Source organism: Paraflavitalea sp. (assembly GCF_059502485.1).
Genome location: NZ_JCACET010000010.1, coordinates 1,153,433 through 1,268,775, shown reverse-complemented (window position 1 = coordinate 1,268,775; position 115,343 = coordinate 1,153,433). Strand labels below are relative to the sequence as shown.

Here is a 115,343-nt window from a genome sequence, read left to right as displayed (position 1 = left end):
GCGGTGGCCAGTCCGATATGGTTGCGGAACTTGTACATAGTCCTGGAGCGTTCTGATCCGGGGCCATCATATTGCTTGTAATTGCCAAACCAGTCATAGCGTCTGAAGGAAGTATCGATGTTTTGTTCACTGCCCAGGTTGTAATTGGCATTCACGGTAACATCGAGCCCCTTCACGATAAAGTTTTGTTTCAGGTATTTCAGAGAAGGCATTACGATAGAACCTTCACGCTTCCATGCTCCGAAGACAGAGGTCATCCGTGCCCCTGTTTGTATCTCTTTTTCATTCTTGCCGAGTGTAATACCCACGAGGAACCTATCGGCCCAGGGCTTGTTCACAAAACCGATATTGGTAACGAACGTTTCATTGTGATACCGGTCATGAAAGCGGCGCACCGTAGTGTTGGGATAATACTTCCCGGTGTTGATATCCGCCACATCCAGCGTCACCTTGTAATTGTTGTCGGAGTAATTCTGAAAAGCATTCACCTGCAGGGTAAATCCCTTTTTAGTAGTGAAAGCGGCATTCACAGAAGAGCGGTGCGTATTGAAGGAACCGAAAGAATAAGAAGCATCAACAAAGTTTCTTTGCTTATTGCCGGTGATGATATTGACGGCGCCACCAAGTGCATCCGATCCCAACCAAATGGGTACGACACCCTTGTATACTTCCACTCGTTCGGCAAAGTTGATAGGGATATTATTGATCTGGAAAGAAGATCCGAAGTTATCCATTGGCACCCCATCGAGGAAGAACCTTACCTGGTTGCCGGAGAAACCATTCAGCGAAAAGTTGAAGCTGGAACCTACGCCACCTGTCTCCCGCACCCGCACGCCGGAAACCCGGTCGAGCGTATGAGAAAGATCGAGCGTGGAGTTGTGCAGCTGTTTGGCATCGATGGCAGTGACATTGTAAGCCTGCCTGTTGGCCAGCTGCGTGGCGGTACGGCCGATAACGGATACTGTTTCCAGTGTATTGTCTACCGAAGCTGCTTCAAGATTTAGTGTTGTGGTCTTACCAGCCTGTATGGTTACTTTCTTCTCGAATGGTTTTATCCCTACTGCGGTGATAGCGAGCACGGCAGAACCTGCAGGGACATTGTTGATAGTGAAGTCGCCTTTTTCATCGGCAGTAACACCCAGGCTGGTGCCTTTTACAACGATGGTAGCATGAGGAACAGGAGCGCCTGAAGAGAACTGAATACGACCGGAAATACTTCCCTGGGGAGCATTGTTTTGGGCTGCAAGTATGCCATAGCACAGGCATACAAAAGCCGTTAACAATATTTTTTTATATTGCATACGCTTTTTAGTTGTACAAGATTGAAGAGCTCCACTTTCGTGGATGAGCCGTACAGTTGGCGCTGTGCTGCTCCTTTTTTATTAGTCAGTAAGGTTTGGTAATGTTATATCATGATTCCTGCATCATATCTTTTTTTACGTGAACAATAGGTTTGGTAGTGTTGGTTGTTTTAAGGGCGGCAGATGCCTGCTTACTTTTTCCTTTGCCTTTCTTTTTCTTCTTGCCCCACCAGATGATAAAGCCGGTGATGGGCAGACTGGCGCCTATCAGCGCTGCAAAGAAGGCCATTATTTTGCCGGGCAGTCCAAGGATAGCGCCCACGTGAATATCATAGTTCATCCGCCTGATCTTGGCGCCGGTAGACGCCTCTTCAAAGTTGGTATCGTATAGCTTGTTGAGCCCCGGCAACGCTGCACCAGTATGCTGATCGAAGGCAAAGCTCCTGTTGTTGTAGTACTTGCCAACAGTAGGGTAGATCGTGATAGATAAAGCGGAAGCAGGTTGAGCTGTATCAGCAAAAGAGTAATAAAAACCTTTTGCTTCGGGGTGTGCAGTGATCACTTTATTCCACGCCACATCCATCACCTGCTGCGGTGTATAGAACTTGCCAACCTGTAACGAATCGGAGGTGCTTCTTTTATAGTCAGGAAGTGTTTGACCACCCGACGTAACCCAATACAGTCCTTTGCTGTACCATTCCAGGCCATATACCATGCCGGTCAGCGCGATGGCGCTCAATACGAGCAGTGAATAAAAGCCGAGCACGTTGTGTAGGTCGTAGTTCACACGCTTGAAAGAAGCCTTCCATTTTATTTTGAAGCTCTGATCGCGCGTAGCCTTCGTCCATTTCTTAGGCCACCACAACACCATGCCTGTGATAAGAATGATCACAAAAGTGAGCGTGCCGTAGTTCACTATAGGTCGGCCGATCTTGTAAGGCAGCCACAGGAAGCGGTGTCCGTTGAGTATAAAGCGAAAGAAATCCGTTTCCCCTTCTTTCCTTTCTACTTTGCTGATCACTTCACCTGTATAAGGGTTCACACGGAGTATGGTATTGCCACTTCTGCCCCGGCCAAGAGCAAGGGTAATAGCCCGTCCCTGCTGATAAGTGGCGTAATTAGGTTTCTTCTTATGGTCAATGGAATCCGCAATGTGCATGAGTACTGAAGGCGCGATCACAGGTTTATTCTGTGCGGCTATTTTCGTTTCAGGCTCCAGCATGCCGGTGATCTCTTCCTGGAATACCCATATACAGGCAGTGAGACATACGACGACCATAATGATACCCGAAACCAGTCCCAGCCACAGGTGAAACCACGCTGATATTCTATAAAACAAGCTGCGATTGCTGCTTTTCTTCTTTTTCGGAGTGTTGCCGGCAGGTTGCTTCATAAACAGTCGTCTTTGAAAATTTTTGCAAATGTAGACTCCTCTTCCTACGGCCGTTTGCTATATCAGGAAACTGTACTTACGAAATGAGTAATTGACTTTTTCATGACAGAATGGAGGGGGAATGATGACATAAGCAGAAATCAGTTGTATATTTCGGTTAGTAACATAACAAGAAAGCCGGGCATCTAAGGCCCGGCTTTCTTATTTAGCGATACATTTTCTGTTACTCGCTCCTCAAATTCCTGATCGGATTGGTAAGCGCTTTAATGATAGTTTGTATAGCGACGATCAATGTGATCAGTGCTGCAAGTACGGCAGCCACCGTAATGAACGGCACCCAGTTGATATGAATGCGGTATACGAAATTGTCCAGCCAGTTCTCCAAAGCGAGGTAAGCCAGCGGCCAGGCAATGAGATTAGCCAGCAAGATCATCCATGCAAATTCTTTCAGGAACAATAAAATGATCTGCATCCCCGAAGCCCCCAATACCTTACGGATACCCACCTCCTTCATGCGGCGCGTAATACTGAGCGTCACGATCCCCAAAACGCCCAGTAACACGATCACGAGCGCCAGCAGGGTAGCGGTCTGTGCTGCTTTCTTCAATTGTATTTCCGATCGGTACATGAAGCCAAGCGTATCATCCATAAACTTGTAATCGAATGGTGCACCGGGCAACACGGTAGCCCACTTGCTTTCCAGTGCTGATAATGTTTGTGAAAGATTACCCGGCTTTACCCTAAAAGAAAGATAGCGGTAGGCAAGGGTATTTTTTATATGGTTGATGAAAAGCGGGCGAATAACGGCATGTTTACTATCAAAATGAAAGTCTTTGATCACGCCAGTGATGGTGAATGCTTGTGGATTACCTTCCACTCTTATCAATTGTCCAAGAGCAGCAGAAGGGACTTGCCAACCCATAGCTTTGGCTCCTGTTTCGTTGATCACCAAAGTGGTAGTATCTTTCTCGAGGAACTTTCCGGCCACCATCTGCATGCCATACGTAGCAGCATATTGATCATCCGTAGCTAATCCGGTGAAAATAACTGCCCGGCTTGAATCTTCGCCCTGCTTAAATAACCGGCCACCGCCACCACTCATGCCGTCCGGTATTTCAAACGATACGGTAGCACCAGTCACAAATGGCAGGCTGGCCATTTCATTGCGTACCGTTTCCATATGCCGCACACCCTCAACGGTCCAGTCGCGCGGAACGGTGGCCGTGATCACCTGTTCCTTATCATAACCCAGGCTGCTGTTGAACGAGTAAGTGATCTGTTTATCGATAACGATAGCCCCTACAAACACGACGATAGCGGTGGTAAACTGGAGCGCAATAAGAGAACGGCGGAAGACCACTTTCTCTTTGATCGTTTTTAGCTTGCCTTTGAGGGAGTCAACAGAAGGTTGAAGAGACAGCACGAAGGCCGGATAAAGCCCCGCCAGGGCGCCTATCACCAACGCCATCAGCACAGGCACGGCGATGAATGGTGCAGGCAACGCTGTGAGCGATGGCAATGACCTGCCCAGCATCTTACCGGCAAATGGTATGGCCCACTGGTATATAGCAAGAGCCAGTACTACGCTCAGGGTGGCCATCACAATCGATTCGATCAGGAATTGCCCGATAAGTTGTTGTCGCGTGCCGCCCATTACCTTGCGTACACCGATCTCCTTGAGCCTTGTGGTAGCATTGCCAATGCTGATATTGATAAAGTTGATAACAGCCATCACCAGGATAAAGAGCGCCACAAATGATAAGGTATACACCATCCGCCGGGCGAGGCCATTGTTCAGTTGCAGATAATATTCATTCAGCGGGATCAGATTTACTTGCAGGTTGTTGACTACATCAGCTTGCGTATTCAACTTCAGTAGTTGCCGGATAGGCTGCTGCAGGTCGGCTGTCCGTACGCCTTTCTTTAGTTTTATGTAATTGATGATATAGGCGTTTTGCCATGCCTGGAAGCCATCATAGCGCCCAAAGAAACGAAGACTTTCTACCGGCAGAAAGATCTCGTTGCGCGTATTGGTAAAGTTGGTTACCGTATTGTAGGGCATGTCTTTCAACACGCCAGTGATGATGAAATCCTGTTTGCCTCCACCAGCAAAAGATTGCAGCGTGAGCGTTTCACCCATCACATCGGTACGGCCAAAATATTTGCGTGCTTTTCCTTCCGTGATCACGACGGAGTTAGGGTTGTTGAGCGCTGTACGTGCATCACCCTGCAGCAGCGGGAAGCCGATCATAGTAAGGAAGCTTGCATCGCCGGGCTGCAACCCTTCCCTGAAATACTTATTGCCTTTAGACACGATAGAGCTGATGCCGTCATGATGATAGTAATCTTCCACCAGGTCCGGAAAGCTTTCTTTAAGCGCTTTGGCCAGTGGGGCAGGAGAGGTAATGTTCATTCCCATTTCAGGTTTCGCCCATTTGCTCTCCAGCATGAACACCCGGTCATTGTCCGGGACAGCATCGTTCACACGCAGTTCCCCCCAAACATAAGTACCGATCAGCAACACAAAGGACATCCCTGCCGAAAGGCCAAGGATATTGATAAAGGAGAAAGTCTTGTGTTTCACAATATTTCTCCACGCCAGCAGAATGAAGTTCTTAAACACAGCTTATTATTTTAATGTTTTTATTCACTCCTCAAACTCTTCACCGGGCTATCCGTCACAGCACGGGCCGCCTGCAGCACGATGGTAAACAGCGCAATGAGCAACGCCAGCACACCTGCCACAACAAATATCCACCAGCCAATGTGAATACGGTAAGCAAAGTCCTGCAACCACTGGTACATGACGTACCAACCCACAGGAACGGCCAACACCAGCGCCACGAGGATCAGTTTCATAAAGTCTTTGGACAGCAGTACCAAAATACTTTGAACCGAAGCGCCCAGCACTTTGCGGATGCCGATCTCTTTGGTACGTTGTATCACATTATAAGCAGATAATCCCAACAACCCAAAACAGGCAATAAGGATAGCGAGGAAGGCGAAGATGCCAAACACTTTGCCAAAGAGAATATCCGACTTATACTGCTCGCTGAAGGTATCATCGAGGAAGGTATAATTGAAGGGGTCATTGGGGAAAAACTTATCCCAGTTCCCTTTGATCGCCGCAATCGTTGCCGGTAGGTTGGCTGCTTCCACTTTAATGGAATAGCAGTTACGGGTGCCGGGCCTGAACCGGAACAACATCGGCTCGATGGCTTTTTGTAAACCCTGCTGATGGAAATCGGCGAGTACGCCTACCACCGTATTGGTATCCCGGCCACTGTTGATCCGCTTGCCGATCGCAGCTTCAGCGTTAGCAAAGCCCAGTATTTTGAGCGCCTTTTCATTCAGCATCACATTCTTTCTTTCTGTGCCAAAGTCGTTGGCAAAGTTCCTGCCCGCTACCAGTTTCATACCAAACAGCGGAAGGAAATCTGCATCGATGCCGAGGTTATACAGCGTATTGGCAGCTTCGGCGCTGGCTTCCACCCGCTTGTGCGTATTGGTCCAGTAGATCTCCTGGCCCATTACATTGGAAGAGGCGGCCATCTGCTTCACGCCACTGAGCTGTACAAGACTGGTCTTGAAAGGCTGGATCGTGTTGTTGTATACAGAGTCCGATACCGACCGGGCGCCTTCCAAAACCATCGTCTGGTCTATGTTGGCGCCCAGCTTCTGATCACGCATAAAACTCACCTGTTGGTACACGATGATGGTTCCGGCGATCAATACCACCGAAGTAGTGAACTGTACCACGATAAGCCCTTTACGTAACAACAACCCACTGGTAGAGTTCTTGAACATGCCTTTGAGTACAGTAATAGGTTGGAAACCGGAAAGCACAAAAGCGGGGTACATGCCCGATAATAAAGTACCACCTATAAACAGGATGGCAAAAAGCTGCCAGTAATAAGGCGTTAAGGAAATATTGGTAGAAGGATGACCTGTAAAATGATCGAAAGGATTCAATAGCACATAGAAGATGCCAACGGAAAGCAGCAAGGCTATTATATTGATAAGAAAGCTTTCAGTAAGGAACTGTCTGATGAGGTCAAACCGTAAAGCGCCCAGCACTTTGCGCACACCCACTTCCCGTGCCCGTTCCACCGAGCGGGCAGTAGCCAGGTTGATGTAATTGATCCAGGCAATGCCGATAATGAATATCGCTACGAGGAATAAGAAACCTACAGCCTGCCCATTGCCATTCACCTCTGCTTCCTGGTTGAAGTTGGAATACAGGTGAATGTCCTTCATGGGCATCATATGGATCTCCGTCTTGAAGTTGTTCTTTTTGGCCCACTCGAGGCTGTTCATATATTTGTCGCTGAAGGCAGGCAGTTTGGCCGCCAGCTTATTGACATCCGTTCCGGGCTTCAGTTGTATATAAGCGTAAAAGTCATACCATCCCCAGGCTGTTTCCGCTGCATTACTGCTGTCACCCCCTTCGAGCAGCAATTTCTTGAACGTATCATACGATACCAGGTATTTGATGTCGAGGTGCGAATTGGATGGGTAATCTTTGAACACCCCGCTTATTTCATAGCCCTTTAACTGACCACCATCGCGCACCTTTATCTGTTTGCCCAGCGCATCTTTAGTACCAAAGTATTTATTGGCCATGCTTTGGGAAATGATCAACTTATCGGGACCTGTGAGCGCGGTAGAGGGGTTACCCTGTACAAGCGGGATGTTGAACATGGACATGGTCGACTGGTCTGCAAAGTAGCCCTTCGTTTCATAGAATTTCGCCTGCGTAGCCTCATTCACCATGAGGCATTCTGCATCGATAAGCCGGCAGAAATCCTGTACTTCCGGAAAGTCCTTTTTCATGGTAGGAGCAATGGCCGGGTATACTGTGGCCGACTTCCACCGCAGATCACCACCTTTATAACTATCTATCCGCAGACGCACAATGTCATTACCCTGTTTATGAAAATCATCATAACTCCTTTCATACGATACATAATGAAAGATGAGCAGGCAACAGGTCATACCAATAGTAAGCCCTGCAATATTGAGAAACGTATTGCCTCGGCGCTTGCCAAGGTTACGGATCGCGATCTTTATGTAATTGGTTATCATGATCGGTGTTTTATTAGTTGGTATTATTCGTTGCGCAAACTATTAATGGGATTCTCCGTTACGGCACGGGCAGCCTGTAGCACGATGGTAAACAAGGCAATGATCAATGCGAGCATCCCTGCTACTGCAAATATCCACCAGCCGATATCGATCCGGTAAGCGAAGTCCTGGAGCCAGTGATGCATGATATACCAGCTCACCGGTGTCGCCAATACCAGTGCTATCACGATCAGCTTCATAAAGTCTTTCGACAACAATACCAGGATGCTTTGAGCAGAGGCGCCCAGCACTTTGCGGATGCCGATCTCTTTGGTGCGTTGTATTACATTATACGCCGACAGTCCCAGCAAGCCAAAGCAGGCTATCAGGATGGCAAGGAAAGAAAAGATGCCGAACACCTTTCCAAAAAGAATATCTGCTTTGTACTGCGTGGCAAAAGTCTCATCGAGGAATGTGTAACTGAATGGGTCATCCGGGAAATAAACATCCCACCTGCCTTTTATGGCTGCAATAGTAGCTGGCAGGTTCTTGGTTCCTAACTTGATGGAATAATAATTTCTGCTATCTGGTGAATACCGGTAGAGCATAGGCTCGATGGGCTTTTGCAATCCCTGCTGGTGATAATCGGCCAATACACCTACGATGGTAACGGTGTCCCAGCCATTCATTATCTTCTGGCCAATAGCGGCTTCAGCGTTGGGGAAGCCCATAGCAGCAAGGGCCCTTTCATTCAGCAATCCATGCTGCCCCTCGGCGGCATACGTATTGTCGAAATTTCTGCCGGTTACCAGCTTCATATCGAACTGGGGTATAAAATCCTGGTCTATTCCCACACTGAACAAGGTATTACCTGTTTCTTCGCCTGCACCAACTCGTTTAAAAGTATTGGTCCAGTATACCTCCTGTCCCATAACACTGGACGAAGCAGTCAGCCCTTTTACACCGGTTTGCTGTAATACGGCTGTTTTAAAGGGCTGAAATACTTTAGTATAATTTGCCTGAGTTGGCATGGCGGCTCCTTCCAGCACCAGTGTTTGTTCGATATTGGCGCCGAGCTTTTGTTCGCGCATGAAATTTACCTGACGGTACACGACGATAGTGCCCGCTATCAGCACTACGGAAGTCGTGAATTGCAATACGATCAACCCTTTGCGTAAGACCAGGCCGCTGATGGAGTTTTTAAAGACCCCTTTCAATGCTTTGATCGGTTGAAAACCGGAAAGGACGAATGCGGGGTACATGCCCGATATTAAAGTGCCTCCTGTAAACAAGATGATAAAGAGCTGCCAGTAGTAGGGAGATAAAGAAATATTGGTCGATGGGTGTCCTGTAAACAGATCGAACGGCGCAAGCAGCGTAAAGAAAAAGGTCAGCGAAAGACCGAGCGCTACAAGGTTGATCAAGAAGCTTTCCGTTACAAATTGACCGATGAGATCGATCCGTAATGCCCCCAATACTTTTCGTACACCCACTTCGCGTGCGCGTTCTGCCGAACGTGCCGTGGCAAGATTGATGTAATTGATCCACGCAATACCGATAATGAAAATGGCTACGAGGAAGAGAAACCCTACAGCCTGACCGTTGCCGTTCACTTCTGCTTCCTGGTTGAAATTCGACTGCAGATGAATGTCCTGCAAAGGCATAGTATGTATCTCCGTTTTGAAATGATGCTTTTTTGCCCGTTCTGTATTGTTTATATAACGATCGCTGAATGCTGGTATTTTGGCTTCAAATTGGGCTCTGTCGGTGCCGGGCTTTAGTTGTACATAAGTGTAGTAAGCATACCATCCCCAGCCTGTTTCAGTGGCATTGGTAGTATCCCCATAATTGTAAGTGTATATCTTCTTGAAGGCATCATACGATGCGAGGTATTTGATATCCAGATGCGAATTGGCCGGGTAATCTTTGAACACGCCCGAGATCACATAGTTTTGAAAAATATTCTCATAACGTATTTTCAAGCTTTGCCCCATGGCATCCTGCTTGCCAAAGTATCTATTGGCCATGCTTTGCGAAATGATCATTTTGTCGGGCCCGGTAAGTGCATTGGCAGGATTACCCTGTAACAACTGTATGTTGAATAGCTGCAGGGTTGCCTGGTCTGCAAAATAACCCTTCGTCTCTCTGAATTTCGCTTGCGTAGCTTTATTGGTGACGATGAAATCAGCATCAACGAGCCGGCAAAAACTTTCTACCTCCGGAAAGTCTTTTTTCATGGTAGGACCGATCGCCGGAAATACGGTGGCTGATTTCCAGCGCAGTTCGCCAGCTTTATAACTGTCGAGCCGCAGGCGCACGATGTCATTACCCTTTGGGTGAAAATCGTCATAACTTCTTTCGTACGATACGTAATGAAAGATCAGCAGGCAACAGGTCATACCGATGGTAAGCCCCGCAATATTCAGGAGCGTATTCCCCCGGCGTTTGAGCAGGTTACGGAGAGCGATCTTTATATAGTTCGTTATCATGATCAGGGTTTTGTTACTTGGTTCTTTTACTTCGATAGCAGATTTCTCACTCCACCGTAATCGAGTATTTTTTGAAGTCCCAAATGGCTACGTTCGAAATGACATCCTGATTACTCACTACGTAAACTTTTCACAGGGTTCGCACGCGCTGTACGGATACAATGATAGCCGATGGTCAATACAGCGATGATCAGTGTAACCACTGTCGACAGCACAAAAACTTTCCAACTGATATCGATCTTGTACGTGAACTCCTGTAACCATTTGTTGGCAGCATACCAGGCAATGGGCCAGGCGATAAGATTGCCCGCCAATACCAGCAGTACAAAATCTTTAGACAGTAGGGTCAGCAGGTTGCTCATGCTGGCGCCAATTACTTTGCGGATGCCGATCTCTTTGGTACGCACTTCGGAGGCGTGGGCCGTTAAGCCAAACAAACCAAGACAGGATATGATGACGGCCAATATCGAAAACACATTCAGTATGGTGCTCATATTGTTTTCCTTCTTGTACAAGCCGGAAATTTTATCATCGAGGAATCCATAGCTGAACATCGTATTAGGTGATATGGCCTTCACTTTTTTCTCGAGAAAGCTAATCAATGAAGCTGTATTGGTGGCTTTGGTCTTAATGAGTAGGTTGCCTGTCCATTGAGGCTTGTATTGCAATACCAATGGTTCTATCTGGTGATGCAGGGAGGCGAAGTGGAAGTCTTTCATCACACCGACCACTTTTCCCTGTATGTCCATGGTGTTGTTTACCACTGCGGCGCCTACAGGCTCTTTTAGTCCCAGCAGCGCGGCTGCTTTTTCATTCACAATAAAGTTCGAGGAATCGTTGAAGGCGCTGGAGAAATTGCGTCCTGCTTTCAGCTTGATGCCCATTACATCGAGGTAGTGTTCATCCACCCGCATTACCTGCACGGAGGAGTACTGTTTATTGGGATCGGGATTGATGGGTGTAACTGACTCTACGCTAAGCCCATCGCCAATTACATTGGAGGCCTTACCTACTGCCAGTACATCCGGGTTTTGCATCAATTGTTGTTCCAGTACCTCGGGGTGCTTTACCGCCTGCTCCTGGAAGTTGCCATACAGTCTGGCTACAATTACATTGTTACGATCGAAGCCCAGTTCTTTATCATGGAATAATTGCATTTGTTGATAGATCAGTACGGTGGAGATGATCAGTAATCCTGATACCACAAACTGGAATACGACGAGGCCCTTGCGAACATAAGAAGCAGAAGAGCGTGGAAGCCGGTTACTTTTCAGGGAGGATGCAGCATCGAACCGTGTGATGAACAACGCCGGGAACAATCCGGACAGCAGCCCTACAAAAAGCACCATACCGGTAATGATGAGCAGGTTGGCAGGTTTTAATAATTCCCAGAGTGCCACATCCCTGCCGGTAATATTGTTGTAAAAGGGGAGAGCTATCTGATAAAGTCCTATGGCCGCCAGCGCGCCCAGGCACGTAAGTATGAATGCTTCGCCCATGAATTGAAGCACCAGCGTGCTTTTGCCGGCGCCCAGTATTTTACGGATGCCTACCTCTTTTATTCTTTTAAGAGCTTGCGTGGTGAATAGGTTGATGAAGTTCACACAGGCGATCAGCAAGATCAATACTTCCACGCCTATAAATATATAGATATAGGTCATGTTGCTGTTGGCGCCCACTTCCTGTATCAGGTTCGATGTAAGGTGTATATCTGTGATGGGCTGGAAGCGCCACTTCTCTGCTTCTGGTTTGATCTCTTCAGGAGTGCCCCATGCAGCATAATACTTCATGTAAAAGTCCTTCAGCTTTCTGTCTGCTTTTGCCTGGTCCTGTGGCTCTTTAAAAGCTACATACGTCCAGCCAAACATCCATCCGCGGTTGTTGTACCAGTCAGGTGGAATTTGTTTATACCAGGATGCCATAGAGGCGAGGTAATCGAATTCCAGGTGACTGTTTCCCGTCAGGTCTTCAATTACTCCCTTTACCCACATTTCTTCTTTATCACTGAATACGAGTTTTTGGTTCAGGGGGTCTTTGTTACCGAAGTATTTTTTTGCCATGCTGCGGGTGATCACTATGGCATTGGGCTCACTCAGGGCTCGTACAGGGTTGCCTGCAACACCCTTCAGATCAAATACATCCATTACAGAAGAGTCAGCATAATAACCCCTGCTTTCTCCCTGTATTTCGGGGCTGGCGCTTACTACCTGCGTGCCCCGGCTGGCAAAGCGTACTATGCCTTGTATCTCCGGGAAATACTTTTGCAACTCACCAGCGAGGGGAGGAGAGCTCTTGGCCCACTCGGTATTGACGACCCTGTACAGGCGATTGTGTTTAGGGAAGTTCTTTTCATAGCTCAACTCTTCTTTGATGTGAAGCGTGAGCAAAAGTCCACAGGATATGCCAATGGCAAGTCCAAACAAGTTGAACAAGCTGTACGTCTTTTGACGGAACAGGTTGCGCCAGGCGGTTTTGAAATAGTTTTTGAACATGTCTTGTTATTTTGATATGTTACTATTTGTCGCAAGCAGATTTCTCACTGCGCCATTTCTGCCTGTACTTTTAACTCTCTGATGGCTCCGTTCGAAATGACAATAAAGAGTGTGTCTTATTCACTCCTAAGCGACTTTACCGGGTTGGCCAGCGCCGCTTTCACAGCCTGGAAGCTCACAGTAAAGAGCGCAATGAACAAAGCAGCGCTACCGGCCAGCAGGAATACCCACCATTGCAGGTTCACGCGATAAGCAAACTCCTGCAGCCATTGATACATGGCCCATCCTGCAATAGGAAAGGCGATCACGGCTGCCACCAATACCAGTTTCAAAAAGTCTTTGGACAGCATAGAAATGATGCTGCCAATGCTTGCACCCAATACCTTTCTGATGCCGATCTCTTTGATGCGTTGCTCGGCAGCATAGGTAGCCAGGCCAAACAGTCCGAGGCAGGCGATCAGTATCGTCATAAATGCCACACAAAGGAATATGACCTGCCGCTTTTGGTCTTCCTGGTAAAAGAGTTCCCACTGCTTATCGAGGAAATTGTATTCAAACAGGTGGGCTGCATCTATTCTATGCAGAATGTCTTCCATCTGCTTCAGTGACGTTGTCATATCGGCCGTGTTCACCCTTACAGTGAAGTAGTCGATGTTGTGCACAGGCAACCGTGTATTGCCAATGACCATTGGGGTGATCTTTTCACGCAATGAACGGAAGTTGAAATCCTGTACGATGCCTGCCACCCGCACCCTGAGTGGAACGTCGAAGGAATTGACCCCATCGCCAAATTGTACGGCCGGTATTTCAATCCACTGATCCTTTGCTTCCGTGATGCCGAGGGCTTTAGCGGCGGCGGCATTGATCATTACGGCTTGCGAATCAGGGCTGGCAGGGGCAAAATTCTTCCCGCTTTGTAATTTTATTGCATAAGTATTTAAAAAGTCCTCATCGGCGGCTATGTAAACCATATCCTGTGGGAGGTTAGATGCATCGTCGGCAAACTTCACTTTTACTTGGGGTATGTTTTTCCATTCGCCTGGTACACGGGACGTGATGGTTACCCCTTTTACGGCCGATAGTTTTGAATATTCGTTTTTAATAGTAGAAGCAGAGCGGCGCACTTTACCACTGTTGATGTCGACAACCAATAATTGTTCCTTGTCGAAGCCCATATCTTTGGTGTCTACATATTTCAGCTGCTGGAATACGACGATGGTGGCAATCATCATGATGATGGAAACAGAGAACTGGAAGATGACCAGTACCCGCCGGAAGGATAGGTGTCCCTGTGTAAGTTTCAATTTGTTTTTCAGTAACAAGAGCGGCTTGAGGCCGGACTGAAACAACGCCGGATAAATACCCGCCATGAGTGCAGCAATAACAGTGATCGCCAACACGCCCAGCCATATGCGGTAATCGGTATTAAAACCGAGCGATAATTCTTTGCCGGTGAAAGTATTAAAAGAGGGTAGTATCATTTGCACGGCAGCAAGGGCGAGCAACAGGGCAATAGAGGTAATGAGGAGGGCTTCTGTGAGAAATTGTATGACAAGGTTTTGCCGGTCCGCGCCTGCCACTTTACGTACGGCAATTTCTTTCGACCGTCCGGCAAAGCGGGCGGTGGTAAGGTTCATATAATTGATACAGGCAATGAATAATACAAACAGCGCCACAATGGCAAATACATACAAGTACCTGACGCTGCTGTTAGCCTGATTGCCTGTGGAGCCATTGGGGTAGAAGTGAATGTCCCTGATCGGCAGCAGTGTGAAACTACTTTTCCGGCCATCTTCGCCGGTCCGGTTTTGCATGACCAGCTTATTGATCTTGCTGGCTGTGGAAGTTGCATCCTGACCTTCTTTTAAATACACATAGGTAGAGAACGAGTTGGAACTCCAATCCCGGTTAACGCTTTCCCGATACCTTTCATTGGTAAGCTGGGTTGCTTCTGAGAACAGGAGGTTGAATTGTATATGTGAGTTACCAGGTATTTTCACTACCGCCGTTATAGTATAAGGAATACTGTCGGTAGTGGCGCGAATGGTTTTGCCCAACACATCTTTACGGCCAAAGTATTTAAGTGCCGTTTCTTCTGTTACAGCCACGGTATGAGGTGCTGTTAATGCCTGCCTGTTGCCTTGCAGTATGGGGAAATCGAACAACTCGAAGAACGAGGCATTGGCCATGGTATAGCTCTCATAGAACACGTTGGTGTTCTCATCATTCCATACATTGGTCCGCGTAAAACCTCCGAAGCGGCAGGCGCCAGCTACTTCCGGTAGTTCCCGTTGTGTTGCTGAGGCAATATTATAAGCTACTCCTGGTGAAGTGGTTTCCTTACCGGATGGAGAGGTAGAAGTTTCTATTACCCGGTACAGAGAACCTACTTTCGAATGGAAGGCATCGAAAGTAAGTTCATCGGTAAGGTACAGGGCTATCAGCAAAAAGCAGGTAAGGCCCGCTGCCAGGCCAAAGATATTGATGAAAGAAAAGGCTTTCTGCTTAAGCAGGTTGCGCCAGGCAATCTTGAAATAGTTTTTAATCACAGGTCATTAGTTTGGTATAGTTAAGGTGAGTCGCCTTGCAGCGCTGCAAAGACGGGCGGCAAAGGCGGCTCACCTTTATTGAACTTATGTTTATTTAATCGTCAGCGTCACTCTTCCGCTATTACCTTTGATCGTAACGGGAATACCACCGCCGTTCAGCTTACCATCTATCAGGTCTTCTTCGATAGTGCCACTGAAGTTGTTCAACTTGTCTACTTTCACTTTATCGCCCGACAGTCTCAGGTCCATTCCCTTATTGCCAGGTATGGTGAGGCTCACGTTGCCGCCGGAGTTGGACAATTTCACATAGCTGCCCAGTTCTTTCACACCGATCGTCATATGGCCACCGCTGGTAGAGGCACTCACACTGCAGGAAAGATCCTGCAAGGAAACATTGCCACCGGAAGTAACGGCCGATAGTTCACCCCCGATGGTATTGCCACTGACATTACCGCCGCTGGTAGTTGCATCTATATTGCCGGTGAGGCTTTCCAGGGTCAGGTTACCACCGGAGGTGGTAAGCCCCAATTTTCCATTGCTGTTCTTAGCATGGATATTGCCACCACTCGTGATCAGCGTAATATCATCTTTGGAATCGCTGAGGTGGATATTGCCACCGGAAGTAACACCTTTGACCTTGCCGGCAAGATCGTCCACATGCAGGTTGCCACCACTTGTCCTGAAGTCCTGTGTGCCATTCAAATGAGCAATATGGATATTGCCGCCACTGGTAATAAGGTTGGTATTCACGTTGCGGGGTACATAGATCCTGAAGGATACGGAGAACGACCTTTTCCAACCCCATTGCTTGTTTTTGGGTTTGGCAATGGCGGTTAATTTATTGTCAGCTGTTGTAATAGAAAATTCATAATCCTCTTCCAGTCTTTTCTGTATCTCTTCTTTGCTCAGTACGTTTTTGCGTCCGTTGTTGGGATACACATACACTTCGATCTTTGCGTCCGCATCGCTACCGCCTGTTACAGTAATATTACCGCCGGAGGTTTCAGCCTGCACCTTTTGGATATTAGCGCTGGACAAGGATTTCGTAAGATAAGGCACATCGTCCTGAGCCTGTGCATTGGCTACATGGGCAAGACCTGCAACGAGCAGGAGGGTGAGTATTTGTTTCATGGTATCTATGTTTAAATGTTCAATAGTTGATTATTCGCTACGTAAACTTTTTACAGGATTTGATAGGGCTGCCTTGATAGCCTGGAAGCTCACGGTCAACAAAGCAATCAGCAAGGCAGCTACGCCCGCTATAAGGAATACCCACCACACGATGTCGACACGGTAAGCAAAATCCTGCAACCATTTGTGCAGCACCAGCCACGCAATGGGCCAGGCGATCAGGTTGGAGATCAATACCAGCTTTAAGAAATCCTTCGACAGCAGTTGCACGATACCGGTTACGGAAGCGCCCAGCACTTTGCGGATGCCAATCTCTTTTACGCGCTTTTCTGCTGCATAAGAAGCAAGGCCAAACAAACCAAGACAGGAGATCACAATAGCCAGTGCGGCCAGTATGCTTACGATGGTGCTTACTTGCGAGTCAGCCTGGTATAATTCCTTGAAATGATCGTCGAGGAACTTGTATTCGAAAGTCTGCCCGGGATTGATCTTATCCCAGGTCGCCTGCATGAACGCAATGGCTTCCTTGGCTTTGCCGCCATTGATGCGTACAGATACTTCAGAATAACCCCAGTCTTTCTGGTCCAGTATAGTCAGCGTTTCTATCTTATGGTGCAGGGAGTTGAAATTGAAGTCTTTGGCAATACCTACAATAGTGCCTGTAGAGTCCATGCCACCAAAGCCAAACTGCTTGCCTAGTAATGTTTCAAAAGAAGCTTTGGGTTTCTCTTTCAACAACTCCCGCGCCAACGATTCATTGATGATGTAAGCCTTGGCATTATCGGTGCCATAATCCTGCGAGAAGTTTCTGCCAGCTACAATAGGTATCTTGTAAACGCTGAGGTAATCGGGGTCTACTATTACTTGCGAGGTAGCCATGTCCCGCATAGGCGCATCGCCCGGATGGTAAATGACGCTGGTCTGATGCAGGTTATTGCCTAGCCGTTGCGTAGAAGCCGTGACGCCGGTGATCAGCGTATTATTCTGCAGGTCCTTTTTAAGGACATCGAATTTGGGAGAAGTGTTGAAATTAAGAGGAATGACAACCACCTGGTCCTTGTTGAACCCCGGGTCTCTTTTCTGCATGAAGTTGAGCTGCTTGACGGCAAACAGCGTGGCAATGATCAGGAAGATAGCGCTGGAGAATTGTCCTACCACCAGTATGTTCCGGAACAACCCTTTGTTCTTGCCCACTTGTATGGTTCCCTTCAATACTTTAACCGCCTGGAAGGATGACAGGTAAGCGGCAGGATAAAGGCCAGCCAATGCACCCACCACGAGCGCGCCTGCCAGTGTGGTCAACAACAGCCAGCCATTGGTGAATATGGGGAGATCGAGATCACGTTGGCTGATATTCGCTACCCAGGGCAGCGCCAACTTTACGAGGCCCAGTGCTAAGACCAATGCCAGCAGGCACAATAAGATGGATTCACCGATGAACTGTACGCCCAGCTGGAAACGTCCGGCGCCTACCGATTTACGCACGCCTACTTCTTTGGCCCTGCCGGCAGAGCGGGCAGTAGACAAATTCATGAAGTTGATGCAGGCGATCACCAGCACAATGATGGCTATGATAGAAAATAGGTTAGTATAAGTGCCATCGAACTTGTGGTAGTTGAGGTAGTCGTGCGTGATCTCTGTAGAGGCAGCATGCACTGCGGCGAGCGGTTGTAAGAATAGCTCATAGAAATTCGCACTCTCGCCATTCATATGTCTTTTGAGGTAATCGGGAAACTTCTTTTCGAGCGCTGCTATATCGGTGTTGGGGGCCAGCTCGAGATAAGTAATAAGCCAGTTGCCACCCCAGTTGCCCATCATTTGAGCTGTATTGCGCGTATTGAAAGACAGCAATCCATCAAACTGCAGGTGCGAGTTACCAGGTATATCTGCAATAATGCCGGTAACAGTAAAAGTGGTCGTATCCCTGCCTTTGATCGTAACTGTCTTACCCATAGCATCTTCCTTGCCAAATAGCTTTTCGGCGCTTGTTTTGCTCAGCATCATGCTATTGGGTCTTTGAAGGGCTGTCCTTTTATCTCCCTCCAGCACTTTATAATCGAAGATGTCGAAGAAGGTTGAGTCTACCCAAAACACCCTGGGCAGGATCACTTTTTTATCGTTGTAAAAAATTGGCGGGTTATCAAACCGGTTCACACGGGTAAACTGCTTTACCTGTGGAAACTCAGCTTTAAGCGTAGGCGCCATGGGAAACATGGACAGGGCCACTTTTTGCGGCGCCACCATGCCCGGGAACTTCTGCACCTCATCGAGACGGTAGATATTCTTCGTATGCTGTTTATCGAAACTCCTTTCATAAAATACAAACAGCATGATGAGAATACAAGCGGCCATGCCAATAGAAAGGCCAACAATGTTGATGGAAGAATACGCTTTGTTCTTCCAAAGATTGCGCCAGGCAGTTTTAAGATAGTTCTTAAACATGATATACGTTTATTGTTTTGTTACTTCTTTATTTTTCCCGACTCTGAACTCTCGACTCTGAACTCACTACTCGCTCCTTAAGCTCTTCACCGGATTAGCCACGGCAGCCTTTACTGCCTGGAAGCTGATAGTGAGCAGCGTTACCAGCAAAGCACCTGTGCCACTGGCCAGGAATATCCACCACGGCATATCGATGCGGTTAGTGTAATCCTGCAGGAAGCGGTGCATGATGATGCCGGCTACCGGCGTTGCTACTACAAACGAAATAATGATCAGCCAGATGAATTCTATGTTCAGCAGCGTCATGATATCCATGATGCCGGCGCCCAGCACTTTACGCACGCCGATCTCTTTGGTCTTGCGCACGCAGATATAAGCCACCAATCCATATACACCCAGGCAACCGATGATGATGCCGATGATCGAGAACAGGGTAAGGAAGTTGGCCAGTTTCCTTTCATCGCCATAAAACGTTTTCAGGTTATCATCGAGGAAAGTATATTCAAAATAGTAATCGGGGAAGATAGCCTTCCATTCTTTTTCCACCAGCCGGAGCGCTGCTTCCTGCTGCTGTGGATTCACCCGTATACAGAGGTTTTGATAACGGCGGTTGTAAATAAACACGTGCGGTGTCTTGCCCGATTTGAGACTTTGTGACTGGTAATCTTTTACAATGCCGGTGACCACATATTGGTCCTGCCAAATAGTGATGGGCTGGCCAAGCGCTGCCGTGGCATCTTTGTAGCCTATTTCATGCGCGGCCTCCTCATTGATCATGATTACTGCGCTGGTGCTGTCGGATACCGTGAAAGTACGTCCGGCCAGCACAGGTATTTTGAAGAAAGAGAAGTAGTTGGTATCGACGAATTGTTGGCGGAACTGTTGTTCGCCATCCTTCAACGCATGGTGCTTCACGTTGGCCCACCACCAGTTGCCTGTTCCGGAAGGTGTGGTAAGCCCAAAGGTCACTTCGCTGATGGCTGGAGACTGTAGAAGACGTTGGCGCAGCCTTTCGCGGTAAACACTATTCCTGTTGTCTGGCATATTTACGGTGATGACAGATGCCTTATCGAATCCCAGTTCGCTATGGTAGAAATAATTGATCTGCTTTACACCCACGAGCGTGCAGATTACCAGCACGAGCGCGATCGAGAATTGCGTTACTACCAGTAGACGCCTCAGTGAAAAACCACCGGTAGGCCGGGAAAAGAACCGGGTGCGCAACAATTGTACAGGCTGAAATCCGGATAAAATGATAGCAGGGTAGAGCCCTGCAAGGAAAGTGAGCACGACGCCTGTAATACCGAGAAACAGAAAGGTGGTCGGTGTCCAGTTGTTACCTGCCGCTACTTCAGTGTGCAGTAGCTGACCGGTAAAAGGCAACAATATATTGGCGAGCCAGGCGCCGGCAATGAGCGCACCAGCTACGATGAAGCCTGTTTCCAGCAGGAACTGGCCGATCAACTGCCACCTGCTGCTGCCCAATATTTTACGGATGCCAATAGCTTTATTCCGTTGTATGGCCTGCACGGTAGCCATATTGATGAAGTTGATGCAGGCGATAAGCAACAGGAAGATGCCGATACTTGTAAGTGTATACAACAACCAGCGTGGTATAGCGTAATTGAAGAAGTCGATCTCTTCAAGCGCGTTGAAATGTTGTTCAGGCAGGTGCACCAGTTGGTAGCGGATGCTGCCGCCATGTTTAGCGTTAGCTGCTGCCAGCCGTGTAAGTGCGTTCTCAACGCTGGCTGGTTGCACGCCGGGCTTCAGCAACACAAATCCCTGGAAGTAAGAATCGCCGCCACCCCAATAGTTGTTGTCCTTATACCAGTCCATGTATTTGAGCAGCGTAGCATAAGACATGATCATCGGCATGCGGAACTGCGTATTGGCCGGCATCTCTTTAATGATGCCCGATACGGTAAGATTAAGCGTATTATCATACCGGATGGTCTTGCCAAGTGCCTGTTCTGTACTCTTGAAATACTTCTTAGCGGTTGGCTCATCCAGCACTACCTGGTAAGGAGCGCCCAAGGAAGTTTCCGGTGTGCCTGCTATCCATTGCGCATCGATCATATGGAACAGGTCAGGCGGAGCGAAGTAAGTTCGATCCGGCTTTACATTTTCGTCATTCACTTTGATCACCGATGGTTCAAAAGAATAGACGGTGGCTGCTTTTTCAATGCCCGGCACTTCCGTTCTCAATGCATGGATGGCCCCTTGCGGTACCTGCGAGTTGATGCCGCCGAAACGGTCATGCCCCAGCAACTGGTACAGGCGCGGGGCATTTTTATGCCAGGTATCGAAGCTGCCTTCGAAGCGAACGATCATGAAAATAACGATACCAACAGCAATACTGAGCGAAAGCCCCAGCATGTTGATGATGGTATACATCCTGTTCCTGCGGAGGCTTCTGAGTGTCGTTATGAGGGTGCTCTTGAACACTGATATGATTTTATAGTTTATTCACTTCTTAAGCTCTTCACCGGATTAGCCAGCGCTGCCCTGATAGCCTGGAAGCTAATCGTAAACAAGGCGATCAATAAGGCTGCAGCAGCCGACAACACAAATACCCACGCATTGATCTGGATACGGTAAGCAAAGTTTTGTAGCCACTCGTTCATAGTCCACCAGGCAATGGGAATAGCCAGTATGATGGCAATACCTACCAATTTCATCAGGTCGATCGACAACATAGCCACGAGGCTGCTGATGCCTGCACCCAACACTTTGCGGATACCGATCTCCCGAACTCTCTTTTGTGCTGTGTAAATGATGAGCCCCAGCAGGCCGAGACAACCGATCACCACCGACAATCCTGCTGCAAGGCCAAAGAAACTGCGCAGCTTGTCTTCTTTTTTATACTGACGTTGAAAGTCATCATCCATGAACCGGTATTCCAGAGGATAACCCTTGTACACTTCATCCCAGGCCGCTTTAGCATTATCTATTGCTTGTGCGGGCGTGATGCCGTCATAACGAAGCGCAAAAAGATTGATGGAGTTGATAGGGCTCAATACCACGGGGTTGATCTTTTGCTGCAGGCCATGCTGGTGGTAGTCTTTTACTACACCAACTACTACGCCTTCTTTGCCGGAAGTAGAAAGCTTCTTGCCGATGGAGTTTTGAGGCGTGCCCCAGCCAAATGATTTGATGGCCGCTTCATTGATGAGGAAAGAATTCTCACGATCCGCTTCGCTATTGGGCAGGAAGTCGCGGCCGGCGATCACGTTGAGTCCAATCGTTTTAACGAAATCTGCATCGGCAGCAATGTATTCCACGATCAATCCCTGCTCATCCGTCTTCCCTTCAGGATAGGCAAATTGCCCATCCCAACCCGATCTGCCGGGAACAGCACTGGCGGCAGTTACCTGCTTAACGCCTGTTTTGCTTTGCAAAGCTGTTTTGAACACATTTATCTTTTCATGCCGCAATACCCAGGGCACTTTTTGTACCTCCACTAATAGCATTTTGTTTTGATCGAAGCCAAGGTCCTGTCGCTGCATGAACTTCATTTGCTGCCACATGATCATGGTACACATGATGAATCCGGCAGAGATCACAAACTGCATTACTACTAACGACTTCCGCAGCAGGGTGCCGGAGGTGGTATGAGAGAAACTGCCTTTTAATACTTTGATCGGTTTGAAAGACGACAATACCCAGGCAGGGTAGAAGCCGGCCAATGGCACCAGCACCACGATGATACCCGATAGCAATAACAAGTTGCTTACAGTAAATAAGGAAGCAGTGGTAAACGTTTTGCCGGTAAAGTCATTGAACAGCGGCAACAAGGCGATCATCAGCACCACACTGATCAGCGCGGCAATGGTACACAACACACCTGCTTCAGTAAGGAACTGAAGGATGAGCTTCTGCCGGCTGTTGCCCAACACTTTTTGTATGCCGATCTCTTTGGCCCGTTCCACCGAACGCGCGGTAGAAAGGTTTATAAAGTTGAGACTGGCTATCACCAGGATGAAGATGCCAATGGCCATGAAAAGCTGGAGGGTTTTAATATTGCCCACGGCGCCTTTGCCTGTGGTTGGCAGTCCTGAGTGGATATAGATATCTTTTACCGGCCGCAGGCTGAGGTTAGTTTTGAAGCCGTACTTCGCTACCGCTTCCTTACCGGCTATCTGCACCAGGTTCTTGATCTTGGCAGTAGTGGCTGCTGCATTGGTGTTTTTAGACAGCTTTACATAGTTGAACATGTTCATGTCGAACCAGCCGGAAGCATATTCCTGCTCACAGTCTTTGGGATACATGGAACAAAAGGTCGCGAGTGATCCGATGATATCGAACCGCAGATGCCTGTTGGCAGGCAGCGCGGCAAATACACCGGTCACTTTGTAGGCAACAGTATCATTGATCATCAGTGTTTTTCCAAAAGCTTCACCCTTGCCGAAGAATTTCTCCTTCATGGCCTGCGTGATCACGACGCTGTAAGGCTCTTTTAGAGCAACGGTCGGGTTGCCTTCCTGCAGCGGATAGCCAAACACAGAAAAGAACTGGTCATCGGCATGCAACGCATCTTCATAGAAGCGCGTTTCGTTTGCCTTGATGATCGGGTTCCAACCCCTGACGTAGGTGAGTGATTCGATCTCCGGGTATTGCGCCTTTAGTGTTTTACCTACCGGCCAGCCTACGGAAGACATCAGGTCGTTCGTTCCGTCGGGTGTGATGAGCTCACTCTCTACCCGGCATACTTCTTCGCGGCCGGCAAAATCCGCATCGTACGACATCTCATCTTTCACCCATAGACTGATGAGAAAGAATAAGGTAATACCCAACACGAGACTTCCAAGGCTGATAGCCGTGAAGCTCCGGTTCCTGATGGCGGTGCGCCAGGCGATTTTGAAGTATGTCTTAAACACGATGTATGCTTTTAGTGTTAATGCATTCTTTTGTTTACGGACCAAGTACTGTATTTACTCTGAACTCAGTACTCTCGACTCTCTACTCGCTCTTCAAACTCTTCACAGGGTTCACCAACGCGGCCCGTATAGCCCTGTAGCCTACGGTGACCCATGCGATTACAACGGAGCCGGTAATAGCCAGCAGGAAGATGCCTACACCCAGTTTGATACGGTATTCAAAATCCTGCAACCATTGCGTCATCAGGTACCAGGCCAGTGGTGCGGCAATGGCAAATGAAATGATGATGAGCAGGGTAAACTCACGCGAAAACAGGTACACGATATTGCCTACGGAGGCGCCCAACACTTTGCGGATGCCTACTTCTTTCACACGTTGCGTTGCCATGAACGATACCAGTCCATACAAGCCAAGGCAGGAAATAAAGATCGCGATGGCGGCGAAGATGGTATAGAGGCGGGAGAGTTGTGTCTCTTGGCGATAGAAGCGGTCAATCTTCTCATCGAGGAACTGGTATTCATACACGAAGTCGGGATAGGTGCTGGTCCACAGCTTTTCTACATAGGCTAATGTTTCTTTCGCTTTGTCCGGGCGCAGTTTTACATTGAACGACTGGTAGTTTTCTTTCCAGGGCCCCATGATCACAGGATCGAGCGGAACACGTAAAGCGCGTGCATGGAAGTCTTTTACCACACCACAGATCGTTGCTATATGCTCGCCATCCCACAGGTTGATGCGCATGCCGATGGCTTCTTGCGGGTTAGTGATGTGGATCTTCCTCAGAAGTGTTTCATTGACCACAAATTCGCGGATGGTATCGCTGCGCATATAAGGACGGCCTGCCACGAACTCGATATTGTAGGTTTTAAAGTATTGCTCGTCCGACCATTTCATAATAGCTTCGAAGCCTGATTTCTTATCGGTGTTGCCATACTTGAAGTCGCTGCTCCAGTTGCCATTCTCTGACGGGCTGGCATTACTGAAGCTCAGTTGTTCGATGCCTGGCTGTTGCAACAATTGTGAACGCAGGTAATCTATTTTGGCCCGCCCTGTACTGTCGCCAGGTATGGGAACATTGAGCATATGATCTTTAGTGAAGCCAAGGGAAGCGTTCTTGAAGTGGTTCATTTGTCCTACCACTACCAGCATACCGATGATCAATACCTGCGCAATGGCAAACTGAAATACCACCAGCGTTCTGCGGAGTGATAGCCCTCCTGCTGTTTTCATCGCTACTTTGCTCTTGAGCGCTGTAATAGGATTGTAGCCCGATAATACGAGGGCGGGGTAGAAGCCAGCCAATAGAGTTACCAGCAAGGTCACCGCCAGCAGGAACAATACGAGGATGGGTTGTGCAAAGATGTTGAGGCTGATCTTCGTTTGAAGTAAAGTATTCAGTGGTGGCACTACCAGCCAGGCCACTGCGGTAGCCAGCAATACAGCCACGAGGGTAATGATCAGCGTCTCGCCCATGAACTGGAAGATGAGGTTCTTACGGTTGCTGCCCAGTACCTTGCGTACACCTACTTCTTTGGCGCGGTTCACGGCTTGTGCAGTAGCAAGATTGATAAAGTTCACGCAGGCGATGATGAGCAGGAACAAGCCTACCAGTGAAAGAGCGGTGATGAGTTCACGGCTAAAGGTTTGACGCGAAGGGGCGCCGATCTTCGTATTGAAATGCATTTCACTAAGCGGTTGCAGTATCATACCGTCCTCGGCATTTTCTGCCGGCTTGTGCTTTTTCATAAAGCCCGGGATCAAGGCGCTGAGACGGGAAGCCGGATAGTTTTCGGGCAATAATATAAAGCAGCTGTGTGAACCGAATATGCTTATCCAATCGTTGAGGTTACTGCTCTTGAATGTTTTCCAGGAAACGGCGATCCTGATGGGGATGTCGGTATTAACCGGCATATTGGCCAGAATGCCCGTCACCTTAAGCACGTCTGTATTCTCCAGTTTGATGGAACGACCCATAGCCGTTTGCCAGTTGCCAAAATATTTCTCGGCCATCTCCTGCGTGAGTGCTACAGTATTGGGATCGGACAAGGCTTTGCTGGGATCGCCAGCCAGCCATTGATAATCGAAGATGTCGAAGAACTCCGGTTGTGTAAAAAATAAACCCTGCGTTTCTTTGTATTTTTGCGCAGGCTGATTGTGCGCATCCAATACCGTTATTTGGTCGTTGCCGCTGCGAAGGATACTGGCTACTTTACTCAGTTCAGGAAAGTCCTCGCGCAACCCTCTGGTAAAAGGGAACGGTACGCCTGCCGTATATATTTCTTCAACGCCGTTGATGACCTTGCCTGTTACAGCCCGGTAGATACGGTCTTTCTTAGTGTGATAATTGTCAAAGCTCGTGTGGTAGCTCACAATAAGATAGATGAGCAGGCAGGCGGCTATGCCTACAGTAAGACCCGTAATGTTGATGACTGCGTAACCTTTGTTGCGCAGCAGACTTCGGATAGCGGTTTTGAAATAGTTTCTGATCACGGTTTGTCTTTTTTGTTTTTCTATACTTGATGTTTAATACACGATATCTATTAGGGTGTGTATTATTATTCGTTACGTAAACTTTTCACCGGATTAGCAATAGCCGCTTTAATAGCCTGGAAGCTCAACGTAAACAAGGCAATGATCACAGCTGCCAGCCCTGTTACCGCAAACATCCACCATTCGATCTTCACGCGATAAGCAAAATCCTCCAGCCACTTGCTCATAGCCCACCACGCGATCGGGATGGCAATCACCAGTGCGATCAATACCAGCTTTATAAACTCTGTTGATAACATCCGCACAATGCCAGTAACGGAAGCACCCAGCACTTTGCGGATACCTATTTCTTTGGTGCGTTGGAAAGCAGTGAGCGTAACCAGTCCGAACAAGCCGAGGCAACTGATCATAATAGCAATACCGGTAGCGAGGTTGATGAGTTTCGAAAGGTGGCGCTCATCCTTATACAGGGCCTCCAGCGTTTCATCATAAAACTTGGCGGAGAAGCTTTCCGGTGGATAGAAGGAATACCATTTCTGTTCGATGATCTTTAAGGTCTGCTGCCATTTGGCGGGATCTGTAGTGCTCAGCTTGATGTTGAGCGTGCTCAGGTTTCTTTTTTCACTTTTCAGCACGATAGGATCGATGGTCGTATGAAAATCACGCAGGTGAAAATCCTTTACCACCCCTACGATGGGAAGTCTTTTATTGTCCCGTCCAAGCAGCTTGCCGATGGCATCCTGTGGAGAGGCGAATCCGAAGGCTTTCACCGCTGTTTCATTGATCACATATTCGTTGGTCGTATCCGATGCGTAAAGGTTTCTGCCAGCCAGCAATTTCATCCCATACATATGAACGTAGCCGGTATCTACCCATTTATTGAACATCTGCCGTTTGATAGGATCAGGCAGGTTGGGACTGCTGTAGTCCATTTGGCTGGAAGAATAATTGCGTGACATGGGAGCTGATCCCAGTGAGACGGCTTCAACGCCGCTTAGTTGACGCAGCTCGTCGGCCAGTGCAAACTGCTTGTCCTTATATTGGCCGTTCCTTTGTATTTTCCAGGGAATATCCACCAACACTACAGCCTCTTTATTGAATCCCATGTCTTTTTTCAGTGTATAGTTCAGTTGCGCACCGGTCACCACTGCGCCTATAATGAACAACTGGGCCACTACAAATTGAAATACGATCAGGCTTTTGCGCAAGGCATGGCGGTTGTGCCCACCTGTCCACACACCCTGACCGCGCATGATGCTTACGGCTTGCACTTTGGCAATGAGCCGTGCAGGATACCAGCCGGAGAGCACGGTAGTGAGGCCCAGCAATAATGCGATAAACAAAAAGGCAATGGCGCCCGGTGTATGCTCTCGTAAGCCATCAGGGATAATATCGGCGAGTAAATAGAAGGCCAGTTTAGACAGCAGTACAGACAATGCAGCAGCTAATAATACCGTGATCAGTGTTTCACTCAGCAATTGCCCTATAAGACTTCTGCGGCTGCTGCCCAGCGTTTTGCGCACGCCGATCTCTTTGGCACGTTGCGGCACCTGTGCCGTGCTCATGTTGATATAATTGATGCAGGCCAGCAGCAACAGAAAAGCAGCTACACCGATCAAGCCATATATAACGGGTTTACTCGCTTTGCGTACGGTGATTTCATCGATTTTAGTCGCAAAGTGCGAGTCTTTGAGCGGCATCATTTCAATCCAGCGATTGAAAGTGAAGGTGGGTTTATTTTCCTGTGCCCATAGTTTCACCTTCGCTGCAACGAGTGCCTTCACCTGTGCAAATACCCGGCCGGTATCGGCTTGGTTATCGATCTGCAGGTACAGCTTATCGCTGCCGTTGGTATTCGTCCATTCATTGATATGGTAATCTTTGTGTACAAGCACCAGGAATTCCTGCGCCGTGAATTCGGTGGGGTAGTTCAGGTCCTTTACGATACCGGTCACTGTTTTATTCACAGTGTCATTGTAGGTGATCACTTGCCCCAGCATCTCCTCCGGAGAAAGCCCGGTAAAATAACTGCGCGCACGGCTCTCTGTCAACACTACGCTTTCCGGCGCCTGTAGGGCTGTAGCTTTGTTGCCCGACAGCCAGGTATAAGTTACCATGTTGAAATAAGCACTGTCAACACCGACAATGTCTTTAGGCTCCTTTACCGGAAGTGGCTTTTTACCGGTTTGCTTTATTTCCTGTGTATTGATATACCGGCCAAATACCGGCGTCACATGCGTTACGCCGGTTACCTGTTCGCGCACGCCCTGGTACATGGGCGCTGATACACCTCCACTGTGTGATTCTTTCTCATCCCAGATAAAACCCGTTGTAAGACGGTAAATATTTTCTTTGTTGGGCAGTTTGGATTCATAGCTGAACTCGTAGCTTACCAGCCGGTAGATCACCCAGCAGGAGCTGATGCCAATAGCAAGCCCCACTATGTGCAGGCTGGTGAACAAACGGTGACGCCACAAACGACGGAACAGGGTTTTGAAGGATGTATTCATGGGGGGTGTTTTTATTCGTTGCGTAATGAATTAACAGGGTTAGCCAATGCAGCACGTATCGCATGCACACTGATGGTGGCAAGCGTGATGAACAAGGCCAGTATGCCTGCCAGTCCAAAGAACCACCAGTGAATGGCAATATGATAGGCAAAGCCCTCCAGCCATTGGTGCATCACCATCCAGGCAAGGGGCGTGGCAATGGCGACAGCGATCAATACGAGCTTGATAAAATCTTTGCTCAGCATAGTAATGATAGAGCCTACTGAAGCACCCAACACTTTCCGGATACCTATTTCCTTCACACGCTGTTGCGCTGCAAAGGCTGCCAGACCAAAGAGCCCGAGGGCGGCAAGGGAGATGGCCAGTATGGTGAATATGAGCGACAGGGTCGACTGCTTTTGCTCGGCGGCATACTGACGTGCAAAGTTCTGGTCAAGGAAGTTGAACTCTACCGGATTGCTTTTATCGAACTGCCGGTATACCTTTTCAATCCACGACAGCGCAGCCTCCGTATGCTTGTTATCGATCTTTACATATAAGTTGTCTTCCATGGATGCTACGGGGGGCATCATCAACACCATCGCTTCCATTTTATGTTGCAGGGAGTACGTATGGAAATCTTTGACCACGCCTACGATCGTTCTTTCGCCTGTTTCGCCTTCACCAAACTTAAACCGCAGGCGTTTGTTGATGGCATCTTTCCAACCCAGTTCACGCATCAACGTTTCGTTGATCAGGGCGGCGCCATATTTATCCGATTCGATGGCTGTAGAGAAGTTCCTGCCCTGGCTTACCTTGATATCGAGTGCAGGGATATAATCGGCGTCTACGAGTAGTTCCTGTACCAACTTATTGCTGGTGGAAAAAGAGCCGTCGTTCTTTTCAAATACAAAACCCATAGAGCCAAGGTCATTATTGCCGATAGGATTGCCTGCCACGGCGGCCCCCTGTATGAGCGGGCTTTTCAGCAGTTGTGTTTTGATGGCGGCTGTCTGCTGCCTTACTGCCTGGTCATCTATGTGGAAGGTCAGTACCTGGTTTTTGTTGAAACCAAGGTCTTTTTGTGTGGTATATTGTAATTGCCGGTAGATGATAACTGAGCCGGCGATCATGATCACAGTAATGGTAAACTGGAATACGACCAGCGACTTCCTGAATAAGATGCTGCTGTTCATACTACCCATCTGTCCTTTGAGAGCAGGAATGGTTTTAAAGCGCGACAATAAGAGGGCGGGGTAGAGGCCACTCATGAAACCAGTGAACAATACAAAGGCCACAATGATCGATAAGCTGGTATAAATGCCAAACCGCCATACGGTAAGGCTTTTATCTGCCAGCGTATTGAACAACGGCAGTAATACGGTAATGAGGAAGAAGGCGCCCACGGCAGCGATACAGGTGATCACCAGCGCTTCGGCAATGAACATACCTATGAGGTGACGACGTCCGGAACCTATGACTTTTCGTACGCCTACTTCACGCACGCGGGTAGAAGAACGGGCGGTAGAAAGATTGATATAGTTGATCACGGCAATGATGAGCACCAGTGCTGCAATGATCATGAATATGTACACACGGGTAATGCTGCTGTTGGCACTCATTTCCACCTGCAGGTTGGAAGACAGGTGAATGGAAGTAACAGGTTGCAGCTCCACCCGGTAGTCAGTTATCCGCATCATCTTGCGGATGGTGTTGCTGGCCCAGTCGGGTAGCTTGGCTTCCAGCTTCTTGTAGTCGGTTCCGGGTTGCAGCAGCAGGTAAGTAAATACATTGAAGTTTTGCCAGCCTTCTGTCCAGCCTGTGGGCAATGAACGAAGACCACTGAAGCGCAGGTGCGAATTGCCGGGAATGTCTTTGATAACACCCGTTACTACATTGGGGAAATTATTCGAAAAGTAAATAGTTTGGTTGAGTGCTTTCTGTGGATCGCCAAATAATGTACGGGCCACGCTTTCGGTGAGTACGATAGATTGCGGCTGTGTGAGTGCCGTAGCTGGCGTGCCACTGATAAAAGGCAGGCTGAATACCTTGAAAACATTGTCATCGGCAAAGAGAATATCATCTGCCTTGATGTGTTTGTCATTGTAGCTGATAACACCTCCGCCTTCCATTAGTATACGGGTAGCCTCCTGTATTTCAGGATAAGTCTCTTGAAGAGAAGCAGCGAACGGTGCCGAAGTAGTGGCCTGACTTATATTGCCACCTTCCCAACTGGCATGCTGGGCCACGCGATAAATGCGATCGGCATTGGTATGATAACGGTCATAGCTGAACTCATCGGCCACATACAGCGCGATCATCCAAAAGGCGGTCAACCCGATAGCGATACCGGCAATATTAATTGCAGCGTACGCTTTGTTACGTGTAAGATTGCGGATGGCCGTCTTGAAGTAATTGGTGATCATATATTAGTCTATTCGCTTCTTAAATTTTTCACGGGATTAGATAAAGCAGCCTTAATAGCCTGGAAGCTCACGGTGATGAGCGTTATGAGTATGGCGATGAAGCCTGCGAGCACAAACATCCACCACTGGATATCGATGCGGTAAGCAAAGTCTTCCAGCCATTTGTTCATGGCCCACCATGCCAGCGGCGATGCAACGAGCAACGCGGCTATCACGAGGTACACAAACTCTTTAGAGAGCAGCGTTACAATACTGTTTACACTGGCGCCCAACACCTTTCTCACACTGATCTCTTTGATGCGACGCTCTGCACTGAAGGCGGCCAGCCCATACAGACCAAGGCACGATACGAAAATGGCCAGCAGGGAGAATATCCATATCAGGTTGGCCGTTTTACGGTCTTCCCGGTACAGGTGGTCAAACTCCGCATCGAGGAATTTATAATCGAATACGGCGTTAGGCAGGAATTTCTTGTAGATCGACTCAGCCCTTTTCTGTGCGTCGCCAGCTTTGCCCGGCATGGTTTGCACCAGGTACGAGGAAGCGTAGTACACATCGTTCTTCATCACTACCGGATCTATCTTCTGGTGAATACTTTTGTAATAGAAATCCTTCACCACACCAATGATAACACCGGTATCACCCTGACCCACAAAACGCTGACCGACCACTGGTTTGCGGATGCCCAGTTCACGTATAGCGGTTTCATTCAGTATAAAATTCTTTTCGTCGGCTTTACTGCCAGGCGTAAACCAGCGGCCATCCACCAGTTTAAGGTTGAGTATTTTGCGCAGGTTGGTATCGCTGGCAAAGAAAGTAATGGCAGGTTCAAAATCCTTCGCCCTTCCTTCCCAATCACTGCCACCGGATGACGAACTGCGGTAATCGAGTACAGATCCTCCATTGAGCAACGCTACATTTTGAATATTGCTCTGCGTGCGCAATTCCTGCTCAACACTTTGGATGAGGCTCTTTCTTTGTGGCATTTGGAGTTTCGTTAGCTCCGACCAGGGCAGTGAGAAAGACATCACCTGTGATCTGTCGTAGGTATCATGCTGCTGCTGGATAAATTGCATCTGGCGATAGATCACAATGGTAGCCACGATGAGTACGATAGAAATGGTAAACTGGCACACCACTAATGTTTTCCGCAGGGCAGTTGTCCTCACCCGGAAGATACCTGAGCCCCTGAAGATAGCAACAGGATTAAACGAAGAAAGCAGCAGGGCAGGGTAGATGCTGGTGAGTAGTACGCTGGCCAGGAAGGTGGTCCCTAGCAGCCCCCACAGGCGTGGCGATAACAGGGAAAGCGTAAATTCTTTTTCTGTTACCTGGTTGAACAGGGGTAGTCCCAGCTTCACAACCAGCAGCGTGAGCAACAATGCGAGAAGACTGATAAAAGCCGATTCCAGCATGAACTGCAGGAACAATTGACGCCTTCCGGCGCCTACGATCTTACGCACACTCACTTCTTTGAGGCGGATGGTAGCACGGGCAGTGGTCAGGTTCACATAGTTCATGCACGCAATGATCAGCAGCACCATGCCGAGCACCATAAAGATATTTACCACCTTACGGTTGCTGTGAGCCAGTTGAGTGGATTGCAAACCAGTTTCGAAATGGATATCAGTGAGGCTTACGAGTTTGATGGTTGAGTTGTCTTCTTCCCGGTTCTTCTTCATGATGCCGGTTAGCTTTGGCCCTACCGATTGGGCATTGGTGCCGGCCTTCAGCTTCACGAACGTGAGATAGTTGAAGTTACCCCAGGAATCATCATTCTTTACATTTTTGGGGTTGGCGCGCTTGGCCGCGATAGGGATAAACATGTTGTAAGGAAAGCTGGTATTGGTAGGATAATCCTTTACCACAGCCTGCACCTGGTAGTCGAGCGTGTCGATGTGCAGGTATTTTCCTACGGCATTCTCTTTGCCAAAGTATTTCCTGGCTGTCGAAGCAGTAAGTATAAGACTAAAAGGGTGCTGTTTGAAAGCCGCGGCATTACCACTGATAAAGTCATAATGGAATACATCAAACCAGTTGCCATCTACGTAGACAGCTGCAGGTTCTTTCACCAGATCATTGTTTACCCTTAGCACCGGTGGATTGTAGGTGTTGGGCAACAGGCGGGTAAGCGTTTGTATTTCCGGTATTTCTTTTTCAGCATGATCTCCCAGGTTGTAAGGGGAAGATTCCCATTCCCAATTTTGGGTTTTATCGAGCGCGATAACGCTCCTCATCCGGTAAATGCGGTCGGCATCGGGATGATACTGATCAAAACTCAATTCATTGCGCACCCATAGAAATATGAATACGGCAGCACTCATACCAATGGTCAATCCCGAAAGGTTGATAATGCTGCCTGCCTTATGCTTCAGCAGGTTTCTCCAGGCGGTTTTTAAGTACGTTTTGATCATTGTTCAGCTTCTTTAAATATTCAATACTTAATCAGTGTCTTTGAATTCAGCTGTCACCCTGAGCTTGTCGAAGGGCTTATCAGGAAGGCTTCGACGGGCTCAGCCTGACATTGTCACTCACTCCTCAAACTCTTCACCGGATTGGCCAACGCCGCCTTGATAGCCTGGAAGCTAACCGTACAGGCAGCGATGAACAAAACCACAATGCCTGCCATTGCGAATACCAGCCAGCTCATATCGATGCGGTAAGCGAAATCCTGCAGCCAGTTGTTCATGGCCCACCAGGTAGCTGGCAGGGCAATAAGGAAGGCAATGCCTACCAGGCCGAGAAAGCCTGTAGATACCAGCAGCCATATTTGCGATACGGAAGCGCCCAGCACTTTCCGGATACCGATCTCTTTTTGTCTTTGCTGCATAGCGTGATAGGAGAGACCAAATAGTCCCATGCAGGCCAGAGCGATTGCAATGCCGGCAAAGATGTTCATGATATTACCCAGGCGTGTTTCCGACTGGTACATGTTATTGTAGTCCTCATCTAGAAAATGATAGTTGAAAGGTCGATGGGGTGCAAATTGTTTCCACGAAGATTCCAGTGCAGCCAGTGTTTTCGGTATGTTGCTGCCGTCGACCTTTACCAGCATGTTGTATCCCCAGACATCGGGGAAAAGAACGATCGGCATCACGGGTGTATGCAACGACTGAAAATGGAAGTCCTTGAGTACACCTCTTACTTCTCCCGGCCTGCTGCCATCAAGAAACATTTTTTTACCAACTGCTTCCTGGGCTGTCCACCCGAGCGCTTTGGCGGCAGATTCGTTCAGCAGGTAGTGGTAATACCTGTTCTCGTTGTTCTCATCTAAAACATCCAACACGTCCTGACGGCTTAGGTCACCGCCAGCGATAAACTGCAGACCCATGGTCTTGACATAGTCTTCATCCACTACGCAAGCCGTTACTGCCATATTATCGGTTTCGGGCATGGTAGCAGTTCGCATGTTGAAACCGCTGGATATTTCCGTGGGCACGGCGTTCGAACGCGTAATGCTCGTGACGCCCGGTTGAGCAAGCAAGGACGTTTTGATAGTTGCATACTTTGCGCGCATCTTACTATCGAGTGGCATCACCAATACATGCTCTCTGTCGTAACCCAGCTTTTTGTGCTGGATGTACTGCATCTGCTGGTGGATGGTAAACGTGGCAATAACAAGGAACACCGATATGCCGAACTGGAACACGATGAGCGTTTTGCGCAACCAGGCGCCGGAACTGTGTTTGCTTTGAGCACCCTTGAGTACTTTAACCGGACGGAATGCCGACAATACCAGTGCAGGATAACTTCCTGCCAGGAAACTGATGCAGATCACAATGATCGACATGAATACCAGGATGGCGGGCGATAATAAAACGTTTCCGGTAAGTTCTACGCCGGCCAGTTGGTTGAATGCCGGCAACAGCAATAGGACGATACCAATGCTGAGTAATACCGCCAATATCGATAAGAGTAAAGATTCACTGATAAACTGCCCGAATAACTGACTTTTAAGCGCGCCTATCGCCTTACGGATGCCTACCTCCCGGCTTCTGTCGATAGACCGGGCCGTACTCAGATTAATATAAGTGAAGCAGGCAATAGCCAGAATGAGCAACGCTACGCCTGTAAGAATATACAAATAAGAGATGTTGGTATTCGGCACAAAGCTATCGAACTCCGAGTGCAGGTGAATGCGGTCGAATGGTTCAAGTGTAAAGTTGATGGTAGCGCCTGCACCCTGCATATCCTTTTTAATATACTCGTCGATCTTGCTTTGCAAGGGTGCGAAAGCGTTTTTATCTTTGAGCAACAGAAAGGTCGTGTAGTTGGCATTCCACCAGGTCCTTTCCTGGTTGGCTTGCATAGAAGAGAAAGAAGCAAGTACATTGAACTTTATCTGGGAACTGGACGGACAATCTTCCATCACGCCGGTGATCTCATAGTCGATGGCATCACTGCCTACTTTAATGGTTTTGCCAACAGGGTTTTGTGTACCGAAATATTTATGGGCTGCTGTAGTCGTAAGTACAATTTTGTTCAGGCCGGATAAGGCTGTCTTGGGATTCCCCTGTAATAGTTTGAAGGAGAAAACATCGAAGAAGGTGGAATCGGCATACATGAAATCTTTTTCCTCAAACTGCTTGTCGCCGAGAGTAAAAATACGGGGCATATCCATCATCCGCACACCTGCTTCTACCTCCGGGAAAGTTCTCGAAAATACCGATGCTACTTTGGTACTGGTAACAGCTACTTTCTTGGCATCCCCGCTGGCAAAACGGTACTCCATGAGTACGCGGGCTACACGATCACCTTTCTGCTGAAAACGATCGTAATTGTATTCATGCAGTATGTACAATCCGATCAATAAACAACAGGTGATACCGGTAACAAGACCAAGGATATTGATAATAGCCATAGTCTTGTTCTTCCAGAGATTACGCCAGGCAGTTTTGAGATAGTTTCTAAACATGTTAGTCCCTTTATTGGTTATTCACTTCTTAACGATTTCACTGGATTAGTGATCGCTGCCTTGATAGCCTGAAAACCGATGGTAAACAAGGCGATCAATATGGCAGCAATACCCGCCAGCAGGAATACCCACCAGCTGATGGTAGTCCGGTAAGCAAAGTCTTCCAGCCAGAGGTTCATGAAATACCAGGCAATGGGCGATGCGATGACAGCAGCAATGAATACCAGCTTCAGGAAATCCATAGACAGCATCGCAGTGATGTTGCCGATGCTCGCGCCCAGCACTTTCCGGATGCCGATCTCTTTGGTACGCTGTTGCATAGTGAAGGCTGCGAGGCCAAACAAGCCCATGCAGGAAATGAAGATGGCCATGAACATCGCGGTGTTCATCAGCTGTGCTGTCTTCTTTTCTTTCTCATACAAGGCCGCAATAGTCTCATCGAAGAAAGTCCATGTAGGTTCTTTATCAGGATAGATGGAGCGCCAGGTGCTCTCGATAGCAGCCAGCGTGTTTTTAACCTGGCCCATCTGTTGACCGTTGCTCGCCAGTTTCACACTGATGGTGCGGGTAGACTTCGCATTGGTGGTCAGGAAAAAAGGCTTGATGGCCTCATGAAATGATTTGGAATGGAAATCCTGCATCACACCTACGATAGGGCCTTTCTTACCGGAAATACCTACCTGTACCATTTGCCCAACTGCGCTGGTTGGTGTAGCAAATCCCAGTGACTTCGCACAGGCTTCGTTGATCACAAACTCGCGCAGGGTATCGGAAGGCAACAGGTTACGGCCTGCCAATAGTTTAAAGTCGTACAAGGGCAGGTAATTGGCATCTACAAAAGAAAATGATGACGAGATCTCATTCTCAGGCATAGAGCTGCCGATATTTTTAATGACAGTGCCACCATGCCTTTGGGCGGCAGGTGTTTCAGCATGTATACTGGCGGCGGTAACGCCCGACAGCTGTCGTAGTTTTTGTGTCAGCAATATCTTGCTTTCCGGTGTGGCATCTTTGGGGCGCAGGATGACGATTGCATCTTTGTCAAATCCAAGGTCGGTGTTCAGCATGTAATGGATCTGCTTGCCTACAACAACTGTCCCGATGATGAATACAAGGGAAATAGTGAACTGGAATACGATGAGCGATTTGCGCAGGTAGTTCCTGTGGTGTCCTTTAGGTGCTGACTGTCCTTTCAGGCTTTCAACCGGTTTGAAAGCAGATAATACCCTTGCCGGGTAAAAGCCGGCCAGCAAAGTAGTAAAGAACGCTACGGCCAGCAGGAACACAAAAGTATATTTATGGAATGGTTCCAATAGTACGCCTGATGGAATGAATGAACTGAATGCTGCGAGCACAGGCTTCAATAAGATGACAGAAAGTGCTACAGCGGCCAGCGTCAATATAAATGTCTCACTGAAGAATTGCAGGCGCAGGCTCAGGCGGTTACTGCCCAATACCTTGCGAATGCCGATCTCTTTAGACCGCTTGATGGATTGCGCGGTAGACAGGTTGATGAAGTTCACTACAGCGATCAATAAGATGAACACCGCAATTCCCATCAAACCATACAGGGTAGGTAAGTGTACCTTACGGGCATAACCATCCTGGTAGTCTTCATTGAAGTGTACGTTCGACAGTGGCTGCAATTTCAACGCATCCTCTTCACTCGCGCCCCATATATTCTTCTTCACAAAGCCGGCAAACTGCGCTTCCACCTGTTGTGGTGTAACACCCTTAGCCAGTTTTACATAACCTTGTGAATAATAGTCCCACATACCCCAGGCGCCCAGATCGATGTTCTCTTTCAAAAAGCTTTGCCGTACGGTAGGGAAAGAGATAAAGTCTGTAAAACCAAAGTCGGTATTGTTAGCAAAATCTTTTACGATACCGGCCACATGCACATGGAGGGAGTCATTGTACACCAGTTCACGGCCTATCAACTGACTGGCAGGAGCGTCTTCAAAGTATTTTTTAGCAGCCGATTCTGTCAGCACTACTTTGAATGGTTCGTTCATGGCTGTGGCAGCACTGCCTGCCACCCACTGATATTGAAAGATGGAGAAGTAGGGCGCTTCTGCTACAATGATCGGAGAAGGCTTATCGCGAATAACCTCGAATAATTTGGCTTCCTTACCGGTTTGCGGCACGGATACCTTGGCATAGTAATTATAAAAACCAGTCACCTGCTCAAAACCAGTTACCTCCTCACGCACGCGCATAGGCAGGGGCGAAGGCACATAGCCCACCGGCCGTGGTGGTTCACTCTTGAATTTAAGTGAGCCAACAATGCGATAGATCCTTTCTTTATCGGGGTGGAAAGTATCGTAAGTCAGCTCATGCTGCGCGATCAGGAATATCACGAGGCAGGTGCTAATGCCAAGCGCCAGACCAACAATGTTGATACTGGCGTAAGCTTTATTGCTTTTGAGATTTCTCCAGGCGATCTTAAGATAGTTTTTAAGCATGTCAGTCCTTTATAGTTGGTTATTCACTTCTTAACGACTTCACCGGGTTCATCAGGGCTGCTTTAACAGCCTGAAAGCTGATGGTGATCGCAGCAATAAGCAGGGCCATAATGCCGGCTGCGCCAAATATCCACCAGCTGATATGGATGCGGTACGCAAAGTCCTGCAGCCACTTGCTCATTACCCACCACGTAGCAGGAATAGCGATCACAAAAGCGATCAGTACCAGGTACAGGAATTCTTTGGACACCAGTACCAGTAGCTGTTGCACTGAGGCTCCCAGCACTTTTCGGATACCTATTTCTTTCGTCCTTTGTTCAATGGTATAAGCCACCAGCCCAAACAAGCCGAGACAAGCGATCAATACGGAAATAATAGCAAACAGTGTGAACAGTTTGCCACTCTTTTCTTCGGCGGCATATTGGGCGGCAAAGCGCTCATCGAGAAACGTATAGCTGAATGGTATGCCCGGGCTGAATGACTCCCAGTTCTTTTTCATATCAGCTATCAGGTTCTTGATATCCGTTGTTTTGATCTTCGTGATCACAGAGCCGCCGTTGCGTCCCATCAACATCATGAGCGGGGCGATCTTTTGCTTGGCAGTGGTAAAGTGAAAATCTTTTACTACGCCTACAATGGTAAACTCCTTGCGGCCCGAGCGGACGATAGTACGGCCAATGGGATTACCATTGATGCCCAATTCCTTTACAGCTGTTTCATTCACCAGTACGCCCGATGAATCGGATGGAAAGTCGGGAGAAAAATTCCGGCCTGCTGCCACTTTCATGCCAAGCGTGGGCAGATAGTCGTAGTCGACGCGGTAGATGCCGGCCTGTATTTCATTGTGCGGATCGTTCTGTTGCAGCGGCTTCACAAATATCTGTGTGCCATCCATGCGGCCGTTGGCGGGTGCCGACCAGGAAACGGTAGCATTGACTATACGGCTATCCTGTAACAGTTGTTGCTTGAAAGCTGTTTCATTATTGCCCAATGCATAAGAGTCGTTGACGATGAGCACCTGCTCTTTATCGTACCCCAGCTTTTGGTTTTGCATAAAGTTCAGCTGCCGGTATACGATGATAGTGGCCATAATGAGCGCTGTTGACACCACAAACTGGAATACAACGAGGCTGCCGCGCAGCAAGCTGCGGCGGGGCTGTGCCGATAAAGCGCCTTTTAATACCTTAATGGGCTTGAAGGATGATAAGAAGAACGATGGATAGATGCCTGCTACGATGCCGGTAAGCAAGCTTACACCAAAAGCTATCAATAAAGAAGTGAATTGTAAGAAGAATCCAACATGGATCTCCTTACCTGCCAGTTGGTTGAAGGCCGGTAATAATGCATATACGATGCCCAATGCAATAATGGTAGCAAAGAGACTCATCAATATCGACTCTGCCAGGAACTGTGCTACCAGTTGCCCTTTCAAAGAGCCCATCACTTTACGGATGCCTACTTCTTTTGACCGCTTGCCTGCACTGGCGGTAGACAGGTTGGTGAAGTTTACACAGGCCAGCAAGAGAATGAACACGGCGAGCGCTCCAAAAATATACAGGTAGTAAATATCGCCATTGGGTTCCAGCTCAAACTTGGTGTTGGAATGCAGGTGAATATCTGTAAGAGGTTGCAGGTAAAAGCGGAAGGTATTCACCGACTTTTGCGCTTCTGCCAGCGAAATACCCATATCCTGCTGTATTTCCGGCACTACGTATTTTGCTACGAGTTGTGGCAGTTTAGCTTCCAGTTGTTTCGCATCAGTGCCCGGCTTCAGCAACAGGTACGTCATGTGCGACACATTGCTCCATGTCTGACGCCGGTCGCCGTCGCGGGCAATAGTGCTCATAGCTATATCGAAATGGAAATGGGAGTTGTCGGGGATCTTATCAAAAACGCCCATTACCGTACAACTTTCATCGCCAAAGCTGATCGTCTTGCCCAAAGCTGATTCCTTATCGAAATACTTAATAGCCGTAGCCCGGGAGATCACGATACTATGCGGATCGGTCAACGCTGTTTTTTGATCTCCTTCTATTAAAGGAATAGAGAACGTACTGAGGAAGTTGGGATCGACGACAGCTACTTTTTCTTCTTTGAACTGCTTGTCGTTGTACCGGCCAAAAAGGCGGCCGCCATTCCTGTACTTGGTGAAGGCGCTTACTTCGGGAAAGGCGTCCTGGATACCTTCTCCCACGGCAACATCTACCAACGGAAAATCGGTAGTACTGCCATTGGCATCGAGATGAATGCCCACGCGGTATATGTCTTCTGCATTGTCGGCATAGCGGTCATATGACAACTCGTTGTACACATAGGCCGCTATGAACATAAAGCAGGTCAGTCCTACGGAAAGACCGAAGACATTGATAAAAGAAAAAGCTTTGTTCTTTACCAGGTTACGCCACGCGATTTTAAAATAGTTTTTGATCACAACTGTTGTTTTATGTTGCCACCCATCAATACTATTCACTTCTTAAACTCTTTACGGGATTCGTTACCGCTGCTTTGATAGCCTGGAAGCTCACGGTAAGCAAGGCGATAGCCATAGCGCCAAGGCCGGCAATCGTGAATATCCACCACGATATAGGCGTGCGGTATTCATACTGCTGCAGCCACTGGTGCAATACATACCAGGCAATCGGAATAGCAATGACGCAGGAAATGATCACCAGCATCACAAAGTCCCTCGACAGCATTTTCCAGATATTGGTTACGGAAGCGCCTAACACTTTGCGTACACCGATCTCTTTGGTACGGCGCTCTGCTACGAAAGAGGCCAGTCCAAACAAGCCAAGACAGGAAATGAATACAGCGAGGATGGCGAAAAAGGTAGCGAGATTGCCGATGCGCTCTTCATCCGAGAACTTCTTGGCATATTCCTCGTCAATGAATTGATATTCGAATGGACTGCCCGGATTATTTTTCTTAAATATGGGCTCCAGTTTGGTCAGGGCATCCTTCACTGGTACCGTGGGCTTGATGCGCATGGTAATGACACCTGTCCAGCCATAATCGAGAAAGAATACGGTAGGTTTTATGGGAACATAAGGCGATTCCATGACCATGTCTTTTACAACGCCGATCACCATCTTTTCTTTGTCATTCCATTTGATGACCTGCCCAACAGGGTTTTTGAATCCGGTAAGTTTTACGCCCGATTCGTTAAGGATGATCTGACCGGTATCGGTAGTAAAGCTTCTGGAGAAATCGCGACCTTCTTTTATTTGCCAGCCGATGGTCTTTCCAAAATCGTGGGTAACGGCTACGATGCCAAAGAGCGGTACAGAGTTGGGATCTTTTCCTTTCCAGTCGAAGCCAATCTGGTTGCTGTATACAGCAGTGGAAGGGCTGGACGATTCGGCCATGTTTTCGATTACACCAGTTCCCAGCAACTCGCTGCGGAGCGCATCATAGTGGCCATACAATTGCTCGGTATTGATGCCTACTGTGATGAGCCCTTCGCGGCTGTAGCCAACCGGACGACTCTTTGCATATTGAATTTGCCTGAAAACGATGATGGTGCCAATGATGAGTGCTATAGATACGGTAAACTGTATTACCACCAGTATTTTGCGCGGCAGGGCGGCAAAGCGGCCGGTACGGAAAGTACCTTTGAGCACTTTTACCGGGTCGAAGCGCGACAGGTAAAAAGCCGGATAACTGCCGGATACGAGTCCGGTAAATACTGTAAAAGCCAGCGCCAGTATCCAGAAGACAGGATTGCTCCAGGGCATACTGATCTCTTTATCAGCCATGCTGTTGAAGAACGACAGCGACAGTAATGCCAGGCCAATGGACAGGATGAATGCGATAAAGGCTACGAGCACTGATTCACCAAGGAACTGCCCGATAAGCTGGCTGCGAAGAGAACCCATTGTTTTGCGGATACCCACCTCTCTTGCACGCTTTTCACTTCTGGCAGTAGAAAGGTTCATGAAGTTGATACACGCCAGTATCAATACAAATATGCCAATAATGCCAAACAGCCATACAAAAGTTATACGGCCGCCATCGATTTTACCATTGGTGAATTTGCCATAGAGCCGCCAGTTACTCATGAGGTGTACCACTGCGCGTTCATCACCTTCTTTGAAGTGCTGCCGGGCAATGTCCCTGATCTTGGCTTCTGCTTTTTTGTAATCAACTTTATCATTGAGCTGTACATACAACTGCCACGAGTGATTGCCCCACTGAGTCTGTGACTCTTTCAGCCAGGGCTCTGTTGTGATGTATTTATCCCAGGGGATCAACAGCTTTGTTTCATATAGGGAAGTATTGCGTGGGAAGTCTTCATACACACCCGCTACCGTCATGTCCATCTTATTGTCAAACTTCACCGTTTTGCCCATCGGGTCGGCATCGCCAAAAAGTGCTTTGGCCAGCGATGCTGCGAGCAGGGTAGAGGAAGGATCTTTTAAACCATCGATACTGCCTTTCACCATCTTCAGGCCAAACATGCCAGGAAATTCCGGCTGCACCCACATACCATTCTTGGTGATCTTTTTATCACCTACCGCCAGAATATGGCCAAAGTTCCAGGAAGCAAGCGATGCTTTCTTGAAATCGTCCGTGTACTTGGTGCGCAACTCCAGACCCAAAGGAATGGATACGGCAGGGCCGGTACCAGTTTCCCCATTGAAGGTTTGGGTGGTCATGATCTGTGCCAGCCGGTTGTAATTGCTATGGTATTTGTTGAACGATAGCTCGTCCCATATCCATAAACCAATGAGCAAGGCTATGGCCATACCGGTGGAGAGACCAAGAATATTGATCACTGAATACATCCGTCCCTTGATCAGGTTACGGAAGGCGATGGTGAAATAGTTTTTGAACACAGCTTATGTCGTTTAAATGGTTGTTACTTATTCATTACTCTTCAGACTTTTGACCGGGTTGGTGAGCGCCGCACGAATGGCTTGCGAACTCACGGTAGCCAGTGCAATGATCAGGGCGATAATGCCTGCCAGTATAAACACCACCGGATTGATGGAGGTACGGTAGGCAAAATCCTGCAGCCATTTTTCCATAGCCAGCCACGCAAGCGGAGTGGCTATCACAATGGCAATCAGCACCAGTTTCATAAAGTCTTTGGCAAGCAGGGTAGTGACAGCTGCTACAGAGGCGCCCAACACTTTGCGTATGCCGATCTCACGGGTCTTCACTTGTGCTGTATAAGTAGCCAGCCCAAAGAGGCCCAGACAGGATATGATAATAGCGATGCCGGCAAATACATTGAACAATTTACTCGTCCGCTGATCCGATCTGTACAGACGGTCATACGTATCATCGAGGAATCGGTATTCGAACGGAAAGCCTGCGTTGTATTGTTTGTACTTCTTCTCCACGGCAGCAATGGCCTTGGCGGCATCTTTACCGTTGGTTTTTACATACATCAGGTAGTTGGCTTGCTGATGTAGAAAGCCAACAGGTTCTATTTTATTTTTGAGAGAGGCTGAATGAAAGTCTTTCACCACGCCGATGATCTGTGCTTTTACGTCCCAAAGCTGAAACCATTTGCCAATAGGGTCTTTGATACCCGCTTCGCGTACGGCCGTTTCATTGAGAATGATCCTGCTTGAATCAGCTTTATCACCCCGGAAATTCTGGCCGGCTACAAATTCCAGTTTTAACTGTGGGATGAATTGGGCATCGATGGCCATGGGATGGATCATGAAACTGCTGTTGGGGTCTTTACCTTCCCAGTCAGTATCGCCGGTGGTGCTGCTTAACTGAATAATGTTACTATTGGCGGATGTGATGCCGGTGATGCCGGGTTGTTGCAACAGTTCGGCTTTTACCGCATCATAGTGCTGTTCCATGTCCCGCATATTCACGGTGAATATATGCGTCTTGTCGAAACCGAGTTCTTTGTCACGTATGAAGCGCATCTGGCTGCCGATGATCAGTGTGCCGATGATGAGTATTACGGAAAAAGAGAACTGGGTAACTACCAGCACCTGCCTGAACCGGGTGCTGCCAATGCCCATACCTACTTTTCCTTTCAATGCCAATATGGGTTTGAAGGAACTCAGCAACAGGGCAGGGTAGATGGAAGATGCGATCAGCGTACCTAAGATAGTTATGCCAATGGTGCTCCATACACCTGCATCCAGGAGTTGAAAAGAGCTATTCTTACCCGACAAAGTATTGTAAAAAGGCAGCAGGGCATAAATAAGAACAATGGCCAGCAAGGTGGCCAGTACGAACAAAATGATGGTCTCCACAATGAACTGCAGGAACAACTGCAATTTAGCAGCGCCTATGATCTTGCGTACACTCACTTCCTTAGCCCGCAGCATAGAACGTGCGGTAGAAAGGTTCACATAATTGATACAGGCGATCAGCAACAATAGGATAGCCACTACAAAAAATATCCGCACCATTTGCATGGAACTGCTGCTGCCATCAGGCGCATACAGATGCATTTTGTTGAGAGGCTGCAGGGTGTAAGTGGTATTCTCGGAGTCTGGATGATGCTTATGCTGTATGTCGGTAAGCTTTTTTTCAATAGCGGCAGTGGAAGTGCCGGGTGTGATCTGTATGAATGTAAGCGCATAATAATTGCCCCAATCTCCATCCATTGACTTCCAGAAATCATCTCCCACATACTTTTGTGCATAGCGTTCTATAGGAAACAGCATATCGTATTGAATACTGCTGTTGTCCGGGAAGTCGGCAATTACGCCCCGTACGGTAAAGTTCTCTTTGTTGTCAGCCTTGATCACTTTACCAATGGGATCTTCATTACCAAAGTATTTCTGTGCGGTGCTGGAAGTTAGCAGGATAGAGTTATTATCAGGGAAAAGCTTTGCTTTGTTACCACTCAGGACCGTAAAGTTGAAAAGCGAAAAGAATGCAGGATCGATATAAGCTGCTTTAGTAGCCTTAAATTGGTTGTCGCCGTATTGAAACACAGCGTAGTCCCAGTTGTCTACAATACGTACCGATTCTTTTATTTCCGGAACCTGGTTTTTGCCATACACTCCAATAGGCGCGGGCACACCTCCCCAGGATTGTTTGGAGCTTCCCGTACCAAGGTTGGCTACCACCCGGTAAGTTTGAGGTGCATTGGCATGAAAGCGGTCATAGCTCAACTCGTCCTTTACCCACAATAATATGATAAGACCAACTGCCAGGCCAATGGCAAGCCCAAACAGGTTGATGGAACTATAGAACCTGTTGTTCCATAAATTTCTCCAGGCGGTCTTGAAATAGTTCTTTATCATGAATAAAGCTTTGATGTTAACTATTCACTTCTCAAACTATTCACAGGGTTCTTCATAGCAGCTTTTACCGATTGCAAACTGAGGGTGATGAAAGCAATCAACAAGGCGACAATGCCGGCTACCGCAAATACCCACCAGGCAATGTTGATCCGGTAATAGAACGACTGCAGCCAGTTGTGCATCGCATACCACGCAATGGGTGACGCAATTACAATGGCGATCAATACCAGTAACAGGAAATCTTTTGATACCAGTTTCACAATATGTGGCACGCTGGCGCCCAGTACTTTTCTGATGCCGATCTCTTTGGTACGTTGCAGGATGGCCAGCAGCGCAATGGCAAACAGGCCCATGCAGGAAATGAGTATGGCCAATACGGCGCCACTCATAAATATTTTAGACAGCTTGGTTTCACCGCTATAAGTACGGTCGGTATTCTCATCGAGGAAGGAACCGAGGAAAGGCGCTTTGGGGTTCACTTCCTTCCAGGCTGTTTTGATCACATCCATAGAAGCAGGCAGGTTATCTGGCTGCACGCGGATGAAGATGTACGACATGCCCCAGTTGGGTCGAACGGTCATTGTCAGCGGTGCCAGTTCACGGTGCAGCGATTTAAAATGGAAATCTTTTACAACACCAAGCACCTGCAGTTTAGAACCATCGAGGTCCAGTACTGCGGTGAGCGGGTCTTTTTCACCCAGCTGGCGGGCCATGGTTTCATTGATGATCACACCGGTAGTATCCATACCAAAGCTGCGGGAGAAATCACGGCCCGAGAGCAGCTTGATATCCATGGTCTTGAGGTAATCATAATCTATCCGCAGCCAGTGCGTTTTGATGCCCTTATTCTTATAATCGAAGCCCATCATGGAAGTAGAGGAGGAGCCGTCACGGCCACGCCCCATATTCATGTCAGTACCGGTTACGCTTATGATACGGGATTCTTTAGCAAGACGGGTACGCAGGAGCGCCAACGCCTTCTCGGGGTCCATAGTAGAGCCTATCGGCAGACTGATCACTTGTTGCTTATTAAATCCCAGTGGTTTGTTGCGGAGATAATCGAGCTGCTGCCAGATGATCATGGTGCTGATGATGAGCAGTGAAGACAAAACAAATTGTACAACCATTAAAGTGTTGCGTACTCTGTGCGATCTACCTACAGGCAGTTTACCCTTTACAGTTTCTACTGTTTTGAAAGCAGAGACCATCCACGCAGGATAACCACCGGCAAACAAAGTAACCAGCAGGAAGCCAACTATGATGTAGACGATCACCAATGGTGAACGTAATATATCGACGGACATAGCCCGGTAAAACACCTGTTTATAATATGGCAGCAGGAGATAAGCAATGCCAAGTCCCACTATTAAAGCCAGCAGGCTCACGATCAGCGCTTCGCCCCAGAACTGGGAGATCAACTGCCAGCGCATAGCGCCTAACACTTTGCGGATACCAATCTCTTTAGAGCGGGTGAAAGAACGCGCCAGCGACAGGTTCACAAAGTTCACACAGGCAATAAACAGGATAAAGCCGCTGATGATGAGCAGCAGATAAGGATAAAACCGGCTTACGCCGCCACCCGAACCTCCGATATTGCTAAAGTGGATATCAGTAAATGGCAACGTGCGCAGGCGCAATAATTCTCCTTCCTTGTCCGGCTTGGCGCCATCACGCTTCATGCTGGTGAGCTTGCCATCATAATACTTATGGATGAAAGCGAAAGTCTGTTTTTCGAAAGCGGCTACATCTTTTTTATCCCGCAGCTGTATAAATACTTCGTGATTATCTGCATCCCATACATTTAGTAATTCCTTATAACCAGGAAAATGTTCAAACCTCGTCAGGATGTCGAAAGTAAAGCTGGAGTTGTTGGGGAAATCTTTGGCAACGGCTGTTACGGTGTAAGATTCCCAGTTATCACCGTCTTTCATTTCAACGGTTTTGCCAACAGGGTCTTCCTTGTCAAACAATATCTTCGCACAATACTCAGTGATCACGATATTATTCAGCTCACCCAGCGGAGTTTGTGCATTACCGCTTTCGATAGGAAAGGTGAATATCTTAAGGAAGTCCGGATCAACGGCCCGGATGCTGAGGTCTACTTCCTTATCCTTGTAGCGCACGATGTCCTTGGCACTGCTGCCGTAGCGCGTGATGTATTCTACGTCGGGGTATTCCGCTTTCAGGGAAGGCGCGAGGGGCACAGGCATCGAGGAACTGCTTTCTTCACCACGCGGGTTCTGCTCCTTGAAATACAGCTGGTAAATGTTCTTCTTATTCGTATGGAACTGGTCATAAGACAGTTCATGATAGGCGGTAAGAGACAATAACAGGGCTGCTGCAAATGCGATGGCCATACCAAATACCACAATCACGGCAAACGTTTTATGCTTCCACAGATTGCGCCATGCGATCTTGATGTAATTGCTGAACATAGTTTCTTAATTGTTTAAATTGGATGGTATGGCCAGCACAGGATAATTGGATAAGGTCGGTTAAATAGCTTGAGCGACTTGTTAGGCCTTACTTACTTGCCCTCATTAGGAGGCATGATCGAGTCCATCACATGCTTGGCAATGGCATCTTTCTCTTCTTTGGTCATTCCGGTCACATCGAATTCTTTCTTGTAGTCATGCAATTTCTTACCATCGATCTTTGCATAAACCTCTACACTCATCTTATCGCCATTGTGGGTAACGGACTTTTTGATAACAGTACTACGGTTACAAGCCACCAGTACCAGCAGAACAACTGAAAGACTAAAAGCAATTTTATTGATGGATTGGGTGTTTATCATAAATCTTCAATGTTTATATAATTAGGACTCTCGACGCTGAACTCTCGACTCAAGACTCTCTACTCATTTCTAAGGCTCTTTACCGGATTTGCCGTCGCTGCTTTGATCGCCTGGAAACTGATGGTGAACAAGGCAATCGCTACAGCAATGATACCAGCTGCTGCGAAGATCCACCAGGCAATAGTGCTTCGATACGCAAAATCCTGTAACCAACTGTTCATGGCATACCAGGCAACAGGGAAAGCGATCACCGCAGCGATGCCCACCAGTTTCAGGAAGTCTTTTGATAAGAGCATTACGATGCTGGAAACAGAGGCGCCGATCACCTTGCGGATGCCGATCTCTTTGATCCGCTGGTTGATCGCAAAGGCCGACAGTCCAAATAATCCCAGACAGGCAATAGCGATGGCAATGCAGGCAAACAGGGTAAAGATGGTGCCCTGTTGTTGTTCAGACTTGTACAGGTCGGCGAATCTTTCATCGAGGAATGTATAGTCGAAAGGAATTTCGGGCAGGAACTGTTTCCAAGTGCTTTCTATATGAGCCAGCGCGGCAGTCATATTGTTGCCCGATACTTTTACCGACATTCTATTATAGCGTGCATCTTTCGGGATAACGAGCACCAGGGGAATGATACGCTGGTGCATGGACTCGAAATGGAAATCGTTGAATACACCGATGATCTTACCTTTCTGATCGCCATAGCGAAAGTTTTTGCCAACAGCTGCTTCATCGGAAAGTCCCATCACTTTTACGGCCGCCTGATTGATCATGAAGCTGGCTGTGTCCAGTCCATAATCGCGGGAGAAAGCCCGTCCTGCTACTACTTTTACCCCATAGGTAGCGATAAAATCCTGGTCGGCTCTTACGTTTTTGATATCGGCGCTGACGTTAGCGAGCGAATCGCCTTTTTCAATGGAAGCCCCTTGTGAGTCTAAGAGCCGGCCTGTAGGGATACGGGACGAACGTGCGATACTCTTGACGTTGGTATTGGAAAGCAAGGCTGTGCGGAATGCATCATAGCGGTCTACAAGCCCATCATTATAAGAAAGCGTAACGATGTGTTCCCGGTCAAACCCTAACGACTTCTCCTGCATGTACTTCAGTTGACGGTATACGACTGCAGTAGCTATAATCAGCATGATAGAGATGGCAAACTGAGTTGTTACCAATACCTGGCGGAAGGAAATATTGGCGCCGCCTGTTTTCATAAACCCTTTGAGCACTTTAATAGGCTTGAAGGAAGACATGAACAGGGCGGGGTAGATGCCGGCGATCAAACCCACAATAAAGGGAGCAACCAGTATTGGAATGATAATCTGCCAACGCAACAGAGATGTTATAGACAGCGTTTGTCCCGATAACTGATTCAGGAATGGTAGCAATTGCCAGGTGAGCAACGCGGCTAATATCAGAGACATCCAGGTGATCAATGTAGACTCGCCGAGGAACTGGAAAATAAGCTCCCTTCTTTCGGCGCCTACAACCTTGCGGATGCCAATTTCTTTTGCCCTCAGTACAGAGCGTGCTGTAGAGAGGTTCATGTAGTTGATACAGGCAATGAGCAGGATGAAAAGAGCGATAGCGGAGAAGATGTACACGCGCTTGATATCGCCATTCTCTTCCAGTTCGGAATCAAGGTGTGAGTGAAGGTGTATATCGGTGAGTTTTTGCAGGGAAAGCTGCGTCCATTTAGATGTTTTAACGGGCGCGCCGGGGTTCATGTGCCGGTCTAAAAAGGCCGGAAACTGTGCTTCCAGTTTGGACGCATCATAATTGGCCGGCAGCAGCATGTAGGTATAAAATGCATTATTGCCCCAGTTGGTACGGAGGTTGTTTTCCCCATAAATGGCGGAGTCTTTCAGGGTATTGAAAGACAATAGCAGGCGCGGATGAAAATGTGCATTGGAGGGAAGTGGCTTATAAACACCGCTTACTTTGAACGTGATCTGATTGTCGAGCCGGATCATTTTGTTCATCGGGTCTTCCTTCCCAAAATATTTCTCTGCTATTTCTTCTGTGAGCATTACGGTGTAAGGGTCTTTCAGGGCGTTGGCCGGATTACCCTTGCTTACTTTTACATCGAATATGTCCATGAACTGCTCATCGGCAAATACGGCCTGACTTTCATTGAACACTTTGTCCTGGTAGCGTATGCTCAAAGTACCGGCTGTCAATATGCGGGTGATCTTCTCTATTTCTTTGAAGTCATTAGCCAGTAATGGTGCAAAAGGGGGGGCTACAGCACCAAGGTTGAGATTGGTGGCGCCGGTTTCGGCATTCCTGAACAGGCGCGTAACGCGATAAGTACGATCGGCATTCTTATTGTACTTATCATAACTCACCTCATGCAGGATATAAGTAAAGATGAGTAAACAGCAGGTAAATCCTACGGTTAGGCCAAAGAGATTAGTGAAGAAGATAAACCTGTATTTGAGCAGGCTGCGGAACGCTATCTTCAGGTAATTGTATATCATGACTATAGTTTGCTTTTAGCTTTTAGGTGTTGGGTATTAGCAAAGCCGTGCCTTTAGCTGGGGTCAGCTAACACCTAATGGCTAACGGCTAAAAGCTTTTTCTTATACCATTATGTTCTCCAGTACGGCCTGTCCATCCAACATGCGGATGATGCGGTGGCTATAGCGGGCATCATGTTCAGAGTGCGTAACCATCACGATGGTAGTACCTTGCTCATTCAGGTCAGTAAGCAGTGCCATCACTTCATTACCGTTAGAAGAGTCGAGGTTACCGGTAGGCTCATCCGCCAGGATCAGCTTCGGATTGTTCACCACAGCACGGGCTACGGCTACACGTTGTTGCTGACCACCCGACAGTTGTTGAGGGTAGTGGTTACGGCGGTGCATGATCTGCATTTTGTCGAGCGCTTCTTCTACACGCTTTTTGCGGTCGGCAGATTTAACACCAGTATAGATGAGGGGAAGTTCTACATTTTCAAATACGGTCAGCTCGTCGATCAGGTTAAAGCTCTGGAATACGAAACCGATGTTGTGCTTGCGCAGGTCGGCCCGTTTGCGCTCATTGAAGTGAGCAATTTCCTGTCCATTGAAAACGAAGCTGCCGGCATCGGGATCGTCAAGCAGGCCGAGGATATTCAGGAGGGTAGATTTACCACAACCTGAAGGCCCCATCACGGCTACAAATTCGCCTTCCTTTACTTCAATAGACAGTTTGTTCAACGCCACAGTTTCTACTTCTTCTGTACGGTAGACTTTCTCGAGGTCTGTGATCTTGATCATGTTATATGTTTTGTTGTGTGACCGGAATCCGCTTCCGGGGGATTTTTATATGATTAGTTCCTGAATATGATGCTATAGCCGGGTAGAAAACCGGTAGCAGCAGGTATCGCTGTTTCGGCCTCAGCAGCCTCTGAATTACCACCCTTTTCCATTGGCAGGATAGCGCTGTTGGTGCAGCCCGAAAGCTCACACGGAGGCGTGCTCCTGTTGGAAGAAGCGCCCAGCGTACAGCACAACAGCAGCAACAAGGCGTAAGTGTTCTTCGTTTTCATGACGTTTGTCTGTTTAGTTGTTACTTTTTTGTAGGACGATCCCGGGTTAGTATTTGTTACTTTTTAAAGAGACTCTTTTTACGATCAATTGTTTCAATTCTTTTTCAACACCAATTCCTGCATATCACCATAATTCTCATAGCTGGAAGTCACTACTTTATCACCAGGTTTCAATCCTTCCAACACTTCATAATAGTCAGGGCTTTGACGGCCGAGGTTGATGTTGACCTTATAAGCTGTATTGCCGCTCTCACTCACTTTGAATATCCAGCTGCCACCGGTTTGCTGATAGAAACCACCTTTCGCCAGCAGGACCGCTTCAGTTTCGTCACTCAGTGCCAGACGGATCTGCAGGGTTTGACCACGGCGGATGCCTTTGGGCACTTCGCCTACAAACTGCATATCTACCTGGAAGCGACCGGCTGTTATCTGTGAATAAACTTTGGTAATGCGGAGCTTGTAAGATTTGCCGGCAAAGTCGAAAGTACCGGTCAGTTCATTGTAGATGCGCGACAGGTAATGCTCGTCGATATCGGCCCTTACCTTGAAGCCACTCAGTACGTCGATCTGGCCAAGGCGTTCACCTTTGTTTTTATTCTGGCCCAGCTCAGCATCCAGAGAGGTTAGCTGTCCATCTACAGGTGCACGAACGATCAGGTCGCCTACTTTTTTACGCGTCAGGTCCAGTGCATTTTGTGAACCTACATACAGCTGACGCGCTTGCGCTATCTGCTGGTTGGTAGATACACTGTCCTGGCGCAGGATCTCTTGCGTAAGCTTCATTTTCCGCACCTGGTAGTTATAAGTGTTCTCAGACTGACGGAATTCCTGTTCGCCGATCACTTTTTGGTCAAACAGTTTTTTATTGAGTTTATACAAACGCTCTGCTTCTTTCAGGCTATTCTCTACGTCGGTCAGCTGGTTGAGCTTGGTCACCGTATTCTGTTGCGCGTTGTTGCTGGCGATCTGCATCTGCGTAAGCAGGTTATACACCGATGTTTCCTGGTTCACCAGGTTGAGCGCGAGGTCAGGGTTAGAGAGGCGCAGGATGGGCTGTCCCTTCTTCATGATGGTGCCGTCTTCTACTAATTTCTCTTCTACCCGGCCACCTTCCTGTGCATCGAGGTAAATGGTAGTGATGGGCAGTACCACGCCATTGATGGGAATGGTTTCCTGGAAAGCACTTTTCTTAACCTCACTGATCGTAATACGTTCTGTATCTACATTCAGGCGTTTTTTGCCGGAAGTGAAATAAATGCTTGCGCCGATCAAACCAACAAGGGCCACAATCCCTCCGATCGTTAATAACTTCTTGGTTGTCCATTTCTTTTTAGCAATGACTCTGTCCACGGTGTAAAACTTTTTATTTGAATTAGCTTTTTTAAAAAGAACCATCCGGCTGGCTGATGGCCGGATGGCCAATGTAACAATCACATGAGAAATATCTAATTGTCCTATAAGGAAAGCAACAACGTGCCAGAATGCAATACCTATGATTTACAGAACCTTATCCCACCCATATCTACGAATCTGTTCGTTACCGCTACAACTACTGTCCGGTTTCGATACAGTTGGGTTTTATCCACGTTTTTGCATAAAAAATTGTTTGCCATGCCTTTGTATTTATGGTATAATTGTAGTTGGGTTTTGTTGCATCCAACTCAATATTTATTTTTCCTGTTATGTTACTTAAAAATGCCAGTGTTTTAATCATAGATGATGATACCGATGTTTTAACAGCCGTACGGTTGCTGCTCAAAACGGAGGCGAAAGAAGTGGTGACCGAAAAGAACCCCGAGAACCTTAGGTGGCTGTTATCCAAGCAAACTTTTGATGTTATCCTGCTGGACATGAACTTTACCAGCTCTATCAATACGGGTAATGAAGGACTTTTCTGGCTGGGTAAGGTGAAGAAAGAATTCAAGTCGGAAGCCGCTGTGATCATGATCACGGCCTATGGCGATATCGACTTGGCAGTGCGCTCCCTCAAAGAAGGCGCTGCCGACTTCGTGGTAAAGCCCTGGCACAATGAAAAGCTGATCACCACCATCAAAGAAGCCCTCAAACGTCAGGGGAGTGGTAAGACTGCCGCCGGCCCATCCCTCAGCAATGATTCCATCATTGGTAAGGAACTGTTGGGCGAGTCGGACATCATGCGCGACATCTTTTACAAGATCGAAAAAATAGCCCCTACCGACGCCAACATCCTCATCCTGGGTGAGAATGGTACGGGTAAAGACCTGATCGCCAAAGCCATCCACCAGCAGTCACTACGGACCGATAAAGCCTTTGTAAAAGTAGACGTGGGCGCGCTCACGGAAAGCCTGTTCGAAAGCGAGCTGTTTGGACATAAGAAAGGCGCTTTCACTGATGCCCGCGAAGACAGGGTAGGGCGCTTCGAAGGCGCCAACAACGGCACCCTGTTCCTCGATGAGATCGGCAATATTTCCCTCCACCAGCAGGCCAAGTTGCTGAGCGTGTTGCAGAACCGTCAGGTGACCAGGTTGGGTACGAACGATCCGGTGCCCATCAACATCCGGCTGATCTGTGCTACCAACGTGCCGCTGGCCGAACTGGCCAACGAAAGCCGTTTCCGCAAAGACCTTATTTACCGCATCAATACGGTGGAGATCATGGTGCCACCCCTGCGCAAGCGCGACAACGATATTATCCTGCTGGCCAAACACTTCAGCAGGATGTACAGCAACAAATACCTGAAGCCGGTGCTGGAATTTGACAGCAAGGCCATGGAAAAATTACTACAATATCACTATCCCGGTAATATTCGCGAACTTCAATACACCATTGAACGCGCGGTGATCATGGCTGATGGCAATGTACTGCAGGCGCAGGACCTGATCTTTTCACCAATCGAGTCGTCCATCGTGGTCGATTCTGAACCCGATGAACTCAAACTGAGCTCGGTAGAAAAGAACACCATCCTGCGGGTGATCGAGAAACACAATGGCAATATCACCAAAGCAGCCAAAGAACTGGGACTCACCCGTACCGCATTGTACAGAAGGCTGAGCAAATACGATATTTAGACTTGTTATGATGGATTTCAGAAATATAGAGTGGCGCATTTTGAGCCGGGTGTTCTTATTGCTGGTAACCTTGACGGCAACTGCTTTCCTGATCGTGAACCAGTTGTTCATTTACCTCGTGATCATGCTGCCGGTCATCATTTACCAGGTGGTGGAGTTTTATCGCTTCCAGCGCAAAGCCCATGATGAGTTGGACCAGTTTGTGGAATCTGTACACTACCGCGACTTCTCCCGCTATTTCGATGTGAAGCATGCCCCGGTGGAATTACAACCCCTGCGGAAAGGCTTCAATGAGATCAACTCTACCTTTAAAGTGATCAGTAAAGAGAAAGAAACCCAGTACCAATACCTCCAGAAGATCCTGGAGCTGATCGATACAGGCATCCTCATGTACAAGGAAGACGGCGGTGAAGTGGTGTGGATGAATGAATCACTGAAGAGGATGCTGCAATTGCCTTACCTGAAAACCATCCATTCGCTTTCCAAACGCGATGGCGATCTGTACCGCGGTATACTTATCTTAAAGCCGGGCGACAGCAAGATCGCTACGGCGCACCCGGATAAAAATGCTTTCAAAGTACTGTTGTCGGCCACAGCCTTTCAAACCGAAGGTCTCAAATACAAGCTCATCGCTTTCCAGAACGTGAACGAAGCATTGGATGAAACAGAATCCAAGGCTTGGCAAAAACTATTGAGCGTAATGACCCATGAGATCATGAACTCCATTGCGCCCATCTCATCATTGGCCGCCACACTGAAAATACGTTTACAGGAATCCGTGAATACCCTCGACAACCAGAGCGGCCAGCTTGATGACCTGGAGTTGGGTATCGATACCATCAAGCGCAGGAGTGAGGGGCTGCTGAAGTTTGCAGAAACCTACCGCAACCTCAATAAGATCACAGCGCCCAATGTAAAGAAGGTATTCGTGCGCGACCTGTTTGAGAACCTGCATCAGTTGATGGAGCCCACGCTGGATCAGAAGAACATCGAAATGGAGATCATCCTCAAAGATCCCGACCTGATGCTGGAAGCCGATACAAGTCTTGTTGAGCAGGTATTGATCAACCTCGTGGTGAATGCCATGGAAGCAGTGAAAGACCAGGCAGAGCCACGCATCATTTTATCCGCCTATCTTGCTTCCAACCGTAAAGTAGTGATCAAAGTAGCAGACAACGGCATCGGTATGCCCGAAGAGCTCATCGATAAAATATTCATTCCATTCTTCAGTACCAAGAAAAGCGGCAGCGGTATCGGCCTTAGCCTTTGCAAGCAGATTATGATGCTGCACCGCGGACATATCCACGTACAATCCGTAGAAGGCGAAGGCACCGCGTTTATTTTACAGTTTTAAAACAACGGCGGTTGGTACACAACCGGGATCTTTGCTGCATCTTCAATGCTTCCATTAGCCCTGATGTGGTGAATGTGAATGTCGGATAGTTGCTTGGAGGCAACTGTTTTACCATAAAGCAGGGTAGTGCTGATGATTCGATGGCGGTGACAATGGCGAGGGTCTTCCTCACTGCACATGATAGCAGTGCGTTGCTGACCTGCCAGCCCTATTAATACTTCGATTCCCTGCTGGTAAGCTGCATCATGGTTGAATAACTCCTCTTGCCGGAAGCCCATGGAAGATTGCAGATCTGCTCTTTTGCCGCCCAGCGTTTCCCCCATCCAGCGATAAGCAATGTTCGCCTGTTCTAAGGAGGTTTGTAATGTTTCTCTGTTGAATTGTTTGTTATAGCGTGAATAAGGAGCCGTTCTTACATCTGCGAGCAGGCTAATCTCGTACTGTTGTAGTAATTGGATAAATGCCTCAACCGGATGGTTGGAGTGCCCAATCGTATACAGGTGTAAGCCGGACTGCATGCCACAAAGGTACAGAAGAATGAATATAGGTGTAAGGCGGCTTATGTTTGATGTTTTGACAACTGACACATCAATCAGTCATCTACTTTATAAATACTGAGTTTGCTCCCTTCTGTGGGTTTGGTATCGTGGTCCTGGGGTTCAAGTAAGTATTGAAAGATATTTTCTTTTTCCTGTTGACTTGTCTTTTCGTAAGTCTCGAAACTGCCGGTTACTGTTAAGTAACGCTTTAATATCCATTTTTTATTAGCATCGTCTGTTAACTTAAGTGGCCCATCTAACTTTCCGGCGTAGCATTTCAGGAATGCAATCATGTGCCCGTTTGAAAGCTGATAAGATTCGATTACCTCTACATGATCATCCCATAATTCCAGTATGTCATTAACTTGTAGTTTGCCTTTATCTGATTTACTTTTTAAAACGAAAGTGTACAGGTCTAATCTTGGTTTGCCTTCCTTGTCAATTGTTCTGGGGCTCATTCCTATATTTACTGGTATACCTCCCAGGTACGAAGAGTCGGTTAGATGAAAGAATGCATTTGGGTTTGTGAGTCTTGCAAATACATAAACCTTCTGCTTAAGATCAAGGATGAATTCTATCTGAAAAGTGATTGCCAATCTGTAATGGTTCTATTTGGGAAGTACATGCTTCAATTTACGCAAAGATTTATTAGCTGCCTCCAACGTTTTGGGAGCCAATACCTTGCCTTTTAATTTGTTGAGATTTTCATCAATGGTCAAGGTGACCTCCTGGCTAAACAGGTCACTTTTATGTTTGATGGTTTTCTGCTTCATGCTATAAAGTTAAGGATTACTTCACTCGTTTCAACTCCTCTGCTACAGCACCATTTTCCCGTACCCGCATACCAGTTACTGCAGCCTTTCCATCCCGAATGAACTCAAAAGTAAGATCGCGATCTTTCATAAAGAACAGGCCGGCTTTCTCTGCATATAGTGGTGTCTTTTTACTACCACTTACCATAATCAGTGCCCCATTTTCCTCACGTATGAATAAACTATCCGTCTGCGGACCTTCATACATACCGGTATACTGTTTGAGCGAAGCCGCAGGAAGCGAAATAGCTTTTCGTTCATTGGTTTTTGCAGCAGCGTGGTGGTCATAGCTCAGCACCCGTTTCATTTTCCATTGGCCGTTCTCCTTTAGCCATAGATGCGTAAAGCTGGCATGACCGTCGCGGAATTCGGGTTTGCCTTTCTCTGTGATGTAGAAATAGTGTTCTCCTAATAAGATGGCGCCGTAGATAGTACCGTTGTTGTATAAAGGGTAACATTTCACCGTGCCGGGTACTGCCTCGCGCCGCAGCCGCCAGTCAGGATTGCTGCAGAGGTTGTTTTTGAGACTGGCTTGCAATGCGGATAGTCCATTGGTAATGCCTCCTTTGTCATGATAAAACTCAACATCATTATAGAACAACTGCCCGGTGAGCGACGTGTCGCAGTTATTATAACCTTTCCAGAACAGGCTGTCCTTTTCCAGGATGATCTTGCTTAATTCTTCAGGTGTTGTTTGTGCCTGCAGCGAAAGAGAACCGATAAGTGCAACAAGTACGGTAAACGCAATACGGATGCATGAATACTTTTTCATGTTTTTGATGGCTTTAAAACAAATAATATAAATGAATGGATGAATATGCCTGTACACTGCAGGACTTCGGAGGTCGAATTGTTGGAGCGCTAAAGATAGTTGAAGATCGTTTGACTGCAAATTCAATTTTTCCTGTCAAAGATAATGATGCAGGCTACGCCTGCCGTGTAAGCAATAATATCGATCCATTCAAATGAACTGCCGATAACAACGGTAGCGAGCTTTGAATCCTGCAGGCCCAGCCGGTGCACGATCTGAAAGTATTGCAGTATTTCGATGAGGTAGGCAAAGAGCAATACGCCAATAGCTGCCGGGAAACATGGGATGCAGAAAAAAGCTTTTACGCCACAGTAAAGCAAAATGACCACGAGGAAATCGCCCACATACGGCCGTATAATAGCGTCGTGGACATAAAGCGCAATCAACACTTCAATAATGAAGAGAATGACCGCCGCGAAAAAGTATTTTTTATTGAAAGTAAACATGCGGGCACAAAATAAAAAAGTGTTGCGGAAACCACAACACTTTTCATCTTGCTATAAGAGTGTAATGAATATTATTGTAAAGCTTTCAATTGCTTTTTAAGATTTTCAGCCTGTTGCTTTGTTTTTATGGTTTCGGCCAACGAGTTACGGCTGTTGCCTGTTTTAGCTTCAGCCTTCACGGCTTTTGCTTTTTCACTTAAAGCTTTTATCTTTTGCAATACCTGGTCCTTCATATGCCGTAATTTTTACAAATTTAAGTAAAAAATGAAGTAGTTGTATAGGGACTTATGATTGGTTAAAGGTGCATTGTCAATCACGAAAGGAGCATGTGTAAGCTCTTCAGGATCAACGGCCATTTGGTCGTATTTGTCTCTTCCTCTTAATACACGAGCATAATATTTAAGTCCATATAAACGAAAATACTGTTGTAGATAACTGTAGTTGCGATGGAGTGTACGGAAATACAAATATGCCCTCCTGAAATCTGAGCCATCTACACCCACGTAGACGTCTTTGTTATTATTCAGGTAAGCAATAGCACAGAATAAAATAGTAGAAAATGCTTTGGAGTAACTTACATGGGCGACTGTTGCAAAATCATCTATTTCTCCCTTGTCATTGGGTGGCCCAAACGCAAGGTTCAGGAATTCAGGTATGAATTGATTACTCGTCTGTTGAATTTCAACAAGGATCAATTGGGAATGACCTTCAATAGTGGGCGAATAAAAACTGAATTTGTCCAGTGTAGGGGATAAGAAACTCAGTTCATACGTGTCTTCAAAATTAATATCAATATTCATTGCAGTTCAATAATTTTAGTTTAATTACTTGTCACATACTTGTGACAGGTTATTGATCTGCAAGTGAGTTTGGTTGTGGGTGCAAATTTACAGGTTAAATTACTAGCTACCCGTTTGTAAACGATTAACTAATAATTTAACCTGTAAAGACCGGGTTAGTATTACGCCTGTTTATTCACAATAAGCACCGTACCCGCCGGGTCTTGTATCCAGTGCGCATTGTCTGGTATCTTTTCCAGTTCGTCACAAGTATTGATACCATTCGTTTTAAGATAGGCAGTAGCCTCCGGCACATTCGGCGTCACAAGCTCCAGCCATGTTTCCGAATGCGTATAGTTGTCTACACAATCAAGCCACACAGTATTACCGCCAAATTTCACTTCATGCGTTCTGGATACAGTAGGATTGTCGATAGGCCTTTCTTCTACAGACAGTTTGAGGATGTCTTTATAAAAAGCAACAGTAGCTACGTATTTGCTTTTGGGAATTTTGATGGCAATGTTTACACCGCCGTTGAAGGTAGGTTGGCTCATGGCTATTTATTTTTGGATAGTTTACAAAAGATAAATATAGGACATTTAAAATGTCGACTGCGATGCAATGAAAGTGTTGCAGAAGCTTAGTAAGGGAATTTCACTTCGTAAATAGCAGGCCACAGCTTGCCTGTGATGTAGATCCTGTCGGTTGCACTGTCCCAGGCAATACCATTGGATGCATCGGCATCGGGCTGCTTACCCCGGGCTTCGTTGGCAAGCGTGCTGATATCGAGGCGGCCTGCTATGTTGCCGGTAGCAGGGTCGATCTTGACGATTACATCCTGCTGCCAGATGTTAGCATAAATAAAGCCATTGATGAACTCAAGCTCATTGATGTAATTGCGGGAAACACCATTTTCCGTAACGCGCACTTGCCTGATGGGCGTAAAGTTGTCGGGGTTGATGAACGTTAGCTGATCTGTGCCATCACTCATAATGATCTCCGAACCATTTGTCGTTAGTCCCCAGCCTTCTTTGTTGGCAAAGCGGAACTGGCCAATCGGCTTAAAAGATTTGGCATCGTATACAAAGCAGGTTTGACTCTTGTAAGTAAGCAGATACAGCTTATCTTTCACCACCACAATCCCTTCGCCAAAATACTTTCTGCTGTCAAGCTCGATCTTGATATTCATCTTGCCGGTAGCGGTATCGGCAAAGCCCACCAGCGATCTGGTTTGTGGAAGGTCTGAAGGAGACCCGGAGCTTTCGAGCAGCTGACCATTATGCACCAAAAATCCTTCTGTAAAGGAAGTGGTGTCATGTGGAAAGGTCTTGACCACTGCATAATTGATCACGGGAATAGGTGGAGGCGATTGTTCATTGCCTCTTTCAGGGTTATCATTACAGCCATAGACCGAAAGCAATAGTACAAAAGCTACAACTCGTTTTGCCATGAAAACGAATATAATAGTTTACCGGTAATAAAACTCATACTTCAGCCCGCCATTGGGCGCGGGAATAAAAGAATTCAACGGCAGGTCATTAGGGTTATAATTATACTGCCAGGTATAACGAAGGTTGTTCTCCGTCCAGCTCTCTACATTGTTTACATTGAAAGCCTTGCCGTCGCGGGTAGCCAGGTAATACGAAAGGCCAAAGCTCCTGAAAGGATTGCGATGCGTATCGTACGTATAAGAAATCTCTTTGCTGGTTTGTTGTGTACCATTTATGATGAGCCCGCTGGTCTCCGTAGCCATATTGCCGGTGGCATCCCAGATAAAAGAAGTAAAAGTAATATCACCGGTAGGAAGGGCGCGGGTACTGTCGCTGATTACGCGTCGGCGATCGTCGAGCACTACCTGGCGCGTATACGCGGGCTGCAGGAAGCGGTAAAGTGTGATCACCGACCGGATGGTATCGCGCCGGCCATTATAAGTATACTCCTGGATGTTATAAGCACTATTGCCATATTCGGCATGGTATGATTTTATAAGATCGCCTGCAACATTAAACTCCATGATGACGGCTTCCTTTCGGGCATTCGGATTGTCGGGATTTGTAGTAAGTTGTAATCTCACGAGTACACCATCTTCATCATACACATAATTCGTAGCTACAAGGCCACTGCCCGAAGTGTTGGTGACCGATCGGCGAAGGATAGAACCTTCGTTGGGATTGTGACGTTTTTGGCAGGAAGTAAGAACAAAAAGCAGCCCTGCAGCCGCTGGCAGCAAGTAGAATTTTAGCATAAAGGAAGTGGTTTTCCTAAAGCTAATATGCAGGCTGTAAAGGTTGTGTTAAGGCTATGCCACACAGGGGCACTTTAACAATCCGTAAGGCGTGAATTAATCAGGCTTTAATAGCAATGCGGCGTGTAAGCCAGCTATCCTTCACCGGTACCATCCACTTGTTCTCCAGTTCCTCCTTGGTTTGCACCAGGTTGTTGAAGTAGAGCGTGTCGGCAGTGACGAAGTTGTTATCGATAGCGTGTTGCAGTTGGGGCAGGGGCAATAACTGTACCTTGTCTTTTATCTGGAACGCCAGCAGCTGGCGGTCGAACAATTGCACTTTGTACAACTCTTCGATCTGTTTGATCAGTCTTACAGAACTATCAGTGCTGCAGCCGCTCACGCCGGTAGCATTTTCATCGGCCATCAGCACAATGAACTGTCCGAAGAACAGCGTGCCAAAGCCTTTCACCGGCGTACCATGCGATTTCCAGTTCGTTACAAAAGTATTGAGCAGGTCTTCGATCTGCAGCGCTTCGCCCATAGCAAACAGGCGGCTGCTTTGATAGATCCATACACGGGAGTCGGATGCAAAATCAGCGGGTAACAGCGATTGATAATTCCAGTTCATGCCACAAAGATACAATAACTACAGAGATTGAGCGATCAGCTCGGCTACGTCTAAAACCTGAACATTTTGCTCCTGTTCTTTGTTTTTGACCCCGTCCGTAAGCATGGTATTGCAGAAGGGACAGGCAGATGCGATGATGGTTGCACCCGTATCGAGCGCTTCGTTACTGCGTTCAATGTTGATGCGGGTAGTACCCTTTTCTTCTTCCTTGAACATCTGGGCGCCGCCGGCGCCACAGCACAGGCCCTTGGTGCGGCAACGCTTCATTTCTACCAGTTCGGCATCGAGCGCTTCCAGCACCTTGCGCGGCGCTTCATAAATATCGTTGGCCCTGCCCAGGTAACAACTATCGTGGTAAGTGATACGCTTCCCTTTAAAGAGGCCGCCACCCTGCAGCACGATCTTTCCTTCGTCAATAAGTTGCTGCAATAGGGTAGTATGATGAATTACTTCATATGAGCCCCCGAGCGCAGGATATTCGTTTTTGAAAATATTAAAACAGTGAGGACAGGTAGTTACGATTTTCTTAATACCATAACCATTCAGCACCTGGATATTCTGGTAGGCCATCATCTGAAACATGAACTCGTTGCCGGCACGGCGCGCGGGATCACCCGTACACATCTCTTCCTTACCCATTATGGCATAATTAATGCCCACCTTAGTAAGAATAGTGGCAAAAGCCTTCGTGATCTTCTGGGCACGTTGGTCAAAACTGCCCGCACATCCTACCCAAAACAATATATCCGGAGTATTGCCGCTGGCCATCATCTCTGCCATGGTTGGTACCTGCATCAATTGAAAATTTGGGTGTAAAACTAATGATGATTTTGATGAAAGGTACCCTATTAGTAACTTTTCGTGAATATTTTTAATCAATAGGTAAAATTGTATGAGCAGAAAGATAGTTGCGTTACTGGCAGGCGTTGTTTGGATTATAGCAGCACAGGCTCAGGCCTATACCCCGGTAGATGACAGCTCAAAGGTCAGTTTCACCATCAAAAACCTCGGCATAAACGTAAAAGGCTCTTTTACCGGCTTACAGGGCAACATTACTTTTGATGCTACCCACCCGGAAAACAGCGCGTTCGACGTCTATATCGATGCGGCCTCCGTAAATACCGGCAATAATGCCCGGGACAACCATTTGCGTGAAGAAGTCTTTTTGGACGTCAAGAACCATCCACACATAAAATTCGTATCTGTTAAGGTTGAACCTGGTAAAAAGGCTGGCACATTTTTTATGCAAGGTACATTGACTATTAAGGGAATATCACTGCCGCTTTCTTTCCCCTTTACCGTTACTCCCACCACTGACGGTTATTGGCTTGAAGGAGACTTTGATACCCGCCGGAAGCCATATCGGGTAGGTAGAACAAGCACTATTGCAGATAAACTCACGGTATCCCTACGGGTACTTGTTAAGAAGACCTGAAATGTGCATGAGTTGTTGATTAAAAGTTAGTTAAGAACAGAGTGGATGAACCCGAATAATCCTATTTTGCAAATAATAAAACCGACCGATGCAATTACAACAAGCTGTCAATACGGTATTTGTACAGCTTGCTGAGTCATTAGAGCAGATCTCTCAGCAAGAGTATGTTCAGCCATGCAAAACCTTGTTCAACAACACCATTGGGCAGCACGTTCGCCATGTAATAGAACTGTTCCAATGCCTCGAAAAAGGGTATGATGAAGGCGTGGTGAACTACGAAAAAAGAAAACGCGACCTGGCCATAGAAACCGATAAAGCACTGGCCAGTAGCCTGCTGCTGGAGATACATGGAGGTCTTGGCAAAAGTAACAAGGAACTTACCCTGGAGGCTACGTACGACGATCATTCCACCGAGCCCATTACCATTGCTACCAACTATTTTCGCGAAGTAGCCTACAACCTCGAACATACGATACACCACATGGCGCTTATCCGCGTAGGATTGACTGAAGTAACAACCATCACCCTGCCGGAGAATTTTGGAGTAGCATCCTCTACGGTCAAGTATAAAAAGCATGTGCACAGTAACATTCATTCCGGCTCCTGATAAAGTATACCTTACTTCCAACCGTGATGAGAAACATTGGCGTTCGCCCGCATTGGCGCCCGCCGTATACGATTTCCCCTCAGGCAGGATTGTATTTCCCAAAGATGGCGATGCAGGCGGCACCTGGATAGCAGCCCATGAAAATGGTAATGCCATCATATTCCTGAATGGCGGCTGGGTATGCCACACGCCCGCACCTCCGTATCGGAAGAGCAGGGGACTGATCCTGCTGGAGCTGATCGATAGCACCATGCCCTACCACCATTTCCTCGGCCTTTCCCTCGACAACATAGAGCCTTTTACAGCCATCATCTGGGAAGATGGGCGCCTCTACGAATGCCGCTGGGATGGAACGCAGAAATATGAGCAACAGCTGGATGCCACCCGCCCACATATATGGAGCTCCGCTACGCTTTATACAGAAGATGTTGTTCGCAAACGCCAGCAATGGTTCGAGACCTGGCTGCAAAAACAAATGACACCCCTCCGGGACGATATACTGGCATTTCACCAGTTCACCGGCGATGGTGATGAACACAACGACCTTATGATGAACCGCGAAGGCAAAGTATTTACCGTAAGCGTCACTGCACTCACGATCGTACCCCATGCTATAGGAATGCATTACCTCGATTTAAAAAATAATCAGACTTTTGCGCAGGAATTAGCAATCGAAAAAACAATGGTAGGCCGATAATGAATGTTTTCCAAAGAATCCTGCACCGACCTTTTTTCATAAAACTATTTAACTGGGAATACTGGAGCTTTACAGCCGTTTACCTGTGGCTCTATCCATTTTGGATACTCATCTGTCTGCGCTCCCGTTCCTTCTTTTTCTTTGCTGCCTCCAACCCGCGCATCAAAAATGGCGGCTTTCTCAATGAATCTAAACAAGACCTTGAGGCCCTGATCCCGGACCAATACCATCCCAAAACAGTTTTCTTTTCCATACCAGCCAATGGCGATATCGTGATGAGCGAACTAAAGCGCCAGGGACTCTCATTCCCGCTCATTGGCAAGCCCAATGTAGGCGGCCGTGGCCGTGGGGTAAAAGTGCTGAAAGAAGAGGCCGATGTAAAAGACTATGTATCGAAAGCTTATCTCGACTTCCACATACAAGAGTACGTTCCCTGGAAAAATGAAGTAGGCATCTTCTATTACCGGTATCCCGGAGAAAGCAAAGGCGTTGTATCTGGTATCGTTAAAAAAGAATTCCTGGCCGTCACAGGCGATGGCCGGCATACCATCCGCCAGCTGCTGCAACAAAGCAAGCGGGCGCTGATGTACATGACTAGCATGGAAAAGATACATGGTGCAGGACTGGAAGAAATACTGCCGACAGGAGAGAAGCGCATCGTATCACCCTATGGCAACCATGCCCGTGGCTCTTTATTCCTCGATCACTCACACCTGGCCGATGAAGCCTTACGCACCACAATAGATGCTGTTTGTAAGCAGATACCGGAATTTTATTATGGGCGGTTGGATATTCGCTACAATACTTTGGAAGAATTGAAAGAGGGACGCAACTTTGCCATCATTGAGGTCAATGGCGCAGGTGCCGAACCAACGCACATATATGACCCCCGGCATTCATTGTTCTTTGCCTGGAAAGAGATCTTACGGCATTGGTTTATACTGGGACGTATTAGCAGGATGAACCACCGCAAAGGACATCCCTACCTTACCTGGAAAGAAGGAGTACAGATGTTCCGCGAAGACAAAGAATGGTCGCAGAAACTGGCGGCAATGACGGAGTAATACATTACGACAACATGAAACTGCTACGCATATTCTGTACAGGGCTTTTTATCAGCTTCCTGGGCACCCTGCCACTGGGCACTCTCAACGTGGCAGCTATGCAGATATCTGTAACAGATGGCATACGGCCAGCCTTTTATTTTGCCTTAGGAGCCTTGCTGGTAGAAATGGTCTACGTGCGCCTGTCGCTGGTGGCCATGGATTGGGTACGGAAACAGAAAAGACTCTTTCGCTGGCTCGAATGGTTTACCCTCCTGATCATCGTTGCCCTGGCTGTAACCACCTTTATTGCGGCTGCCCATCCCTCGGGAGAAGGGAAGAACATCATCCTCAGCAGCACCATGCACCGCTTTTTACTCGGCCTTTCCATGAGTGCTATCAACCCCATGCAGATACCCTTTTGGTTTGGCTGGAGCACTGTATTATTCACTAAGAAAGTATTGCAGCCCCGTAATGACCATTACAACATGTACATCTTCGGCATCGGTTTTGGCACACTGCTCGGCAATTGCATATTTATCTTAGGCGGGCATTTAATGGTCGATAAACTCAATGCCAACCAAAACGTCGTGAACTGGGTCATCGGCGGCATCTTTGCCGTCACAGCCATCATCCAGGCCTGGAGAATGTTCCGCCACAAAGATGCGGCGGAACAATTATAGAGCGTTGCTTATCGAACATAACGGCTTTGCGTTTCACATTTCTTCCACATGTTATGGAATTCGTTGGCAGAAGAGAACAATACATTCAATTCCGCAGCATTACCCATATTACGGATATCACGCACAAAGTCCCGCAACATACCATAGTGCGCCACGCCATCAGTATTATAATTCCAGGTGTGCCCATACGACGCTGGCGCAGGGAATCCGGTAGTAGTATACTGTACATTGGAGCCCGGACGTGGTTTAGGCGTAAAAACAATACTGTTGATATCGCTGCCAATACAAACACCCCTGTTCCTCATACCCTTTAAACCCAGCTTGTAATTATCCACCCAGTTCTTGGCATGCTGTCCACTCCAGCCCACGCCAAACAAACCACCGAGTTCTGTGATCGTATTGAGTTGTCTGAATGTGCGTTGATTTTCAGAAGCAGGTCGCACGCCTGTATGACCAGAGTTCACCGGATACCGGAACCGGCTGGCTATCTGCAGCGTCGAGTCAACCGCATACTGGCTCATATGGTCCACATCGATCAGCATGCCCTTCTGCATCATCTTTTTGATGGCAAATACGCCCAGCGGTGTAAGGCCTCTTGCATTGCGATGCCCTGTTGTGCCGGCGCAGGAAGGCGGAGCATCGGGCACCACGGTTAATGCCGCCTGCATAGCAGGCGTCAAAGGCACCATGCCGGCGATGATACCACTAAGAATAGGCTGTGCGGCTTCTTTGATCCCGGGAGGCAGTGGTAGCAGGTGTGTAAGTCCTTCCAGCAGGGCAGGAGCGAGCGGCAGCCCGGCCTGCAGGGCAGTAGTGATATTCCGGTTGATGCCCATCTCGAATTTGTGCGTAATAGAGTCGGAGGGCTTACTACATTCAATTTTCCAGAAAGTACCGGTGGCGATCTTCTGCATCACATTCATCAGGTCTTCATAAATAGCCGTACCACCAAAAGCATTGTCCGAAAGGTGGATCGGGAAAATATACCTTACACCATCCGTATAAAGCCTGTTCAATTCATCCTCTACCTTGCGCTGGTTGACTGCATTGTCCACCATGTCCAGCGTAAAATTGCCGGTGAAGTCAACCTCGATGCCTGGCACTACCGCCAGCTTATTCGACTTTACAATACGGTATAGATCAGCAGAAGTATAAGCCACTTCCATAAAAGCGCGGTGCCGGTTCACAAAATCGATGATCTCCTTCACCTGCAGCGTCGCAGAGTTGGCATCATCCTTAGGCGTACCCTTGTCATTATAAGCAATGATCTCCGACATCACCTTGTTATTGTGCGCCAACGCTACCATCACGCGTAAGCCAGATTGATAAGCCATTTCCAGCCAGTTCACCCACATCTTCTGGTGCGTCATATCATTCCACCTGGGCCAGTGCGTAAAAGCAAGATTCTTGTCGGGATGATAACCATATACCTTACTGCCGTGGGCAGATACAGCGCCATCGGTCATGCCCTCCATGATCCCGATGAATCCATTCCTTAAATAATCACCGCAGTTATTATCCGTGCCCCAGCCGCCATGCGTGGCATTACAATTACCCAGCGCATCGGCTACGGTCCTCACGCGTTCGATCGTTGTATTACAATCTTTTTTTGTTTCTCCCACGTCAAAGCCTGCATCACGATGTATCGTACCGGCAAACATCATAGAACCTACATCCGGCGCGCCATGGAAGTTTTTACCGGCAAACGCCAGGTGGCTCATGGGATGTGTATGCATATCCGTATAGCCCCACAGCGGCCCATTCAAGGTGTCCACCATAAACTCCTGCCAGTAAGAGCCCGGCACATACCTCCCTATTTCAACAGCAACGGCATTATCTGTCGTCAACACATTGGTAGTGTTGGGCAGCTTATCATTCAACAACGGCATGAAACTGTATTTCCCTTCGAAAGGCCCCCTGATGATCCATTGCAAAGAATCAGTTTCGTAAAAATCAAAAGCATTGATGGTCTTGAAGCCCAACCTCAAAGAAGGCCCGTACACACCAAGCGCCTGGTTTCTTTTTTTATTGATGATAAAATAAGTGCCCCGGTTTGTTTGTTCAAACTGCCATTGCTGATCCTCCATCGATGGCTTGGTCTCTCCAAATGCTACACCATTGATTAATGGCATCAGCGATTTGTTATCATGCACGGTATTGATGAGATAAGCGCCCGGTTCAATATCGGTAGGGTATAGCTTAGCCTTGGTTGTTTTGGTAGCCTTATAAATTCTATAATACCATTTAGCGCTGAAAACTTTGCCGCCGGCTGTTTCACCCGCCGTCATGGCAACGGGTGTAATATCTGCTACAAGCCTTCTGGCTGTACCACCAATATTTACAGTAGCCCCTTCACTATAGCTATAACCCAGCAGTTTATTATCGGCGGTGTTTTGCAGTTGAAGCACTTTGCCGCCTTCCATGCCGGCGGTAATAGCCCAGCCTGTACTGAAAGAAGCGCTATTACCTACTTTGGGGATACCGGCCTGGAAGCCAAGCAAACCACCTGTTTGCTGCCACTGCGCATCGGCATGAAGATAGGCGCCGTTGTAGTTGAGCGTATAGGCGCTGCCTGTTCTGCTGATCTTCCACAAAGAGGCAACGGGCGGCATACCCGCTATGCGCGTTGCTCCGGTGATCTCTGCCAGCTTCATACCCTGAGGCGTGCCGGTAGAGCCATCTACAGACAGCCCATTGGCGGGTACAAGCGTGTATTCCTTACCACCGATCACAGCCACCAAAGCAATATGGTCGCCGGCTTCGGGTGTGGTCCGGTTGGTGATCTCATCCAGCCTTACCACATCATAAAAAATGTATTTCACTTTCTCGCTGGGTCTGTATTCACACAGTGGATTGCCTAAATTGATGGGGTTGAGTTTTGCCAGATCGGCGTTAGAAACCTTGTTCTGAACGTCCCTGGGAAGTTGTTGAACGTCTTTGGGATTAATAATAGGTTTCACAGGCTGTTGAGCATCGATAAAAGTACAGGACAATAGAAGGAAGAGCAGAAATGCATATTTCATAACACTGGATTGTTTTTGGGTGAAACCAAAAATAAGCGCGCAAAAAAGCCTGTCCACCACATGATCATGGTAAACATTTGGCCTCATTTTTGCTTCCGGCCATCCAATACAGCGTGTAGGAAATACATTATAAGTAAGGCGCTATGCCTTTAATTCCTCTGCCCATTTATCCCGGTCATCGGGACTAAACTTCCAGGGAGCGAAGTTGTTCTCGATATTGCTGAACATGCCATTCCACTCCTGGGGAGCGTTACTTTCTTCCATAACGAGCGAGCGGCGCAGTTCGAGAATGATCTCCAGCGGACTGATGCTCACCGGACATTCTTCTACGCAGGCATTACAGGTAGTACAGGCCCTTAATTCTTCAGTGGTAATATAATTGTGCAGTAAAGTCTTGCCGTCATCTTTAAACTCCCCGTTCTCATTGATGTTCTTGCCCACTTCCTCCAGCCTGTCGCGCGTATCCATCATGATCTTACGGGGCGAAAGCGCTTTGCCCGTTTGCGTAGCGGGACACATGCTGCTGCAACGGCCACACTCCGTACAGCTATAAGCGTCCATCAGGTTGCGCCAGCTGAGGTCCATTACATCCTTGGCGCCAAACTTACCGGGAGGTGCAGCGTCGGTAGGGGCCAGCTCAGGCTGCATGGCATACAATACCTCATTCTGTATCTCCGGCATATTACGCATAAGACCCTTAGGCGCCAACCGTGTATAATAAGCATTCGGGAAAGCCAGTAAAATATGCAGGTGCTTGGAGTAGGGGAGGTAGTTGAGAAATGCAAAGATGCCTAAAATGTGCAGCCACCAGCAGGCACGTTCTATAGCTACCAGTGCTCCATCACTAAGGCCGCTGAGCAAAGGTTGTATCCACTGCGACACCGCAAAGTTGCCGGTAATATGATCGGCATAGTGGCCATAACCACGTGCCTGCAGTAAAGTATCGGAAGCATTCAGCGTAAGGAACAACGTCATGAGCACGATCTCGGTGATGAGGATATAATTCGCATCACTCCGTGGCCAGCCGTCCAGGTCCTTGCTGATGAAACGTTTCAGTTTGAGGATATTCCGGCGGATCAGGAAAGCCACACACACAGCAAGCACACCCACAGCCAGCCATTCAAAAGCGTTGATCAGGAAGTTATAGAAACCGCCCAGCCAGCCGGCAAACAAACGGTGCGTACCCACAGCCCCATCGATGAAGATCTCCAGCACCTCGATATTGATGATGATAAAACCTGCATAAATGACAAAGTGCATCAGCGCTACCATCGGCCTGCGAAACATTTTCTTTTGCCCCAGCGCCAGCAGGAACACATTGCGCCAGCGCTCAGACGAATGATCATTATAAGGCTCGTCTTTGCCCAATAAGATATTTCTGCGGATGCGCATAGCGTTGCGGGCAAACAACCAGATAGCAAAACCGGCCGCTAAAACAAACAGGATCTGTTGCAGGTATGACATGCATTAATGAATTGAACAAGGCGAAGATAAGCAAGCTTTGAAGAATTAAAAGCCCCATAACCCTGATTTGCACCACAAGTAGTTCACACGCAACTAACAATGATATTATTATGCATGATTTTGACAACATTTTTCAAAAAGCAGCCATTATGCTGCCGGCCAACAGCAAAATTGCTATTCCACCCCGCTCTTTGTATTTTAGCGCTCTGAAAAAGTAAAGAATGGAAAAGAACTATATATTGGATGCCGACACTGCTTACAGGAAAATGCAACGGATGGCGTATGAAATAGTGGAGAACAACCTCGAAGAAAAACACCTGATACTGGCCGGCATCCGCGAAAGCGGCAGCGTCATCGCCCGTAATATCCAGCAACTGCTGAAGCAGATCAGCCCCCTGTCAACCGAGCTGATCACCATCACCCTCGACAAAAAGAAGCCTGCCGAAGTGATCATCAATCCTTCCCTGGACTTCAACGATAAAGTAGTGATCATTATCGACGACGTGGCCAACAGCGGCAAGACACTGCTCTATGCCATGAAACCCCTGCTGGAATTCCACCCCCGCAAAGTACAAACCCTCGCACTGGTAGAGCGCACCCACAAAACCTTCCCGGTGAGCACCGACTATGTAGGCTTGTCAGTAGCCACCACCTTACAGGAACACATCTTCGTAGAAACCGAAGGCGAAAAAGTGAAAGGCGCCTATATGGAGTAGGTGATAGGGAATGAAACTGTCACACTGAGCCTGTCGAAGTGCTTTGAATAATTAGAAGTACAATAGATGCCCCTTCAGCTTCCCCTTTGAGTTCAGCTCCAGCGCAGGCGCCGGTATCTTGATCATGTTTAGCACAAACAAGGCCGAACGAAGGAACTTGCTATTGGTCTTGATTTTGGTGAGGTCTATATCGGGCGAAAGAAAGAAATGACGTGTACGGGGAACATCGTAGCGGTTATGCGTAAAACCTTCTTTATCTACCCAACTGTTCGACATGCCGCCGAGCATGCCATTGGCAGAGTAACCTACCGCCAGATTAAGCCACTTGGGCATTTTACTGTCCGGAAGAAAAGAGTGGATATTAGCACTGAGCCAATAGGTTTGTGAGTTATAATCCTTCAGTATCCTTTCCTGGATGCTTTTGCCAAAAAGCTCGTTACGCCGGGTGGTCAGTTCGGGCGAACCGTAATCATAAGGCCAGTAACTCAGTTTTACCTGGATACGCTGCTCTTTCCAACCCAGCTCCTGCGCCACATACATCGCCGAGCCGGCAATATTCGCGGCCATATCGCCCCAGCTAAAACCCCATTCAGCGGAAAACCCGTCCTGTATCTCGATAATACTTTGATAAGCCACCCCACTGACGCCCCCCAGCCACACACTTTGTTTGTCATTTAGGCCCGCCCAGCGCCACAATTCGGCTGAAATACGGCTCATCTGGTTGGCCGTCCACACGTGGCCCGCCTTGTCCATCTGCAGCCATTCCTTATTATCATTGAAAAAGTGGAACGATTCTTTGGGATAATCCGCATACCAGGCCTTGTTGAGGGCAATATAAGAGCCTCCCCATAAGGCTGCGTGTGCCCCGGCTACCAGCCAGGTGCGACCATTGCCGATTGTCGATTGCCGACTGCCGATTTTTATTGCTGAAGTATCCTGAGAAAAAACAGGAAGGGCGATCATACCCATTGATAGGACCGCCAGCCATTTCATGGAAGGTATTTTCAAGGAAAGCACGTTCAAAATTAACGATAACTTATTGGCCGCTAATTTACAATAAAAACAGGTCCCCGTTTTGTAATCTTCACAATCTTAACGATATTAGTCCCCCAACTATTAAAACAGAACGCAATATGGAAGCTGTAATACAGGACAAAGTGAGTGCATGGCTCAATGGCAATTTTGACCAGGCCACCAAAGATGAGATCAGGAAAATGCAGGAGCAAAATCCCAATGAGCTGACCGAAAGCTTTTACCGGAACCTCGAATTCGGTACCGGAGGCCTGCGCGGCATCATGGGCATTGGCACCAACCGCATGAACAAATACACGGTAGGTATGGCCACACAAGGATTTGCCAACTACCTCAAAAAAACATATCCCGGTGGAGTGATCCGTATTGCGATAGCACACGATAGCCGCAACAACAGCCGCTTCTTTGCCGAGATCGTAGCCAATGTAATGGGCGCCAACGGTATTAAAGTGTTCCTGTTTGAAGCACTCCGTCCTACGCCCGAATTGTCCTTTGCCATCCGTCACCTCGGTTGCCAGGCAGGGGTAGTATGTACTGCTTCCCACAACCCTAAAGAATACAACGGATACAAAGCCTATTGGAGCGATGGCGGACAACTGGTACCACCACACGATAAAAACGTAATACTGGAAGTCGACAAGATCGCTTCTGTAGATGATGTACAATGGGAAGGCGGCGAAGCCAACATTTCCCTCATCGGAAAAGAGCTGGACGAGGCATATATCAAGATGGTGAAAAGCCTGAGCGTATACCCCGAAGTGATCGAAAAGCAACACGACCTCAAGATCGTATACACGCCGATACATGGCACAGGCATTACCCTGGTGCCCGAAGTGCTGAAGCGCTTTGGCTTTACCAATGTTACGATCGTACAGGAGCAGGCGGTGCCGGATGGCAACTTCCCCACGGTTGTATATCCCAATCCAGAAGAGAGCGAAGCCATGAGCATTGGCGTTAAAAAAGCAAAAGAGCTCAATGCTGATATCCTGTTAGGTACCGATCCCGACGCAGACCGCGTGGGCATTGCCATCAAGGACAAACAAGGCAACTGGGTGCTCATGAATGGTAACCAGACGGCCGTACTGGCTTTCAACTACCTCATCGAAGCCCGCAAGGCCAAAGGCATTGCACAGACCAATGATATGGTGGTAAAGACGATCGTAACCACCGACATGATCGATAACATTGCTGCAAAAAGCAATATCAAATGCTACAACGTACTCACCGGCTTCAAATGGATCGCCGAACTGATCAAGGAAAAAGAAGCCACTGAAAACTACGTGATCGGAGGTGAAGAAAGCTATGGCCTGATGATCGGTTCACAACTACGCGATAAAGATGCAGTATCAGCAGTAGCCTTCCTCTGCGAAATGGCTGCCTACGAAAAAGACAAGGGCCGCACCCTCTACGACAAACTGATCGACCTGTACGTACAATACGGATTCTTCAAAGAACACCTGATCTCTATCACCAAGAAAGGCATGAACGGACAGAAGGAAATTGCCGATATGATGGAAGTCTACAGGAGCAATCCGCCACAAACGATCAACGGATCACCAGTAGTACAACTGCTCGATTACGAACTGCGCAAAGGCAAGAACCTGCAAACAGGAGAGGAGTGGGAGATCAAATTGCCAAAGTCTAACGTATTACAATTTATTTTGGCGGATGGCAGTAAGATCTCGGCACGCCCCAGCGGTACAGAGCCCAAGATCAAATTCTACTTCAGCGTCAATACCAAACTGGACAGTGCCGCCAATTTCGAGAAAGTGCATGGCGAGCTCAATGCCCGGATCGACGGAATTATTAAAGACATGCAACTAAAATAGCAGTACGCCAGTCTTCGTACGAAAAATTTTCTACCTTAGGCAGCGAATTAACTGATTTCACTGCCTAACACAAAAACAACTAACAAACAACTAACATGCAAAAGCGTTTTTCTTTAGTGATCGTTGTGATGTCCCTGTTGCTTTCTGCCGGTAAGGTAAATGCACAGGCTAAGATTGGCTACATCAGCCTGCAGGAACTGATCGTGGCAATGCCAGAGTTCAAAAAGGCCCAGGATGAAATGGGTGAATACCAAAAAGCAATACAGCAGCAAGCCAATGAGTACCAGGAAGCATATGAGCGCCTGGACAGCATTTTTGTAGCTGATTCTGCTAAGTGGACAGCTGCCCAAAAGCAGGTAAAACGCAAACAGCTGAACGAAGCCTATCTTAAAGCGGCCAACTTTAGTCAGCAGGAAGGTCCCAAAATGATACAGGAAAGAGAGCAGACACTGTTAGGCCCCATCCAACAAAAAGCGGTGACCACTACCCAGGAAGTTGCCAAGGCAAACGGGTTTACCTACGTGCTGAGCAAAGAGCAGCTCATCTCATTCCCCGATGCAGATGATATCCTTCCGCTGGTAGCTAAAAAGCTGAACATATCGCTCACCAAACCGGGAGCAGCACCAGCTACAACGCCAACCGCGCCCGCTAAGAAACCTTAATAAGCTGTCACCCTGAGCTTGTCGAAGGGTAAACTTAAATAATAAAAATCCCGGCATCGAAAGATGCCGGGATTTTTATTATGAGCAAGGAGTTGTGACCTATAATATTTCCCATTCACCGGCGTAGGAGTCACCGGTAGCTTGTTCTAAAAGTTGAGTCAATTTATCCCAGCCAGTATAATTGCCATCAACATTCCAGACTTCAACAACATTTTTTCTATCTATAAATGTTGGTTCTTCCGCATCCTCTTCCATGATTACACCATATCCATCTGCCGAAATTTTTATACCCACCTCACCCTGGTAGTTATCACGCGCAGATGCTGCATCTTCAAATTCAAAAAAATCGCAAAACGATTCACCGGCTGTTAAGTAAGTTTCTCCATGAACGTCTTTTGAACCTCCGGTGAGGAATTTACTTTTAATAAGGGCTTGTTTGATCAGTTCAGTTTTATCAACTGTTACTTCTTCAACGGGGAAGATTTTCAGAATGAAGTCCGACATATGGAGTTAGTTTATTTTAAATTATTAATCATCGATTTTACTTCGGTCGGCAGCTTTTAAATAACCTACCAGAAGAGGAATGTCCTTGAATATTTTACTCATGGTTGTCGCAAATTCCCGCTGGCTTTTTTCACTGTCGGCAAATACATAGAAACCACCGGCTTCCGGGTCAAATTGCAGATGTGCTAATAATGATGGGTTTTCTTTGAGTAAGATTTGTTTAATATGTCCTTCCCAGCTATAGCCATTACCGGAATAACCGTATTGTTCAAATATAGGGCTATACTTTTCAAACAAGTCCTTGTGCTCGATTTCTGCAGCAATCATGTGAGAGCCATCCTTGTAAATAATAAAAGGATAATAACTTTCAATCTTGGTGGAATCATAGCGTTTAGAAATCCTTGGACTTATGGTCGTCAATTGTCGGGAAGAATCAGGCGTTTCTTTTTTAGCCTGCTCCTCTTCCTGGGCTGATTTACTGGCGATCGGTGAATTACAGGATAGAGCCGAAATGCTTATAAAAAGTAGAGCAATAGATAGCTTTTGCATGAGAGGGCTTTATTGGGTATCGTTAATGGCTAAATATACATAACCCAACCTGATCGACCTCTCCTTATTGTTATCAAACCCGGTGATCCTGTTTACCCGTACCGCTAAACGGGATAAGCCGTACTTAAGCCGGGGTTGAGCCGTACATGATCCACACTAAAGGCGCACTTTCATAAACATTGAATGACTCCATGCAGCTGAATGCTTAATAATTATATGTCAGTCAATTGATTATGCCTTTCCGGAGCTCGAGAAGCCAATGAGGTATCATCGAGAACCCTTAGTCCGCATCCCTGCCATTTCGGACGGAATACCTCATTTTACGCTGTCATTTCGAACGAAGCGATAGCGGAGTGAGAAATCTGCTATCAAAGCAATCGCCTGCTTCTAAATACTGGCGCAAGCATGCCGTACGGCCTTGGCGGGCAGGGTGCTTGTGCCCCTCCTTAAAATAATTTCGGTCATCCCCTTCCAAAGCACAAATAACATTATTAATTTCATGCATATAATTAACGCTTACCGATGGCCCAACAATGTGGACCCATATTTCTTGAATGCACCTGGGACAACCTCACCTTTTACAAATGGGAGGGCCAGTACTTCGTACGCATGAAAAGCAGGCTCACAAGAGAAAAGGTCCTCACACACCCGGCCTTCCACAAAACCCGCGTTGCTGCCGGCAGACTGGTCACCGCTTCAAAGATTGCCTCCTCCATCTACAGCGATCTGCCCATGGATTGGCGGCAGTTCTGGATGTACCGCGACTTCACCGGCGAAGCGATGATCATGATCGATAACGGCGCCACTGCACAGGAAGCCTACGACTACCTTTGGAAGACCTATGTCGAATATTGGGTGCTATACCAGCAAGCAACTGGCATCAAACTCAAAACAGGCCGCAGGCAACAACCCGTCAGACCAAAAAAAACTTACAAGACACGCCTGAAACACCGCACCGAAAACCCGAAGTGCCGTCGCTATCTCAAGCTCATTGGCCGCAACCACTGGAAAAGCAATTACGATAATACTGCCGAATTGATCGAACGTGAGCGCAAGCACGTAGCCCGCGAAAAGAAACTTCAATGGTTAGAAGAGCAACGCCTGAAAGAAAGATGGATGCAGGAGATCATAACCTCCGGTGTCTTGCGAAAGAAGAAAAGAAGGCGCGAACAACAACGACAAGCCATCCAACTCAAACCTCCCAACCAGCTCGTCGCATAACGCCCGATTATAGTATCAAGTACGTCGTTACAACAAAGTGGCAAGAAGCCTATAATAGAGTAAGGTATGTTATGCCTTGGAGACGCGTTGGCCCGTCAGGCCGCGCGGAGCGATCGGGCCTGACTTGATTTTTCTTTGGTTACTTTCTTTTCATCAAGGAAAAGAAAGTGACGACAACGCAAGGCGTTGCACAAAGCCAATGCCTGCATAGAAAAGAAAGTGACAAAAAAGCCCTGCACGCCGTGCAAAAAAGTAAGCAAGAAAATAACTATGTTACTTTCTCTTATAAAGAACAAAATCCACCGCCAGCGGCTCCAGCCCGTTATTCCTGAACTCAGTGGCAATTTGCGCCCAGTGATAAGTAGTATGATTGATGGCATGAAACAGCATGTCCCGGATACTATAACTGAAATCCTGGTTTCTAACGTTCGTATAATGGACGATTTTATCCAAATCAAAATTGTCAAGAATAAACAACGACTGTTCATAGTTTAACAACTCAATACCCTTGCAATCCTGCAACAGGTGCATTTCCCAAACACCAAAAAGCGGTTGTTGAGGATTAATCCTGTTGTTCCAGATCTGATGCGCGTTGAGGATATGATTGTACAACTTGATAGATTTCTCAGATGTCTTATCTGTCTTGTCGGTAAACACTACGCCCAGCTGTTGATTGAAGTAATGCCCGTATTCAAATAGCTCTTTAAAAAATTCTTTCACTTATCTAGGTGTTTGGTACAACAAATGTACGTCGTTACGTCTAAGGCAACTGATTGTTTACTTTCCACCCAATCCTAAAAATCCCATAAATCAAGGTTCAGACGGCAATGCAAACGCCACATAACTATCGCTCGAAGCAGTCCCCAATTTACCTCCACCACACGCAATAACAATAAACTGTCTTCCCTGTACATCATAAACGGCAGGCGTAGCAAATCCCGGGGCGGGCAAAGTGTACTCCCACAACAGCTTACCAGTGTATTTGTTGAAAGCCCGTAGTTTACCGTCACGGGCAGCCGCAATAAACAACAAGCCACCGGCAGTCACTACAGAGCTGCCATAATTCTCAGTACCCGTAGGAGGTACCCCTTTCGCTTTCAGCTCAGGATATTCTCCCAGCGTGGTTTTCCATACATGCTCGCCGGTGTTCAGGTTGATGGCCGTGAGCGTTCCCCAGGGCGGACTGATAGCCGGATATCCTTCCGGGCTCAGGAATTTATAATAACCGGTCATGCCATACGGCAGGTTGCGGAAACTGTCCACAGGTTTTGGCGCCAGCAGAAAAGCCTTCTTTTGTTTTTCCTTTGAAGCCACGATGAAAGAAACGATCGCTTCTTTTTCCTGCTCCTCCAGTTGTTTGAAAGCAGGCATCATGCGCCGGCCTGTGTTGATGAGCGAAAGAATATCAGGGTCCTTATACCGTGCCTGTACATTCACCAGCGAAGGATTATTGCCGGATCCTTTAAGGTCATTGCCATGACAGGTCACGCAATGCCTTTCGTACAAGCGCTTGCCTGCCTGTCCATAATTTTCACGCTCCGCATTAGCTGGTTTGTTATCACGCATCGTAAGCAGCCAGGCCATTTCATTGGCATTTACGTAAAGCATACCTGTAGCCGGATCATACGATGGGCCGCCCCATTCAGCCCCGCCATCGAGACCGGGCAGCAATACCTGCGTTTGTTTGCCGGGCGGCATAAACATATCTCCATAGCGATAACCGGCCAATTCCTTTTTGAGCTTCGCAACAGAGCTATCCGGCAAATGAGGATTGAGGTCATTGGCAGTGAAGCGCTGCCGTACAAATGGCTTGGGTGTGGATACAATAGGTTGAGTAGGCCATATCTTTTCATTCACGAGTGTAGTATTGGTATCGATGGGCCGCTCTTCAATAGGATAAACAGGCTTGCCGGTTTCCCGGTCAAAAATATAGACCATGCCATGCTTGGTGGTCTGTACCACAGCATCGATAGAGGCGCCATCCTTTTGAATGGTCACCAGTGCAGGAGGAGCAGGGAGGTCGCGGTCCCACACATCATGATGAATGAATTGGAAATGCCATTTACGTTCACCGGTAGCAGCATCGAGTGCCAGCAAGCAGTTGGCAAACAGGTTAGCACCGCGCCGCTTGCCACCATAAAAATCAAAAGAAGCAGAGCCGGTAGGTGCGAATAGAATGCCCCTTTTTTCATCGAGCGAAAACCCGCCCCAGCTATTGGCGCCACCGATATGCTTGTAAGCAATACTATCCTCCCAGGTATCATAACCAAACTCACCGGGCCGCGGAATAGTATGAAACATCCATTTGATCTGTCCCGTCCGCACATCATACGCCCGTATATGACCCGGCGCAGCAGCAGGCCCTTCGTCTACCCTTGAGCCGAGGATCAATAGATCTTTATAAACAACACCAGGCGTAGTAGCCGTCACATACAGGTCTTGCACATCCCTGCCCAATCCATCATGCAGGTCTACATGCCCATGCGTACCGAAAGAGTCGACAGGCTTTCCGGTAAGCGCATCGATAGCATACAGGAAGGATCCTGCCGTATACAGGATGCGTTGCGCCGTACCATCCGACCAATAAGCAACACCACGGTTATTATTGAGGATAAAACGGATCACACTATTTTGCTGCGTGGAGTCAGCCGGGTCAAACGTCCACTTGTGCATACCGGTAGCAGCATCCACAGCAAACAACTTCAGGGTAGGAGAGGTGCCATACAAAACACCATTCACCACTATAGGATTACATTGTATCTGCGAATGATGCGCCGTATCGGCGTCACCGGTATGGTAAGTCCACACAGGTTGCAGTTGCGCCACATTACTGGTGTCTATCACCGTAAGCGAAGAATAATGAATATTATCCTTGCCGCCACCATAAGCCGGCCAGCCGGTATGAGGGTCGGCAGATTCCCGGCAACTAATAAATAGAGTGACAAAGAAGGTTAAGGCAGTTAGCGATAGGCAGCATCGTTTCATACCCATAAGATAACGAAAAAGGGATGAAGAACACAATTCTTCATCCCCCTTATTAACTTTTCAACCTATCAACTACTCAATCACCTTCTCACTGATCTTCCCCGTCTTCTTATTCTTGATGATCACCTTCTTCGCGCCATAGTGCGTTACCTCTTCCTTCACGAGGTAGTGGTCTGCATCATATTCAGTAAGGTGGCTATCCTTGGAAACCCCCGTTCTGCCACGCCAGATATCCAGCTTCACGGGCTCCCAGAGCTTGCTCTTGGCAGAGCGGTAAGCAGCATCGAGGATGCAGTTTACCACGTAGCCATCATAAAAAGATTCTTTAGGGGCAGTACCTGCCTCGATGGCATTAAACATATCCATGAACATGTGATTGTATCCCAGCTCATTCAGTTCATCACCTACAGGAAACAACCAGCCGGTATTGCTTTCAGCCTTTTCAGCCACATAGTCGGCGCCCTTGCCGGTAGTGAACATGTCGAAGCCGGTACGCAGGAAGCTGTTCACCCAGATGGTACCTTCAGAGCCCATCACCTCATCACGCAGGTCGAGGCCACCACGGAAAGTCCAGCTCACTTCAAACTGGCCAATAGCACCATTCTCATATTTTACGAGACCAATCGCATGATCTTCTGCATCGATAGGTTTTACTTGCGTGTCTGCCCAGCACATTACTTCCACCGGTTTGATGTCTTTACCGATATAGCTGCGCGTGATCTCCACACAATGACAACCGAGGTCGAGGATACAACCACCGCCCGCTTGCTCGATATCCCAGAACCAGTCACTATGCGGGCCAGGGTGCGTTTCGCGGCTCTTGGCCCACAGGATGCGGCCCAGTGCGCCATTCTTAACACTGTCCATCGCTTTAATGAACTTAGGCGTGTATACGAGGTCTTCCAAATAGCCATTGAAAATGCCGGCTTTCTCTACAGCTTCCAGCATGCGCTTGGCCTCTTCACCATTACGGCCCAAAGGCTTGGTAGTGATCACCGCCTTCTTGTGCTTGCAGCAAAGCATTACGGCAGCTTCATGCAGGTTGTTGGGCAGCGAGATACACACCATGTCCACCTCGGGATGCGCAATCGCTTCCTCCATATCGGTAGTCCAGTGCGATACCTTGTAATCCTCGGCAAACTTCTTGGCGCTTTCCTCGCGGCGTGAATAAATACTAACGATCTTATCCTTGCTTCTGTAACCCTGGATCGAATCAGCATAAAAACGGCCGATGAATCCGGAACCTAACATAGCAATACGTTGCATATAATAATGATTATGGTTTAAATAGATAGTGAGTCATTGAATAACTTAAACAGCCTGAGCGATCTCTTTCTTTTCCCGGAAGAACAGGAAGAAGTAAATCAATACAGCTACGGCAATACCAGCAGGAACATACCAGATGCTGGTCCAGTCATGCGCTGCCGGGGCAGGATCAACGGAAGTCTTGTAGCGCGCTACGATAACACCAGAAAACCAGGTACCGATCAGCATGCCTAAACCGTAAGTGGCAAAAGTAAACAAGCCTTGCGCAGCATTCTTGATCTTTTCGCCGGCCTTCTTCTCTGTATACATATAGCCCGTTACAAAGAAAAAGTCATAACAGATACCATGCAAAATGATACCCGCATACAACAACCAGGTATTGCTACCTGCATCGCCATACGCAAAAGCTACATAACGCAACACCCAGGCAGCCATGCCCAGTAAAAGCATTTTCTTGACACCGATCCTATTAAACAGGAAAGGGATCGCAACAATAAAGATGGCTTCTGAAAACTGACCCAGGATCATTTTCTGAGCAGGCTTATCCAGGCCAACCTCATTGAGGAAAGGATTGGCAAAGCCATAATAAAATGACAGCGGAATACAAACAAGGATGGCGGCGATAAAGAATATGAGGTAAGATTTACTCTTGAACAATACAAAAGCATCCACGCCGAGCGTCTTGGCAAAAGAAGCTACTTCGCCTTTCGCTTTAGGAGGCGTGTTGGGAAGTGCAAAACTGAACAGACCCAACGCCGCAGAAGCGGCGGCAGCGATCAGGAAAATGGCATTGCTGGCTTCAAGCGCAAGGCCGCCGATCAGGAAACCGGCTACGATCCAGCCCAACGTACCAAACACCCTGATCCAGGGAAATTGTTTGCCGGGGTCACTCATTTGCGTAAAAGCAATATTGTTCGACAACGCGATAGTAGGCATATAAGCCAGTGAATAGGCCAAAATAACCCAGTAAAAAGGGCCGACATGATCAATTTTGGTAGCAAAGAATAAGAGAGCTGCGCCCAGCAGGTGCAGCACACCCATCATACGCTGAGCGGCGAAATACCGATCGGCTATCAGCCCAACGAAAAAAGGAGAAATGATGGTAGCCAGTGCCAGCGCACTATAAGCACCTCCGATCTGTTTATCTAAATCTTCCGCAACAAAATGAGTTCCCATGTAAGTACCCATCGATACATACCAGGCACCCCAGATAAAATATTGCAGGAACATCATAGATCCAAGCGAAACGCCGGTCGTAGTTTTCATCAGTTGTAGTTTGAACTTTTGGTTTTAGTAGAATAGCGTGGCGAAAATTACGAACAAATCCAATATGAGCTGCAACGATTTAGTTCCAGCCCTATTAACCCTTTTTAATCCCTTAACTTGTCAACCTATCAACTTATCAACCTTTCAACTATATTTGTATAAGTACTTATACAATTTATGACTTTCTACGAATCCCTTGGCTTCCTCGTCTTTGGCAGCCGCCTGCGGCGGCTCAGTGAAACATTCCTGGGAGATGTCAACCGCATCTACAGCGCCCACAAGCTCCAGTTCGATGCCGCCTGGTTCCCGGTCTTCTATATTCTCTCCCGCAAAGAATCAGTTTCTATCAGAGACATTGCCGACGAACTTGCCATTTCCCATTCCTCGGTCAGCCAGCTGGTAAGCGCCCTCCAACAAAAAGGATTGGTCAAAACCACCACCGCGGCCGACGATGCCCGGCGCAAAGAAGTACAGTTTACCACAAAAGGCAAAAAGCTGCAACAGCAGATAGCCCCCGTTTGGACTGCCCTCACGCAGGCAATGGAAGAATTGGTAGAAGAAGGCCGCCACAGCAAAGTATTATTGAAAGCAATAGCAGAAACGGAAGAACACATCACCCGCGAGAGCGTCTTCGACCGGGTAGAACGCATCATGAACAAATAACGATTGAACATGTCACAAGAATTCGAATACGGCATAGAGACCTTAACCACCGGTAAAGCCCTGGCCATTGCCCGCGGCGAAATAAAAGGCGTATTGAACGATGCCGCCCGCGAGCGCATCACAACCAGCCAGCAACAGGTACAGCAAATTGTAGACGACCACAAAACAGTGTACGGCGTCAACACAGGCTTCGGCATCCTGGCCAATGCCAAAATATCAGAAGCAGATACCCGCACCCTCCAGCATAAGATACTCCAAAGCCACAGCGTAGGTGTAGGCGATCCCATTCCGGTCGAAGTAGCGAAGCTGATGCTCATCACCAAAATGCAGGCATTGGCGCAAGGCTACTCAGGCGTACAATTACAAACACTGGAGCGCATCAACTGGCATATAGAACAGGATGTGATACCAGTAGTGCCGGAGCAGGGAAGTGTAGGTGCTTCGGGCGATCTGGCCCCATTGGCCCACTTGTTCCTGCCACTGATCGGACTGGGCGAAGTATTTTACAAAGGCGCCCGCTACAAAGCACAGCAAATACTACAGCAATTTGAGTTGGCCCCAATACAACTGGGGCCTAAAGAAGGATTGGCCCTCATCAATGGCACCCAGTTCATCCTGTCCTTTGCAGTCAAAGCAGTACAGCGCATGCACTACTGCCTTGAAGCGGCTGACATCATCGGCGCGATGAGCCTCGAAGCATTGACAGGCACACAAGCCCCCTTCGATGAGCGTCTCCATAAACTGCGTCCCTACACGGGCACAAAACTGGTGGCACAGCGCCTGCGCTTGTTACTACACCAGTCAGCCATCATGCAAAGCCATGTGGATTGTGGACGTGTGCAAGACCCCTATAGCTTGCGTTGCATGCCACAGGTGCATGGCGCTTCCCGCAACGCCTGGCTACACCTGAAAGAACTCACCGAAATAGAACTGAATTCCGTTACCGATAATCCAATTATCCTCGCAGCCGACGACACGATCAGCGGAGGCAACTTCCACGGACAGCCACTGGCCCTGCCATTGGATTATGCCTGCTTCGCTGCCGCCGAGATCGGCAACATTGCCGACCGCCGTTGCTACTTACTGTTGGAAGGCAAATGGGGATTACCCATGCTGCTGATGAAGAACGTAGGGCTCAACAGTGGATTCATGATCCCGCAGTACACCACGGCCGCATTGGTCACGGAAAATAAAACCCTCTGCTTCCCCGCGAGTGCAGATAGCATCCCTACTTCGCTTGGTCAGGAAGACCATGTAAGCATGGGCAGCATTAGCGGCAGGAAACTCAACAAAGTGCTCGACAACCTCGAGTCGATCCTCGCCATTGAATTGCTGAGCGCTTGTCAGGCCATCGAATTCCGTCACCCGCTCAAGAGCAGCGCCATTTTAGAATTTGCCCACGACCATGTGCGCAAGGTGGTGAGCTTCGCTGAAGAAGACAGGATCTTTGCAGAAGACATCAACAAGATCAGGAGCATCATCAGCGACTTCTCCTTTGTTGATGCAGTCAACGCCCACAGCCACCTCGCAGGCGTAGACCTGAACAAAGGCTATGAAGCATTCGACGTTTGATGCCTCTCGCTGCCTTAATGCCTTGTTGCCTCATTGAAGCTCTAAATATTGAAGTCGTATTCTTCACTAAAAAACGATCTATCATGGAAAAAATATCGACGTCTAAATACGATCCCATCAAATACAAAACACCCACAGGCCCACAACTCACCTGCAAAGGATGGATACAGGAAGCAGCCCTGCGCATGCTCCTCAACAACCTCGATCCACAAGTGGCCGAGCGGCCCGATGACCTCATTGTATACGGCGGACGTGGCAAAGCAGCCCGCAACTTCGAAGCACTCGACCTCATCATCAAAGGACTCAAAGACCTGGAGAATGATGAAACACTCCTCATACAAAGTGGTAAGCCTGTCGGCATACTGAAAACACATCCCGATACACCACGCATACTATTATCCAATTCGCAGCTGGTGCCACGCTGGGCCACCTGGGAACATTTCGATGAGTTGGAAAAGAAAGGCCTCATGATGTACGGACAAATGACCGCCGGCTCCTGGATATACATCGGCTCACAAGGCATCGTGCAGGGAACCTATGAAACCTACGCAGCAGCAGCCAACAAACATTTTGGTGGCACGCTGAAAGGAACCCTCAACGTGACTGCCGGTCTTGGTGGCATGGGTGGCGCACAGCCACTGGCCATCACCATGAATGAAGGCGTAGCATTGATAGCAGAAGTAGAGAAGTGGAGAATAGAGAAACGCCTTCAGACAAAATACCTCGACCTGCTGATAGAAGACATAGACGAAGCTATTGACCGCGCATTGCAAGCCAAACAACAAGGCGAAACCCTCTCCATTGGCGTATGCTGCAATGCTGTTGCTTTATTGGAACGCTTGCTGGAAAGAAAAGTGATCCCTGATACATTGACCGATCAAACTTCTGCGCACGATCCGCTCATTGGCTATTGGCCCCACACGATCAGTTATGAGCAAGCGAAAATATTACGCGAACAAAACCCACAACAATACACTGACCTGGCATACGATTCCATGCGCCGCCATGTAGAATTGATGTTGCAATTACAGAAGCAAGGCGCCATTACTTTCGATTACGGCAACAACATTCGCGCAAGAGCGCAGGAGCGTGGCCTGCAAAACGCATTCGATTTCCCCGGCTTTGTACCGGCCTACATACGCCCCCTGTTCTGTGAAGGCAAAGGACCCTTCCGCTGGGCTGCCCTCAGTGGCGATCCGGCAGATATTGCCGTTACCGATCAGGTAATAGGAGAGATGTTCGCCGAAAACAAATCACTCCAGCGTTGGCTCAAACTGGCAAAAGAAAAGATCGCCTTCCAGGGATTGCCCGCACGCATTTGTTGGCTGGGACAGGGAGAGCGTGAGAAAGCAGGATTAGCTTTCAATGAACTGGTAAGAACAGGAAAAGTAAAAGCGCCGATTGTTATCGGGCGCGATCACCTCGATACAGGATCTGTAGCATCACCCAACCGCGAAACAGAAGCGATGATGGATGGCAGTGATGCCGTAGCCGATTGGCCATTACTGAACGCATTAGTCAATACAGCTGGCGGCGCATCATGGGTAAGTTTACACCATGGTGGAGGAGTGGGTATGGGCTATAGCATACATGCAGGTATGGTCATCGTGGCCGATGGTACAGAGGCTGCTGCTGCACGTCTCTCACGCGTATTGCGCAATGACCCGGGCATGGGCGTTATCCGCCACGCAGATGCCGGCTACGAAACAGCCAAAAAGACAGCAGCCGATCATAACCTCGACATACAAACAAGGTTAGATAAGGTTTAGTAGCTAACATATTGTAACTCTATTGTATTTCGCTCGAAGCTCGTGGCTCGCTGCTCACAGCTTGCTTTCCATTTTGTCCCAAAAATTCCCCATTTTTTAATGTAATTGTAATACCATTATAAGTCCCTCCTAATACCCCGCTTTTACATTTGCTGCAGCAGGATTGCTATCTCTTACCCTGCTATCGCCTGTTATCAACAGGTTGAGGCATCGTTGTACATTTTTGTGCATAACATACGATTCGTTTGGTGGTTTAAATACCCAAACTGGCCTCCTTTTTGAAAACCATTTGTGAATTAATCCGTACTCCCTAATTATTAATACTATGGGTAGACTTATAATTGTTTCAAACAGGTTACCATTTTCAGTAGACCGTGACGGAGATCAGGTGACGATCCGGCAGAGCTCTGGCGGACTGGTATCTGCTATCAAAAGCTTTTTTGAAAGCGATCAATCTGCTAAAAGTAATATCGGAGAAAAGATGTGGATGGGCGTTGCTGATTTCTCAGGCGATGACTGGGATACAGAAGTAGCGCCACGCCTCGCCAAATATGATTTTACAGCACAACCCTTATTCCTGGATTCAGTGTTGTATAAAGATTATTACAATGGCTTCTCCAACTCAGTACTGTGGCCCCTGTTCCACTATTTTCCATCATTGGTACAGTACCATACGCATTACTACGAAGCCTTTGTACAAGTCAATAGAGCCTTTGCAGATCGGTTGGCCGAAGTAGTGAAACCAGGTGATACGGTTTGGATACATGACTACCAACTGATGCTGGTGCCTGAAATGTTGCGCGCCCGTCAATCTGATATCAACATAGGATTCTTCCTCCATATACCATTCCCTTCATATGAGATATTAAGGTTAATGCCGGCAGAATGGAAGACAGCCATTATGCGTGGCCTGATGGGCGCCGACCTGATCGGCTTCCACACCCACGATTATGTACAACACTTTTTACAAAGCGTAAAAATGTTGCTGGGCATAGATAGTTCGTTCTACACCATGCAATACCAGGACAGGCTGGTGAAAGCCGACCTGTTCCCGATAGGAATTGACTACAAGAAGTTTCACGAAGCAGCCTACAATTCGGAAGTGCTGGAACTGAGAAACGATATCAAGAGGAACTTTGAGAACAAGAAGATCATCTTCTCGGTCGATAGATTGGATTATACGAAGGGTCTGATGGACCGCTTGAATGGATTCGAATACTTCCTGCAACAAAATCCTGAATGGCAGGAGAAAGTAGTATTTATCCTCAACGTAGTGCCCTCGCGCGATGAGATACCGGCTTACCTCGATAGAAAACGACAGATCGAAGAAAAGATCGGCACGCTCAACGGCAAGTTCTCATCCATCAGTTGGCAACCGGTCATCTATCGCTACAATCACCTTCCGTTTAATGAGCTCTGCGCCTTGTACCAGGCAGCAGATGTGGCATTGATCACACCATTACGCGATGGTATGAACCTCGTGGCGAAAGAATATGTAGCGAGTTGCACTACCCAGAAAGGTGTGCTGATTTTGAGCGAGCTGGCCGGAGCTGCCAGTGAGTTGAACGAAGCCCTGCTGGTTAATCCTACCGATGTGGTGGATGTTTCCAATGCGATTGTAAAAGCATTGAATATGCCCCTGCATGAACAAAAGAACCGTATGGCCCTGATGCAGAAAAGGCTGTCCGATTACGATGTGGTAAAGTGGGTGAACGACTTCCTCGATCAGCTCATGAACATCAGGAAAGAACAACAGAAGCTGCAAACCAAGTTACTCGACGATAGAATATACAAACGCATACACCAGCATTACCAGAAAGCACAAAGACGCTGCCTCCTGCTGGATTATGATGGCACCCTGGTATCATTTGCCCGCATGCCGCAGGAAGCAGTCCCTTCAAAGGAACTGAAAGACTTGTTATCCAATCTGGCGGCAGATGAGAAGAACCACGTGGTCATCATCAGTGGCCGCGATGCAGAAGTACTGGAGAAATGGCTGGGTCATCTGCCCATCACGCTGGTGGCCGAGCACGGCGCCAGTTTGAAAATGCGCAATGACAACTGGCAACAAACTATACCTGTGTCAGAACAATGGAAAGACGGCATACGCCCCATCATGCAAATGTTTGTAAGCAGGTGCGTAGGCTCATTCATTGAAGAAAAGAACAATACCATTGCCTGGCACTACAGGAACACAGCAGCTGACCTCGGGTTCAGCCGCTCCCGCGAATTGATCAACAACCTGTCGCAAATGTTGCAAAACACCATGCTGCAGGTGATCGATGGAAACAAAGTCATCGAAGTACGCATGGCCGGGTTCGATAAAGGAGTTATGGCCCTCAGGCTGGTCAATGAGATGAACCCTGATTTTACCTTGTGCATAGGAGATGATACAACAGATGAAGATATGTTCAAAGCATTAGGCAATAAAGCCTACAGTATAAAAGTGAGCAATGGAATAACGGCTGCACAATACACGGTATTCTCCCAAAGAAAAGTGTTGCCGTTACTGGAGCAATTGATGACACCATTAACGGAAAAAGAATATGCCGGCGCATAAATACAACATGGGCATTATAGGTAACTGTTCTTACCTCGCCTATATCGATACGAAAGCAGATGTTAAATGGATGTGCTTGCCACGCTTCGACAGCAGCTTCCTTTTCGGAAGCCTGCTCGATGAAGAGAAAGGAGGACATTTCTCCATCGTACCTGCTACAGAAGGTTATACCAGTCACCAATACTATGTGCCCAATACGAATGTCTTGTGCACAGAGTTCACCGCTGCCGATGGCAGCTTTGTAGTGAAAGACTGTGCACCGCGCATGACGATCCATGAACGGCAGTTCAGGCCCCTCATGATGGTACGTAAGATCGAATTGCTGCACGGCGATCCGTCTATTCGTATTGTCTGCGATCCCAGAGGTGAATACGGACAGATCGTTCCGGAAGCATCTACCGGCAGCAACCACATTCGCTACATGAACCTGGGTCAGCAGGTGCGCATCACAACAGATGTATCACTCACCTATATCCTGAACCAGCAGCCATTCCTGCTCGATCAGGATCGCTATGTGGTGCTGACATACGGAGCTCCCCTCGAAGCGCCACTGAAAGAAACCTGCGAAGAGTTCTTGCGTAAGACGATACAACATTGGCAGGAGTGGATCAAAAGCTGCTACCTCCCCGATATATACCAGGATGAGATCATCCGCTCGGCACTGGTGCTCAAGCTGCACCAATATGAAGACACTGGAGGCATCATCGCATCAGGTACTACCAGCCTGCCGGAGTTTCACGACAGCACCCGCAACTGGGACTATCGCTTCTGCTGGTTCCGCGATGCGCACTACACCCTGCGCGCCTTCAACCAGATCGGACACTTCGAAGAACTGGAAAAGTATTTCGACTTCATCCATAACATATTGGCCAATGCGGGTAGCTCCCTGCAACCACTGTATTCCATAGCAGGGGAGAAGGACCTCGAAGAAATTACCATCGGCCTCAATGGCTATTTGGGCAACAAACCGGTGCGCATCGGCAACAAAGCCTACGTGCAGGTACAACATGATGTATACGGACAGGTATTGGTAAGCCTGTTACCCCTGTACACCGACAAGCGACTTACATTCACACGCAAGAACAGTTATCGCAATATTGTTCCCTGGTTATTGAATCAGATTGAACGTACCCTCACGATGCCCGATTCCGGCTTGTGGGAGTTTCGCAACCAGGTACAGGTACACACCTACACCCTGCTGTTCCATTGGGCAGGAGCAAAAGCCGCCTACAAGATCGGAGCCCTCTTCAATGATGTACAGATCATGCAAAAAGCACAGGAACTGGCAGCGGCCGCCAACAAACTGCTGGAAGATGCGTACGACAAAGAACGCAAAGTATACCCGCAGGCCATTGGCACACCCAACCTCGACGCCAGTACCCTCAGCATGGTCACCATGAATTACCTGGACCATAATTCACAACGCGCACGCGACCACATCGCCGCCCTCGAAAAAGAATTACTGGCCGATCATGGCTTATTCTACCGCTATAAACATTACGATGATTTCGGATTCCCCGAAACCACCTTCCTGGTTTGCGCCTTCTGGTATGTGGATGCACTGGCATGCGTAGGCAGAACAGATGATGCTATTAAAAATCTCGATAAGATATTGTCCTTTAGCAACCACCTGGGCATATTTAGCGAAGATGTACATGTGGATGGTTCCCAATGGGGGAACTTCCCGCAAACCTATAGCCATGTGGGCCTGATCAATGCGGCATTCCGGATCGCCAGAAAAGTCGATAAAGTCGATTTCCTCTGACCCGATTCCCTTAACTTTACACGGCAATGAAGAAACTGGTAACCATATTACAGGTGATCACCTTTGGCCTCCTCCTGATGGCCAATATGTATCGCCTTACCACTATCGTAAAAAACGATAGCGTTGATATGGAATCCGTTGTAGGCTTCGCTGATACAGAAGAAGTTAAGAATACAGCAGATACACCGGTTTTTATGGTTGAGCAGGAACTTTCCACCAGCATCGTGGCCCTGCTCATGCCCGAAGAAAGCGCGGCTTACCATATCCGCCATACAACCGAATTACCCTGGCAGCACGCAGAAACCTTATTACTGCCTCCCGAGCTCCCTTTCAGCCTCGCTTAAGTTAGTCACACTAACAATAATTTAACACACCACAGGCAAGCACCCGGAAGAGTCCAATGCTTGTCAACTAATTAACTTATCAACCTGTTAACCTGACAAGGTATTCCCTTATCAACCTTTCAACTTGTTAACCTGTCAACATATCCTTGTCAACCCATCAACTTATTAACTTATAAACCATACAACAATGAGGACCCATAGCAAAGAGACACAGTCCACTACCACACCCCAGATGGCATTACAGTTTTTGAAAGAAGGCAATGCCCGGTTTATGAACAACCTGAAAGTGAACAGGAATCTGTTGGAGCAAGTGAATGACACAAAAGAAGGACAATGGCCATTTGCTGTGATATTAAGCTGTATCGACAGCCGCACATCAGCAGAGTTGATCTTCGACCAGGGCCTGGGCGATGTATTCAGCGTGCGTATCGCCGGCAATGTGATCAATGAAGACATCCTTGGCAGCATGGAATTTGCCTGCAAAGTAGCTGGCTCTAAATTGATCATGGTGTTGGGACATTCCAAATGCGGCGCCATCAAAGGAGCCTGCAACCACGTAGAATTAGGCAACCTCACAGGCTTACTGGAAAAAGTACACCCCGCTATCGAAAAAGTAAAGAGCGAAGGCAAAGAAACAGTGAACCCCGAGTTCATCGAAGCTGTAGCCCATGCCAATACTTTACATACACTCGAAGAAGTACTGAAGCGCAGCCCGATCCTGAAAGAAATGTACAAGAACGGAGAGAGCGGCCTCGCAGCAGGATACTACAGCGTTGAAACAGGCGAAGTAAAATTCATCAAAGAAAAAGTGTTGGAAGCCGTTGCTGAAGAAGTAAACTAAAGGAGAGTATCGCTTCTGTCACCCTGAGCCTGTCGAAGGGACGAAGAGTGTCACCCTGAGCTTGTCGAAGGGTTGTAAAAGGAGCGAAGAATCACTGTTCAAAAGTTTTTTTTAGACTCACGAGAAATAGAACACCGGCCAGGCTATACAAGTAGCCTGGCCATTTTTTTTCACCAGGCTTGTCGAAGCAAACGGAATTGCCCGGTCCTTCAGGGCCGGGACACAAAAGCATCACATCCATTTGGGCTTTAGCCCAATTGACTTACTTTAGTGCCCAATCAAACGGCCTTCAATGTCGGCAACACTCATAACCAATATCAAACAACTTGTCAATGTCCGTGAACAAGGTAGTCTATTACGTGGTAGTGAACTGGCCACACTGCCCTGCATAGAAAACGCTTACCTGCTCATAGAAGACGATACCATTGCTGGCTACGGCCCCATGAACAAACTCTCGACGCTGAACTCGCGACTCTCGACTGCTATCGACGTAAAAGGTGCTTTTATACTCCCCGCCTGGTGCGACAGCCACACCCACACCGTCTTCGCCGCCAGCCGCGAAGAAGAATTTGTATACAAGATCAAAGGCATGAGCTATGCCGACATAGCCGCTAAAGGCGGTGGTATATTGAACTCGGCCCGCAAACTGAATGACGCCACAGAAGATACTCTGTTCACCCAGGCATGGCAACGACTGGAAGAGCTGAGCAAACTGGGTACAGGCGCAATCGAAATAAAAAGCGGCTACGGCCTCACAGTAGAAGGAGAATTGAAGATGCTGCGTGTGATCAAAAAGCTGAAAGAACGCTCATCACTATCGATTAAAGCCACCTTCCTCGGCGCCCATACTTACCCACAGGAATACAAGAACAATCATCAGGGCTACATCGATAGCATTATAAACGATATGCTGCCGGTGATCGCAAGAGAAGAGCTGGCTGATTATATAGATGTCTTTTGTGAAGAAGGATTCTTCTCTCCGGAAGAAACAGAAACCATTTGCCGCGCAGGCATGGCAGTAGGCTTGAAACCAAAGATACATGCCAACCAGCTGAACCTGTCTGGTGGCACGCAAGTAGGCGTTAAGCTGGGCGCTGTCAGTGTAGATCACCTCGAAACAATGGACGAAGCAGCCATCAAAGCCCTGGCAAACTCCAATACGATTGGCACCTTACTACCTACAGCAGCCTTTTTCCTGCGCATGCCCTTTCAGCCAGCACGTGCATTGATCGATGCAGGATGTGCCATTGCATTGGCTTCCGACTTCAATCCCGGCTCATCACCCAGCGGAAATATCAACCTGGTGGTGGCCATGAGCTGCATTCAAATGAAAATGCTGCCCGAAGAAGCCATCAATGCGGCTACCCTCAACGGAGCTTACGCCATGGAACTGGGACAGGAGTTGGGCAGCATCACCATCGGCAAAAAAGCCAACCTGATCATGACAAAACCTACCCCTTCATTGGCCTATTTACCATACGCCTTCGGCTCCAACCTCATTGATAAAGTAATGATAAAAGGGGCCTGGATATAAATGTTGTATATTCATTCCTAATGATCCGTAAGAAAAAGAAAATAGATCCATTTGCCCAGTTCCTGGAGAAACGACCCACGGTCAGCATCAAAGACCGTGAAGGCGCATTAGATTATTTGATCACCTTTTTTCAGCTCATTCGTCCGCGCACGAGCACACCGGAGGAAGCTGTACAAAACTTTGCCAGATCCCTGCAGCTATTGCAAAATCATCCGGCAGTATTGTCTGAGCTCCGTACGGCTGTCCTCGCTCAACTGATCAACAGCAACCTGCTGCCCCTGCTCACGGAGAGCGGTATCACAGTGTCCCGTGGTGCAGGCCGTGAACTATACGCACGACTCAAACATAAATTCCTGCCCGCCTTGCAGGATCAGAACGATTTCCTCTACCTGCTCGACCGCATCTTCTACCGCAAAGACGATTACGAATGGGTCGAAGAGATCGGCCATGCCCGGTGGGTACAGTTCTTCGATGCCATAGGCCTCTCATTCCAGGGCCGCGAGCCGGTCATCACCCGGCAGGCATTGGTGGCCTTGCAAATATTATCAGCAGGCGTAGCACAGTTGGGATGGGAAAACGCCATCGTACGCAATGCACCATTCAAACATCCACAAACCGATAACCCCTTTGCTGTACAGCAATACCTGGTATACGAGCTCAAAGAACTGCTGCTCAACAATGGACCCAAAGAAGAAATAGTTACGGTACTGGAGCGCATCAAAGCGGTATTTGAAGAAGATAAGCAGGTGGTGCAGTACATCCACGACCAGACGGCCGAGCGCGGCGCCAGCCTCTCACAAACCTTTATCCTCTTCCAGTTGGAGCAAAAGCTGGAGCGCATGCAGCTGGTGCTGGACATCGTAGACCTTGATGATAAGATGGATACCTCCCGGCTGGCCAGCCTGTTCATAACCGCCATCAGAAACGAGAATCGCAAGAATAGCTTGTGGGAATTTCTCTCACAAACCACGGGCTACCTCGCCTACCAGATAGCAGAACACAAAGGCAAGAAAGGCAACAAGTACATAACGGCTTCACCAATCGAATACTTTCAGATGATCGCGAGCGCCATGTGGGGAGGACTCATCGTTTGCTTTGTAGCCATGTTCAAAGTGTTGTTGGGAAAGATACACATGGCCCCCTTCTGGCACGGGTTCACCTACAGCGTCAACTATAGCCTCGGCTTTGTGGCCATAGAAGAAACAAAAGCAACCCTGGCCACGAAGCAACCTGCCTTTACCGCCAGTGCAGTAGCCAGCTCGCTCGACACGCGAAAAGGCGATAATACCCCCAATCTCTACAACCTCGCCGTTACCGTATCGAAAATATCCCGCAGTCAGATTGCCTCCTTTGTAGGAAACCTCATCGTCGTATTTCCGGTCACCTTCCTGCTGGCCTGGCTCTACGACATTTGCTTTGGCAAACCAATGGTAGGAGGAGATGCCGCCGTAAAAATGCTGGAAGCCCAGCACCCCTGGCATAGCCTGTCCCTGCTCTATGCCTGCAACACAGGTGTATTCCTGTTCCTGAGCGGCATCATCGCCGGATACGTACAAAACAAAGTAAACTACGGGCGCATCGGCACACGGCTGGTAGAACATCCCCTGCTACGCCAATACACCTCCCGCACACGCTTACAGCGCATCGCCAACTATGTCGACGGACACGCAGGCAGCCTGGCGGGCAACGTCACCCTGGGCTTTTTCCTGGGCATGGCCACCACGGCCGGCGACCTCTTTGGAATCGGCTTCGATATCCGCCACATTACCATCGCTGCCGCCAATACCTCCATCGGATTGTATGGCGTAGGCTGGAATAATGTATCTTTCAGTTACATGGCCATCGTGGTAGCAGGCGTATTAGGCATCGGCTTCCTGAACTTCCTGGTGAGCTTTTCCCTGGCATTCATCGTGGCAGTACGCTCCAGAGGCATCAAGTTGCGCGATTATCCCGGCTTCCTGAGTATCTTGTGGAAGTACTTCCGTTCCCACCCCTTAGACTTTTTTAGACCGAGAAGGAGATTAACATCGTAATATCACCCTAAGTATTGTCACCCTGAGCTTGTCGAAGGGCTGTCGAAGCGTAATTAAAACTATATGTCAGGCTGAGCTTGTCGAAGCCTCTATTCTGTATTCTAAAACTCAACTATGAAGCACTTTAAATACTACACCAAACAAGATATACTGTCCCTGACCCGTCTGCGAAAGTTCGAGACCAAGTTGGGTGAAAGTATACAGGTCATTGCCGACAAGCAGCAACTCGAAACATCCCTCGAACAATCGACAGCTAAGTATGTGCTCATAGGCATCCCGGAAGATATAGGCGTACGCGCCAACTATGGAGTAGGGGGCACTGACTCCATTTGGGTACCCTTCCTCACGTCCTTCCTGAATATCCAGAGCAACGACTTCCTGATAGGTGACGACATATTACTCCTGGGCCATTTCGACTTTGGCGACATGAAATACCTCATCGAACAAAATGCCGCCGGACCCGAAGAAAAAGTAGATGCTTACCGCCATGCGGTCATCACCATCGATGAGGAAGTGGAAGAAATGATCAAATTGATCACTGCCCATAAAAAGCTGCCCATCGTAATAGGAGGAGGCCACAACAATGCCTACCCCCTCATCAAAGGCGCTGCCAAAGGATTACACAAAGCCGGACTGCTGCCCCTGGCGCAGATCAACTGCATCAACCTCGATGCCCATGCCGACTTCCGGCCCGCCGAAGGTCGCCACAGCGGCAACGGCTTCCGCTATGCCGAAGAAGATGGCTACCTGCAGAAGTATTGTGTCATAGGATTACATGAAAACTACCTTCCCCAGAACGTTTGGCTGGATATCGTCAACAACCCCTTCATGGACTTCATCACCTATGAAGACATATTTGTACACGAGAAGCGCAACTTCATACAGGCAGTAGCTCATGCCACGGGCTTCACGGGCGATAACTATACAGGCATTGAGCTGGACCTTGATTGTATCGAACATACCCTGTCGAGCGCCGTTACGCCTGCAGGCATACTGACCCTTCATGCACGGCAATACCTCAACTTCACAGGCATCGACTGTGATGCCGCCTATCTGCACATCTGTGAAGGTGCCGCTCAGCTGTCCGATGGCCGCAAAGACGAAAGTACCGGCAAGCTCGTAAGCTACCTCGTAAGCGACTTCGTAAAAGCCCACAGCAGCCCATAAGGTCATTGCTAACAGCTAAAGACTAAAAGCTAATACCTTACCCAAATAGGGTATACCCAGCATAGCAATAATTCACTATCTTTCAGGCTTCATTCCCGCCGCTCTGTTTAAATCTTCCTTTACTTCCGTACCCGGTGATAAAGTTTAATCAAAACTTACCAGGTATTCTATGCCTACAATTTCAGGAACAAAACTGAGCAATGCCATTGGCCAGTTCGGCCGGCGCTATGCACCCGCATTCATTACGCTTATCCTCCTCGCAGGAGCCTTTTTCTATTACACCAACGTAGTTATCGAAAACAACAAGAGAGACCTGTTGGGCCGTTCATTCCGGGGGCTACAAAGCGTTGGTACGAACATTCGCGAGAAGATCGACGTATACGCAGAACGCAACAGCCAGAACTTCCTGCAGGACATGGACTCCCTACGATTATTGAATAGTCGTGATACTGCCCTCCTGATAAAAGAATATGGTCTTACCCGCATCACCAACGGTCGCAAAGAAGATTCCGGTAAAGCAGTAGTCGTGGCCCGCACCAATGACTGGAACATTGTTTTCGCCGGCAACAAAGGCGACTCCCGCGCCGGCGCGCCGGTAAAAGAGTTTGTACAATCATTCCTCCGCAGGGATCTCTTTCGCCAGTACTTCCTGGCCTACGATAAAAATGTGGTGTTCGATGAGCTCAACCTGTCCCACGATACCATCCCCGCCATCTGGAAAGGCCGCGAAGTAAAAGACACACTCACCGGCGAAAAAGTCACTGAATACAGTACCGTACAGGTAGTAGAAGCCGGTGGAAAGAAATACAGGCTCTTCATGCTGCCCTTCACGGTGCAGGGCACCCACCATTTTGTGATCGGCGGATACATGCCCCAGGAAGAATATGATGCACAAAGCAGGAAGATCATGGGCATCGTCATCATGTGGCTGGTATTCGGCATCGTCATGGTCATCCTCATGTTCCCCCTGCTCAGGATATTCCTCATGAACAGGGCCGAACGCCTCAATGCACGCGATGTGCTCAACTCGATGATGTCCATCCATATCCTGGGCTCCATACTTACCATCATCCTGATCAACATGTACGTCTATTGGGGCTTCATAAAACCACAATCAGACAAAGGACTACAGGACCTGGCCACCGATATGCAGAAGATATTCCGTAACGAAGTAAAAGACGTATTGGATGAAATAAAACTGGGAGAGAAAGAACTGGTAAAAGCCATCAGCGAAAGAAAAGGGCAGGGGCCAACACCCACACCCTACCTTGATCTGTATGATTACAACCCGGCAGATTCTACCTATAAAGTACTGCGCACAAGCAACGGTATAAGAGGAGAGGACCAGTCACCCTATAAAGCTACCTGGCTCAGAACAAAATACCCCTATTTCGAACACATCATTTGGGCCGACTCCAATGGCCGGCAGATCATGCGCTGGACCAACAAAAGCATGGTGCCCCACAAAGTAAACGTCCGCAGGCGCGATTACTTCCAGGCAGTCATGAATGGCTCCATGTTTCGCAACGACACAGATGAATATTACCTCACAGCCATCAGCTCCTGGGTGGCCGAAGAAAAGCTCGTCAGCATCGCCCGCCGCAGCCAGATAGATAAAGCCATTGAAGAAGCAGATATAAAAGATTCTGCCACAAAAGCACAGCTGCAAAGAGACCTGTCCAAATTAAAAGTGGTATCATTAAACGCACCCCTACGCTCGATATTCAACCCGGTATTGCCCTACGGCTATGGCTTTTGCATGATCAATGAAGACGGAGAAGTTCTATTCCACAATGATCCCAACCGCAGCCTCAACGAAAACCTCCTCAAAGAATGCAATGACGATGTGAAGCTGGGATCATTACTCAATACGAACGCCTCAGGACATTTCGATGCAAGCTATTCCGGCAGCAGCACCCGCTTCTACGTGCTGCCGGTGAAAGGCATGCCCTATTACATCGTTACCTTTTACAACAAAGAAAACGTCTGGAACCAGGACCTCGACATCGTAAGTGCCAGCTCCATCCTGGTGCTGCTCAATATTGGCATCATCCTGCTGTTGGTATTGGTCACCCGCATTGTCAACCTCAGGGCTCTATCCAAAGCGGTATTCTTCATCTGGCTGGCGCCCAAACTCCACCGCACGGAAGCCTACAAGAAAGTATCCCGCGCCTTTCTGATCATCACCAGCATCATAATAGGATTTATCCTGTTCTTCCGTGCGCCCGATGGATTGTATTTGCTGGGCGTTTCCATTGGCCTCACCTACATCATGGTGGTATATTCCTACTGCCTCTACAACTTTTGCGATTGGAGGAAAAAGCGGGAGGGTAGTGGAGACACGGCCACCATGCGGGAGTTTATAAAAGAAGAAGCAGGCACACTATGGATACTGGCAATCGTTTATTTTGTAACAGCCTTTATATTCCTGATCAACCTCACAGAAGGCGCCTGGTTGTTTTTATTGACACAACTGATATTCCTGGCGCTGCTGTTCCTGTTCAACCATTCCGCTTACCTCATATCCAATAAAGAGAAACCCGTCAACGACCAGCGGCTGAAACGCTGGTACCATCGTTCTGTATACGGCTTTATGCTGGCTACCGCCATCATTCCCACCATACTCTTCTTTACCCTTTCCCTGCGCGAAGAACAAAAGCTGGTACTCCAATACCAGCAGCTGGACTTTATGAACACCTTCCTGCGCAGGAAACCGTTTGATTTCTATAGACAGGATTCCTTCCCGCGGTTTTCCTATCACTTCCCCTTCTATCATAATTACGTGGCCGATAGCATAGCCTGGGAAAAATATGACGGCGAACTTAAAAAAACGAATACCCATTTCTCCAACCTCTACAATACCATCAAGCCATCCTTCTCTTCCTATGCCAAAAGGATAGAATACCTCAGCGATACCACCGCAGGAAAATTTGCCTGGGATGCAGCAGAAGTAGATACCCTGAAGTTCCGGATCGATGTGATCAGGTCAGGCACCTTTGCGAGGAAAGATCAGCGCATATTTGTAGCCAAGAAACTCTATACGGTAGTGGGACTATTCCTTCACCAGTCCTGGAAAACAATGATCATGCAGCTACTGTTGCTGGGCGTATTTGTATTCATGTTCCTCTCGGCGATGCGTTGGCTGATAGACGGCTTGATCAAACGCGTTTTCTTCTTCAACAAACCGGCCACCTCACCCTTGCAGGTAATAGACAACACGTTTATAGCCATGCAACATCTCTTCCTGGGGCCAAACCACATGTTTATACTGGGCATCATCAACAGCGGTAAAAATGAAAAGATACGCGAAGGACTGGGGCTCGATAAACCGGGGAAGAAATATTACGAGCTGGACTTCGCCGAAATAGCATCAGGCGGCAAAGCAGACCCCGCCCTGGAATCCCAATGGAAAACGATGACAGAAGAGCTCGGCAAAGGAACCAATACACCTTCCGAAGATACCATCGTGATCTTGCGTCACTTCGACAACAGGATGAACGACTTCCAGGTGTCCAAAGAAAAGCTGGTGCGTATGGAGCAATTACTATCCTACAACCAGGTGCGCGTCGTCATATCGTCCAGCAGCCATTTCGACAACATGGTATTGCGGCAGGAAAAAGAAGACGGCAAAGTAGAAGAAGACCTGTCAGCACGCTGGGCCAATGTGATGAGCAACTTCACCGTGTTCTACCACAAATGGTCCATGCAAAAAAGCGATAGCGTAAAACGATACGAAGAGAGAGCAGCTGAGATCACACATCCGAAACTTGTCATAGAAGATAACGATGCCGTCATTGACCGGCTGACTACCATCCTGAAACAAAAGTTCAATGAAGAATGCAAACACAGCGCATTCCTGTATAGCCTGTTGGGGCCGGTGCGCCAATCGCTTGGTCCCGTGAGGAAACTGGTAAAAGAAGGACTGGCCGCCAACAAACCACCCGAGAAAATCATAGAAGAACAGTTCGATATCTTTTGCCTGAAGCTCCAAACACTGGCCCATTACTATTACATGTCCCTGTGGCAATCCCTCACGAGCCATGATCAGCTCACCCTGTTCGATATAGCCTGCGATGAGTTGATGAACCGCCGCAACGAAGACGTGGCAGAGAACCTCCACGCCCTGGGCATAGTAAAGATCAATGACAACGCCACAGGCTACTGCGTCATGAATGAGAGCTTCCGGCGCTTTATACTGATGAGGATCGACAAGAAAGAGATCAGCGTACAAAGAGGACAGGACGACCCAAGCCATAGCTGGAACAGGTTCCAGTTGCCAGTGATCATTGTGGTAGCAGCAGTAAGCCTCTTCCTGTTTACTACCCAGCGCGACGCCTTCAACAACCTGATCGCCTGGCTCGGCGCCGCCGCCGGCGTCATCGCAGCCCTGCTGAAAGTGCTCGACATGTTCGCCACACCCAAACCACAATCAAGCTAACGAAGAAGCTTCGAGCTTCGGACTCCGAGCCTTGAACTTTGAGCCTTGAACTTTGAGCCACGAGTTGACAGAGAAAACGCTTCTTGAATTGCCCGGCCCTTTAGGGCCGGGATAAAAGTCAATTAAACCCTTCTTGGGCTTTAGCCCAATACATGTAGCAAAACGAAGAATTGGGTTCTTTGCCCCTTTAGGGGCTACAGCTTTGTAGCATTGTGTTTATATATTAGCCAGCGGCCCCTTTAGGGGCCGTACAAAAAAGCTCGTAGCTCGAAGCTCGCCGCTCACAGCTTGCATTAAAAAGGTATTCCCAAATTCACATACGACTGTATCTTCCGCGTCTGGTCACAATACATCGCACTTATTTCCAGCGGACCAAGGGCAAAGTTGTAAGCAAAAGTCACGGAGTAGCCGGAGAAGAAATCCCGTGTAGTGAGGTAGCCGGTCTCCTTCACAAAATTATTGACGAGCACGTTGGCCCGTCCTATCAGGTAAGTATTGTTGAAAGCCTGCACCCGCAGGCCACCCTGCAAGGCAAGCGCACTGCTGGAGTATTCAGCCCCTTCCGGTAACCCGGCAAAAGTGATCTGATTGCGGAACGTCTTCGTAAGGCCGCCGATCACAAACTCATTCAGCACATTGTCGCCATAATTGAAATTGGCGCCACCCTGCACATTGAATAGAAAAGTAGAACGCTTACTTATCGGCGTATAGCTTTCCAGGTTCACGCTGGTGCGGTAAAAACTTTTATCACTGATCGGGATCAGTTCGGGCGGCACTTCAAGCCCGTTCTCATAAAACCGCACCCGCGAATTCTGAGGAGCTACCCAGCCCGCTTCCACGTCCAGCTTGATACCCCGTTTAGGATAAATATTTTTATCCAGCGAATTATGATTCATGTACACAAAAGGCGTAAAAAACTTCTTACTACCCTTGAACTCCAGTTCCGTTGATATCTTCGGACTATACTTTACCCATTCAAACCGGCCACCACCACCAATCGTGAAAGTGCGTTTGGCAGAGAATTGCACCTTGCCGCCAAACTTGAAGAAGTTGAGATTATAAAGCCCGTCCTGTTTCGATTCAGTATACGTGCCGATATCAAAATTGTCATATTGCGTTTCCAATATCGCCGCCACGTTCTTAAGTCGTCCCAGGTATTGCAGGTGCTCACCACGGATGCGGAACGTTTCACCGATGTTCACAGATACAAGACTCCTCGAATTGGTAAGGAAGAAATTACGCGCAGTAAGGTTGGCAATAAGGCCTACCCCGGTAAAACGGTTATAATGTAAACCCAGTTTGGCAAACGTGAGCGGATACTCCGTTACGTCGAAAACAATGCGCGAAGTACCATCAGACTGAGGCTCCAGCGAATACGTCACCCGGCTGTAATACCGCGTGCCATAAGCTTGACGCACCATATTAGCCAGCTTACGGGCAGTATAAAACTGGTTCGTCTCAAAGTTCATAGTATGAATAAAGAACTCCGCAGAAGTCCTCTCCACACCATGCACCTCATAAGAAGAAATAACCACACCATGCACCTGTGGCAGGCGGTCCAGTCTTGGAGGCTGAGGACCGTAGAGAGCATTCAGGGAGTCGGCAATAAACTTGAAGCGGGGATACAACTTGCGCCCTTCTTCCAGCCCCAGCTCCATCAATTCTTTCGAATCACCAAAGCTGCCCATATTATACTTCTCCATCTTGAAAGGCACGTAAATATCACACTGCGCCACCTCCCTTTTATTATCCTCCGCTTCGCGGAAGAAAGCCACCTGCAATAAGATCTGTAAAGCATTACGCACCTTTTCAGAAGGCATCAACCCCGTAGCCACGTTACTGCCAATCACAAAGTCAGCCCCCATTTCCTTTACATCCTTTACCGGGAAGTTACGCACCAGGCCACCATCGATCAGCTTGCGGCCATTGAAGTCCACAGCCGTAAACACAGAAGGAATGGCCATACTCGAGCGGATGGCGCTGATGATCTCACCCTCTTGCATCACCACGGCTTCACCGGTGCCCACATCCGTACCAATACACCGGAAAGGCACGCTGAACCGTGAAAAATCCTTCTGATTATAAACAGGGAAAAACAGTTCGGAAAACTTCAGCCACAACTCCTGACCTTGCAACACACCACTGGGCAGGCGGAAGCGGTGATTGACCCACGGAAGCTCGATCACGTACTTGGAGTACTCCTCCTTTTCCTCCATGAAAATGCTGCGAAGAGAAGATTGATTACTCAGCAGGAGGTCCCAGTCGATGGTGCGCGCGATCTTTTCAATCGAGTCGGCAGAATAACCTACGGCATACAAACTACCGATGATACTGCCCATGCTGGTACCGGTGATATAATCCACGTTCAGGCCGGCAGAGTCGATAGCCTTCAGGATACCGATATGCGCCAGCCCCTTGGCCCCGCCGCCACTAAGCGTCACACCGATCTTCGGCCGCACAGCAGCGTTGGGTTGCGCCGTCGCAAAACAACTAACCAGCAAAAACATACAGGCGACACTAAATTTCATGAGCACACCGGGTTAAGAATCTAATTTACAATTAAATGTAATCTGTTTGTCTGTGTCACCAAGAGATTATTGAAGGAATAACACCACGAAGGTGGGTCGCTCTGCTGCGCTGCTAACGCCGTGAGGCAGAGCGGCTCACCTTAAAGCCTCAAGAAATAACCTTTCCGCGCCTCTATTACAAAATAAAAGCCGTTCCGTTCAAACGGAACAGCTTTATTACAAGAAAAAGTTAAAATACAGGTAATGATCAGCAAACACTTGCTCCGCCTCTGGCGAGTGAGGCTATTAGCAAGCCTCTGGCTTGCAACTCGTAGCTCAAAGCTCGCGGCTCGAAGCTGTTTTCACCTCGGTATCTTCAACTTCCAACCCACCTGGATGACATCAGGGTCCTTTATCCGGTCCTTATTCGCCTCATAGATCTCCTTCCAGCCCATACCGAATTGCTTACCAATCTTGGTAAGGTTATCACCCTTCACCACTTCATACTCCTGCGGTGCGGCGGAAGCAGCAACCGTTACATTCAATACGAGGTCGCCAGCCCGGTAGTCCGGGTCGATCTTATCATAAATGGCCCATAATTGGTCTTTGATGTCAAACGAAGCAGCCTCCCCGTCGATGTACAGCACATTATCCTGTTCCCGCACTTGCAGGTTAGTCACACCGGAAGCCTTCGCGGCATCCACCAGCTCTTTGTATTTGTCTTGCAAAGCCATAGCATGGTTCCTCCGTTTATTTTTTAACAGTTAGCTTATTCTCGATTTTCTTGGGCTTTAAAGCGTGCAGCGCAGGCATCAGCACCGTAAGCTCGGCTTTCTTGATCTCGCCATTGAGCGTTACCACACCTTCTTTTACATCAGCCTTTACACCATTATAAGCTTTAACTACCTCGTTGACGGCGTTCTGCAACGTTTCATCAGGAGAGATAGTAACAGGCTCTTGCGCAGGCTGTGGAGCCGCTACAGTAACATTATTCACCACCTCTTTTACGCCGGTAATGTTCTTCACGGCACTTTCATAGGCAGTTTTTGCGGTCACATCAATCACTTCACCAGTCAGTGTTACCACACCATCCTTTACAGAAGCAGTAATGCCACTCGCCCCGGGAATCGATTGCGTCTTTTCAGTAATCGCCGCCTGGAGATCACTGTCTTTGACATCATTTTTGCAAGAAGACAGAAATAATACGCTTACGGACATCAACAGCGTGAGCAACGTAAGCCTCATGGAGATTGTTTTCATCATTTATATGATTTAAGTGAATAAATGACATACCCTGACAGTCCAGGGAATAGAGGCTGCACTACTGTAGGCAAATAGCTTGCCTAACTTAATTCAGAAAAAATGTGGGGGAGTACCTGTACAGTTTAGAGTAGGAGTTCACGAACTTAAACTATTACGTTGTCATTTCGAACGCAGCGCCAGCAGAGTGAGAAATCTACTTGCGAAGCAAAAGGATCGAAACAAAAAGCCTTAATCAAAGGTCCCAACAATCATCCATTCAAAGCTATGGTTGCCAAAAAAGAAGAGTAATCGAAGTAAAACATGGGGAGGCGTGAGCCCGCCAGGCCGCGCGGAGCGATCGGGCCTGGCTTGATTTTTCTTTGGTTACTTTCTTTGCATCAAGGCAAAGAAAGTAACAACAAAGCCCTGCGCGCCGCGCAAAAAAATAAAGCAAAGAACAGAATAAACGTCGAAGCAAAAGCCAACGCTGCGGGCAGAAGAAAAAGATTACTGCCCCTCCAACTCAATAATACTCTCAAAAACCTTCTCATACTCCTCAGAAGCCAATTTGAGATTAGTAGCATTACTCTTATACTCTTGTTCAGTCTGAACAAACTTATTCTTATCCGAAAAAACATCAGGAGAAGCCAGTAAAGCCTCTAACTCTGTCTTCCGCTTAGTCAAGGCAGCTACTTTCTCTTCCAGCTCTTTAAAAAGACGCTGCTTTTTCTGTAGCTCCTTCTTCGCCTCTTTATTGATAGGCTCCTGCTTAGCAGGCGCTGCAGGTGCAGGTTGAGGTTTGCTTTCAACCACAGGCTTTGACTCCTGCTTTTGATTCCTGTTGTCAGATTTCTGATTGCCGGCTTCTGACCGCTGACTCTTCGCTTCCTCCTCCTGCTTCTTCTTCATCCGTTCCTTCCACTCAACCCACTCCTCATAACCACCATCGAAATCCTTGATCTTATGATCATCGATCTCCCAGATCCTGTTGGCTACCTTGGAAACGAAATAACGGTCGTGACTCACCAGGATAATACTGCCTTCATATTTGTTGAGCGCCTCGATCAGCAGGTCTACGGTATGCATGTCAAGGTGGTTCGTAGGCTCATCGAGCATCAGGAAGTTAGCCTTGCTGATGATCGTTTTAGCCAGCGCTACGCGTGCCTTTTCACCACCACTCAACACCTTGATCTTTTTATCCGCATCATCACCACTAAATAAGAAACAACCCAATATGGTACGTAACTCCAATTCAGTTTTCTGACTGCCGGCATTCTTCATTTCATCAAGGATAGTATCATTGATGTTCAACGCCTCCAGCTGGTGCTGCGCATAAAAACTCTCATCCACATTATGACCCCAGCGACGGTCACCGGTGAAAGATTCCACACCGGCAATGATGCGCAGCACGGTAGATTTACCCTTACCGTTGGCGCCGATCAATGCGATCTTATCACCCCGGTTGATCTCTGCGCCGGTATTCTCGATGATCTTATTATTACCAAAACTTTTACCGATATGTTTTAGTTCACACAACACCTTGCCCGGTACCTTATCCACCTGGAAGTTGATACGCAGACTGGGCCGCTCGATACCGATATCCTCCAGCCTGTCCAGTTTATCCAGTCGTTTCATGGCACTCTGTGCAGCCGCAGCTTTGGAAGCCTTCGCTTTAAAACGTTCGATGAACCTTTCCTGCTGACGGATATAATCCTGTTGATTCTCGTAAGCCCGTTGTGCCAGGTCCAGCCTCAGCTCCTTCTCCGTTTCATAAAAAGCATAATTGCCATTATAAATATGCAGCTTGCGCTGATACAGCTCGATGATCTTAGTAACCATCCGGTTCAGGAAGTATTTATCGTGACTGATGATCACTACAGAACCCTGGTAATGCGTTAGGTACTTTTCCAGCCATTCGATAGAAGGAAGGTCAAGGTGGTTTGTAGGCTCATCGAGCAACAGCAGATCAGGAGCCTGAAGGATCATCTTGGCCAGCAGCACACGCATACGCCAGCCACCACTGAACTCTTTATAAGGACGTTGCAGGTCGGCATTGGAAAAACCAAGCCCCTGCAGAATTTCTTCCGTCTTGTGATGAATATTATAGCCGCCCAGCGTTTCCAGCTCATGCAGCATATCCGTATACTTGATCAGCAGGTCTTCGTCGCCGGTCTTTTCCAATTCTTTGCCCACTTCTTCAATCTCCACTTCCAGCTGACGCACCCGTTCAAAAGCCCCCAGCGCCACCTCCAGGATGGAGTCATTGGTATCGAAACTCAGCAGGTCCTGGTGCAGGTAGCCGATGGAAGTGCCACGGCTGCGTTCCACCGTACCGGCAGAAGCAGAGTATTCACCCACCAGCAACTTCAACAACGTTGATTTACCAGTACCATTATACCCAATCAGCCCGATCCGTTCATTCGGTTGAATATGCCAGGTAGCATCTTCAACAATAGCACGGGCGCCAAACTCAAACGTCATATTCGTAAATCCTGCGAGCATATATAAATTGCTTATTATAAACCCCGCAAGGTACGAATAATCAGCCACTTTACCATTCCCCACTTGCCCATCTTCCCTTACCTTTGGCAAAACTTTTTCATAAATGAAAAAACTCATTATAGGCGTACTCATATTGGGCGTAGCAGGATTGATAGCGTGGAAGTTATGGGGCGGAAAGGACGAAACACCCCGGGAAAAACAAAAGCCGGTAGCAATAGCAGACAACACCAGCACTTTCAACCAGTCCTACGCACAGCTGCTGACCGCCTATTATGCAGTCAAAGATGCCCTGGTAGCCAGCGATACTGCCAAAGCTACCGCTACAGCCCTTCAGTTGATAGTTGCTTCCGATAGCCTGAAAGTGAATGAGATACAGGGAGATACTTCCGGAACGATCAAAAGCACCGCTCAAAGCTATACGGCTAATATCAGCACGATTGCCAAAGTATTGGCCGATAGCAAAACGCTGGACGAAAAACGGAAACAATTTGTAATGATAGCCGATGCCATCTACACCCTCACCCAAACAGTGAAATATGATGGGGAGAAGGTCTATTGGCAATATTGCCCCATGGCCTTCAACGACAAAGGCGCCTACTGGCTGAGTAACAACCCGGTGATCATGAATCCCTATTTCGGCAACGAAATGCTCCATTGCGGCACCACCGAAGACTCACTCGATTATTCGAAGAAATAGCTCTTCAGTCGCCAGCCTCTGGCTGGTGACGCCTATTTGCAAGCCTCCGGCTTGCATTGCTCCGGTAAAGCCCGCCCCGAAAAGACCAATATGAAGCACTGCGCCACCACAATACTTATCCTTCTACTGGCTTGTACTGCGATGGCGCAGCCCAAATACACATTGAGCGGTTATATAAGAGACTCCCTCTCCGGCGAATCCCTCATCGGTGCCACCATCGCCGTCAATGGTCAGGGCAAAAGCATCAGCAGCAACCAGTACGGCTTTTATTCCATCACCCTGCCGGCAGACACCTACAACATCTACGTCACCTTTGCAGGCTACCTGCCCATGCAAATGAGCCTCACGCTGGATAAGAACACGGTATTCAACTTTCAGCTGCTCCAACGCTCCATGCTGGAAGAAGTAGTCGTATCCTCCCGCCGCCGCGATGGCAATGTGCAGCAAGCACAGATGGGCAAGATCGACCTGTCCATGAACCAGGTGAAGGCAGTGCCGGTTCTGTTGGGAGAAGTAGATTTGCTAAAGACATTGCAATTGATGCCGGGCGTTCGCAACGCAGGCGAGGGCAACACGGGCTTGTATGTACGGGGAGGAGGCCCCGATCAAAACCTGATCCTCCTCGATGATGCGATCGTATACAACACAGGACACCTCTTTGGCTTCTTCTCGGTCTTCAACTCCGATGCCATCAAGAATATATCTCTCATCAAAGGCGGTATGCCAGCCCAATATGGCGGACGCCTGTCTTCCGTGCTGGACATTGCCATGAAAGAAGGCAACATGAAGAAATGGGAAGTAGAAGGTGGAGTAGGGGCCATAGCCTCCCGCATCTCGGTACAGGGACCGATCAAAAAAGACAAAGCCTCGTTCATTGTTTCAGCCCGCCGCACTTACATCGACCTGCTGATAAAACCATTCATCGGCAAAGACAATTCCTTCTATGGATCAGGCTACTATTTCTACGATGTGAACCTGAAAGCCAACTACAAGTTCTCCGAAAAAGACCGCCTCTACCTGAGCGGCTACTTCGGCAGAGATGTATTTGACTTCCGCAACTCACAACGATCCTTCAACGCACGCATACCTTGGGGCAACTCCACAGCCACCCTGCGCTGGAACCATGTATTCAATAGGAAGCTGTTTGCCAACACAACGCTCGTATACAACGACTACGCATTTTCCTTCGGCGCTTCACAAAACGATTTCTCGATCAAGCTCTCCTCCGGTATCCGCGACCTCAATGGAAAAATAGACGTAGACTACTTCGCCAGCCCGCGCCACAAAATGCGCTTTGGCGCACTATACACCTATCACCGCTTTACGCCCAACGTGTTGAGCGGCGGACAAGGCAGCACCACCTTTGAGCCCAACAACGAGAGCCGGAAGTATGCCCTTGAGTCAGGTATATATGTGCAGGACGATTGGGAAGTAAGCGACCGCATCAAGGTCCATGCAGGCCTCCGCTTCAGTGGCTTTGAGCAAATAGGTCCCTATAAAATATTTGAGCGTGATGCAGACGGCAACAAGCTCGACAGCACGGTCTTTGGCCGCGGCGACCGCGTGAAAACGTATGTAGGGTGGGAGCCTCGCTTCACCATTCGATATATACTGGATGACGAAACCTCCATCAAAGCGGCCGTCACCCGCAACAACCAGTACATCCACCTGGTAAGCAATGCCGGGTCAACCCTGCCCACCGATCTCTGGGTGCCGAGCACCTACCGCGTAAAACCACAGATGAGCTGGCTGTATGCGGCAGGCATCTTCAAGAACTTTAAGGACAACACTTTCGAAACCTCCGTGGAGCTGTACTATAAGAGCATGGACAACCAGATAGAATATGAAGAAGGCTATACTCCTTCCTTAACCGATCCCGAAGAGCGGTTTACATTCGGAAAAGGCTGGAGCTATGGAGCAGAGTTTTTTGTGAACAAGACGAAGGGGCGACTCACTGGTTGGGTAGGGTATACCCTGTCTTGGACCTGGAGAAAGTTTGCCGGTCTCAATGACGGCGAAAAGTACCCCGCCAAATACGATCGCCGGCACGATATGTCGGTGGTGGGTATGTATGAGATCAATAAAAAGTGGAAGATATCGGGCTTGTTCGTGTACGGTACCGGCAATGCCACCTCGCTACCCGAACGGTTCTATGTGGTTGGCGGCGTGCTCACCCAGGAGTATAGTAAGGTCAACCAATACCGCCTGCAGGCTTATCACCGTGCCGATCTCTCGGCCACCCTCACCCCTCGTAAGAAGCCCGGCCAGAAGTGGGAGCAAAACTGGGTATTCAGCATCTACAATGTGTACAGCCGACTCAATCCTTACTTCATCTACTTCGACCAGGAAGGCAGCCCCTATGACGGCACCCTAAAGGTCGACGCCCGCCAGGTGTCCCTGTTTCCTATCATTCCTGCTGTTACTTGGAATTTTAAGTTTTAAGAGGTTTTATTCGCTCGCTTTGAATCATTCGTTCATTAAACTAAGCTAATAGGAAAGGCATTTTCCGTTTTTGGTACATTTGCTGCATGATTGAGCTTTTCAATCAGGGTAAGTGTCTCACGGTATTCTCTTGCTTCGGCCAGCTTGGTAAACTGGATTTCGGCGTTTGCATGCTGTTTTACAAAAAACTCTATTTCATGTAGAGTTACCTTGAAAAACTCCTTTTTATTATTAATTCTGTTTAATCGATTATGGGCGAACTTTTGGTGCAATTCGTATTCTAATTGAGGAGCGTTTTCGGAATAAATGATTGCATGAATATCAAATTGAAAAGGAACAGAAGCGTCTCCCAATTCTCTAACCCTATCCATTGGGTCTAACCTTCTGGTCATACCAATTTTATAGACATCCTCACCGAAAGAACCAATGTTGGAAATGATATAAATATGCCCAACCTTTGTTAATTGGGCCATTGCTATTGCTCTTTCCTTTCGCTCGTGAGCCTCTTGTAATTTTCGTTCCAGATCCTTTATTTGAGAATTTAAGACGTCTACATTAACTGGAGATGTCCCTAACTCAGACTTTGCCCTGTCCAGCGCTTTTTGAAACCGCCGTTCTTCATCCTCAGCTTCTTTCTGGGCTCGTTCCATTTCCTTTTGAGCCTTTTCTTCTTCCCTCATTTGCTCTCGAATGCGCCTTTGCTCCTCCTTTTCTTCATACTTCTTTTGCTCATACTCATAAGTAAGAGCAAATTCTTCAATTTTTAGATTGAGAAATGTTCTTGTTATTTGAATGTGTTGGGTTACGCCAAGCTTATTAATATTCTCAAAGGCTTTATTTATACGTTCACTTGTTTTAACGGCATTATTCCACTTTACCTTGGCAATAAGGCTGTCGCATTCACCATTAAAAGCAAATAACATTAATTTTTTATACTGGTTCGTCATTCTTCTGCCTTCTGCCACACTTCCGCTAACAGTCCATTCTGTGCTACAAACTACTGCCTGATCTACTTTAATTAAATTTTTCTGTTTTTCATAATTTATTTCCATTTGTAGTTTGAATGCTTCAGAAGTTTCAAAGTCGAATCGAGGTGCATATAATCCAAACGACCCAATATCCAAACTATCTTGATACAGATTAACTTGCTTTTCCAATTTCTCATGTACAGCCAATGCGTTTAAATACTTGGAATTTAACTCTTGTAACTTATTTTGGGCACTTTGTATTTCGGCCTCTCTATCTTTCAGGTACTGATCTTTGTCGATTAATGTTGAATATTTATAGACAATTGAGTCTTTTGAGCTTATACAATTAGTCAAAGCAAGATTTTTATTATCAAGTTCCAGAGAAGTTGATTGAACCTGATTTTGCAATTGCTCAATAGTTGATTTTGCAGAATCAAGTTCCCGTTGATTAATCAATAACTGCTCATTAGCTTCAGCAAGTAGTTTCTTGGATTTGTTGAAAAACATATGGCTTGATTTTGTATTTCAGGTCTCAATCGTTAATCACTCTTAGCTTCATCACTATTTGTGGATCTATTCTCACCAATAAACCAAGACGCCAGATACGCCGTAAAAGTGCCGAACAAACCCACACCAACAGTCATGAGAGCCATCGCAATTAATCGACCCTCCATGGTAACGGGAAATCTATCACCATAACCTACAGTGGTAATTGTGGTGTAAGCCCACCAGATGGCATCTTCAGCAGTTTTAATATTGCTGTTGGCGTCTGTCTCAACCTGTAATATTGCTATGGAGGAAAAAATAACCATTAAGACAGCTATAATTGTAGCTGCTGTTAATGTACCCTTCGTCCTTCTTTTAAATATATGCTGAACCAGGAGCTTTGTAGAGCGGAACGCCCGAAGTAGCCTGAACAATCGGATTAATCGAAAAGTCCGCCCAACCCGCATAAAATCAAACATGGGAATACTGGATACTAAATCAATCCAACCCCACCGCATAAATTTCCACTTATTATCAGCCTGATAGAAGCGCTTAAGAAAATCAACCAGAAAAACAATGCAGATTATATTGTCAGTTATAAATAGAACCCTGGAGACCTCTGCAGGCAACTTTAGGAATGTATCAAACATTAGTGCGAGCAGCACATAAATAGACAATACAAGGATAAGCAGGTTTAGGAAACCTATTCTTTCTTCTACAGGGCTTTCTGCGTTTTTCATCTATTTTATATGACAAGTCTGGCTGGGCCAGTTTTGATTAATCATAGTGACAACTTGGACTTATAAGGTTAAATTATAAATATTTCATTTATTATTCAAGCCTTGACTGCTTAACAACAATCAATATCTATCGCCTTAAGTACTTCTACGCTCGAAAGGGGTGAGCGTATTCGGGCATTAAATATACAAATGCTTCATACGACAGATTTACGGGAAACCGTAAGGAGAGAGCAGGTTAGTTGCAGCCCACATATCTATTGAGAAGGCTCTTTACGTTGAATGTACTTGCCATACATGTATTCGGAGAGCGGTTTTAAACGGCGGTCTATTTCAACCGGATGATACCCGGCTGCAGTATAAAACTCGACTACATTATTGATCTTGGAATACCAAATAGCTCCTATAGACCTCCTCATAATAGTGTCCGGCAGCATTATCTTTTTAAAGTACTTGACCTTAACTGTATCCAATGGGATGATAAAGGCATTAGCCTTGTTGGGTTGCTGGTTACAGGCAATCGGTTGATAATGATCAATCTCCCAGTACATGCATCCTCCATCCCCTTTGGTATTCCCAAACCAAAAGGCCATTGAGATGCCCACCAGTACAGTGGTCGCTGCCAATGTTTGTCTTGTACCAAATTTTATGATCTTTTTTGTAGCAACCTTAGTATCGTCAGGAGGAGTGGCTGCCATAGATTGGCTATTAGGTAAGGATGGTGGCTCGATAGTATTATCAACTTCAGGCTCCGTTGGTCTAATGGTTGGCTCTACTGTCCCCTCAATCCTGTATGACTTCCCATACACAAAAGGCCTTTCTGGAAAATCAATAAGCCAAGCCAAAAGTTCTATATTCTTGATATCTGTGGAGTTGGATTCTCCCAATAGAAACTTCTGCAAAGCCTTGAACTTGTTTATGTCAAAATGGTCTATTGCTTCTAAGTATTCTGCTTTATCACCGTGCTTACCAAAAAATGCCCTTAGCGCCCGTTCATCTTTTGGGACATACCCAGCCTTACACATTGCAATACATTCATCCCTGAGATTGGCAGGAGAGGGTTGTTTTAAGAGGGGAGATAAGTCGTCGGTAGCTAATTTTCTCTTATAGCTATTCAAGACCAGCGACTGGTAATCTACAAGCATTGTAACTATAATTTGATATTAAGTAAATCGAATTATCGGAATTGAATTAGGATCTAAAACGGTATTCCCGGAATACATGCGGAATGATCGGAATCATCGGAATTACCGGAATCGTTTGCCAATCAGCCACTTACCCAAGTCTATCTTCGTCCTGCAATCAGATCACACCTCCATAGCTAAGAGGCTTACTGTACAGACTGATTACACAATGGGCAGCGAGAACGGAA

Annotated in this window: 78 protein-coding genes (1 of these 78 cut by a window edge); 24 read left to right on the top strand and 54 right to left on the bottom strand. The window is 47.8% G+C overall.

All coding sequences use genetic code 11. The features are described from left to right. The 26 genes from AC5JBY_RS22285 to AC5JBY_RS22160 all read right to left on the bottom strand — a co-directional run. Nucleotides 1-1,301, bottom strand: the 5' portion of a protein-coding gene (locus AC5JBY_RS22285) for a TonB-dependent receptor (protein ID WP_495906868.1). The gene continues 1,087 nt to the left of window position 1, outside the view; the window shows 1,301 of its 2,388 coding nt (coding positions 1-1,301); its start codon is at nt 1,299-1,301; its stop codon lies off the left edge, out of view. A gap of 109 nt (nt 1,302-1,410) precedes the next feature. After that, a complete protein-coding gene (locus AC5JBY_RS22280; protein WP_495906867.1) occupies nt 1,411-2,694 on the bottom strand; it encodes a PepSY-associated TM helix domain-containing protein in 1,284 nt (427 codons plus the stop codon). Nucleotides 2,695-2,917: 223 nt separating this feature from the next. Then, on the bottom strand, nt 2,918-5,317 hold the full coding sequence (locus AC5JBY_RS22275) for an ABC transporter permease (RefSeq protein ID WP_495906866.1): 2,400 nt from the start codon (nt 5,315-5,317) through the stop codon (nt 2,918-2,920). A gap of 20 nt (nt 5,318-5,337) precedes the next feature. After that, entirely contained in the window at nt 5,338-7,779 is a 2,442-nt protein-coding gene (locus tag AC5JBY_RS22270) for an ABC transporter permease (RefSeq protein WP_495906865.1), read from the bottom strand. A 23-nt stretch (nt 7,780-7,802) separates the two neighbouring features. Further along, nucleotides 7,803-10,247: an ABC transporter permease gene (locus tag AC5JBY_RS22265; RefSeq protein WP_495906864.1), complete on the bottom strand. Its 2,445-nt coding sequence runs from the start codon at nt 10,245-10,247 to the stop codon at nt 7,803-7,805. Between the two features lie 110 nt (nt 10,248-10,357). After that, complete coding sequence (locus tag AC5JBY_RS22260; protein WP_495906863.1) at nt 10,358-12,739, bottom strand: ABC transporter permease; 2,382 nt, start codon at nt 12,737-12,739, stop codon at nt 10,358-10,360. Nucleotides 12,740-12,855: 116 nt separating this feature from the next. After that, nucleotides 12,856-15,288, bottom strand: coding sequence for an ABC transporter permease (locus AC5JBY_RS22255; RefSeq protein ID WP_495906862.1), 2,433 nt, complete (start codon nt 15,286-15,288; stop codon nt 12,856-12,858). Nucleotides 15,289-15,378: 90 nt separating this feature from the next. After that, nucleotides 15,379-16,419 (bottom strand): DUF4097 family beta strand repeat-containing protein, encoded by a 1,041-nt coding sequence (locus AC5JBY_RS22250; RefSeq protein WP_495906861.1) that lies wholly within the window; start codon nt 16,417-16,419, stop codon nt 15,379-15,381. 30 nt (nt 16,420-16,449) lie between these two features. Beyond that, nucleotides 16,450-18,861 carry an ABC transporter permease gene (locus AC5JBY_RS22245; protein WP_495906860.1) on the bottom strand — a complete coding sequence of 804 codons (2,412 nt, stop codon included), beginning with the start codon at nt 18,859-18,861 and terminating at the stop codon, nt 16,450-16,452. A gap of 66 nt (nt 18,862-18,927) precedes the next feature. After that, the gene (locus AC5JBY_RS22240; RefSeq protein ID WP_495906859.1) at nt 18,928-21,309 is read right to left on the bottom strand and encodes an ABC transporter permease; all 2,382 of its coding nucleotides are present in this window, start codon (nt 21,307-21,309) and stop codon (nt 18,928-18,930) included. A 17-nt stretch (nt 21,310-21,326) separates the two neighbouring features. Next, entirely contained in the window at nt 21,327-23,741 is a 2,415-nt protein-coding gene (locus AC5JBY_RS22235; RefSeq protein ID WP_495906858.1) for an ABC transporter permease, read from the bottom strand. A gap of 82 nt (nt 23,742-23,823) precedes the next feature. Continuing rightward, the gene (locus AC5JBY_RS22230) at nt 23,824-26,232 is read right to left on the bottom strand and encodes an ABC transporter permease (protein ID WP_495906857.1); all 2,409 of its coding nucleotides are present in this window, start codon (nt 26,230-26,232) and stop codon (nt 23,824-23,826) included. Between the two features lie 65 nt (nt 26,233-26,297). Further along, nucleotides 26,298-28,742, bottom strand: coding sequence for an ABC transporter permease (locus AC5JBY_RS22225; RefSeq protein ID WP_495906856.1), 2,445 nt, complete (start codon nt 28,740-28,742; stop codon nt 26,298-26,300). 11 nt (nt 28,743-28,753) lie between these two features. Further along, nucleotides 28,754-31,147, bottom strand: a complete 2,394-nt coding sequence (locus AC5JBY_RS22220; protein ID WP_495906855.1) for an ABC transporter permease — start codon at nt 31,145-31,147, stop codon at nt 28,754-28,756. Nucleotides 31,148-31,155: 8 nt separating this feature from the next. Further along, nucleotides 31,156-33,561: an ABC transporter permease gene (locus AC5JBY_RS22215; protein ID WP_495906854.1), complete on the bottom strand. Its 2,406-nt coding sequence runs from the start codon at nt 33,559-33,561 to the stop codon at nt 31,156-31,158. A 113-nt stretch (nt 33,562-33,674) separates the two neighbouring features. Further along, the gene (locus AC5JBY_RS22210) at nt 33,675-36,062 is read right to left on the bottom strand and encodes an ABC transporter permease (protein ID WP_495906853.1); all 2,388 of its coding nucleotides are present in this window, start codon (nt 36,060-36,062) and stop codon (nt 33,675-33,677) included. A 17-nt stretch (nt 36,063-36,079) separates the two neighbouring features. Further along, nucleotides 36,080-38,527, bottom strand: coding sequence for an ABC transporter permease (locus AC5JBY_RS22205; RefSeq protein WP_495906852.1), 2,448 nt, complete (start codon nt 38,525-38,527; stop codon nt 36,080-36,082). Nucleotides 38,528-38,546: 19 nt separating this feature from the next. Continuing rightward, on the bottom strand, nt 38,547-40,958 hold the full coding sequence (locus AC5JBY_RS22200) for an ABC transporter permease (protein WP_495906851.1): 2,412 nt from the start codon (nt 40,956-40,958) through the stop codon (nt 38,547-38,549). 31 nt (nt 40,959-40,989) lie between these two features. Further along, entirely contained in the window at nt 40,990-43,362 is a 2,373-nt protein-coding gene (locus AC5JBY_RS22195) for an ABC transporter permease (RefSeq protein WP_495906850.1), read from the bottom strand. Between the two features lie 27 nt (nt 43,363-43,389). Continuing rightward, nucleotides 43,390-45,753 (bottom strand): ABC transporter permease, encoded by a 2,364-nt coding sequence (locus AC5JBY_RS22190; RefSeq protein ID WP_495906849.1) that lies wholly within the window; start codon nt 45,751-45,753, stop codon nt 43,390-43,392. A 20-nt stretch (nt 45,754-45,773) separates the two neighbouring features. Beyond that, nucleotides 45,774-48,188 carry an ABC transporter permease gene (locus tag AC5JBY_RS22185; protein WP_495906848.1) on the bottom strand — a complete coding sequence of 805 codons (2,415 nt, stop codon included), beginning with the start codon at nt 48,186-48,188 and terminating at the stop codon, nt 45,774-45,776. Between the two features lie 92 nt (nt 48,189-48,280). Continuing rightward, entirely contained in the window at nt 48,281-48,550 is a 270-nt protein-coding gene (locus AC5JBY_RS22180; protein WP_495906847.1) for a hypothetical protein, read from the bottom strand. A 59-nt stretch (nt 48,551-48,609) separates the two neighbouring features. Next, nucleotides 48,610-51,027 (bottom strand): ABC transporter permease, encoded by a 2,418-nt coding sequence (locus AC5JBY_RS22175; RefSeq protein ID WP_495906846.1) that lies wholly within the window; start codon nt 51,025-51,027, stop codon nt 48,610-48,612. 102 nt (nt 51,028-51,129) lie between these two features. Then, nucleotides 51,130-51,807: an ABC transporter ATP-binding protein gene (locus AC5JBY_RS22170; protein ID WP_119050756.1), complete on the bottom strand. Its 678-nt coding sequence runs from the start codon at nt 51,805-51,807 to the stop codon at nt 51,130-51,132. A gap of 53 nt (nt 51,808-51,860) precedes the next feature. Next, nucleotides 51,861-52,079, bottom strand: a complete 219-nt coding sequence (locus AC5JBY_RS22165) for a hypothetical protein (RefSeq protein ID WP_495906845.1) — start codon at nt 52,077-52,079, stop codon at nt 51,861-51,863. Between the two features lie 93 nt (nt 52,080-52,172). Continuing rightward, nucleotides 52,173-53,429, bottom strand: a complete 1,257-nt coding sequence (locus tag AC5JBY_RS22160) for an efflux RND transporter periplasmic adaptor subunit (protein ID WP_495906844.1) — start codon at nt 53,427-53,429, stop codon at nt 52,173-52,175. Nucleotides 53,430-53,761: 332 nt separating this feature from the next. Between AC5JBY_RS22160 and AC5JBY_RS22155 the strand changes: the two genes are divergently transcribed. Both AC5JBY_RS22155 and AC5JBY_RS22150 read left to right on the top strand, forming a co-directional pair. Continuing rightward, on the top strand, nt 53,762-55,126 hold the full coding sequence (locus AC5JBY_RS22155; protein ID WP_495906843.1) for a sigma-54-dependent transcriptional regulator: 1,365 nt from the start codon (nt 53,762-53,764) through the stop codon (nt 55,124-55,126). Nucleotides 55,127-55,133: 7 nt separating this feature from the next. Then, entirely contained in the window at nt 55,134-56,480 is a 1,347-nt protein-coding gene (locus AC5JBY_RS22150) for a sensor histidine kinase (RefSeq protein ID WP_495906842.1), read from the top strand. On the opposite strand, the gene AC5JBY_RS22145 is transcribed toward AC5JBY_RS22150, so the two are convergent. The 12 genes from AC5JBY_RS22145 to AC5JBY_RS22090 form a co-directional block, all read right to left on the bottom strand. Continuing rightward, nucleotides 56,477-56,998, bottom strand: coding sequence for a DUF488 domain-containing protein (locus tag AC5JBY_RS22145; RefSeq protein ID WP_495906841.1), 522 nt, complete (start codon nt 56,996-56,998; stop codon nt 56,477-56,479). The genes AC5JBY_RS22150 and AC5JBY_RS22145 overlap by 4 nt on opposite strands. 74 nt (nt 56,999-57,072) lie before the next feature. After that, entirely contained in the window at nt 57,073-57,477 is a 405-nt protein-coding gene (locus AC5JBY_RS22140) for a hypothetical protein (protein ID WP_495906840.1), read from the bottom strand. Nucleotides 57,478-57,627: 150 nt separating this feature from the next. Continuing rightward, on the bottom strand, nt 57,628-57,792 hold the full coding sequence (locus AC5JBY_RS22135) for a hypothetical protein (RefSeq protein WP_495906839.1): 165 nt from the start codon (nt 57,790-57,792) through the stop codon (nt 57,628-57,630). Nucleotides 57,793-57,808: 16 nt separating this feature from the next. Further along, nucleotides 57,809-58,603 (bottom strand): nuclear transport factor 2 family protein, encoded by a 795-nt coding sequence (locus AC5JBY_RS22130; RefSeq protein WP_495906838.1) that lies wholly within the window; start codon nt 58,601-58,603, stop codon nt 57,809-57,811. Nucleotides 58,604-58,725: 122 nt separating this feature from the next. Beyond that, a complete protein-coding gene (locus tag AC5JBY_RS22125; RefSeq protein WP_495906837.1) occupies nt 58,726-59,088 on the bottom strand; it encodes a ribosomal maturation YjgA family protein in 363 nt (120 codons plus the stop codon). Between the two features lie 71 nt (nt 59,089-59,159). Further along, on the bottom strand, nt 59,160-59,321 hold the full coding sequence (locus AC5JBY_RS22120) for a hypothetical protein (RefSeq protein ID WP_495906836.1): 162 nt from the start codon (nt 59,319-59,321) through the stop codon (nt 59,160-59,162). A 12-nt stretch (nt 59,322-59,333) separates the two neighbouring features. Beyond that, on the bottom strand, nt 59,334-59,888 hold the full coding sequence (locus tag AC5JBY_RS22115; protein WP_495906835.1) for a DUF6934 family protein: 555 nt from the start codon (nt 59,886-59,888) through the stop codon (nt 59,334-59,336). Between the two features lie 161 nt (nt 59,889-60,049). After that, a complete protein-coding gene (locus AC5JBY_RS22110) occupies nt 60,050-60,421 on the bottom strand; it encodes a VOC family protein (protein WP_495906834.1) in 372 nt (123 codons plus the stop codon). An 86-nt stretch (nt 60,422-60,507) separates the two neighbouring features. After that, on the bottom strand, nt 60,508-61,317 hold the full coding sequence (locus tag AC5JBY_RS22105; protein ID WP_495906833.1) for a glutaminyl-peptide cyclotransferase: 810 nt from the start codon (nt 61,315-61,317) through the stop codon (nt 60,508-60,510). An 18-nt stretch (nt 61,318-61,335) separates the two neighbouring features. Continuing rightward, nucleotides 61,336-62,112, bottom strand: a complete 777-nt coding sequence (locus tag AC5JBY_RS22100; RefSeq protein ID WP_495906832.1) for a hypothetical protein — start codon at nt 62,110-62,112, stop codon at nt 61,336-61,338. A gap of 100 nt (nt 62,113-62,212) precedes the next feature. Further along, nucleotides 62,213-62,722 carry a hypothetical protein gene (locus AC5JBY_RS22095; RefSeq protein ID WP_495906831.1) on the bottom strand — a complete coding sequence of 170 codons (510 nt, stop codon included), beginning with the start codon at nt 62,720-62,722 and terminating at the stop codon, nt 62,213-62,215. 18 nt (nt 62,723-62,740) lie between these two features. Beyond that, the gene (locus AC5JBY_RS22090) at nt 62,741-63,517 is read right to left on the bottom strand and encodes a (Fe-S)-binding protein (protein WP_495906830.1); all 777 of its coding nucleotides are present in this window, start codon (nt 63,515-63,517) and stop codon (nt 62,741-62,743) included. Nucleotides 63,518-63,614: 97 nt separating this feature from the next. On the opposite strand from AC5JBY_RS22090, the gene AC5JBY_RS22085 reads away from it, so the two are divergent. From AC5JBY_RS22085 to AC5JBY_RS22065, 5 genes are all read left to right on the top strand, one after another. Beyond that, on the top strand, nt 63,615-64,157 hold the full coding sequence (locus AC5JBY_RS22085; protein ID WP_495906829.1) for a YceI family protein: 543 nt from the start codon (nt 63,615-63,617) through the stop codon (nt 64,155-64,157). 88 nt (nt 64,158-64,245) lie between these two features. Further along, the gene (locus AC5JBY_RS22080) at nt 64,246-64,764 is read left to right on the top strand and encodes a hypothetical protein (protein WP_495906828.1); all 519 of its coding nucleotides are present in this window, start codon (nt 64,246-64,248) and stop codon (nt 64,762-64,764) included. Then, nucleotides 64,733-65,461, top strand: coding sequence for an NRDE family protein (locus tag AC5JBY_RS22075; RefSeq protein ID WP_495906827.1), 729 nt, complete (start codon nt 64,733-64,735; stop codon nt 65,459-65,461). The genes AC5JBY_RS22080 and AC5JBY_RS22075 overlap by 32 nt, the downstream gene beginning before the upstream one ends. After that, nucleotides 65,461-66,525 carry a hypothetical protein gene (locus AC5JBY_RS22070; RefSeq protein ID WP_495906826.1) on the top strand — a complete coding sequence of 355 codons (1,065 nt, stop codon included), beginning with the start codon at nt 65,461-65,463 and terminating at the stop codon, nt 66,523-66,525. The genes AC5JBY_RS22075 and AC5JBY_RS22070 overlap by 1 nt, the downstream gene beginning before the upstream one ends. A gap of 14 nt (nt 66,526-66,539) precedes the next feature. After that, the gene (locus tag AC5JBY_RS22065; RefSeq protein ID WP_495906825.1) at nt 66,540-67,187 is read left to right on the top strand and encodes a LysE family translocator; all 648 of its coding nucleotides are present in this window, start codon (nt 66,540-66,542) and stop codon (nt 67,185-67,187) included. Nucleotides 67,188-67,195: 8 nt separating this feature from the next. Here the strand turns inward: AC5JBY_RS22065 and AC5JBY_RS22060 are convergent, their stop codons facing one another. Continuing rightward, entirely contained in the window at nt 67,196-70,210 is a 3,015-nt protein-coding gene (locus AC5JBY_RS22060) for a membrane dipeptidase (protein ID WP_495906824.1), read from the bottom strand. Nucleotides 70,211-70,351: 141 nt separating this feature from the next. After that, nucleotides 70,352-71,674 (bottom strand): 4Fe-4S dicluster domain-containing protein, encoded by a 1,323-nt coding sequence (locus tag AC5JBY_RS22055; RefSeq protein ID WP_495906823.1) that lies wholly within the window; start codon nt 71,672-71,674, stop codon nt 70,352-70,354. A gap of 221 nt (nt 71,675-71,895) precedes the next feature. Between AC5JBY_RS22055 and AC5JBY_RS22050 the strand changes: the two genes are divergently transcribed. Continuing rightward, nucleotides 71,896-72,390 (top strand): phosphoribosyltransferase family protein, encoded by a 495-nt coding sequence (locus tag AC5JBY_RS22050; protein WP_495906822.1) that lies wholly within the window; start codon nt 71,896-71,898, stop codon nt 72,388-72,390. A gap of 51 nt (nt 72,391-72,441) precedes the next feature. Here the strand turns inward: AC5JBY_RS22050 and AC5JBY_RS22045 are convergent, their stop codons facing one another. After that, entirely contained in the window at nt 72,442-73,383 is a 942-nt protein-coding gene (locus AC5JBY_RS22045; RefSeq protein ID WP_495906821.1) for a DUF2279 domain-containing protein, read from the bottom strand. Between the two features lie 140 nt (nt 73,384-73,523). On the opposite strand from AC5JBY_RS22045, the gene AC5JBY_RS22040 reads away from it, so the two are divergent. Beyond that, nucleotides 73,524-75,251, top strand: coding sequence for a phospho-sugar mutase (locus AC5JBY_RS22040; RefSeq protein ID WP_495906820.1), 1,728 nt, complete (start codon nt 73,524-73,526; stop codon nt 75,249-75,251). 95 nt (nt 75,252-75,346) lie between these two features. Beyond that, nucleotides 75,347-75,913 (top strand): OmpH/Skp family outer membrane protein, encoded by a 567-nt coding sequence (locus tag AC5JBY_RS22035; RefSeq protein WP_495906819.1) that lies wholly within the window; start codon nt 75,347-75,349, stop codon nt 75,911-75,913. Nucleotides 75,914-76,012: 99 nt separating this feature from the next. Here the strand turns inward: AC5JBY_RS22035 and AC5JBY_RS22030 are convergent, their stop codons facing one another. Next, nucleotides 76,013-76,417: a hypothetical protein gene (locus tag AC5JBY_RS22030; RefSeq protein WP_495906818.1), complete on the bottom strand. Its 405-nt coding sequence runs from the start codon at nt 76,415-76,417 to the stop codon at nt 76,013-76,015. Between the two features lie 24 nt (nt 76,418-76,441). Next, on the bottom strand, nt 76,442-76,966 hold the full coding sequence (locus AC5JBY_RS22025; protein WP_495906817.1) for an Imm51 family immunity protein: 525 nt from the start codon (nt 76,964-76,966) through the stop codon (nt 76,442-76,444). A gap of 522 nt (nt 76,967-77,488) precedes the next feature. Here AC5JBY_RS22025 and AC5JBY_RS22020 point away from each other — a divergent pair. Continuing rightward, on the top strand, nt 77,489-78,187 hold the full coding sequence (locus AC5JBY_RS22020) for a hypothetical protein (protein ID WP_495906816.1): 699 nt from the start codon (nt 77,489-77,491) through the stop codon (nt 78,185-78,187). 273 nt (nt 78,188-78,460) lie between these two features. On the opposite strand, the gene AC5JBY_RS22015 is transcribed toward AC5JBY_RS22020, so the two are convergent. From AC5JBY_RS22015 to AC5JBY_RS22000, 4 genes are all read right to left on the bottom strand, one after another. Further along, nucleotides 78,461-78,907 carry a DinB family protein gene (locus tag AC5JBY_RS22015; protein ID WP_495906815.1) on the bottom strand — a complete coding sequence of 149 codons (447 nt, stop codon included), beginning with the start codon at nt 78,905-78,907 and terminating at the stop codon, nt 78,461-78,463. 90 nt (nt 78,908-78,997) lie between these two features. Next, nucleotides 78,998-81,172, bottom strand: a complete 2,175-nt coding sequence (locus AC5JBY_RS22010) for an outer membrane protein assembly factor BamB family protein (protein ID WP_495906814.1) — start codon at nt 81,170-81,172, stop codon at nt 78,998-79,000. Between the two features lie 72 nt (nt 81,173-81,244). Then, the gene (locus AC5JBY_RS22005; RefSeq protein WP_495906813.1) at nt 81,245-82,438 is read right to left on the bottom strand and encodes a Gfo/Idh/MocA family protein; all 1,194 of its coding nucleotides are present in this window, start codon (nt 82,436-82,438) and stop codon (nt 81,245-81,247) included. A 45-nt stretch (nt 82,439-82,483) separates the two neighbouring features. Continuing rightward, the gene (locus AC5JBY_RS22000) at nt 82,484-83,704 is read right to left on the bottom strand and encodes a nucleoside permease (RefSeq protein ID WP_495906812.1); all 1,221 of its coding nucleotides are present in this window, start codon (nt 83,702-83,704) and stop codon (nt 82,484-82,486) included. A gap of 177 nt (nt 83,705-83,881) precedes the next feature. Here AC5JBY_RS22000 and AC5JBY_RS21995 point away from each other — a divergent pair, with 177 nt between their 5' ends. The 11 genes from AC5JBY_RS21995 to AC5JBY_RS21945 all read left to right on the top strand — a co-directional run bounded on the left by AC5JBY_RS21995 (nt 83,882) and on the right by AC5JBY_RS21945 (nt 102,390). Continuing rightward, on the top strand, nt 83,882-84,367 hold the full coding sequence (locus AC5JBY_RS21995) for a MarR family winged helix-turn-helix transcriptional regulator (protein ID WP_495906811.1): 486 nt from the start codon (nt 83,882-83,884) through the stop codon (nt 84,365-84,367). A gap of 9 nt (nt 84,368-84,376) precedes the next feature. After that, a complete protein-coding gene (gene hutH / locus AC5JBY_RS21990) occupies nt 84,377-85,939 on the top strand; it encodes a histidine ammonia-lyase (RefSeq protein ID WP_495906810.1) in 1,563 nt (520 codons plus the stop codon). 83 nt (nt 85,940-86,022) lie between these two features. Continuing rightward, complete coding sequence (hutU, locus tag AC5JBY_RS21985) at nt 86,023-87,708, top strand: urocanate hydratase (RefSeq protein WP_495906809.1); 1,686 nt, start codon at nt 86,023-86,025, stop codon at nt 87,706-87,708. A gap of 325 nt (nt 87,709-88,033) precedes the next feature. Further along, nucleotides 88,034-90,268: a bifunctional alpha,alpha-trehalose-phosphate synthase (UDP-forming)/trehalose-phosphatase gene (locus tag AC5JBY_RS21980; RefSeq protein WP_495906808.1), complete on the top strand. Its 2,235-nt coding sequence runs from the start codon at nt 88,034-88,036 to the stop codon at nt 90,266-90,268. After that, a complete protein-coding gene (locus AC5JBY_RS21975) occupies nt 90,255-92,033 on the top strand; it encodes a glycoside hydrolase family 15 protein (protein ID WP_495906807.1) in 1,779 nt (592 codons plus the stop codon). Before AC5JBY_RS21980 ends, AC5JBY_RS21975 begins: the two co-directional genes overlap by 14 nt. A gap of 26 nt (nt 92,034-92,059) precedes the next feature. Next, nucleotides 92,060-92,377, top strand: coding sequence for a hypothetical protein (locus AC5JBY_RS21970; RefSeq protein ID WP_495906806.1), 318 nt, complete (start codon nt 92,060-92,062; stop codon nt 92,375-92,377). 187 nt (nt 92,378-92,564) lie between these two features. Continuing rightward, nucleotides 92,565-93,218, top strand: a complete 654-nt coding sequence (locus tag AC5JBY_RS21965) for a carbonic anhydrase family protein (RefSeq protein WP_495906805.1) — start codon at nt 92,565-92,567, stop codon at nt 93,216-93,218. Nucleotides 93,219-93,510: 292 nt separating this feature from the next. Next, the gene (hutI, locus tag AC5JBY_RS21960) at nt 93,511-94,752 is read left to right on the top strand and encodes an imidazolonepropionase (RefSeq protein WP_495906804.1); all 1,242 of its coding nucleotides are present in this window, start codon (nt 93,511-93,513) and stop codon (nt 94,750-94,752) included. Between the two features lie 20 nt (nt 94,753-94,772). Beyond that, nucleotides 94,773-96,785 (top strand): site-specific recombinase, encoded by a 2,013-nt coding sequence (locus AC5JBY_RS21955; RefSeq protein ID WP_495906803.1) that lies wholly within the window; start codon nt 94,773-94,775, stop codon nt 96,783-96,785. 114 nt (nt 96,786-96,899) lie between these two features. Then, nucleotides 96,900-97,952 carry a formimidoylglutamase gene (locus AC5JBY_RS21950; protein WP_495906802.1) on the top strand — a complete coding sequence of 351 codons (1,053 nt, stop codon included), beginning with the start codon at nt 96,900-96,902 and terminating at the stop codon, nt 97,950-97,952. Between the two features lie 169 nt (nt 97,953-98,121). Then, entirely contained in the window at nt 98,122-102,390 is a 4,269-nt protein-coding gene (locus tag AC5JBY_RS21945) for a PDC sensor domain-containing protein (protein WP_495906801.1), read from the top strand. 293 nt (nt 102,391-102,683) lie between these two features. Here the strand turns inward: AC5JBY_RS21945 and AC5JBY_RS21940 are convergent, their stop codons facing one another. From AC5JBY_RS21940 to AC5JBY_RS21925, 4 genes are all read right to left on the bottom strand, one after another. Then, nucleotides 102,684-104,918, bottom strand: a complete 2,235-nt coding sequence (locus AC5JBY_RS21940) for a patatin-like phospholipase family protein (protein WP_495906800.1) — start codon at nt 104,916-104,918, stop codon at nt 102,684-102,686. Nucleotides 104,919-105,259: 341 nt separating this feature from the next. Continuing rightward, nucleotides 105,260-105,631, bottom strand: a complete 372-nt coding sequence (locus AC5JBY_RS21935; RefSeq protein WP_495906799.1) for a LysM peptidoglycan-binding domain-containing protein — start codon at nt 105,629-105,631, stop codon at nt 105,260-105,262. Between the two features lie 16 nt (nt 105,632-105,647). Beyond that, entirely contained in the window at nt 105,648-106,160 is a 513-nt protein-coding gene (locus AC5JBY_RS21930) for a BON domain-containing protein (RefSeq protein ID WP_495906798.1), read from the bottom strand. A 486-nt stretch (nt 106,161-106,646) separates the two neighbouring features. Further along, a complete protein-coding gene (locus AC5JBY_RS21925; protein ID WP_495906797.1) occupies nt 106,647-108,641 on the bottom strand; it encodes an ABC-F family ATP-binding cassette domain-containing protein in 1,995 nt (664 codons plus the stop codon). 103 nt (nt 108,642-108,744) lie between these two features. Between AC5JBY_RS21925 and AC5JBY_RS21920 the strand changes: the two genes are divergently transcribed. Together AC5JBY_RS21920 and AC5JBY_RS21915 are read left to right on the top strand one after the other, a co-directional pair. Further along, on the top strand, nt 108,745-109,338 hold the full coding sequence (locus tag AC5JBY_RS21920) for a DUF3347 domain-containing protein (protein WP_495906796.1): 594 nt from the start codon (nt 108,745-108,747) through the stop codon (nt 109,336-109,338). Between the two features lie 90 nt (nt 109,339-109,428). Further along, entirely contained in the window at nt 109,429-111,780 is a 2,352-nt protein-coding gene (locus AC5JBY_RS21915) for a TonB-dependent receptor (RefSeq protein WP_495906795.1), read from the top strand. Nucleotides 111,781-111,815: 35 nt separating this feature from the next. On the opposite strand, the gene AC5JBY_RS21910 is transcribed toward AC5JBY_RS21915, so the two are convergent. The 3 genes from AC5JBY_RS21910 to AC5JBY_RS21900 all read right to left on the bottom strand — a co-directional run bounded on the left by AC5JBY_RS21910 (nt 111,816) and on the right by AC5JBY_RS21900 (nt 115,116). Continuing rightward, nucleotides 111,816-113,255, bottom strand: a complete 1,440-nt coding sequence (locus AC5JBY_RS21910; RefSeq protein WP_495906794.1) for an SNIPE associated domain-containing protein — start codon at nt 113,253-113,255, stop codon at nt 111,816-111,818. A gap of 32 nt (nt 113,256-113,287) precedes the next feature. After that, complete coding sequence (locus tag AC5JBY_RS21905; RefSeq protein WP_495906793.1) at nt 113,288-113,974, bottom strand: potassium channel family protein; 687 nt, start codon at nt 113,972-113,974, stop codon at nt 113,288-113,290. Nucleotides 113,975-114,228: 254 nt separating this feature from the next. After that, a complete protein-coding gene (locus AC5JBY_RS21900) occupies nt 114,229-115,116 on the bottom strand; it encodes a hypothetical protein (RefSeq protein WP_495906792.1) in 888 nt (295 codons plus the stop codon). Nucleotides 115,117-115,343: the final 227 nt, after the last annotated feature.

Coding starts and splice junctions, on each gene's coding strand:
- AC5JBY_RS21930 (WP_495906798.1), bottom strand. CDS start 106,160: ATGATGAAAACAATCTCCATGAGGCTTACGTTGCTCACGCTGTTGATG.
- AC5JBY_RS22130 (WP_495906838.1), bottom strand. CDS start 58,603: ATGAAAAAGTATTCATGCATCCGTATTGCGTTTACCGTACTTGTTGCA.
- AC5JBY_RS22280 (WP_495906867.1), bottom strand. CDS start 2,694: ATGAAGCAACCTGCCGGCAACACTCCGAAAAAGAAGAAAAGCAGCAAT.
- AC5JBY_RS21975 (WP_495906807.1), top strand. CDS start 90,255: ATGCCGGCGCATAAATACAACATGGGCATTATAGGTAACTGTTCTTAC.
- AC5JBY_RS22170 (WP_119050756.1), bottom strand. CDS start 51,807: ATGATCAAGATCACAGACCTCGAGAAAGTCTACCGTACAGAAGAAGTA.
- AC5JBY_RS22265 (WP_495906864.1), bottom strand. CDS start 10,247: ATGATAACGAACTATATAAAGATCGCTCTCCGTAACCTGCTCAAACGC.
- AC5JBY_RS22165 (WP_495906845.1), bottom strand. CDS start 52,079: ATGAAAACGAAGAACACTTACGCCTTGTTGCTGCTGTTGTGCTGTACG.
- AC5JBY_RS21935 (WP_495906799.1), bottom strand. CDS start 105,631: ATGGCTTTGCAAGACAAATACAAAGAGCTGGTGGATGCCGCGAAGGCT.
- AC5JBY_RS22030 (WP_495906818.1), bottom strand. CDS start 76,417: ATGTCGGACTTCATTCTGAAAATCTTCCCCGTTGAAGAAGTAACAGTT.
- AC5JBY_RS22090 (WP_495906830.1), bottom strand. CDS start 63,517: ATGCAGGTACCAACCATGGCAGAGATGATGGCCAGCGGCAATACTCCG.
- AC5JBY_RS22005 (WP_495906813.1), bottom strand. CDS start 82,438: ATGCAACGTATTGCTATGTTAGGTTCCGGATTCATCGGCCGTTTTTAT.
- AC5JBY_RS22100 (WP_495906832.1), bottom strand. CDS start 62,112: ATGCTAAAATTCTACTTGCTGCCAGCGGCTGCAGGGCTGCTTTTTGTT.
- AC5JBY_RS22105 (WP_495906833.1), bottom strand. CDS start 61,317: ATGGCAAAACGAGTTGTAGCTTTTGTACTATTGCTTTCGGTCTATGGC.
- AC5JBY_RS22070 (WP_495906826.1), top strand. CDS start 65,461: ATGAATGTTTTCCAAAGAATCCTGCACCGACCTTTTTTCATAAAACTA.
- AC5JBY_RS22115 (WP_495906835.1), bottom strand. CDS start 59,888: ATGAATATTGATATTAATTTTGAAGACACGTATGAACTGAGTTTCTTA.
- AC5JBY_RS21925 (WP_495906797.1), bottom strand. CDS start 108,641: ATGCTCGCAGGATTTACGAATATGACGTTTGAGTTTGGCGCCCGTGCT.
- AC5JBY_RS22080 (WP_495906828.1), top strand. CDS start 64,246: ATGCAATTACAACAAGCTGTCAATACGGTATTTGTACAGCTTGCTGAG.
- AC5JBY_RS21915 (WP_495906795.1), top strand. CDS start 109,429: ATGAAGCACTGCGCCACCACAATACTTATCCTTCTACTGGCTTGTACT.
- AC5JBY_RS21920 (WP_495906796.1), top strand. CDS start 108,745: ATGAAAAAACTCATTATAGGCGTACTCATATTGGGCGTAGCAGGATTG.
- AC5JBY_RS22225 (WP_495906856.1), bottom strand. CDS start 28,742: ATGAATACATCCTTCAAAACCCTGTTCCGTCGTTTGTGGCGTCACCGT.
- AC5JBY_RS21995 (WP_495906811.1), top strand. CDS start 83,882: ATGACTTTCTACGAATCCCTTGGCTTCCTCGTCTTTGGCAGCCGCCTG.
- AC5JBY_RS22025 (WP_495906817.1), bottom strand. CDS start 76,966: ATGCAAAAGCTATCTATTGCTCTACTTTTTATAAGCATTTCGGCTCTA.
- AC5JBY_RS21945 (WP_495906801.1), top strand. CDS start 98,122: ATGCCTACAATTTCAGGAACAAAACTGAGCAATGCCATTGGCCAGTTC.
- AC5JBY_RS21940 (WP_495906800.1), bottom strand. CDS start 104,918: ATGAAATTTAGTGTCGCCTGTATGTTTTTGCTGGTTAGTTGTTTTGCG.
- AC5JBY_RS22040 (WP_495906820.1), top strand. CDS start 73,524: ATGGAAGCTGTAATACAGGACAAAGTGAGTGCATGGCTCAATGGCAAT.
- AC5JBY_RS22065 (WP_495906825.1), top strand. CDS start 66,540: ATGAAACTGCTACGCATATTCTGTACAGGGCTTTTTATCAGCTTCCTG.
- AC5JBY_RS22010 (WP_495906814.1), bottom strand. CDS start 81,172: ATGAAACGATGCTGCCTATCGCTAACTGCCTTAACCTTCTTTGTCACT.
- AC5JBY_RS22135 (WP_495906839.1), bottom strand. CDS start 57,792: ATGAAGCAGAAAACCATCAAACATAAAAGTGACCTGTTTAGCCAGGAG.
- AC5JBY_RS22270 (WP_495906865.1), bottom strand. CDS start 7,779: ATGATAACCAATTACATAAAGATCGCGATCCGTAACCTTGGCAAGCGC.
- AC5JBY_RS22175 (WP_495906846.1), bottom strand. CDS start 51,027: ATGATATACAATTACCTGAAGATAGCGTTCCGCAGCCTGCTCAAATAC.
- AC5JBY_RS21900 (WP_495906792.1), bottom strand. CDS start 115,116: ATGCTTGTAGATTACCAGTCGCTGGTCTTGAATAGCTATAAGAGAAAA.
- AC5JBY_RS21965 (WP_495906805.1), top strand. CDS start 92,565: ATGAGGACCCATAGCAAAGAGACACAGTCCACTACCACACCCCAGATG.
- AC5JBY_RS22250 (WP_495906861.1), bottom strand. CDS start 16,419: ATGAAACAAATACTCACCCTCCTGCTCGTTGCAGGTCTTGCCCATGTA.
- AC5JBY_RS22220 (WP_495906855.1), bottom strand. CDS start 31,147: ATGATCACCAATTACTTCAAGACGGCCATCCGCAATCTTACACGTAAC.
- AC5JBY_RS21955 (WP_495906803.1), top strand. CDS start 94,773: ATGATCCGTAAGAAAAAGAAAATAGATCCATTTGCCCAGTTCCTGGAG.
- AC5JBY_RS22205 (WP_495906852.1), bottom strand. CDS start 38,527: ATGCTTAAAAACTATCTTAAGATCGCCTGGAGAAATCTCAAAAGCAAT.
- AC5JBY_RS22045 (WP_495906821.1), bottom strand. CDS start 73,383: ATGAAATGGCTGGCGGTCCTATCAATGGGTATGATCGCCCTTCCTGTT.
- AC5JBY_RS22260 (WP_495906863.1), bottom strand. CDS start 12,739: ATGTTCAAAAACTATTTCAAAACCGCCTGGCGCAACCTGTTCCGTCAA.
- AC5JBY_RS21980 (WP_495906808.1), top strand. CDS start 88,034: ATGGGTAGACTTATAATTGTTTCAAACAGGTTACCATTTTCAGTAGAC.
- AC5JBY_RS22120 (WP_495906836.1), bottom strand. CDS start 59,321: ATGAAGGACCAGGTATTGCAAAAGATAAAAGCTTTAAGTGAAAAAGCA.
- AC5JBY_RS22020 (WP_495906816.1), top strand. CDS start 77,489: ATGGCCCAACAATGTGGACCCATATTTCTTGAATGCACCTGGGACAAC.
- hutI (WP_495906804.1), top strand. CDS start 93,511: ATGTCGGCAACACTCATAACCAATATCAAACAACTTGTCAATGTCCGT.
- AC5JBY_RS22190 (WP_495906849.1), bottom strand. CDS start 45,753: ATGATAAAGAACTATTTCAAGACCGCCTGGAGAAATTTATGGAACAAC.
- AC5JBY_RS22085 (WP_495906829.1), top strand. CDS start 63,615: ATGAGCAGAAAGATAGTTGCGTTACTGGCAGGCGTTGTTTGGATTATA.
- AC5JBY_RS22145 (WP_495906841.1), bottom strand. CDS start 56,998: ATGCAGTCCGGCTTACACCTGTATACGATTGGGCACTCCAACCATCCG.
- AC5JBY_RS22185 (WP_495906848.1), bottom strand. CDS start 48,188: ATGTTCAGCAATTACATCAAGATCGCATGGCGCAATCTGTGGAAGCAT.
- AC5JBY_RS22055 (WP_495906823.1), bottom strand. CDS start 71,674: ATGTCATACCTGCAACAGATCCTGTTTGTTTTAGCGGCCGGTTTTGCT.
- AC5JBY_RS22125 (WP_495906837.1), bottom strand. CDS start 59,088: ATGTTTACTTTCAATAAAAAATACTTTTTCGCGGCGGTCATTCTCTTC.
- AC5JBY_RS21950 (WP_495906802.1), top strand. CDS start 96,900: ATGAAGCACTTTAAATACTACACCAAACAAGATATACTGTCCCTGACC.
- AC5JBY_RS22110 (WP_495906834.1), bottom strand. CDS start 60,421: ATGAGCCAACCTACCTTCAACGGCGGTGTAAACATTGCCATCAAAATT.
- AC5JBY_RS21970 (WP_495906806.1), top strand. CDS start 92,060: ATGAAGAAACTGGTAACCATATTACAGGTGATCACCTTTGGCCTCCTC.
- AC5JBY_RS22035 (WP_495906819.1), top strand. CDS start 75,347: ATGCAAAAGCGTTTTTCTTTAGTGATCGTTGTGATGTCCCTGTTGCTT.
- AC5JBY_RS22210 (WP_495906853.1), bottom strand. CDS start 36,062: ATGTTTAGAAACTATCTCAAAACTGCCTGGCGTAATCTCTGGAAGAAC.
- AC5JBY_RS21910 (WP_495906794.1), bottom strand. CDS start 113,255: ATGTTTTTCAACAAATCCAAGAAACTACTTGCTGAAGCTAATGAGCAG.
- AC5JBY_RS22050 (WP_495906822.1), top strand. CDS start 71,896: ATGGAAAAGAACTATATATTGGATGCCGACACTGCTTACAGGAAAATG.
- AC5JBY_RS22095 (WP_495906831.1), bottom strand. CDS start 62,722: ATGAACTGGAATTATCAATCGCTGTTACCCGCTGATTTTGCATCCGAC.
- AC5JBY_RS22060 (WP_495906824.1), bottom strand. CDS start 70,210: ATGAAATATGCATTTCTGCTCTTCCTTCTATTGTCCTGTACTTTTATC.
- AC5JBY_RS21905 (WP_495906793.1), bottom strand. CDS start 113,974: ATGAAAAACGCAGAAAGCCCTGTAGAAGAAAGAATAGGTTTCCTAAAC.
- AC5JBY_RS22180 (WP_495906847.1), bottom strand. CDS start 48,550: ATGATAAACACCCAATCCATCAATAAAATTGCTTTTAGTCTTTCAGTT.
- AC5JBY_RS22140 (WP_495906840.1), bottom strand. CDS start 57,477: ATGAGCCCCAGAACAATTGACAAGGAAGGCAAACCAAGATTAGACCTG.
- AC5JBY_RS22000 (WP_495906812.1), bottom strand. CDS start 83,704: ATGAAAACTACGACCGGCGTTTCGCTTGGATCTATGATGTTCCTGCAA.
- hutH (WP_495906810.1), top strand. CDS start 84,377: ATGTCACAAGAATTCGAATACGGCATAGAGACCTTAACCACCGGTAAA.
- hutU (WP_495906809.1), top strand. CDS start 86,023: ATGGAAAAAATATCGACGTCTAAATACGATCCCATCAAATACAAAACA.
- AC5JBY_RS22245 (WP_495906860.1), bottom strand. CDS start 18,861: ATGTTTAAGAACTATCTTAAAACTGCCTGGCGCAATCTTTGGAAGAAC.
- AC5JBY_RS22075 (WP_495906827.1), top strand. CDS start 64,733: ATGTGCACAGTAACATTCATTCCGGCTCCTGATAAAGTATACCTTACT.
- AC5JBY_RS22155 (WP_495906843.1), top strand. CDS start 53,762: ATGTTACTTAAAAATGCCAGTGTTTTAATCATAGATGATGATACCGAT.
- AC5JBY_RS22150 (WP_495906842.1), top strand. CDS start 55,134: ATGATGGATTTCAGAAATATAGAGTGGCGCATTTTGAGCCGGGTGTTC.
- AC5JBY_RS22215 (WP_495906854.1), bottom strand. CDS start 33,561: ATGATCAAAACGTACTTAAAAACCGCCTGGAGAAACCTGCTGAAGCAT.